Genomic DNA, 90,415 nt, shown 5'->3' with positions numbered 1-90,415 from the left:
GGGGGGGTCGCAAGCGCTTTTTCAAAAGAAATACGAAGTTTTTGGGGAATAGCACCCATCCAATTGAAAATTTTGGATTTTTCTTACATCAAGAAATTCAGGAAAACGTTTTCTATAGCGGGTTACCTAGGGGCATAGGGGCGACTCGGCTCCCGAATCCAGACTTACCCACAGAGTCTTCCACAGAATCCGGATTGCGAACCTCGGAATCGGACCGGAATCACGACTTCAGGGCCCGCCGTCTTGCCGGAATCGCTGTCGGGACGAGTCGCAGCACCAAAAGCACCAAGACAATCCCGAGGTAGTAGAAGGGTTCCATCTGCCATCCCTTCACGACCATGACGAAGTGGACGGCCCCCAGCGGCACGAGGATATAGGTCAACCTGTGCAGCCGCCGCCAACGCACCGGGCCAAGCTTGCGCAGCGACCAGTTGTTGGACGTCAGGGCCAGCGGCACCATCAAGGCAAACGCCACCATGCCGATGGTTATATACGGGCGCTTGACGATATCGGCCCAGATCTGCGCCGGGATCTGCACGTCGAGCACCAACCAGACCAGCAGATGTGTCAGTATATATAAGAAGGCGAGCAACCCGATGGCTCGCCGGAACTTGATGAGCCGCAGCCCGGCAAACCGCCCAAGCGGCGTGACGGCCAAGCCCGCGATCAGCAGCCAGAGCCCCCAGAGGCCAAGGCGGTGCTCAATGGCCTTGGCCGGATCGACACCCAGCCCACCCTGGACGCCCTGCCAGAACAACCAGAGTACCGGCAGGGCGCCAAGCGGGTAAAGCGGCCAGGCCGGAACCCTGAGCAGCGCCTTGTTCATCGCCTCGATCACGCGCAACACCCCCGACCTTGCTGGACCGGAGGACACGGCGTGTCTCCATAGGAACAGAAGACACAACAATCGCCCGGCAGCGGCCGAAGCACGGCCTTGCAGGCCGGGCACTCATAGAACCACTGGCAGGCATCCGTCGGCATCTGCTCCGAAGAGGTTTCGCCGCATTTCGGGCAGGTGATCCGCGAATCTTGCTTCATGGCTCAAAAATACTTGGAAAGGTCCATGCCATCATACAAATCGGCAACCTGCGCACCGTAGCCATTGAACATCAGCGTCGGCAGTCGCGGAGCCCGCAAGCCCCCACCAATACGGCGTTCAGTGGCCTGGCTCCACCGCGGATGGTCCACGTTCGGATTTACGTTGGAATAGAAGCCGTATTCGTTTGGCAGCGTCTTGTTCCAGCTTGTCGGCGGCTCGTCCTCAGTCAGCGTGATGCGGACAATCGACTTGATCGACTTGAAGCCATATTTCCAGGGAACCACGAGGCGGATCGGTGCGCCGTTCTGGTTCGGGATCGTCTCGTCATAGAGCCCAGTGGCCAAAATCGTCAGCGGATTCATCGCCTCGTCCAGCCGGAGCCCTTCGACATAGGGCCAATCGATCACGCGCGAGCCAACGCCGGTCATTTCGTCCGGACGAAGTGCGGTTTCGAAAGCGACATATTTCGCGCCCGGTTGCACGCCCACGCGGTTCAGCAGGTCCGACAATTCGAAACCGACCCAGGGGATGATCATCGACCAGCCCTCGACGCATCGCAGTCGATAGATACGCTCTTCAAGAGTGGTGCCTTTCAGGATGTCGTCCATCGTCCAGGTCCCAGGCTTGTCCACCAGTCCAGCTATCTCCACTTGCCAGCCATCTGTCGTCAGGCGATGCGCATTGCGCGCCGGGTCATCCTTGCCAGTGCCGAACTCGTAGTAATTATTGTAGGAGGTTATGTGCTCGAGTGGATTGGGCTCCTCCATGGTGGAATAATCCGACTTCACCGCCCCAAGCCCGGCCAAGGCCTGTCCGGCAATCCCTCCGGCGGCCAGAGCGCTGGCCCCCATCATGAGTTGCCGCCGGTTCATCCAGGCGGCTTTCGGGGTCACATCGGACCAGTTCAGATCGTTCTTCCAGCGTCCAGCCATGCGTTCTCTCCTGTGCCTTTGCATCAAGATAGAACATCCTGATCGCTTGTGGGCGGTCTGACACCAAATCTCACGCGATCGTTGAATAACGTCAAAAGCATCGCGACGCCGGAAACCACATGCTTCCTCTTTCCCCAAAGCATCCCGGGGGCAGCACTCGAATGAGCGCGACGAGGCAGCGCGCCCTCCAACGTCGGAACATGACGAGATCCCGCGCGCAAAAAAAGGGCGCGACCTGCGCCGCGCCCTTTTCCGGTTTGCCGATCAATGCACCACGGCATCCTCCGGCGGCTGCCGCCGGGTGCTTCCGATATGATCGCCGACGATCAGTCCATCGCCGCCGGCGCTCACCTCGACGGTCGCACCATCCGTGACATCGCCGGAAAGAATCATCTCGGCCAATTCGTCCTGTAGCGCCTTCTGGATCACCCGCTTGAGCGGGCGCGCACCGAAGACCGGATCGTAGCCCTCATCGGCCAGCCACTTCTTCGCGGCCTCGTCCAACGTCAGCGCAATGCCGCGCCGCTCAAGGCGCCGCTCCAGCTGACCAAGCTGAATATCGACGATGCCATCCATATCCGCGCGGCTGAGCCGGTCGAAGATGATGATCTCGTCGAGCCGGTTGAGGAATTCCGGCCGGAAATGCGCCTTGACGGCATCCATCACATCCCGCCGCGCGTCCGAGGCATCGGCCCCTTCCGGCAGCTGGCTGAGCGAATGCGCACCAAGGTTGGAGGTCAGGATGATCAGCGTCTGCTTGAAATCCACCGTCCGCCCCTGGCCGTCGGTCAACTGACCGTCATCCAGAACCTGCAACAGCACGTTGAACACGTCCGGATGCGCTTTCTCGACCTCGTCGAACAGCACCACCTGGTAAGGCCGGCGCCGCACCGCTTCGGTCAAAACGCCCCCCTCGTCATAACCGACATAGCCCGGAGGCGCACCGATCAGGCGGGCCACCGAATGCTTCTCCATGAACTCCGACATGTCGATGCGCACCATCGCGCTGTCATCGTCGAACAGGAACTCGGCCAGCGCCTTGGTCAGCTCCGTCTTGCCGACACCGGTCGGCCCGAGGAACAGGAAGGACCCGAGCGGACGCGTTTCCTCGTTGAGGCCGGCCCGCGCACGCCGCACCGCGTTGGAAACGGCCTTCATGGCCTGCCCCTGACCAATGACACGACGGCCAAGCGACTCTTCCATCCGCAGCAGCTTCTCGCGCTCGCCCTCGAGCATCTTGGAGGTCGGAATACCGGTCCACCGCTCAACCACTTCTGCGATCTGCTCGGGGCGAACGGCTTCCTCGACCATCAGGCGACCTTCGCTCTCCTCGGCCTCGACAAGCTTCTTCTCCAGTTGCGGAATGATGCCATAGGAAAGCTCACCGGCCTTGGCCAGGTTGCCTTCCCGCTTGGCGATATCCAGCTCGGCCCGCGCGGAATCGAGCTGCTCCTTGAGACCACGCGCCGATTCCAGCTTGTCGCGTTCGGATTGCCACTGCGCGGTCATTTCGGCCGAGCGTTGCTGCAGGTTCGAAAGCTCTTCTTCCAGCTTGTCCAGCCGGCTCTTGGAGGCCGCATCGTCCTCCTTCTTGAGCGCTTCCGCCTCGATCTGCTTTTGCAGGATCTCGCGGTCGAGCGCATCGAGCTCCTCGGGCTTGGAATCCACCTGCATCCGCAAGCGGCTGGCCGCCTCGTCCATCAGGTCGATCGCCTTGTCCGGCAGGAACCGGTCGGTGATGTAGCGATGGCTGAGCGTCGCCGCGGCAACCAACGCCGAATCCGAGATCCGCACGCCGTGGTGCAGCTCGTATTTCTCCTTGATGCCGCGCAGAATGGACACGGTGTCCTCCACCGTCGGCTCGGAGATGAGCACCGGCTGGAACCGCCGCGCAAGCGCCGCGTCCTTTTCCACGTGCTTGCGATACTCGTCGAGCGTCGTGGCACCAACGCAGTGCAATTCACCCCGCGCTAGCGCCGGCTTTAGCAGGTTGGAGGCATCCATCGCGCCATCGGACTTGCCCGCGCCAACCAGCGTGTGCATCTCGTCGATGAAAAGGATGATCTCGCCGGCCGCAGAAGTCACTTCCGAGAGCACGGCCTTCAGCCGCTCTTCGAACTCGCCACGATATTTCGCGCCGGCAATCAGCGAGCCCATATCGAGCGCCATCAGCTTCTTGTTCTTCAGGCTCTCGGGCACGTCGCCATTGACGATCCTGAGTGCAAGCCCCTCGGCGATGGCCGTCTTGCCAACGCCCGGCTCACCGATCAGTACCGGGTTGTTCTTGGTACGCCGGCTCAGAACCTGCATCGAGCGGCGGATTTCCTCGTCGCGGCCGATGATCGGATCGATCTTGCCTTCACGGGCGGCCTCGGTCAGGTCGCGCGCATATTTCTTCAGCGCGTCATAGCCCTCTTCCGCGCTTGCACTATCGGCGGTCCGCCCCTTGCGCACATCGTTGATGGCCGAATTCAGCCCCTGCGCGGTCACCGCGCCGGCTTCCAACGCCTCCTTGGCACCCGAGCGCACCACGGCCAGCGCCGTGAGGATCCGCTCGACGGGAATGAAGCTGTCACCGGCCTTGGTGGCGATCTTCTCCGCCTCGATCAGCACGCGTTGCAGCGACTGATCCATATAGGTCTGCGCCCCGTCGCCCGTCACCTTGGGCACGGAGCCGAGCTTGGCGTCGACAACCTCACGCACGCGCTCAGGCGAACCGCCCGCGCGCTTTATCAGGTTGGAGGCAAGCCCCTCCCCATCATCCAGGAAAGCCTTCAGCAAGTGCACCGGCACCAGTCGCTGGTGCTGCTCGCGCATAGCGATTGTCTGCGCGGCCTGAAGGAACCCGCGCGAACGCTCCGTGAACTTCTCCATGTTCATCGGCAATCTCCTTTTCTCAAGCGCCTGCTGGAACTGCTCCACCCGTCAGCGGCGTGGAGATTGCACAGGCCTCGAATGCGATATGGGGCCGGAACAGCGCCGGCTCAAGCACCACTGTCACATTTTTCCCACAGCATTCTCGTGGCGGCTGCAAGATAGCCCCGAACATGCGCGGCTCCACGGGCCGCTTGAAGCGAAGGACGGGACGGACTAGGCAGGCACGGACCGATTAAAGGAGCCCCCAAGATGTCCGACGACCGCCTGATAGTCGCCCTCGACGTGCCCAATGCGCTCGCGGGGCTGGAGCTCGCTGGAAAGCTCGGCGATGCCGTATCCTTCTACAAGATCGGCCTGGGCATGCTGACGGGGGGTGGGTTGGCGCTGGCCAACGAACTCAAGAGCGAGCATGGCAAACGCATCTTCCTCGATATGAAGCTGTTCGATATCGGTGCCACGGTGGAGGCCGCGGTACGCGGGCTGGCACAGTACGATCTCGACTTCCTTACCGTGCATGGCGACCCGCATGTGGTCCGCGCGGCGCAGGAGGGCAAGGGGGACAAGGATCTCAAGATCCTCGCTGTGACCATCCTCACCTCGCTCGACCGGGCCGATCTCGACGCCAGCCTGATCAAGCCGGGCGATATGCAGGATATCGTTCTGGAACGAGCGGCCAACGCACTCAATGCCGGCGCGGACGGGCTCATCGCCTCACCGCAGGAAGCCCCGCTCATCCGCGCGCTACCGGAGGCGGAAGGCAAGCTGATCGTGACGCCGGGCGTGCGGCCGGCTGGCGCCGATCTGGGCGATCAGAAGCGCGTCGCCACGCCGGCCCGCGCCATCGCCGACGGGGCCGACCACATCGTTGTCGGCCGCCCGATCTGGCAGGCCGACAATCCGAGAGCCGCGGCCGAGGCAGTGCTTGCCGAACTCGCCACTGTCTGACAGCCAGGCGCGATCCGCCGACGTTTTCCTGGCGGGAACACTCTCGCCGAAGGCAAGGCGCGGCCAATCAGCCGCGCCTTTTGCACTCAGTTCTCGTTGATGTCGTGATCGAAGGTCTTCACCGAGCCGCCGCGCAGGCCAAAGACCTTTCTCAGCACCACCCACGAAACCAGCGACAGTAGCGCGAAGACCAACAGGGTAAGCGGCAAGGAGCCTTCAACGAGCGCCGTGAAGGGGCCGCCGATCCAGAGCAGCCCGCCCGTCACCGCGCAGCCGATGGCAAAGCCGAGGAAGATCCAGCCTGGCGCCAAAACCTCCAGGATCGCAAGCGCAAGCCCCGCGACCATCCATACCCACCAGGCCGTCCACCACATCAGGTGCGCCCTCTCAGAAGCTTGAACGCGTCACCAAAGGCAGAGACCGCCTCGGCCGGCAGAACGAGCGTTTGCTTGCCCTCGCCCGCGCCGAGCGCCTGCAAGGCTTCGACCTGCTTCAACGCAACCTGGTATTGCGCGGCTTCCAGGCCGTTTTCCTGGATCGCCTTGGCCACGACACCGGTCGCATAAGCCTCGGCATCCGCCTGTATGCGCCGGGCCTTGGCGATCTGCTCGGCGGAATACAGTTGGGCATCGGCCTGAAGCTCGACGGCCCGCTTCATGCCCTCGGCCTCCGTCACCTGGGCACGGCGCGAACGTTCGGCGTTGAGCTGCTGAAGCATGGCTTCCCGGGTCGCTTGGTCGAGATTCACGTCAAGAAGCTCGGCCCGGGTAACCTCGATCCCCCAATCGTCAACAGCATCCTCGACGGATTCCTTGATCCGGGCGATAAGCTGGGAGCGGTTGGACTGAACCTCGTCCAGTTCCATCTTGCCGATTTCGGCGCGCACGATACCGGCCACAGTCGTGGCAATGGCGCTGTCGACGTCACGGATCCGGTACACTGTCCGGGCCGGATCGTTGATCCGGTAGAACACCGAGGTGTCGATCTGGACCAGAACGTTATCCTTGGTGATGGCATCCTGTGTCGCGTTCGGCAGCTGGCGTTCCAGGATGGAAACCCGATGGGCGACACGATCGAGGAAGGGCACAATGAGGTTCAGGCCCGGCCCGAGAACGGAGTGCAGTCGCCCGAAACGCTCGATGACGTATTTCTCGGACTGTCCGACGATCCGAACGCCAAGCAGGACACAAAGAATGATGAAAAAGGCAAGCACGATCGTGACGATGCTGCCGCCGGTAAGAGGTAACTGGTCCATAACGACTCCTTTGGAGTTTTCTTCGCCTGTATACAGATAGAGGAGCTGTATATCGAGGTCGCAAAAAGAACCCTAACACGCCCACTCTTGCGAGCCTTTCCCGCTCGGAAGGAAAGGAAACGCGGGCGCGGCGAAACGAGGCCTTCGCGCCGTTCCAACGACGGGCCTGCGCCGAGGGCTGCCCGAAGAAGGACACCAAGCCCGGTCAAACCACTCTGTTGTAGAAACGTTTCGTTACAGCGTGTTAACAATGAAGCGTCGTATTGAAAGCACCCGCGGACCTCGTGAGCGCAACAGCGCGCGCATCACTGCGAAATGAACACGAGACACCGGAACGGTCGGCGCCCCGCCTGCCCCCGCGCTTCACCCATCAAGGCCAGCCCAGTAGAGCGCCACGCTGGCCTGCAGCTCGCGGACACCCAAAGGGTGGGAGAGGAAGCGCGCAACGGGCATCATCTCCCAGCATTGCCCCTCGTCGCCAAAGACAATCGCCTCGACCAGGTCCTGCGAAATATGCCCCGCGAGGAAGACCCCTTCGATCCGTTGCGGCTCGTATTTCAGGAAACGCGACGCGTGATCGAAACCCTGCGGCGACAGGGCAATGCCGAATTCCTCCTGCACTTCCCTGAGCGCGCAATCGAGGATCGTCTCGCCCGGCTCCCGCAGCCCGCCGGGCAGGTCCCACCGCCCGGGATCGGGAATATGGGCGAAGTCATCGCGTTGGTAACACAGAAGGGTTTCCTCCCGGAACAGCGCCAACTTCGCTCCGATCAGGGAGCGATCTTCCAGCAAGGCCGTGTAGCCGTTCCGGGACATGGCGATCTCCTTGAGGCGGCCATGGCGACCGACGCGCAATCGATACTCCGCCAAGGCTTTCCAACCAAGCCATTTTGCCCGCTCGGGCAGCAAACCACCGCCTCCGGCTTGCCGCATCTTTCCCAGCCAGCTATTGCTCCGCGAAACGGAGGAGAAAAACATGGCGCGAAACGGGCCTGAGTCAGAACACCAGCGCGCAAGTTCGAAGAAGGTCGGCTCTCTCAGGGCGCTCTTTCCGTTCTTTGCCCCCTATCAGCGCTACGTCCTCCTGGCCGGCATCGCGCTGGTCATCACCGCGAGCGTCTCGCTGCTGTTGCCGATTGCCGCGCGCCGCGTGGTGGACGGGTTCGAAGACGGCGCGCTGGCACTGCTGGACGGCTATTTCCTCGCCGCCATCGGCATCGCGGCGATCTTCGCGCTTGGCACGGGAATGCGATATTACGTCGTCACCCGGCTGGGCGAACGGGTCGTGGCCGATATCCGCAAGGCGGTCTTCGCCCGCATGATCGCCATGAGCCCCGCCTATTACGAGAACCTGCTGACCGGCGAGGTGATCAGCCGGATTACCACCGATACGACCCTTATCCTGCAGGTGATCGGTTCCTCCGTCTCGTGGTTCCTGCGAAACTCGCTGCTCTTCGTGGGCGGGTTGGCGATGATGTTCATCACCTCCGGCAAGCTGACGCTGATGGTGCTGGCCATCATCCCGGTCGTGATCCTGCCGATCCTGGCGCTCGGGCGGAAACTGCGGAAGCTCTCGCGCGTGAACCAGGACTGGATCGCGCAAAGCTCTGGCAACGCTTCCGAAGCCCTGCAGGCCGCGCAGACGGTACAGGCCTATTCGCATGAAGCGGCCAGCCGCGCCCGGTTCGGCGAAGTAACCGAGGCCAGCTACGCCACGGCCAAGACCCGCATCGGGGTGCGGGCGCTGCTGACAATGATCATCATCTTTGTGGTTTTCTCCGGTATTCTCGGCGTTCTCTGGATCGGAGCGCGCGACGTGCGGGCCGACGTGATGACCGCGGGCGAACTGGTGCAGTTCCTGATCTATGCCGGCATCATGGCCGGATCCGTCGCCGCGCTCTCCGAGATCTGGGGCGAATTGCAACGCGCCGCCGGCGCCACCGAGCGGCTGGTCGAGTTGCTGGGTGCCGAGGACAGCGTGTCCGACCCGGCCCACCCCACAGCCTTGCCCGCCCCGGTAAAGGGCGAAATCGCCTTCGAGAACGTCGTCTTCCACTATCCCAGCCGCCCGGAGGAAGCCGCGCTCAACGGCGTTTCCTTCAGCGCGCGTCCGGGCGAACAGATCGCGCTGGTTGGCCCCTCAGGCGCCGGCAAATCGACGATTCTGCAATTGTTGCTCCGCTTCTACGACCCGCAACAGGGCATGGTCCGCCTTGACGGCATTCCGCTGACCGACATGGAACGCGCCGCCTTTCGCAAGCACCTTGCCCTGGTCCCGCAGGATCCCGTGATCTTTGCCGCCACCGCACGGGACAACATCCGTTTCGGTCGCCCCGATGCCACCGACGCCGAGGTGGAAGCCGCCGCGCGAGCCGCGCAGGCGCATGATTTCATCTCGGCCCTCCCGCAAGGCTATGACAACTATGTCGGCGAACGCGGCGTGATGCTCTCGGGCGGACAGAAACAGCGCATCGCCATCGCCCGCGCCATCCTGCGCGACGCACCGGTACTGCTCCTGGACGAGGCAACCTCGGCGCTCGACGCCGAGAGCGAACGCGCGGTGCAAGATGCTTTCGCCACCCTGACCGAAGGCCGCACGACCCTGATCGTCGCCCACCGGCTGGCCACCGTTAAGCAAGCCGATCGTATCATCGTTTTCGAACAGGGCCGGATCGTCGCCGAAGGCAACCATGACGAACTGGTGTCACAGGGCGGCCTTTATGCCCGGCTGGCGCGCCTGCAATTTACCGAAGGGCTCGCGGCCGAGTAGCCGCCGCTTTGCCATTTCCGGCTTTGCAAACGGACCGGGGCGCAACTTTTCGTGGGAAAACCGCGAGAAGCAGACTTGTTAGTTGCGCAGCGTCAGACTTGCGAAACATACTTGTTTCACCCCAGTTTCCGGGCAACGCCGTGACAGGTGCCATGAGGGAGGACAACGGGATGGGCTTTGCGACCGTCGCCGACAGGGATGCGATTCACAATGAAATGGAGTGGGAGCAGCGCGATGTTCCCACCACGATGTACCAGTTTCTGGACCGGGCGAGGCAGAAATACGGAAACCGTCCGGCCGTTTCCTACCAGCTTCTCTCCGGCCCGAAAGATCCGGCGGAGACGCTGACCTGGTTCGAGCTTTACGGCAAGGTCATTCAGACGGCGAACCTTCTGCGCTCGCTGGGCGTCGGCGAGAACGATACCGTGGCTTACGTGCTGCCAAACTCGAACGAAACCGTCTTTGCCCTTCTGGGCGGCGCCATTGCCGGCATCGTGAGCCCGATCAACCCGCTTCTGGAGGCCGACCAGATCTCGGCCATCCTGCGGGAGACCCAGGCCAAGGTCGTCGTCACCCTGAAATCCTTCCCCCGCACGGACGTGGCACAGAAGGTTGCCGAAGCGGTTGATTTTGCCCCGAACGTGAAGCACGTGCTCGAAGTCGACCTGCTGCGCTACGTGACCGGGGTCAAGAAACTCGTCATCCCGCTGATCCGGCCCAAGAACGTGGTGCACCACACCGCCGCCATGCGCGACTTCAACAAGGAAATCGCCAAGCATCCGTCGGACCGGCTGACGTTCGAGGACAGCAAGGCCGACCGCGTGGCTGCCTATTTCCACACCGGCGGAACGACCGGCATGCCCAAGGTTGCCCAGCATCTCTATTCCGGAATGGTCTATAACGGTTGGCTCGGCGACCGGCTGCTCTTTGGCGAAGAGGACGTGGTGCTCTGCCCGCTTCCGCTTTTCCATGTCTTCGCCGTAGAGCCGGTGCTGATGTCGATGATCTATTCCGGCGCGCATGTCGTCTTTCCCACGCCGCAGGGCTATCGCGGCGACGGCGTATTCGACAATTTCTGGAAGCTGATCGAGCGCTGGCAGGTCACCTTCATGATCGGCGTTCCAACCGCCTTTGCCGCGCTGATGCAGCGCCCGGTCAATGCCGATGTCTCTTCGCTGAACAAGGCCTTCTCCGGCTCCGCCCCCCTGCCAATCGAGCTATACAATCGTTTCGAGAAGGCGACCGGCGTGGAGATCATCGAAGGCTACGGGCTGACTGAGGCGACCTGCCTTGTCTCCTGCAACCCGATCGAAGGCGCCAAGAAGGTGGGCTCGGTCGGCATCCCCTTCCCGCATACGGACGTGAAGATCCTGCTGCACACGCCGGACGGCCCGCGCGAATGCGCCACCGACGAGGTGGGCGAGATCTGTATCGACAACCCGGGCGTCTATGCCGGCTCGACCTATACCGAGGCCGACAAGAACCACGAGCTGTTCCACCACGATGTCTACCTGCGCACGGGTGATCTCGGGCGGATCGACGAGGATGGCTATCTGTGGATCACCGGCCGGGCCAAGGACCTGATCATCCGCGGTGGCCACAATATCGACCCGGCGATCATCGAGGAGGCGCTCGCGGGCCACGAGGCCGTGGCCTTTGCCGGCGCCATCGGCCAGCCGGACAGCTTTGCCGGTGAACTTCCCTGCGCCTATGTCGAGCTGGTGGATGGGGCCGAGGTGACGAGCAAGGAGCTGCTGGACTATATCCGGCCGCGGATCACCGAGCGCGCGGCCATTCCGAAGTATCTCGAGATCGTCGATGAACTCCCCAAGACGGCGGTCGGAAAGATCTTCAAGCCGGAGCTGCGCAAGATGGCCATAACGCGCGTCCTCAACCAGGCGCTGGAAGAGGCGAAGATCGCGGCAGAGGTTGCCGAGGTTGCCGAGGACAAGAAGCGCGGCCTCGTCGCAAAACTGAACAGGACTGGCGAGGTCGATGAAGAGGCTCTGGGCCACCTTCTCGGCAATTTCACGACGCCCTGGGAATGGGCTGCGTAGGGTCCAGCCATTTCGTTCTGGTTCCTTTGCGATCCGACCGCCGCTCGCAAGATTTGACGACGACCCAAAGGGGGGGCCTTGCCCCCCGATCACTTGTGAGCGCTCCACCCAGGGTAGTTCCGGAAAGTTGATGCTGAGCGTATCTTCGGCATCATCTGTTTGATTAATATCCCCGCCGGAGGCACGATCCACAGGATCGTTCACACGCGCGAAGCGCGCGCCCCCATGTTGCGTCACGGATGAGCAAGTCCCTTAGCCGCCTTGGGGCCAGTGCCGGTGGTAGTCGTCAATGATGTAGGTATGACTGTGCCGGTGCCCGCCAGCCAGATGGGGGTGGTCGGGAGGCAGGTCGTCATGTCTATGCTCGACGATGCGTTGATGCGCCGTGCTCCAGAACCGCTGTGCCAGAAGCAGTCCCGCAACACTGAGTGCGCCGAGCCCTGCCAGCGCCACCACGGTTCCGAAAGTGGTCTGCAACCAGCCTGAGAGCGGATAACAGATCAGCCAGCAGGCATGGGAGAGCGCGAATTGGGCGGCGAAGGTGGCCGGGCGATCTTCGGGATGGGCCGAGCGGCGCAGCAAGCGCCCCGAAGGGGTAAGAACAGCCGAATATCCGATCCCGATCAGGAACCAGCCGACCAGCAAGCCGCGCCAGGAAACGCCGGTTGCAGCCACCATGATGCAGAGCCCGATCAGGATTGTGCACAGCAAGGTCGCGCCTGCCAGCATGACTTGCCGGTCGGGCCGGCGTTGCAGCAGCTTCGGCAGGAGCAACGCCGAAACCATGGAGCCGCCACCGAAGGCTGCCAATGCAAGCGCGACATCGCCTTCGGCCAGCCCAAGCGTGCCACGCACAAGCACGACCGTATTGACGATCACCATGGAGCCGGCTGCGGCAACCGACAGGTTGAGCGCCAGCAACCCCTGCAGCCGCGGCGTGTTCAGGTAGATCCGCAGGCCTCGGGTCGTCCGCTCGTAGATGCCACGCGGCGCAGAGGGGACGGAGGTGGGCAGGACGACCGACACCACGAGCAGCGCGGAAGCGGCGAAGCCCATAGCCGTTCCAAGAAACAGCGAATCGAAGCTCACGAAAACCAGCAGTAAGGCCGCCAGCATCGGCGAGAGAAGCGATTCCATGTCATAGGCCAGGCGGGACAACGACAGGGCCTTTGTGTAGTCCTCCTCATCCGGTAGCAGGTCCGGAATGGTCGCCTGGAATGTTGGTGTAAATGCCGCCGAGGCCGATTGCAGCACGAAGATCAACAGGTAGACCTGCCAAATCTCGGTTACGAAGGGCAGCAGCAGCGCGACCGCGGCCCGGACGAGATCGAGAGAGACCAGCATCGCCCGGCGCGGCCAGCGCGTCGCGAAGGCACCGGCAATGGGTGCAATTCCGACATAAGCCACCATCTTGATGGTGAAGACTGTGCCGAGAACCATCGCAGCGTTGGCACCCGCGAGATCATAAGCAAGAAGGCCGAGCGCGACGGTTGCCAGCCCCGTGCCGAGGAGTGCGACAATCTGAGCTGAGAAGAGATGGCGATAGGAACGACTGGCGAGGATGGCGAGCATTGGTGGCAGCTCCGGCTAACCGGGACAGAATATCCCCCTCAGGGGGATACATCAAGCACGCGGGCGATAGCCGAAACCCAACAGAGTACAACCGCAACTCTCTGGAAATTACCAAAGACCAGAAAGATCACTCTCACGATCTCGGTTCAAGAAATAGCTATCTGCGCCTTTCTCTGACGCTGAGCGGCCTTTGCGTCGTTTCCGATTGTCGGGAAATGCCGTCGGTCAAACCAGAAAACCTGGACGCAAGATCGCAGAAGACGACCCGTTCGGTTCACGTGCCTGGTTCAACTATCCAAATCAATCAGTTATCCTTGAAGGAGACCTTCTCTTTGAAACTCGGCCCTCCTTCGATCCTGATGTTGACCATATAGCTCCGTCCCCTTCCCTTGATAGATCCGGTACCCGTCTGACCGTTCTCACAGTACAGCGGCACCCGGACACCAATCCGTTTTCCTTTCAGGAAAACCCTGGCGCCAGCTTCGAATGGGGGCGACCAGCAAAAATTCCGCCTGTCCGGGTCCACCACCATCAAGGTGGTGGTTGGATCGTCATTGACCACGGAAAACGAAAGGGTCGATGCTGCCCTCCCGAGAGACGACAGAACCGACTTGGCGATCGCTGCGTCATCTGGATAATACGGGCCGAATTTGCTATCGGCCGATACTGGACCGGCTGAGAAAAGTGAAATGATCGCTACAAGAATAAGTGTGGCCGGTACAAAGACGGCCGTACGTAGGGTTTGCGTAAGCATCCAAGCCTCCCTTATTGCACGGCCCCGATTTTACGCCTTCTTGGTCCTGTAGGTTATGACATGCATCATGATTGGCTTTGCAGTTTGCTCGGTTCTCCGACTTGACGAACGGGATGAGCGCGCGGTCAACCAAGTCTAGGCGCGGCTGCATTGAGGAGCAGTCCTGTTCCGCACCGCAGCCACTGGCGGCAAATGCGGCCTTAGAGAGCCGGGCCGGTCAATTCTGTATGATATTCCCGATGGGGACAGACCGCATATTCGAGCAAAGCGGCCAGGTTACATCGACAGTCGTCGACGTAGCCGGCACCGCTACAAGCACCCGACAGCCGGGTCGCTCGCATCACGCGTCACAACCGTTTCCCCATCTACCGGCCTTGCGACCCGCGCAAGGCGCGGCTAAACCCGTGCCGATCATCCGCCCGACCCCGGAGGCCCCATGTCGATCGACACAGATACCGCGCGCCGCGTCGCCAAGCTCGCCCGCATCAAGGTCGAGGACGACGCGCTGCCCGCCCTCGCCGGCGAGTTCAACGCCATCCTCGGCTTCATCGAGCAACTCAATGAAGTGGACGTTGAGGGCATCGAGCCCATGACCTCCGTCACACCGATGCGCCTCAAGCGCCGCGAAGACGTCGTCACCGATGGCGGCTACCAGGAGAAGGTGCTCGCCAACGCCCCCGATGCCCGCGAGGGCTTCTTTGCCGTGCCGAAGGTGGTGGAATAATGTCCGAACTGACCAAGCTGACCATTGCCGAAGCCCGCGACAAGCTGCGTTCCGGCGACGTGACCTCGACCGAGTTGACGCAAGCCTGTCTCGACGAGATCGAGAAGGCCGACGCGCTCGGCGCCTTCGTCCACAAGACGCCCGAGATCGCGCTAAAACAGGCCGCCGCGGCCGACGCCCGCATCCAGGGCGGGGCCGAGAACCCGATGTGCGGTATCCCGCTTGGTATCAAGGACCTGTTCTGCACGCAGGGCGTCCCGAGTCAGGCCGCGTCGAACATCCTCGACGGCTTCAAGCCGGAATACGAATCCACCGTCACGACCCAGCTCTGGCAGGCGGGTTCCGTCATGCTCGGCAAGCTGAACATGGACGAGTTCGCCATGGGCTCGTCGAACGAAACCTCGACCTATGGCAATGCGGTCAACCCGTGGAAGGTGGACGACCGGGCCCTGACGCCGGGCGGCTCCTCGGGTGGTTCTGCCTCGGCGGTTGCCGCCGATCTCTGCCTTGCCGCCACTGGCACCGATACCGGCGGCTCGATCCGCCAGCCGGCCGCCTTCACCGGCATCACCGGCCTGAAACCCACCTATGGCCGCGTGTCCCGCTGGGGCATCATCGCCTTCGCCTCCTCGCTCGACCAGGCCGGCCCGATGACCAAATCGGTGCGCGACGCCGCGATCATGCTTGGCGCGATGGCCGGTCACGACCCGAAGGATTCCACATCCGCCGACCTTCCCGTGCCGGATTTCGAGGCCGCCATCACCGGCGATATTCGCGGCAAGAAAATCGGCATTCCAAAGGAATACCGCATCGACGGCACCCCGGCGGAGATCGAGAAGCTCTGGGCCGAGGGCGCAGAGATGCTACGCGATGCGGGGGCCGAGATTGTCGATATCTCGCTGCCGCACACGAAATACGCACTGCCGACCTACTACGTGATCGCGCCTGCCGAGGCGTCTTCGAACCTCGCCCGCTATGACGGTGTCCGCTTCGGCCGCCGCGCGAAGCTGGCGCAGGGCGACGGCATTACCGAGATGTACGAGAAGACCCGCGCCGAGGGCTTCGGGGCCGAGGTACAGCGCCGTGTCATGATCGGCACATACGTGCTCTCCGCGGGCTTCTACGACGCCTATTACAACCGCGCCCGCAAGGTCCGCGCGCTGATCAAGCGCGATTTCGATCAGGCTTTCGAAGCCGGTGTGGATGCGATTCTGACGCCCGCCACGCCGTCGGCTGCCTTTGGCCTCGGCGAGATGACGGATGCCGATCCGGTGCAGATGTATCTCAACGACGTCTTCACCGTGACGGTCAACCTGGCCGGCCTGCCGGGGATCTCGGTGCCCACCGGGCTGGATGCCAAGGGCCTGCCGCTCGGCCTGCAACTGATCGGGCGTCCGTGGGAAGAGGGAGACCTGCTCAACATCGCCGGATCGCTCGAAACCGCAGCCGGTTTTGTGGCAAAGCCCGGGCGCTGGTGGTAATCTCCGCCCAATAAGGCAAAACGAGCAGGTGCTCCGATGAATCGAACTGGACTGGTGGCAGCCCTCGTGCTGGCGCTTTCGGCCTGTGATCCTGAAGTTCCGGACAGTGCCGCAGGGGCGGGCATCGGAGCCTTCGATTCCTATGCCACCCAGCAGGAACGAGCGGCACGCAACGCCCAGCTGGCAAGCTCTTCGCTGACCGGGACACCGGAAGCCACCGGCGCGCCACCGGCATCGGCAAGTTCCTCCGCTCAGGCGGTCAGCACGGCCGATCTGGCCGCAGCAGGCATCGGATCCGCAACGACCATTCAGCCAGCCAACAATGCCTCGCAATCGGTCGGGGCACCCTTGGCGGCCACAGCGGCAGGTGCGGCCTATGTCTCCGGCAGCAGCGCCGGCATCTCGGACGAGCAGGATTTCAGCGCGGTGAGCGCGCGCGAATCGATCCAGAGCGATGCCGAAAGACTTGCCCAGCAACGTTCGCAATACACCGATGTGGCACCGACCGCCGTTCCCGAACGGCCAAGGGATACCGGGCCGGACATCGTCGCCTATGCGCTTGCCACGACCCATCCGATAGGCCAGCCGGTCTACCGCCGCACCCTGCCGAACCAGGCCAAGGCAGAGCGGAAATGCGCGGGCTACGGCTCCGACGACCTGGCCCAGCTCGACTTCCTGAAATCCGGCGGACCGGAACGGGACCGTCACGGCATCGACCCGGACGGTGACGGCTACGCCTGTCGCTGGGATCCGGGGCTTTACCGGCGCGCGGTCAGTGGCTGAAGCCGACGAAACCTGCGTCTGGCACCCCTCGCCGAATTTCGGCGACCGTCGCGGCGGGGTCCAGCCGGATATGGTCGTGCTCCACTATACAGCGATGGTCGATGCGCAGGCCGCGCTGGAGCGTCTCTGCGACCCGGCGGTGGAAGTGTCGGCGCATTACCTGATTGGGCGCGATGGCAAATGCTGGCAGCTCGTGGACGAGCGCAAGCGTGCCTGGCACGCCGGTGCGGGCTGCTGGGGCGGTCGCGCTGACGTCAACAGCCACTCGATCGGCATCGAGCTGGACAATGACGGCGCAAGCCCCTTCAGCGAGCCACTCATGGCCCAACTGGAGCGATTGGTGCCGCAGATCCTTCAACGCTGGCAGATCCCCAGCGAACGCGTGATCGGCCATTCCGACATGGCGCCCGGGCGCAAGATCGATCCAGGCCGCCGCTTCGACTGGCAACGGCTCGCACGCCAGGGCCTGGCCTGCTGGCCAACGGCCAGCGCGGCCGACGAGGGGGCCCCAGCCCCAGAGAAGGCCGCTCCCCTTGGAGCAAGCGACGATTCGACCTTCAGAGAGAGCGTCCGTCGGCTGGGCTACCCCGAAGACGCTCCGCTGGACGCCCTGCTGGACGCCTTCCGCTCCCGCTTCGCGCAACAGGCACATGGCCCCCTGTCTCCAGAAGACATCGCCCTGGCCCGACACCTGGCCCAACGCTTCCCGGTTGACCCCGCCCTCCGCGACACCTAAGTGCAGCGGGCGCGGATGGCCGGATGACCGCGGGGCTCGGCGGTGCTTGCACCGCCTGCCGCGAGGAAAGTCCGGACTCCCTGAAGCAACGGTGCCGGGTAACGCCCGGGCGGGGAAACCCGACGGAAAGCGCCACAGAGAACAGACCGCTGCGTTCGCGCAGCAAGGGTGAAACGGTGGAGTAAGAGCCCACCGCGGGGCTGGTAACAGTCCCGGCACGGCAAGCCCCACCGGGAGCAATGCCAGATAGGACCTCCGCGGGGCCAGACCCCAGGGCCGCTTCAGCCCCAGGCAGGTCGGGTAGGCAGCTTGAGCGTGTCGGCAACGGCACGTCTAGAGGAATGGTCATCGAAGGGGCGCCAGCCCTGGAACAGAATCCGGCTTACAGGCCATCCGCGCGTATTTTTCTTGATTTGGCCACGGGCCCGGGCAGGCGAACACACACCAGGCGAGCTCCGTGGTGTTTTCTGTTGACTCCGCCGCCAGAGTGCTTAAACGACGGGTTTCCAGATTCACCCCGGCCAGCGCGCGGGGCCTTTGGCGAACCGCTTCGGCGCCAGGGGCAAACGAAAGCCGGCCCCGCAGGAGATCCTAAGCGATGGCAAAACCGACGACGATCAAGATCCGGCTGAACTCCACCGCCGGCACCGGCCACTTCTACGTGACCAAGAAGAACGCCCGTACCATGACCGAGAAGATGGTCGTGAAGAAATACGACCCGGTCGCACGCAAGCACGTCGACTACAAGGAAGGCAAGATCAAGTAAGATCTGCCTGACCTTTACCTCCGATGAGGCCGCCGGGAAACCGCGCGGCCTTTTTGGTATAGAGCTGGAACGTTGACCTCGCTGGTCCGCGTTGGTGACACAGCCATCGCTCGCGCGCAAACTGGCAAACGATCCTGCGGATCGCCCCCCACCCCCGGCGGGCGGCATGCTTCGGGGAAAACGCTCGGAAGAACACGGGTGGGGGGGCAGCGCCCCAACTTACACCAGAAATTCGGCATCCCTGTCGAAGAACAGAGCATACCGACGCAAAGAAAAAGGCCGGGTCTCCCCGGCCTTTCGCATTCAGAACTTGATCGGTTCGCTTATTCGCGGTTACCGAAGAGCGACAGCAGCATGACGAACATGTTGATGAAGTCCAGGTAGAGGCTCAGCGCACCCATGATCGCGGCCTTGCCCAGCCATTCCTTATCGCCAGTCATCGCCATCTGGATGTAGGTGTTCTTGATGTTCTGCGTGTCATAAGCGGTGAGGCCCGCGAAGACGAGAACGCCGATCACCGAGATTGCGAAAGCCATGGCCGAGGAGGCCAGGAAGATGTTCACGATCGACGCCACGATCAGGCCGATCAGGCCCATCATCAGGAAGGTGCCCATCCCCGAGAGGTCTTTCTTGGTCGTGTAACCATAGAGCGAAAGACCGGCAAAGGAGATCGCGGTGATCAGGAAGACCTGCGCGATGGAAGTCGAGGTATAGACGAGGAAAATCGAGCTGAGCGAAAGGCCCATCACCGTCGCGAAGGCATAGAACACCAATTGCGCGGTCGCCGCGGACATGCGGTTCATCGCGGCGGACATTCCGAAAACGAAGGCCAGCGGCGCGAACATGATCACCCATTTCAGCGGCGAAGCGTAGATCGCCATGCCGAAATTGGTCATGTACAGGTCAGGACGCAGTTGCGCAGCGGCAAGCGCCGGGTCGGTCGTGGTGGCTAGTCCCGAGATGGCCCACGCCGCGAGCGCCGTGATGAGCATGCCCACGGACATCGTGCCGTAGACCTTGTTCATATGGGCACGAAGGCCCTCGTCGATCTGGGCAGCGCGTGCGCCAGAGACGCCAGCCGTCCGGATCGTGTCGAATTCAGCCATGTTTACCTCCGTTCGTGTTTCACAAACGCCCGCTGGCATGCAGCGGGCGGCTTTGCGATAAATATCGTCTGGCGGAGGTCCTATTTCAAGTCTTTCCCGACCGCTTTCGTTACCAACGGCCAGAAAGATCAGATCAGTCCATCCAGTGATGCGGCACATCCCAGGCCGGGCGGGACGATTCGATTTCCGCCTCGTAGCGGCTGATGCCGATATCCTTGAGGGCGCTGTCATCCAGCCTGGCCAGGTCCCGGCGTTGCTTGTGAACTGCGATCATCTCCATGATACGGGAGAAGAAGCCCATGTGGTGCAGGGCACCGACGAACGGTGTATTGGTGCTGTGTGCGCTCATTGCGGTTTCCTTAACTTTTCGTGAACAAGGCTTCGCCTGCCATCAATTCTCTTGATCTATATGGGGGATCATGCATCATTTTAAAAACGAATGTTTCTGAACAGATTCATCACAGGAGATGATACATGCCCCGCAATCTCGATTTGACCGCGCTACGCTCCTTCGTGGCGGTCGCCGATAGCGGCGGGGTGACCCGTGCGGCCGGCTACCTGAACCTCACGCAGTCCGCAGTTTCCATGCAGATCAAGAGGTTGGAGGAGTCGCTCGATGTCGAGTTGCTGGAACGTTCCGGGCGGGGCGTGGCATTGACGTCGAATGGAGAACAGCTTGTTTCCTACGCCCGCCGCATGTTGAACCTGAATGACGAGGCCATCGACCGTCTCACGGCGCATGATTTCGGCGGCGAGATCACGCTCGGCGTGCCACATGACATCGTGTATCCACATGTTCCCGAGATCCTGCGCCGCTTCAACGCTGCCTTCCCGCGCGTGCGGGTGAACCTCGTCTCCTCCTATTCTAGGGCGCTTCTGGACCAGTTCGCGCGCGGGCAGTTCACCATGATCCTGACCACGGAACAGAGTCACCCCGAAGCGGCGGAAGTACTGAGCGAAAAGCCCCTTGTCTGGATTGGCGCAAAGGGCGGCTCATGCTGGCGCCAGCGGCCTTTGCGCTTCGGTTCGGGCCGTCAATGCATGTTCCGCGCCGCCGGCATTCGAGCGATGGAGAAATGCGGGATCACCTGGGAGCTCGCCGTCGAATCGGAATCTGACCGCACAATCGAAGCCACCGTCCGGGCCGACCTTGCCATTGCACTGATGCTGGAAGGAACCGAGCCGCCCTTCCTGGAGAGGATCGATCATAACGGAAACTTGCCCGATTTGCCGAGCTATTCCATCAACCTCTACGTCTCCGAACTCGCGCGGGGGCGTGCCGAGGATGCCTTGCTGGAACTGGTGCGGGCGGCCTATCGCAGCGACGAGCTTACCGCATCGTCACCACGACCTTCCCAGTCGAACGCCGCTGCCTGAGCAGCTCCAACGCCTCCGCTGCCCGATCGAGCGGCAATTCGTGGCTGACATGCGGCTGCAGGCGCCCCTGCGCGTACCAGTCGAACAACTGCGCCAGCGAGTCCGTCAGAACGGAGGGGTGAAAGGCGAGATAGCCGCCCCAGTACAGCCCGATCACAGAGAGGTTCTTGACCAGAAGGTGGTTCGCCTTGATCTGCGGAACCTCCCCACCGGCGAATCCGATGGCAAGGATCCGGCCATCCGGGTTGGTCGCCCGGAAGCATTGGTTGAAAAGCTCCCCGCCAACCGCCTCGTACACCACGTCGGCACCGCCAAGCGCCCTGATCTGGCCACGAATATCCTCGCTCTCGGCATCGATGAGATGTGTCGCCCCGGCCTTGCGGGCAACTTCCAGCTTCTCCGCGCCACGGGCAATGGCGACAACCTCCGCTCCCATAAGCGCACCGATCTCCACCGCGGTCAGACCGACGCCTCCGGCCGCACCGGTCACGACTAACCGCTCTCCCGGCTGCAATTGTGCCTTGTGCGCGAGCGCCACGTGCGAGGTCCCGTAGGCCACCTGGAAGGCAGCGGCATGGCTCGCAGGCATTCCCTCGGGCAGCTTCACACAGCGATCAGCCGGCACATTCGCCTCCTCGGCGAGCCCGCCCTGGCCGTTGAACGCGGCAACCCGGTCGCCGGGTGCGAGCCCCACAACACCTTCTCCCAGCCGGAGAACCGTTCCGGCCATTTCCATGCCAAGTGTCACCGGAGGCTCCGGCCGCTCCTGGTACTTGCCCTTGGACATGAGCAGGTCGGCGAAATTCAACCCGCAGGCTTCGATCGCGAGGGTCACCTCGCCGGCGGCGGGCGGAAGGGACGGCACGTCCACCAGTCGCGGAGGGGTGTCGAAATCCGGGATCTGAAAGGCGCGCATCGTCTGCTCCGTGAAAAATGGCTTCGGCCATCCTATGGAGAATCCACGCCAACGGAAACTCCGTTTCAAGGCGGGTTTCGAGACGTCGCGCATGGGCACCGCGCGATGCATTCCCGGAAAAACGCAGTACTGATTTGCAAATTGCAATGCAATTCGCCTATCGCGCGAATGCGGCCAGACAGCCCACCCCCTAAAGGCGACAAGAATTTGCTTGGCTTTTTACCGATTTTTCAGCGATATCCGTGGCGTAGGTTGTTTAATGTCCCGCCGTCTCGATTGATATCGCCAAACCTTTTTCCGGCGCTCTCCAGATGGCACGCTCTGGTTGAGAGGAAAATTCATGACTCATCCCGTTGACACGCATGTCGGGAAACGAATTCGCCACAGGCGCTGGATGCTGGGAATGACCCAGCAACAGCTCGCCGAAAAGGTCGGGATCAAGTTTCAACAGATACAGAAATACGAAACCGGCGCCAATCGCGTCAGCGCCTCCCGGCTTTGGGACATTTCCGACGCGTTGAATGTCAACATCACCTTTTTCTTTGGCGGCCTGGACAGTGCCGCCGATTCCAAGACGCCCGCCGGAGACTTGCTGGCGGATCGCGAGGCGCTCGAACTGGTCCGCTCCTACTACGCGATCCCCGAGAACCAGCGCCGGCAACTGTTCGAGCTGGCAAAGGTGCTGTCCAGCGCGGCCTGAGCGGGTTGACCGGGGCGCATCACACCGCTACCGCGCAAGGGGGCCCTGCGCCCCCTGCCCTGCCGGACCGGAGCCCCAGATGACAGACAGCCCGCACACCCCAGAATTCCTTCGCGATATCAGCGAAACCGCGAATGCGCTTGCCGACGCGGCCCGGGGGAAGACCCTGCCGTTGTTCCGGTCTTCCGGCCTAGATATCGCCAACAAGCTCTCCTCCGGGTTCGATCCCGTCACCGAGGCGGACCGCGCCGCAGAGCAGGCAATGCGGGCCGTTCTCGCCGAACGCCGCCCGCAGGACGCCATCCAGGGCGAGGAATTCGGCTTCACCCCCGGCACCAGCGGATTCCGCTGGGTGCTGGACCCGATCGACGGCACGCGCGCCTACATGGCCGGCACGCCCACCTGGGGCACGCTGATCGCAATCTGCTCCGAGGACGGCCCGGTCCACGGCATTATCGACCAGCCCTTTACCGGTGAACGCTGGGAAGGCGGTGCCCATATCGCACGCCATTCCGGCCCGCATGGGGACCGGGATCTGTCCACCCGCGCGCCGCGGGCACTGCCGGACGCGATCCTGTTTTCCACCTTTCCCGAGATCGGCACCGCCGAGGAGCGAACGGCCTTCGAGCGAGTTTCGGGCAAGGCCCGCCTGACGCGTTTCGGGACCGACTGCTATGCCTACGGCCTGCTGGCTATCGGCCAGATCGACCTGGTGATCGAGGCCGGGCTGAACGATTACGACATCTGCGCCCCCATCGCGGTAATCGAGGCCGCGGGCGGTTGCGTGACGGACTGGCAGGGCGGCCCCGCCCATGGCGGCGGCCAGGTCGTCGCCGCCGCGAACCGGCAGATCCTCGAAGAGGCGCTGGCGCTTCTGGCATGACCCACAAGCTTGTTCGAAATGCCGACCATCTCGTCACGATGGATGAGACCCGCCGGGAACTGACCGGCGCGGATATCCGCATAATGGACGGCGTCATTGCCGAGATCGGCCACGCGTTGCCGCTCGATGGCGCGGAGCCTCTGGAGGCCTCGGGCTGCCTTGTCACGCCGGGGCTGGTGAACACACATCACCACCTCTTCCAGACCCTCACCCGCGCCGTACCGGCCGCGCAAGACGCGCTGCTTTTCGGCTGGCTCAAGGCGCTCTATCCGATCTGGGCCCGCATGGGACCGGAGGAGATCCGTGTTTCGACCCAGCTCGGCCTGGCCGAACTGGCGCTGTCGGGCTGCACCATGTCGTCGGATCACCTCTACCTCTATCCCAACGACGCACGGCTGGACGATTCGATCGAGGCGGCAAGGACGGTCGGGCTGCGCTTCCACCCAACGCGCGGTTCGATGTCCATCGGCGAGAGCAAGGGCGGCCTTCCGCCCGACGCGCTGGTGGAAGACGAGGCCGCGATCCTGCGCGACAGCGAGCGCCTGATCGACGCCTATAACGACCCCGCCGAGGGCGCGATGCTGCGCGTCGGCCTTGCGCCCTGCTCGCCCTTTTCAGTGAGCCGCGAGCTGATGCGAGATTCGGCGATTCTGGCCCGCGAGAAAGGCGTTCGCCTGCACACGCATCTGGCCGAGAACGACGAGGATATCGCCTATTCGCTGGAGAATTTCGGTTGCCGGCCCGGCGACTATGCCGAACAGCTTGGCTGGACCGGTGAAGATGTCTGGCACGCTCATTGCGTGAAGCTTGACGGGCGCGAGATCGACCTCTTTGCCCGCAGCGGAACCGGCGTCGCCCATTGCCCCTGCTCGAACTGCCGACTCGGCTCCGGCATCGCCCCGGTGCGTGCGATGCGCGATGCCGGCGTGCCCGTAGGGCTGGGTGTCGATGGCTCGGCCAGCAATGATGCCGGGGATCTGGCCAGCGAGGCACGGCAGGCGATGCTGCTGCAACGCGTGAGCTTCGGCGCCGATGCGATGTCCGCGCGGGAAGCGCTGGAAATCGCCACGCTGGGCGGAGCCACGGTTCTCGGACGGCCCGAATGCGGCGTCATCGCGCCGGGCAAACGCGCCGATATCGCCATCTGGGACATGTCCGGGCTCGACGCCGCCGGCACCTGGGATCCCGTTGCCTTCCTGCTGGCCGGGCCGCGCCGCGTGCGAGACCTGCTGGTCGAGGGGCGCCTTGTTGTCTCGGGCGGCATCCTGCGCGGGCTGGATGCCGGGATGCTGGCCGAGTGCGCTAACAGGCTCGTCCGGCGATTGGTCAATGACTGAGAAACCTCTGCTGGGTAAACTCCTCCGAAACGACAGGAGGCCACCATGTTCCAGACACTCGTTGCCCTGATGGCATCGCTACACCTTTGGGCCACGCCCGCGCCGCAGGAAACGACGGATCTCTGGCTGACCGCCGAGGCGACATCGGGCATGACGACGCTTGTCAACAAGCAGCGGCAACGCATCGGGCGGGCGGCCTTGAACCGCTCGGCGGCACTTGATCGAATCGCGGCCGATCACGCCACGGACATGGCGAAGCGGGGATATTTCTCCCATCAGTCCCCCGATGGGCGCCAGTTGGGCGACCGCGCCGCGCGCCGGGGTTACCGGGCGTGCCTGATGGCAGAGAATATTGCCAAGGGTTACTCCACCGCCCCCCAGGTCGTGGACGGCTGGATGAAGTCCAAGGGACATCGCAAGAACATGCTGCATCGCAAGGTCTCGGAGTTCGGCGTGGCCGAGGCCGGTGACCGGATCTGGGTGATGGTGCTGGCACGCCCCGGCTGCTGAGGCCTCAGAGCCCCAGGCTGTCGGAAATCAACGGGTGGAGCTCGCGGCTATGCCCGCCCCCCTCGCCGCCCGGAACCAATGCCTCGTGCCGTGCGCCCGCGACATAGACCGCCGCGATGGCCCGGTCATCGCCCATCATGATGGTCGGGAAGACCGCTTCCCAGATCGTCTCCGCCCGCGCCACGCGCTGCGCAATGGCCGGTGTCGAGGCGAGATCGAGCACCACGAGATCGGCATCCGTTCCCGGCCGCAGCGTGCCGATCCGGCCCTCGGCGCGCATCGCGCGCGCGGAACCTTCGGTCGCCAGCCAGAGCAACTGCGCAGGATGCAGGGCGCTGCCCGCAAGCTGTCCGATCTCGTAGGCCGCCGCCATCGTGTGCAGCATGGAGAAATTCGAACCGCCGCCGGTATCGGTGGCCAACCCGACGATCTGCCCCTCACCCATGGCCCGCGCGGTATCGAAGATCCCCGAGCCGATGAAGGTGTTCGAGGTCGGGCAATGGATCAGCGCCGCCCCGCTTGCGCGCAGCCGGGCACGCTCGTCATCCGTGAGCCAGATCGCATGGCCGAACATGGCGCCGGGGCCCAGCAGCCCATGCGCCTCGTAGGTGTCCAGATAATCGCGCTTGCAGGGGTACAGCTCGCGCACCCATGCCACCTCGTCGGTCTGCTCGCTCAGATGGGTCTGCATCGGGCAGTCGGGATGCTCGTTCCACAGGCTGCCAAGCGCCTCGAGCTGCTCCGGCGTGGAGGTCGGCGAGAAGCGCGGCGTGATCGCATAGATCCCCCGCCCGCGCCCATGCCATGCCTCCAGCAGCGCCTTGCTCTCGTCATAAGCGCTCTTGGCATCGTCGCGCAGCCCGTCGGGGGCGTTTCGATCCATGCAGGTGCGCCCGGCCGCGACGGCCATGTTCCGCGCCTCTGCCGCCTCGAAAAAGGCGGTCACGGAGGACGGGTGGATGGTGCAGAAACTGGCGACCGAGGTGGTGCCATGCGCCAGCAGAAGGTCGAGATAGCGGTTGGCGATCTCGGCGGCATAAACCGGGTCGCCGAAGCGCATTTCCTCGGGGAAGGTATAGCTGTTCAACCAGTCGATCAGCCGCTTGCCCCAGGAGGCGATGATCGCCGTTTGCGGGTAATGGGCGTGCGAATCGACGAAACCGGGCAGGATCAGCGCATCGCCGTGGTCGATCACCTGTGCGCGGGGATGGGCCTTTTGCAGCTTCTCCGCCGGGCCTGTCTCGGCAATCGTACCCCCTCGCAACAAGACCGCACCGCGGCGCTCATGGCGCGCGGCCTCTTCGGGCGGAAGCTCGAACGGGTTGGCATGGATATCCAGCACCTGCCCCAGCAGCAATGTCTCTGTCTTGCTCATGAAAGTGAGCCTAGGGACAGGACATGCGCTCGGCAACGGGCAAGGCAGGTTGCACCCCGCTTCCGCGCGCTTATTCTATGTCGAAAGTGAAATCGGAGGGTGCAGCCATGGCCGAAGATACTGCCGACAAGGCAGGTCGTGACGACGATGCCTTCGTTCTGCCCAAGGATCGGGCGCGGGAAATCCTGCTGGCGATCAATCGCGGCGATTCGGCCGGGCTCGGGCGGATGCTCGACCAGCTTCACCCCGCCGACGTGGCCGACCTCATGGAACAGGTGGGCGACAAGACGCGCCACCTGCTGCTGCGATTCTGGGGCCGGGATATCGATGGCGAGATCCTGTCGGAACTCGACGAAAGCGTGCGCGCCGAAGTCATCGAGATGCTGCCCGACGAGGTGCTCAGCGAAGCCGTTCTGGACCTCGAATCGGACGATATCGTCGACCTGATCGAGGATCTCGGCGACGAACAGAAGGATATCCTGCTCGATGCGCTGTCCGCCAGCGAACGGGTCGCGGTGGAACAGGCGCTCAGCTATCCCGAAGGCTCCGCTGGCCGCCTCATGCAGCGCGAGGTGGTCCGCACGCCGGAGCACTGGACGGTCGGCCAGGCCATCGATTTCGTGCGCGAAGACGCCGAGGACCTGCCGGAGCAGTTCTACCACGTCATCCTCGTCGATCCGAAGATGCACCCGACCGGCTATGTTACCCTCGGCAAGCTGATGTCGATGCCGCGCAACAAGCCGCTGCGCGAGGTGAGCGAGCATTCCTTCCGCTCGGTTCCGGTCGATCTCGACGAGGCCGAGGTGGCCTATATCTTCAACCAGTACCACCTGATCTCGCTGCCCGTCGTGGATGGCGAAGACCGGCTGGTGGGGGTGATCACCATCGACGACGCCATGGCGGTGCTCGATGACGAGCACGAGGAAGATATCCTGCTTCTGGCCGGTGTGAACGAGGAGTCCTCGCTCTCGGACAACGCGATCGAGACGACGAAGCTGCGCCTGCCCTGGCTCGCGGTGAACCTGCTGACGGCGATTCTCGCCTCCATGGTGATCGCGCTGTTTGAAGACGTGATCGGGCGGGTCGTGGCGCTGGCGGTGTTGATGCCGATCGTTGCCTCCATGGGCGGAAATGCGGGCACCCAATCGCTGACCGTGGCGGTGCGAGCCATCGCCACCAAGGACCTGACGGGCTCGAACGTCTGGCGCGTGGTCAGCCGCGAATTGGTCGTGGGGCTTCTGAACGGGGCGGTTTTCGCCGTTGTCATGGGGCTGGTGGCGTTGTTCTGGTTCGGCTCCTCGCAGATCGGGCTGGTCATCGCGGTAGCGATGATCGTCAACCTCGCGGTGGCGGCGCTGGCGGGCATTCTCGTGCCGGTGACGATGGAGAAACTCGGGGTCGATCCGGCGCTGGCATCGGGCACGTTCGTGACCACGGTGACCGATGTGGTTGGCTTTTTCGCCTTCCTCGGGCTGGCCTCGATGGTGCTTCTTTGAACCTGGGCGCGATGAAGAAAGAGGCGCGACAGCACGCCTTCGCCCTGCGCAAACCCGCCCATGCCGCGTATCGAGCGGCCGCGTCGCAAGCGCTTTGCGATCACCTTGCCGGGACGGCGGGGCGGGTCATCGCGGGCTATCTTCCGATCCGCACGGAGGCCGATCCGCTGCCGGCGATGGAAGCGCTGTGCACCGCGAACCGGATTGCCGTGCCGATTGTCATCGGGCCGGGGATGCCGCTCGTCTTTCGGGAGTGGAAGCCGGGATGCCGGCTGGAGGAAGGTGCCTTTGGCGTGATGGTCCCGACAGGCGGTGAAGAGCTGATACCGGATCTCGTCATCGCCCCGCTTGTGGCCTTTGACCGGGAGCTGTTTCGCCTCGGCTATGGCGGCGGGTTTTATGATCGTACCCTGGAGAGGCTGCGCAGGCGGGGAAAGGTCGAAGCGCTCGGCTTTGCCTATTCGGCGCAATACCTCGAAAAGCTGCCTCTAGAAGCGACCGATCAACGCCTCGATGGCGTGCTGACCGAGAAGGGGGTATTTCCCCGCGCCCCTTGACGCTGACGCGTCGCGGAGCATTGAGGCCGGGCGCGCCTGCGGCGCGTGGGACAACTGTACGTTCCGCTTTCACACGAGAGGGGGTTGCTCCCCTTCCCATGCGGGGCTAGGGCGTTGGCCATGAAAATTCTCTTTCTGGGCGATGTAATGGGCCGTGCCGGGCGCACGGCGGTGGCGGAACGCCTGCCGGCGCTGCGGCGCGACTGGGGGCTGGATTTCGTCGTGGTCAATGGCGAGAACGCCACCTCGGGCATGGGGCTGTCGGGTGCCCATGCCAAGGCGCTGCTGGAGGCCGGGGCCGATTGCATCACGCTGGGCGATCACGCCTTCGATCAGCGCGACATGCTGCAATTCATCGAGCGCGAGAAACGTATCCTGCGGCCGCTCAACTTCGCCAAGGACGCGCCGGGGCGCGGGGCGGCGGTCTTCACGGCAACCGGTGGCCGCAAGATCCTGGTGGCGCAAGTTCTGGGCCAGATCTTCATGAAACGCCCCTTTGCCGATCCGTTCTCCGATATCGACGCATTATTGCGCGCACACCCGCGCGGCGGGATGGTGGCGGCCAGCCTGGTCGACATGCATTGCGAGGCCACCTCGGAGAAGATGGCCATGGGCCATTTCTGCGACGGGCGCGCCAGCGTGGTCGTGGGCACGCATACCCATGTGCCAACGGCCGATGCGCAGATCCTCCCCAAGGGGACTGGCTTCCAGTCGGATGCCGGCATGTGCGGCGACTACAATTCCGTCATCGGCATGGAAAAGGCCGAGCCGATGCGCCGTTTCGTCACCGGCATGCCAAAGGGCCGGTTCACGCCAGCGCTGGAAGAGGCGACGGTCAGCGGTCTCTACGTTGAAACCGACGACAGGACCGGCGAGACGACGCGGATCGAGATGGTCCGCCAGGGCGGGCGGCTGGCACAGGCGGGCCCCTGAACACGCCTGTGGCGGCTGGCCCCTTTTTCATCCGAGCATAGCCGCTGGGCTGACCGGCAGTTCTTCGGGCAGGCCCTGCCCGCCATGCGCGGGCGGGACATAGAACGCTTGCGCCAGTGCGCAGGCACGCTAAGGATGGCCGGTGGAGCAGCCATGGGACGCGTATGGAATTTCTGAACCTCGGACCGACCGGAGAACCGATCCTCGCGCTTTGTGTCGTGCTGACAATGTTCGTGCTGTTCTCGCGGGAGATTTTCCCGGCCGAAGTCGTCGCCATGCTCGGCGCGGCGGTCATGCTGGCCACGGGCATCCTGCCCTATGAGGCCGCGCGCGATGCCCTGTCCAACCCCGCGCCCTGGACCATCGCGATGATGTTCCTCGTGATGGGCGCGCTGGTACGGACCGGCGCGCTGGACTGGTTCACCCATATCGCCCAGGCACAGGCCGAAAGGGACCCGCGCCTGGCCATCGGCACCCTGATCGGGTTCGTCGTCATCGCATCGGCGGTGGTTTCCAACACGCCGGTCGTTGTCGTGATGATCCCGGTGATGGTCCAGATCTCGCGCACGCTCAAGCGGCCTGCCTCCAAGATGCTGATCCCGCTCTCCTATGCGGCGATCATGGGCGGCACGCTGACTCTGATCGGCACATCGACCAACCTGCTCGTCGACGGCGTTGCGCGCGCCAACGGAATGGAGCCGTTCGGCATCTTCGAAGTCACGCCGCTGGCCATCGTCATCGTTGCCTGGGGCATGATCTACCTGCGGTTTATCGCCTACAGGCTGCTGCCGGAGCGGGAGTCCATGGCCTCGCTGCTCTCCGACAAGCGCAAGATGAAATTCTTTACCGAAGTTGCCCTGCCGGAGGATAGCGATCTGATCGGGCGCAAGGCGGTCGAGGTTGGACAGTTCAAGCGCGACGGGGTTCGGTTGATCGACATTCTGCGCGGCGATGCCTCGCTGCGTCGGAACATGAACGAGGTCGTGCTGGAAGCGGGCGACCGGGTCGTGCTGCGCACGCGCATGGCGGAGCTTCTGAGCCTGCAGGAGAACAAGGCGCTGCGCCAGGTCGACAAGCTGAGCTCGGTGCGCACCGAGACGGTCGAAGTGCTGATCTCGCCCGGCGCACGCATGGTCGGCCGCACGCTGGGTCAGCTTCGCCTGCGCCGGCGTTACGGCGTCTACCCGCTTGCCGTGCACCGACGGAACCAGAATATCGGACGACAGCTCGACGATCTGGTGGTGCGCGTCGGCGACACGCTGCTGCTCGAAGGCGCGCCCGAGGATATCCAGCGGCTGGCCTCCGACATGGGCCTGGTTGATATCGCGCGCCCCTCGGCCCGTGCCTTCCGCCGCGAGAAAGCCCCCATCGCCATCGGCGCGCTGCTGAGCATCGTCGTGCTTTCGGCCATCGGGGTCGCGCCCATCCTGCTCCTGTCCTTCCTCGCGGTCGCACTGGTGCTGGTGACACGCTGCATCGACGCCGACGAGGCGTTTTCCTTCGTCGAGGGCCGACTGCTGGCGCTGATCTTTTCCATGTTGGCCATCGGTGCGGCGCTGGAAGCCTCCGGTGCGGTCGAGTTGATCGTCAAGGCGGTCTCGCCCTGGTTGATGCAGCTGCCGCCGTTCCTGATCATCTGGGCGATCTACCTGCTGACCTCCGTGCTGACCGAACTGGTCACCAACAATGCCGTCGCGGTCGTCGTCACGCCCATCGCGATCGGCCTGGCGACGGCGCTCGGGTTCGACCCGCGCCCACTGGTCATCGCCGTGATGGTCGCAGCATCGGCCAGCTTCGCAACGCCCATCGGCTACCAGACCAACATGATGGTCTATGGCCCCGGCGGCTACCGGTTCTCGGATTTCCTGAAGGTCGGGATACCGCTCAACCTGTCCATCGGTCTGCTCTCTTCCGCGCTGATCCCTGTGCTCTGGCCGCTCTGATACCAAAGAGCTGTCCGCCTCGGAACGCTGCGGGATTGCCCCCGGCCTGTTCTTTGGGCTATGGACGCGCAAATCATACGAAGTCCCGACCCGAACGGAGAAGACCCATGGCCGGCCATTCAAAATGGGCGAATATCCAGCACCGCAAGGGGCGCCAGGATGCAGCCCGCTCGAAACTGTTTTCCAAGCTCTCGAAAGAGATCACCGTCGCCGCGAAGATGGGCGATCCGGACCCTGAGAAAAACCCGCGCCTGCGCCTCGCGGTGAAGGAAGCCAAGTCTAACTCCGTCCCCAAGGACGTGATCGACCGGGCGATCAAGAAATCGCAGGCCGGAGATGGCGACGATTACGAAGAGATCCGCTACGAGGGTTACGGCCCGGGCGGCGTTGCCGTGATCGTCGAGGCGATGACCGACAACCGCAACCGCACGGCCTCCACCGTGCGCTCGACCTTCTCCAAGCATGGCGGCAATCTCGGTGAGACCGGATCTGTCGGTTTCATGTTCGAGCGCAAGGGCGAGATCACCTACCCGGCCTCCGTGGGCGACGAGGATTCGGTGATGATGGCGGCGATCGAAGCAGGTGCGGAAGACGTTGAATCAGATGAAGATTCTCACGTCATCTATTGCGCGGACACCGATCTGAACGAGGTTTCCACGGCGCTTGAGAGCGCGTTGGGAGAGTCGGAGCACACCAAGTTGGTGTGGAAACCGACCACCACGACCGAGCTTGACCTTGAAGGCGTGCAGAAACTGATGCGGCTTATCGAGGTGTTGGAGGATGACGACGACGTGCAGCGTGTCACCGCCAACCTGGAACTGACAGACGAGGTTGCGGCGCAACTCGACGCCTGATTTCCGGTTGATTTGCAAGAAACCCCGGTCAATCTCGACCCAAAATCCGTCCGAAACGACCGGTATTCCGGTCGTTTCGACCGTTTCAGGACCTCCTGAATCCGCCAAGCCTCCGTTTTTGACCCTTTTTCGGTCAAATGCGCCCCCGGTTTCGACCGAAAGCGCGACCGGTTTGGATGCCCGGCCTTACGCCGGGGTGTTTGGGGGCGCTCCCCGCGCTTCGCTGACATCGGGGCCGATGTCTGAAGAACCGCTTTCTCAAGCCCACAACACACCGCGGTTTGATGGCGTTTGCTTGATCCAACTCAGAGACAGGAGCAGCCGCCAATGCGAGAATTCCCTTACGTAAACCAAAGCGGAGGGAACTGAAGATGAATGTGTTGTTTTCACTTGCCGTGGGTCTTTGCGTGTCGCTTGCTCCGACGGCGTTATTGTCACAAGAGCGAGCAGAAGAACTTGGCAAGCAAGAATACACCGTCGCTTGTGCCGGTTGTCACGGCGAAAGCGCGATGGGAGACGGCCCCCTAGCCGGTCTCCTGAACATTTCGACCCCAAGTCTTTTGGAGCTTTCACAGGCAAATGGCGGAACCTTTCCTTACGAAGCGGTTCTGACAACGATCGATGGTCGCGACGGGGTAAGAGCGCATGGCAGTTCCATGCCGATCTGGGGTGAGCGCTTTCAATCCTCGGCGACCAGCCAGCGGGGAGAGACGGCGGAAATGGTGGCGAGGGGACGCATCTTGTCGCTCATCTACCACCTTCAGTCGATCCAGAAGTAACTGACTGGCCCAACCGAAGGAGACATCTGACACAAGGCATCAATTGTCTCCTACGTCGCCAAAGCCGCCCGGCTGTCGTCACTCGAACCCTCCACTGCGAGTAGCTGCGGTGGTGCGGTGTATCGCGTGGAGCCGGTGGGCTTGTGGCGTTGCAGCCGGGGCTTCGTGCGTCTAGACGGTCCGGGCGCAGAGCGGACGGGCGGCATGACGGAAGCATTCACTCAGGGGTTGCTGTTGAGTTTCAGCCTGATCCTCGCGATCGGGGCGCAAAATGCGTTTGTTCTGCGGCAAGGGCTGAAGCGGGAGCATGTGCTGGCGGTCGTGCTGGCCTGTGCGATCTCGGATGCGATCCTGATCTCGGTCGGTGTGTTTGCCTTCACGTCCCTTTCCAAGCTGCTGCCGGGGCTTGTCCCTGTCATGCGTTGGGGCGGTGCGACGTTCCTGCTGGCCTATGGCGCAATCAGTTTCCGCAATGCCTGGCGGGGTGGGGAGGCGCTGGAGGCCGGCAGAAACGGCGTTCGGAGCCTGCGGCAGGTGCTGGCGACGGTGCTGGCGCTGACCTGGCTGAACCCGCATGTCTATCTCGACACGGTCGGGCTGATCGGGTCGATCTCCTCGGGGTTTCCCGGCCGCGAAGCCGCCTTTGCCGCCGGGGCCGTTTCCGCTTCCTTCCTGTTCTTCTTCGCACTCGGTTACGGTGCGCGGCTGTTGCAGCCGCTCTTTGCCCGCCCCTTCTCGTGGCGCGTGCTCGATGTGGTGATCGGTATCGTCATGTGGTCCATCGCCGCCGGGCTGATTCTGGGCTGACCGCTTGGGCTTGTGGCCGCATTCGGAATGATGTCTGGTCGCCGCCATGAGCACCCCGCCCGAACAGCGCCCGTTGAAAGCCGTCCTGTGGATGGTCATGACCGGTTTCTGTTTCATTGGTGTGCAGGCGACGGTGAAGCATCTGGGGCCGGGCATCCCGCCCGCCGAATCGGCCTTCCTGCGTTACCTGCTGGGGCTGGTCTTCCTGATCCCGATGTGGCCCGAACTCAAGCGCGCGCGCCTGTCCCGCCGGGCGCTTGCGCTGTTCACCCTGCGCGGCGCGGCACAGGCAGGTGCGGTGATCATGTGGTTCTATGCCATGACCCGGATCACCATCGCCGAGGTGACGGCGATGAACTATATGAGCCCGATCTATGTCACGCTGGGGGCCGCGATTTTCCTTGGCGAGCCACTTGCCGCAAGGCGCATGGCGGCGATTGGCGTGGCGTTCCTCGGGGCCCTGGTCATCCTGCGGCCCGGGATGCGCGAGCTGGATCTTGGCCATATCGCCATGATCTTTGCCGCGCTCGGTTTTGCCTGCGCCTACCTTGTTGCCAAGCGCATGACCGGGGAGGTTTCCCCCACGGTCGTCGTGGCGATGATGTCGATCATGGTGACGATCTTCCTCGCCCCCTTTGCCTTTGCCCACTGGGTGCAGCCGACATTTCAGCAGTTGGGCTGGCTGTTCCTCGTCGCCTGTTTCGCAACGGCGGGGCATTTCACGATGACCCTCGCCTTTCAGGCAGCCCCGATGGCGGTCACACAACCCGTCACTTTCCTTCAGCTCGTCTGGGCGAGCCTGCTCGGCTGGGTGGTCTTTCACGAGCCGGTGGATGGATGGGTCGTGCTCGGCGGCTGCCTCATCATGGCCTCGGTCTCCTTCATCGCCTGGCGCGAAATGCGGCTGAAGGCAGCGCCCGCCGTGCCGCCGCCCCTGCCCCCGCAGGGCTGAGCGCTATTCGGCCGCCAGCGATTTCGGCGAGGCGCGCCCGATCTCCGTGATCTCCTGGATGATCCCGCGCAGGATGCCGCGAAAGGCCGGGAAATCCTTGCTCGGCACGATCCTGCCTTCATCCATGTAGAGCGACCTGTCGATCTCGACCTGAATCGCGTTCTGGCCATGCGCGGGCCGGCCGTAATGCTGGGTTATGAAAGCGCCGGCAAAGGGCGTGTTCCGGGACACGCGCAGGCCCGCCCGCTCGAACGCCGCCTGCACGCTGTCCATGATATCGCCAGTGCAGGCCGCCCCGAAACGATCCCCGAGAACCACGTGCGGACGGCTGTAGGACTTGCCCGACGCCGACCGAACCGCTTCATGCGGCATGGAGTGACAGTCGATCAGGATGGCCTGTCCGAAGGCGGCCCGGCTTTCCGCCAGAACCTGCCGAAGGGCGGCGTGATAGGGGTGCCAGACCTGCTCCAGCCGCCGCTGCGCCTCTTCCAGATCGATCTTGCCGCGGTAAATCACCCGCCCGCCCGCCACGACGCGCGGAATAACTCCCAGACCAGAGGCTATCCGCGGGTTATGCGCCTGAGAGCGAACGCCGCGCACCACTGCCGGATCGAGCTCGTCGGCACTGCGGTTGAGATCCACGAAGGCGCGCGGCGCGGTGGCGGCGAGCAAGGGCGCGCCGAGCCCCGGCGCGGTGTCGAACAGGCGGTCCACGAAAGCATCTTCGGAGGAGCGGATGCCGAGTTCGTCAAGCACTGTTCGGCGCAGGAAATCCAGGCCATAGTCACGCCCGCTATGCGGCGAGGCAAACACCACCGATGTGGTCCGGCTCCGGGGCAGTTCGAGGCGAAATGGCGGGTTTTGCATAGGGTCTCCTTGAGCCCCCATATAGCGGTATAAATTCTCTTGCCAAAAGCCCTTGAACCCGACGCGCGTTCCTTTTATACGCGCTCCACCGACGCGGAATCGACCGCGTTCTTTTCTTTCGGGATAAGGGCGGCAGGATGGTTCGGTACGGTACGGGCGGTTAGCTCAGCGGTAGAGCACTACGTTGACATCGTAGGGGTCACTGGTTCGATCCCAGTACCGCCCACCATTGAATTCGGGCCGGAGACGGCTCGCTGGCGAAACAATCGGCGCCGTTCTCGCGCCGGCGACTGAGGAAAGGGAAGACTATGAAAGTCCGCAACTCGCTCCGCTCGCTGAAGAATCGGCACCGGGATTGCCGTGTCGTGCGCCGTAAAGGCCGCGTATACGTCATCAACAAGACCCAGCGCCGCTTCAAGGCCCGTCAGGGCTGATTCAGCGACACAGCATTCGAACGAGGCCGCGTTTTTCGCGGCCTTTTTCGTTTCTGGGCGTTCTGATTGCAGGACTGTCGGCCCTTCGATAGCGCGCGTTTCGCCTGCGCGAACGACTGGTCGGATCGCACCTCCGTCGGAGGAACATCCGGTCACCAGATACCAGAACGGCATGCACGGTGTTGGCGCTCCGCCCCGGAAGCAGGGAGATTCGCCGCCCCACGCCTCAGGGCAATCCAGCCCGTCTTTGCTTGCGGCTGGAACGCTGGCGCACGATCTCCATGATCTCGGACGCCATCCGTCCGCGCCTGTTCAGATCCGTCATCACCCGCAGCCACGGCCCCGCGTGGTGGAAGAAGCTCATGTAGGACGCGCAGAAATAGTTCAGGCCCGGTTCGCCGTCCGAGGTCGCCAGAAGGCGGTGTTTCGGGCAGCCGCCATTGCAGGCAAAGCGGAATTTGCACTCCTGGCACTGTTTTGGGAGTGTCGTGCGCTTCTCCTCGCCGAATCGCTGTTGTTCCGGCTTGGCCACCAGCGCCTCGATCTTCTCTTCCATGATATTGCCGAGCCGGTACTCGGGATAAACATAATGATCACAGGAGAAAAGATCGCCGTTATGCTCCATCGCCAGTGCCTGCCCGCATTCCTCTGCAAACACGCATAGCCCCGCCGGACGGCCGAGCCAGAGACCGATCTGGACCTCGAAGAACTGGATGAATACCTCGCCCACATCGTGGCGGACCCATTCGTCGAAGACGGTATTGAGGAATTTCCCGAAATCCTTCGGCAAGACCGACCAGCGCGAAACCTGCGCCTCGATTTCGTCATCGCTCTGCGGCGGACCGGCGAGCGTGCCGTCCTCGGTGACGCGTTCGACAATCGGAATGAACTGGATGTGGCGGAAACCCACCTTCTTGAGGAACCGATAGACCTCCTTCGGCTTGCGCGCGCTTTCGCGCTGAACCACCACGAGGGCGTTGATTTCGACCTCATGCGCCTGAAGGAGGCGGATCCCTTCCATGACCTTGTCGAAGGACCCGCTTCCGTTGCGGTAATAGCGATAGCGGTCGTGGATCTTTTTCGGACCGTCGATCGAGACGCCGATCAGGAAGTCATGCTGTTTGAAGAAAACCGCCCATTCCTCGTCGATCAGGGTCGCGTTGGTCTGAAGCGCGTTGCGGATGACCGTGCCGGGCGGACAGTATTGCTGCTCCAGCTCCACGATCTTCCGGAAATATTCCACGCCCAGCATCGTCGGTTCGCCACCCTGCCAGGAGAACCAGATCTCCTGCGCGCCCGCCGCGTGCTGCGCGGCGATATAGTCCCGGATATAGGTCTCCAGGACCTCCTCGGGCATGCGAAACTTCTTCTCCTCGGGGTAGAACCGTTCCTTTTCAAGGTAATAGCAGTATTTGCAATCGAGATTGCATTTCGGCCCAATGGGCTTGGTCATCACCTGGAAATTGCGTGATGCGGCGCTGGATCTGTCGATTTCCACGGTGTCGGTCCTCCCACCGGTAAGAAGAGCATATTGGGTCTCACGGGGGAAATCACAAGCCGAAGGGGTGGCTCACCCCGGCACCGGGTAGCCGCGCCAGGATTTGATCGAGCGCAACGCGAAACTCGTCTGCATGCCCGAGACGCCCGGCAGACGCGCGAGGCAGCGGCGGTGAATCATGTCGTAATGGGCCACGTCCCGCGCCACGATGCGCAGGATATAATCCGCCGTGCCGGTGGTCAGAACGCATTCCAGGATCTCGTCGTAAAGCTGTACCGCCTTCTCGAAGGCATCCATCGCTTCCTGGCTCTGCGAGGTCAGCGTGATGTCCACGAAAACCTCCAGGTCCAGCCCCAGTGCCTTCGGGTTCACCCGCGCGGAATAGCCGTCGATCATGCCACTGGATTCCAGCAGCTTGACCCGCCTGTGGCAGGCCGATGTGGACAGCCCGATCCGCTCGGCCAGATCGGCCACGGCGATATGCGAATCCCTCTGCAATTCGCGAAGAATATGGGCGTCAAAACGATCCAAGATGTGATCCTTATATTTCCATCAATCTTCGGAAATTTTCCCGCAGGGCGCCAGTGGAAAGACAGAAATAGGAATCGCACTCGGCGCGTTTTGCGTAAGACTTCTTCCAATCGCGCTCAGGGCAGTAGGGAGTTTACCATGCTCATCGGTGTACCGAAGGAAATCAAGAACCACGAATACCGGGTCGGCCTGACACCGGAATCGGTGTCCGAACTGGTGGCGCATGGCCACTCGGTTCAGGTCGAGACAGGCGCTGGAACCGGGATCGGCGCCGATGACGAGGCTTATCGGACAGCGGGCGCCACGATCGGCGCCACGGCTGCGGAAATCTTTGAAGCGGCCGAGATGATCGTGAAGGTCAAGGAACCCCAGCCGGCCGAATGCGCCATGCTGCGGTCCGGCCAGATCCTCTATACCTATCTGCACCTCGCGCCCGATCCGGAACAGACCAAGGCGCTGATTGCCTCCGGCGTGACGGCCATCGCCTATGAAACCGTGACCAGCCCGACGGGCACGCTGCCGCTGCTGAAGCCGATGAGCCAGGTTGCCGGCAGGATGTCGATCCAGGCCGGCGCCACGGCGCTCGAAAAGGCGCATGGCGGGCGCGGCGTGCTGCTCGGCGGTGTTCCGGGCGTGCAACCGGGCAAGGTCGTGGTGCTTGGTGGCGGCGTGGTCGGCTTCAACGCGGCCCAGATGGCGGTGGGGCTCGGCGCGGACGTGACCATCCTCGACCGCAGCCCTGACGTGCTCGAACGGCTGGCCACCCATTTCGAGAGCCGTGCCAAGACAGCCTATTCCACCCAGACCCGTATTTCCGAGATGATCGCCGAGGCGGACCTGGTGATCGGTGCGGTCCTGATCCCGGGAGCCGCAGCCCCGAAGCTCGTCACGCGCGCCGATCTCGCCCTGATGAAGCCCGGCGCCGTGCTCGTCGATGTCGCCATCGACCAGGGCGGCTGTTTCGAAACCTCGCACGCGACCACCCATGCCGAACCGACCTACGAGGTGGACGGGATCGTGCATTACTGCGTGGCCAACATGCCGGGCGCGGTTGCGCGCACCTCGACCTATGCGCTCAACAACGTCACCCTGCCCCACGCCCTGCGGATCGCCGATCTGGGCTGGCAGGCCGCGCTGCGCAGGGACGTGCATCTGGCCAATGGCCTCAACGTCTGGAACGGCAAGATCACCTGCGATGCCGTCGCCGAGGCGCTCGGCTACGAGACCACCCCGCTTTCGGAAGCGCTCGCGGGTTAAGGCACTACAAACCACCACTCCACTCACGACCACTCACGGCAACACGACCGCCTCCCGTCATTGGGAGGCGGTCACATTTTTCTAGCGCGGCGAGATCAGGAAATTGCCGAAATCCGCGAGCATCTGGGACACGACCTGCTGGCTCATGTAGCCGGTCTCTTCCAGCCCACGCTCCCTCTGGAAGCGCCGAAGCGCCGCGCGCGTATCCGCGTCGAAGGTGCCGTCGACATTGCCCGGCGCAAGGTTCAACTGCTCCAGCCGCTGCTCGATCATCGTCCGCGTGACGGCATTCAGGCCGAGCGCCCCTTCGACGGCGCGCGCCTGTTGCATGGCCGCGCTATCGCCCCCTTCCAGCACCGCAACGCGTTCCCTGGCCTGCGCGGCATGCGCCCCCTCGGGATGCGCCGCGAGATAGGCGTTCAGCGCGGCGACGGTTCCGGCCTCGGACGCCGCCTGCCAATCTGCCAGCTCCTGCGCCTCCGCGCGTGCCCGTGCCGCCGCTTCGATGGCCGCCAGCCGTTCGCGCGCGATCGGTGCGTAGAGCCCCTCGGGATAGCGTTCGAGATAGGTCCGCAGCCCGGCCTCGTCCTCGGCCCCGGTCACCGCGGCCCAGGCCTCCCCGTCCAGCTTGTCCCGTTCCAGCTCCTGCCGGCGCTGCTCGGCGGCCAGTTCCGCCGCGCGCCGCTCCGCCTGCAGGCTCAGCCGTTCCACCTGCGTGGCGTCGAGGTAGCCCGTGGCGGGAAAGCCGTTCCTGGTCTGGAAACGCATGATCGCCGCCCGTGAGCCTTGCCCAAAGACGCCGTCCACCCCGCGCGGCTGGTAGTCCAGCAGGGTCAGCTCGCGCTGGATCTTCCGGCGCTCGTCCCGGCTCAGCCCAAGCTCCTCTTCCGCCAACCGTGCCAGCCGGTTCGGCTCCGTGCGGATCCGTTCAATGGCCTCGCGGGCCTCGGCGACAAAGAACCCTTCCGGGAAGCGCTCCAGGTAGCTTTCATAGCCTCCGACACTGTCCTGTGCCTTGGTCGCTTGCCAGATCGCCCGTTCGACCTCGGCCGCGTTCGGCGGCGCAACCGGACGTTCCTCGCCCACCGGCAGGAAGATAACGCGTTCCGGCAGGAAGCCGCGCCCGCGCAGGCCACGCGTCCCGGAGATGACCTCCGTCAGGCTGCGCCCCTCTTCCAGCAGCGGTCCGGCAACGAAGCTCGCGACCGCCTCGGAGCCGCCCTCGACAATCGTCACACCTTGCGGAACCGCGCCACGAAACAGGCCGGACTCCAGACCGTCGCCGGCCTCGACCTTGCCGCTCGCCGCGCCCAGCGCCACCACCGCGGCGCCCGGCACCCGCCCGGCAACGGCCAGGACGGTATCCACCGACAGCCCGATATCATCGACATTGGCCAGATCCGGACGCGCGGCCTTGTCGGCCTCGACCAACCAGCTCCGCTCCGCCCCGTGCAGGAAACTTCCCGAGAGATGGACGACAACGCGTTCCTCCCCCTCGATCCCGGCCAGGAAACCGGACAGCGCCGCGCGCATCGCGGTGACCGAGCCGGCATCCGCCGTGATCACCTCGAAACCGGCATCGCGCAACGCCTGTGCCGTGTCGACACCGTCGCCCGAGCCCCACAGCCCGCGCCGCTCCGCTTCCGGGGCGCCGATTACCAGCGCCCGATCCGCCCGCGCGGCACCCGCCGTAGCGGCGACACCGATGACTGCGGCCAGCGCCACGAGGTTCGGAATCAATCTGCTCATACCCGCCTCCAAGTATTTCTTTTGGGGCGAGTCTACGCCTGTGGCGCCGGTTATCAAATAGCAGCTCAGTCGTAGACGCGGCGATCCTCGATCACGATCCCGTCTTTGGGTAGTTCGCCCGGCGCTAGAACCTCGATCGACGCCTTCAGCTTCAGCAGGTCCTTCACGTCCTCGCCATATTCGGTCCAGTCGCCACCATCGGCCTCGATCTGGACATGCATGGAATCCATCTCGTTCTCGCGGCTGATGATCACCCGCGCCTTGTGCACATGGCTGTGCCGCGCCACCAGCTGCGCCACCTGTTCGGGTCGCACGAACATGCCCTTGACCTTGGTCGTCTGGTCGGCCCGTCCCATCCAGCCCTTGATCCGCGCATTGGTTCGCCCGCACGGGCTCTCTCCAGGAAGCCAGGCCGACATGTCGCCGGTGGCGAAACGGATCAGCGGGTAATCGGGGTTGAGCGTGGTCACCAGCACCTCGCCGACCTCGCCCGCTGCCACCGGATCCCCCGTGCCCGGGGTGACGATCTCGACGATGACGCCCTCGTCGACGATCATCCCCTCCATCGCCTCGCTCTCATAGGCGATATTGCCAAGATCCGCCGTGGCGTAGCACTGCAGCGTGGCAATGCCGCGATCCGTGTATTCCTGCCGCAGCGACGGGAAGAGCGCGCCGCCCGAGACCACGGCCCGCGCGAACCGGAGCGTCTCGCCCAACTCCTCGGCCCGATCCAGGATCACCTTGAGGAAATCCGGCGTGCCCGCATAAGCGGTCGCACCCACATCCACCGCCGCACGCACCTGCAGGTCGGTCTGACCGGTCCCCGCCGGCAGCACCGCCGCGCCGACCGCACGGGCGCCGTTCTCGAACATCATCCCCGCCGGCGTCAGGTGATAGCCAAAGCAGTTCTGAACGATATCGCCCTTGCCGATTCCGGCTGCATGCAGGAAGCGACCCAACCGCCACCAGTCCTGCGATGTCATTCCCGGTTCGTAAAGCGGCCCCGGCGACTGGAAGACATGGTCAAAACCCTGCGCCGGCCGGGTGGTGAAACCCCCAAACGGCTCATCGACCGACTGCTTGGACCCAAGCTCCGATTTGCGCAGAACCGGCAGGCCGGCCAGCGCCTCCGCATCCGTGATCTTTGCCGGATCCACCTTGGCCAGACTGTTGGCATACCCCACCAGCGCTTTCGCCGCCGCGATCTGCCGGGGCAGGTTTTCCGCCAAAGCCGCCGCCCGCTCATCCGCACTGCGCCGTTCCAACCCGTCAAATGGCTTGCTCATGTTCCAGATCCCTCCCTTGCCGCCAACCGCGCACCCGGACAGGCACCAATCGCGGCCACGTTCTGCAATTTGAACTCCCCCGCAGTTCACGCCACCCGCCAAGTGAAATCAACAGTCCGGATCGAAAACAGCAGACGCAAATTTCCCTACGGGTTGCCGCAGCTCCCCGTGCCATCATCTGTTCCCAAATATCCCGGGGGAGCGCTCGAAAGAGCGCGTGGGGGGCAGCGCCCCCCGGCGGAACGTCATGTCATCGCGGCTACCGCGAAATCAGGCCGCGAGGCCCTTGTTTCCCAGATCCAGGTATTTCCGGCGCCGATCCGCGATCAGGGCTGCCCGATCCAGCCCATCCAGCTCGCCCAACATCGCGGCAATTGCCGTGCCCACGCTGGCAATGGCCTGTTGCCGGTCGCGATGCGCCCCGCCAACCGGCTCGGCCACCACGCGGTCCGTCACGCCAAGCTCCAGAAGGTCCTGCGCCGTCAGGCGCAGCGCCTCGGCGGCCTCGCGCATCTTCTCCGCATCCTTCCACAGGATCGACGCGCAGCCCTCCGGCGAAATCACCGAATAGATCGAATGCTCCAGCATCGCCAAACGGTTGCCGGTCGCAAAGGCCACCGCCCCGCCCGAGCCACCCTCGCCGATGATCACCGAGACAAGCGGCACACCGATGGTCAGGCAGGCCTGGGTCGAGCGCGCAATCGCTTCCGACTGGCCGCGCTCCTCGGCGCCCTTGCCCGGATAGGCGCCGGGCGTGTCCACCAGCGTCACCACCGGCAGGTTGAACTTGTCGGCCAACTCCATCAGCCGGATCGCCTTGCGATAGCCCTCGGGGCGCGCCATGCCGAAATTCCGCTCGATCCGGCTCTGCGTGTCGTGGCCCTTCTCGTGGCCGATCACCACCACGGGCCGGTCATTGAAGCGGGCCATGCCGCCCATGACGGCGTGGTCATCGGCGAAATTCCGGTCGCCTGCCAGCGGCGTGTATTCGGTGAACAACGTCTCGATATATTCTTGGCAATGCGGGCGCTCCGCGTGGCGGGCCACCTGGCATTTCTGCCAGCGCGTCAACTTGCCATAGAGATCCTTGAGCATGGCCGCCGCCTTGGCGTCCAGCGCCGCGGCCTCGGCCTTCACGTCCATCCCCTCGTTCGAACGGGCCATCGCCCGAAGCTCCTCGGCCTTTCCTTCGATCTCGGCCAGAGGCTTTTCGAACTCCAGATAGTTCATCACGCGGCTCCCTTACTGCTCGCACCCATATGCGTCCGAACGGGGGGATTTGCAACAGAACCCGGACCGCCCGACCACGAACACGGAACATACTTGCGCGCATCGACGCGGCACCCAACCGGGCCGCCCGGAAAAAGGTGCGCCCGCCGTGGGTCTCCCCTCCCCCGGCAGGCGCAGCAGGACCTAGTCGAACGGATCAGCCGGCGATAAGCTCAGCCTGCTTCACGATCACTTCGGCCTGCTTGATCGAGGCGATATCCACGAGACGGCCCTTGTAGACCGTGGCGCCGGCCCCCTCCGCCTTTGCCTTCTCCATCGCCGCGAGAATCTCCTTGGCCTCGGCCACCGCCGCCTCGGACGGCGTGAACACCTCGTTGGCCAGCGCAATCTGCTTGGGGTGGATCGCCCATTTGCCGACCATGCCGAGCGTCGCGGAACGCCGGGCCTGGGCGACATAGCCGTCATCATCCGAGAAATCGCCGAACGGCCCGTCCACCGGCAGAACGCCATGGGTCCGGCAGGCGGCAACGATCGCGGCCTGCGCCCAGTGCCACGGGTCGGACCAATGCTTCACGCCCTCGCGGATCATGTAGTAGTTTTCCTGCGTGCCGCCGATGCCGGTGGTCTGCATGCCCATGGAGGCCGCGAAGTCGGCGGCACCAAGGCTCATCGCCTCCATCCGGGGCGAGGCGGCGGCGATCTCCTCGACATGGGCAATACCGGCCGCGCTCTCGATGATCACTTCGAAGCTGATCGGCTTGGTGCGCCCCTTGGCCCGTTCAATCGCGGTCACCAGCGCGTCCACGGCGTAGATGTCGCCCGCGCAGCCCACTTTCGGGATCATGATCTGGTCGAGCCGGTCCGAGGCCTGCTCCAGCAGGTCCACCACGTCACGATACCAATAAGGCGTGTCGAGCCCGTTGATGCGTACCGAGAGCGTCTTGTTGCCCCAATCGACGTCACCGATGGCCTCGATGATGTTCTTGCGCGCCGCCGCCTTGTCGTCGGGGGCCACCGAATCCTCGAGGTCGAGATTGATGACATCGGCCGCGCTCGCCGCCATCTTTTCGAAGATCGCCGGACGGGAGCCCGGGCCAAAGAGCTGGCAACGGTTCGGGCGGGCGGGGGCGGCAGGCTGAATGCGGAAGCTCATGACTCTCTCTGGCAAGTATATTTCGAATCTGGTTCGCTACGGGGTAGATTATTGCGCGCACGCTGACAAGACTCTTTTCGCAGTGGCAGCATAACGGCACGCCACGCGAACCCGCAAACGGGCAATCATATCGTTTTCAGAAAGGGTTACCGGCAGCGGGGGAAGGTTGCCGTTGCGGCATGGCCGGGCAGGGTTACTCGTCGCTTCCCTGAAGCCTGGCCACGGAGGCCCGCAGCGCCTCGTCCAGCCGGAGGCGCGCCGCGTCGACCGACGCCACATATTGCTCCAATGCCGGCGCCGCCTGCGGCAGCTTGTCCGCAACTGTCTTGTGCTGGCCGTAGAGCAGAGCAAGCCCGCCGAAGGTCAGGAACGCGATCCCCATGCCGATCCGGCGGCCACGGCTGCGTTGTTCCCGGGGCACACGGCTTTCCGCGTTCCGGGCGGAAGCGGCCTCCTCGGGCCGAAGGGTCGAGTTGATTTCCTCGACATCGGGAAGACGCTCGCGGCGCGGCGCCGCCTTGTCGCGGCGCTCTTTTTCCTCGACCGGAATGGTGTCCGACGGCACGACCCGCGCCGGTTCGCGCGGTGCGAGATCCGGCTCCGGCCGACGTGCGGCGCCCTGCGGGGCCGCCATGTCCAGCTCGCCCTGGCTCTCAAGCGAACCGCGCTCTGCCTTGCGGGCAGCCTGCTCGCGCGCGGCCTCCTCGCGCAGCACCGCCATGGCGGCTTCATCGACCGGACGACGGGGCGGGATCGGTTCAGGCTCGGGCGCCTCTTCGGGCGCGTCTTCCTCAACCTCCGGCACCGCTTCGTCGGGCAGGTCGGCCTCGAAGGACAGGTCTTCGTGTTCTTCGGGCGCTTCAAAGGTACTGGCAACCGAAGCCAGCGCCGGATCCGGCACCTCTTCGGCCGCTTCAGGCTCGGCGACAGCGGCGGAAGCCGGCCGCTCTACCGGCGGTTCGGGTTCCGTCTCCGGTTGGGGCGGCGCAGAAATCTCCGGTTCTTCGACAGGCGTTTCCGGAGCGGATTGGTGATCTGGATGATGCTGGAACCACGTCTTGCCGCAATTCGAGCACTGCACGTCCCGACCGGTATCCGGAATCACACGGGCATCGACCGCATACTGGGCTCCGCAATTTGGACAGGTAAGGCGCATGTCCCCTCTCGACGGGGCTTGCAAACTGCCCCACTGCTCTGACTTTTCTACGTTTATGCCTCGGGATCGGGGGGATGACAAAGAAAATGCACATCCCTTCGGATGCGAACCCCGTTGAAACGCGTCCGTTGCTCAGGCACAACGGGCCGCGCAGGCAGGGGAAGGAGATTTCGTGATCGAGCTGAACGAGGTTGCCTATTCCTACGGCAACGGCACCCTTCTGGGAGACGTCACGCTGCAACTCGCACCGGGGTCGTTTCATTTTCTCACCGGGCCTTCGGGCGCCGGCAAATCGACATTGCTCAAGCTGTGCTACATGGAATTGCTGCCGACATCCGGGCAGCTGTCCATTTTCAGCCGGGATGTGCATTCGCTGAGCCGGGACGATGTCGCCCGTACGCGCCGCCGGATCGGCGTTGTGCATCAGGATTGCCAGTTCCTCGACCACCTGCCGCTGACCGAGAACCTCGCCATGCCGCTCGCCGTCACCGGGCGCGATGCGGCCTCGGAGGACCAGAACCTGAAAGAGCTGATGGCGTGGGTCGGGCTGTCTTCGCGCGCCGACGCGCTGCCGCCGCAGCTTTCGGGCGGGGAACGCCAGCGCGCCGCCCTCGCCCGCGCCGTGATCATGGACCCCGAGATCGTGCTCGCCGACGAGCCGACCGGCAATGTCGACTGGGAGATGTCGCTGCGCCTGCTGCAATTGCTGGTGGAGCTGAACCGGATGGGCAAGACGATCCTCGTGGCCACGCATGATCTCAACCTGATCCGGGCCGCCAAGAGCCAGGTCCCGGCCCGCGTGCTGCGCATTGCCGGCGGAACGCTGTCGCTGGCGGGGGCGGAGCTATGAGCGTCTTTGGCAAGGCCGGCACCTTTCTGGCGGGAACGAGCGGCGCGGACCGCGTGGTGCCGCCCACCGGCTTCACCGCCCGGCTGACCGTGTTCACCGCCGCCGCCATGGCCTTTCTCGCCGTCTTTGCGCTGGCGCTGTCGCTGGCGACCGACCGGCTCGCGACCCGCTGGTCCGAAGCGCTGGCGCGGACGGCCACCATTCGCATTTCCGCCCCGCCGGAGCAGGCCGCCCAACAGCTGACCAACACCCTGACCGTGCTGGAGACCACCCCCGGCGTGGCCGAGGCGCGCCCGCTCGGCAATGCCGAACGCATGGCGCTGCTGGAGCCGTGGTTCGGGCCGGACCTGCCGCTCGATGCGCTGCGCATTCCGGAGCTGATCGAGGTGGTCGAGACCGAGGAAGGCGTGGACGTGGCCGGGCTCAGGGCACGGCTCGCGGGCGAGGCGCCCGGCGCCGTCTATGACGATCACACCCGCTGGCGCGAGCCGCTGGTCCATGCGGCCGAGCGGCTTCGGATGCTGGGCTTGCTGTCGCTGGGGCTGATCTCGGCGGCGACCGCCGCCATGATCACGCTGGCCGCGCAGGCCGCGCTCGCCGCCAATGAACGGGTGATCGCCGCGCTGCGCCTGATCGGGGCGCTCGACACCTATATCGCCCGCGCCTTCGTGCGCCGTTTCACGCTGCGTGCGCTGGTGGGCGCGGCGACCGGCACGGCGCTCGGCATGGCCGCCATCGCGCTGCTGCCAAGCGCCGATGCCGAGGGCGGCTTCCTGACCGGGCTAAGCCTCACCGGCACGAGCTGGCTGCTGCCGCTGGCCATTCCGCCCATCGCCGCCATCGTCGCCTTCGCGGCAACACGCTATGCCGCCTTCCGGCAATTGCGAAAGACAACGTGACATGCTGCAATATCTGCGCTCGCTGATCTTCAACACCCAGATGTACCTGATGATGGTGCTGATGGCGCTGTTCTTTACCCCCATCACGCTGGTCCACCGTCCGATGGCCTTCACCGCCTGCCGCACCTATTGCCGCTGGGTACGCTGGACGGCGTCGTGGATGGTCGGGTTGCGCTCGGAGTTGCGCGGAACGGTTCCCACCGGCGAATGCATCATCGCCTCCAAGCATCAGAGCTTCTTCGACATCATCATGATCGTCTCGCAGGTGCCGCGGCCGAAATTCATCATGAAGGCACAGCTGCGTTTCGTGCCCATCGTCGGCTGGTACGCCAATTGGATCGGCTGCATTCCCGTCGATCGCGGCAAGCGCGGCCAGGCGGTTCTGGAAATGAAAAAGCGGGTCGCGGCCGGGCTCAGCTCGCCGGGGCAGCTCATCATCTATCCGCAAGGGACCCGCGTCGCGCCGGATGCAAGGCTGCCCTACAAGATCGGCACCGGCGTGCTCTATGGCCAACTGGAGCAGGATTGCGTGCCCGCGGCCACCAATGTCGGCGTGTTCTGGCCGCGCTTCGGCGTGTTGCGCAAGCCGGGCCTTGCCGTGGTCGAGTTCCTGCCGGTCATCCAGCCGGGCATAAAGCAACGTGTTTTCATGACGGAACTCGAAGAGGCCGTCGAAACGGCGTCCATCCGGCTGATGGCCGAGGCTGGCTACCACGTGCCCGAATAGCGGTTTGCAAGGGGCGAGAAGCCGCGCAGCCGCGATGCTTCGAGGATCGGCCCCCAGACCTGTGGAAGCTCCGGCTGCTCGCGATGCACATGCGGACCGATCAGCTCCGCCTTTTTCCGCAACGCCTCCGCCTCCGCGTCCTTCAGACCGGAAACATAGAGAAAACCGCCCAGATGGGCGCAGCCGAGCTCCTTGAACTTGTACCGGAAGCCTTCATAGGGGGCGATCAGGAGCGTGCCCGCGCGACAGGTCTCGACCACCTGGCTTTCGAGCTGCGCCAGCGCCTTTGGGTAGCGCATGGGACGGTAGAAATAGATCACGTCCTGTTGCGGGCAGCCTTCGTATATGCGCGCGTCGGTCTCGACGATATCCGCATTTCCGATGCGCGCGCGGTGGGTGATGTCGCGGGCCAGCGCGGCATAACCCGGATCGATCTCCACCCCGGTGACGCGCTCGAAACAGGGCGCCGCGGCGAGAAGCTTCTCGCCGCTGCCGCAGCCGATATCGACGAAGCGCCGGTCTTCATAGCGCCCGAGCGCCAGCAGGACGCGGCAAGCGGCGTGGATATTCTCCAGGAAAACGGACAGTGGAAGCGAGATGTCGCTGAAAGCGCCCTCCACTTCGGTATCCGCGTCCTGTGTCAGTGTGTTGAGCAGCCGGTGCTGCCCATGGGCAAATTGATTGGCAAGCTCGGCTTGGAGCCGGCGCGGATGCAAGGGATCCTCGAACTCGGGAAAGAGCGGGCGGGCAACCGCGGGGCACTGCGCCTGCAAGAGCGCCTCGATGCGTGGCCAACTTGAGATCCACCCCCGGATCACCTGCGCCTTGACGGCATCGGCATTCCCCAGCGACATGGCGTTGGAGCGCGCCAGGTCGCCTATGGCCCGGCCAAGCTTCAGGATTTCGGGTGGTATCGCCGCGCCGGAATGTGGGAGCTTTTCCAACTCGGTGGCGAGGGACGCCACAAGCCGCCTGATCGCCGCCGTCTCCGGCCAGGTATCCTGTTTCTTCTCGCCAAATGATCGTTGCACAAGGACAGCCTCCAGAAGCCTTTCGGCAAGTCTAGAACCGGAACCCGTGAAACGGAATATCCCGCCCCGTCAGGCCTGCGCCACCCGCGGCGTCTTCATCGGTTCGGAGGCGAGCATGGCCTGCACCATCCGGTGCAGCAGGTCGCGCTTGAGCGGTTCGCGCTGCGGGTCTCCCCACAGATTGCGGATCTCGCCCGGATCCTCCTGAAGATCGAAAATCTCGCCGTCGTCGCCCTCGCGATAGACCGAGATCTTGTAGCGCGCATCGATATAGCTGGTCACATGCGGGCGCACCGTGTTGTGCCGGTTCTCGCAAAGCGCGAAATCGCGGACGCTCTCCGCCGCGCCGGTCCAGACGGGCAGTTGCGAGATACCTTGCAGATTGTCTGGCGCGCCCAGCCCGGCGGCATCCATGAAGCTCGGCATCAGGTCCACCAGCGATTGCAGCGCCTCGCTCACATGCCCCGCAGGAACCTGCCCCGGCCAGCGCACGATGAAGGGCAGCCGCAGCATGTCCTCGTAATGGAACGGCCCCTTGGCCACCAACCCATGCTGGCCGAGGAAATGCCCGTGATCGGTGGTGAAGACGATCAGCGTGTCCTCCGCCAGCCCGAGCTGTTCCAGATGGTCGAGGATGCGGCCGATCTCGTGATCGAGGAAGGACATCATGCCGTAATAGACGGCCATGTCCTTTTTCAGCGCGTCTTCGGGGTAAAGGTGGCTGGCACAACCATGGGCCTCATACGGCTCGTGCCAGCCGGCGAAGTCAGGCGCTGCCTGCTGGGTCTTCGCGAAATGCGGTGGGTTGCGGTCGTGCTCGCCAGGCGTCAACCGCCCCGGCTCCATGTCGGCGGGGTCGTACATCGTCGCCCAGGGTTCGGGCACCGTGTAGGGCGGGTGCGGATCGGGGAAGGACGTCCACAGCAGGAAAGGCGCGTCCGCTTCGGCGGCACGGTCGAGGAAGGCCATGGAGCGCTCGCCGATCCAGGTCGTGTAATGCATCTCCTCCGGCAGCGCCCAGACGCGGCCCTCGCGTGCCCAATAGGGCGCATCACTCGCCATTTCCGGCGCCTTCGACGCGGTTTCGCCCGGTAGCGGCTGGAAATACTCTTTCCAGTCCGCCAGCCCGTTCTCCTCCATCCATGCGGCGTAATGCTGGCCGACATGGGCCTCGTCGGCGTGGTTTCGGCACAGTTCGATATGATCGAAGCCGTAGAACGGGCCGTGGAAGCCGCGCCAGAAGTCCAGATTCCGCAGGATCGGCTGTTTCTCCAGCGAACCGTCCCCCGCCAGCGGCTGGAAATGCGCTTTGCCGATCAGGCCGGTGGCGTAGCCCGCCTGCGAGAGCGCCGCGCCCAGCGTCGGCACCTCCTCGGGCAGCTTGCAGCCGATAGTCCAGGCGCCGTGCTGCGACGGCATCAGCCCGGTGATGATCGAGGCGCGCGAGGGCGTGCAAGTCGGCGCGGGGCAATAGGCGCGGTCGAACCGCGTGCCCTCGGCGCAGAGCCGGTCGAGATTGGGCGTCCGGATCGCCGGGTTCACCGCGCCGAGCGCGCTGAAATGCTGCTGGTCGGTGGTGATGAGCAGGATGTTTGGGCGTTTGGTCACCGGTTTATCCTTTGCTAAAGCCGTCTGGCGCGCCTCGTGGCACGTCGTTCATCTGTTCCGCCCGGCGGCAACGCCGGGCAGCGCCCGACCTCCCCCCGGAGGGCGCTTTTGCAACGTCGCAAACCAAATCCACGTGGCGGGCATTGCGCGGCCCCGCGTGGCAGCGTCGTTGCGAACGCCCTCCAGGTCGGGCGCTGCCCTCTTCGCCTTTTACGTATGTCGGAAGCATCGTCATCCCTTCACCGCCCCGGCGAGGCCGTTGATGAAATAGCGCTGCAACAGGATGAACAGCACCACGATCGGCACGATGGAAATCGTCGCCGCCGCGGCCATGCCGGTCCAGTCGATGAACTGCTCGCCCTTGAAGGCGTAGATGCCGACCGAGAGCGTGCGGATCGCCGGGTTGGCCAGCGTCACCACCAGCGGCAGCAGGAAGTCGTTCCACGCATGCAGCACCTGCATGATCACCACCGTCACCACCATGGGCCGAGCCAGCGGCAGCATCACGTACCAGAAGATCTTCAGGAAGCTCACGCCATCCACGCGCGCCGCCTCCTCCAACTCCCGCGGGAGCTGCGCGAAATAGCCGGCGAAGAGCACGACGAAGATCACCATCGCGTGGCCGGAGGTCGCAATGGTCAACCCGAACAGGTTCGACGAAAGCCCCAGCCGCGACAGCAACTCGAAAACCGGGATGATGGTGAAGCCCTGCGGGATGAACACCGTCGCCACGAAGGAGAAGAAGAGGATGTTGCGCCCCGGAAAGCGGTAGCGGCCCAGCACGTAGCCCAGCATCGAGGTGCAGGTGGTCACGATCACCACCGAGCCCACGGTCACGATCAGCGTATTGAAGAAATAGCTGCCCATATGCGCCTCGGTCCAGGCGCGGGCGTAGTTCTCCGTCGCCCAGCTCTGCGGGATCAGGCCGGGGTTGGAGAACATCTCGGCATTGGATTTGAGCGAGGTCGAGATCATCCAGACGAAGGGATAGATCCAGATCAGGCAGATCACGGTCAGGAAAGCCGAGACGAGCCCGATCCGCCAGTTGGCCCGGTGGTCGCCATAAACGATGCGGAGCGGAGAGAGGCGCGATCTCATGAGCGGATCTCCTTGGCCCCGGCGCGGGCGCGCCGCGTGGCGATGGCCTGTCCGATGGTGAGCGAGAGCACGACGAAGCCGAAGAACACGCCCGCCGCCGCCGCGTAGCCCAGCCGCGGGATCGAGCCGTCGCCGGTGGCGAAAGCGGTGCGATAGATGAAGATCTCCATCACCTCGGAGGCGAAGAACGGCCCGCCATTGGTCATGGACATGATCAACGGGAAGACGTTGAGCGCGCCCACGGCCGAGATCAGCGTGATCGCCACGGCAAAGGGCAGCACGATGGGCAGCACGATGTACCAGACGAGCTTCGCGCCCCGACACCGGTCGAGCTTGGCACTGTCATAGACATCGTCCGGCACGGTCTGCAGCGCGGCCAGCCAGTAGATCATGGTGATGCCGAGCCATTTCCAGACATAGACGCCGATGACCGAGGGCATGACCGTGTCGGTCGAGCCGAGGAAATCCACCGGCCGCGAGATCAGCCCGAGATCGAGCAGCAAGCCGTTCACCGGCCCGTTGAAGGGCGAGAGCAGGAAGGTCCAGATGATGCCGATCACCGCGACCGGGGTCACCACGGGCAGGAAGATCATCGTCCGGAAATAGGTGCTCATTTTCAGGAGCTGGTTGTTGAGCAGCACGGCAAGCACGAGCGAGATGGTCATCTGCAGCGGCACCGTCCCCAGCAGAAAGATCAGCGAGCGCTGGAAGGCATCCCAGAAGATCGGGTCCGTGAACAGTTTCACGAAATTCCCCATGCCCACGAAGACCTTGTCGGAGTTGAAACCCGACCAGTCATGCATCGCGTAATAGCAGGCCGCGAAGATGGGATAGAATACGAACATGCCACCCAGGATCAGCCCCGGAAGCAGCATGAGGTAGTGATACCTGTATCGGTGCAATGTCTCGAACACGGTTCGCGCCTTGCCTCAAATGGGGGGTGGGGCCGCCCTCTAGGGGAGGCGGGCAGCCCCGGTCAGCCGATCATAGCGTTTCGCCATCAACCTGAGTTATCTCGTATCGTCTTTCGCGTTCGAGGCTGTGCCGAGAGACAGCGAAAGACGATTCAGGTCACGGCGAAATGCTTCAATAGTCGGCAGCTCCGAAATCCTCGTTCGGATTCCAGTTCGAGAAGACCAGGTCAGACCGATCCACCGTGGCGCCATCGGCCTTGGCCTTGGCGAAGGCGGCATCAAGCGCGGCGTTGTAGCGGTCCTTGAGGCCCTTCATCTCCTGTGCAACGCCTTTCAACTCGCCGGCGACAAGCCCCTGCACGGTGCGGGCAAAGTTCACTTCCGGCGCCTGGAAGGCCCCGATCACCTTGCCCAGCTCGGCATTGCCGACCACCGGGTTTGGCCCGACGCGGATCGCCTCGTTGAAATGCTGCAGGATCGCCTTGGAACGGTACGACATCTCCGCGCCTTCCAGCGCCTCGGGGAAGATCGGCGGATCGCCCGCACCGACGATATTGGCCCAGGCCGTCTGCCCCTCGACCGTGCCGAGATAGTGGAAAATGTCGCCCGCGATGGGGCCAAGCTCGGAGCCCTTGAAGAGCCACATCGTGTTCGGCGCCAGCGCGCCCTGACCGATGGTCAGCTTGCCAACCGGGCCTTCATCCGGCACCGGGCCGGAGGAGACGCCGAAGTCGAATTCCGGGTTCTGGCCTTCCCAGCCGCCGATATTCCACGGCCCTTGCAGGATCATGCCCGCCGCGCCCTGCGGCATGTAGGCTCGCGCCTGCGGGGCGTTCATCGACATGATGCCGGGGAAGACGGAGCCATCCGCCTGCATCGCGATCAGCAGCTCGATGGCGGCGATATAGGCATCGCTGTCGAAGACGTAATCGCCGGTGCGGAAATCGATATCCGCCTCGATCACGCTGTCGCCACCCGCGCTGGCACCCGCCATCCGGCCCATGTTGCGCACCGTCTGGCTCCAGCGGCCAAGCTGGTTGCCGCCGATGATGAAGCCGAAATAGCGGCCCTTGCCGGCCTCGGTGATCTTCTTGGCGGCGTCACGGAACTCGGTCCAGCTGAGCGGCTTGGCCTCCGGATCGTAGCCCGCCTCGGTCATGTAGGCCTTGTTGTAGAGCAGATGCGTGCCGTAGCGCTTGTTCGAGGTGAAAGGCAGGCCATAGGTCTTGCCGTCGAACTCGTTGATGCCGGGCAGGAAGGCACCGGCCGGGAAAGTCGCCTTCCAGGCGGCAATATCGGGGATGAAATCGTCATAGGGCTGCACCCAGCCCTGCGCCACGGCATCGGCCGGGTTCACGTTCTGCGGCAGCGCGAAAACGTCATGGGCGGAGTTGTTGCGCACGCCTAGAGGCACAACCTGCGCGATCTCGTTCCAGGGCAGCGCGTCATAGACCACCTCGATGCCCCGATCCTTGGCGTAATCGGCAAAGAACTTCTTGTAGAACACCGCCTTCTGGTCGCCCGAGTCGATCCAGCGGAAGGTGACGCCCTTGGGCAGATCGCCAATCGGCGCGGGTACACTTGCGGCCGCACGATGCGCCCCAAACGCGGCAGCCCCAATGACGGCGGTGGTTCCCTGGATAAAGGCACGGCGCGAAAGCCCGGTCTTGGCGAATGTCATGAGTTCCTCCCTGGCATGACGGATTCGGTTCTCCTCGCCACTGAGCCTGCGTCAAAGCTTCGATCAGTAAAAGTTGACATTTTTTAAATATCGATAACGATTATGCATCACAGTAACCGCCAAGTGGAGAGACATCATGTCCGGAGAAACCAACCTCGACGCGCTTCTCCGCAGCCTTTCCGCCAGACTGGACCCGGATCTTTACGTCTTCGCCACCGTGCGAGGCCTGCGCCCCGCCGACCTGTCCCCCCGCATGGTTTTCGAAGAGGCCGAGGGGACGACGCTGATCCTGCGAAAGGCCGAGGCCGTGGCCCGTGGCCTGGATCACGCGTTTCCCTGCCGAATGATCACGCTCGACGTGCATTCCTCGCTCGAAGCCGTCGGCTTCATCGCCTGCATCGCCACGGAGCTTGCCCGGCATGGCATGGGGGTGAACCCGGTCTCGGGCTTCTACCACGATCACCTCTTCGTGCCGGACGGGCGAGAGGACGAGGCGATGACGATCCTCGCCCGCATCGCCGAAACCGCGTGAGTCATGCTTGAGAATCTCGAAAGCCTGAAACGTTTCGTCGCCGTGGCCGAGTCCGGTTCCGTGCGCCGCGCCGCCGACCAGATCGGCCTGACACAGCCCGCGCTCACCCGCTCGATCCGCCTGTTGGAGGAGCAGGTCGGCGCGCCGCTGTTCGAACGCCGCTCGCGTGGTGTCCACCTGACATCGCTTGGCGGCCGCGTGCTGATCCACGCCCGCCACCTGCTGCGCGAAAGCCACCTCGCCGAGATCGAGATTCGCGCCCTGCGCGAAGGCGAGCGCGGCACGATCCGGGTCGCCGCGGCGCCGGTCTGGATGCACACGATCCTGCCCTATTGCATTGCCCGCATGCATGCCCGCCACCCGGCCCTTTCCGTCACGCTGGAGCCGATGGACTACACCACCGCCTCCCCGCGACTTCAGAACGGAGAGCTGGACGCGTTTTTCGGAGGGTTCCAGCGTATCGAGGGCCTGCCGAGCTTCCTCATCCGCCGGGCGCTGATGGCGGCCGAACTCACGGTTATCGGGCGCGACACGCACCCGCTGCTGTCAAAAGGCGTTGCATCGGCGCGGGACCTGCTGTCATGGCCCTGGCTCTCCTACCAGAGCGACCTGGCCTATCTCGATACCGTTCGGGACGCGATCCAGGAGGAAACCGGCACCCGCATCCACGCGGCCATCCAGTGCGAATCCATGATCACCGTGCTCGAATTGCTGCGCGAAGGCGATTTCCTCGCCCTTCTGCCGTCCTCGTCGCTGACCTCCAGCCACGGCACGGGCCTCACGATCATCCCGACGAACCTGAAGCCCATCGCCTTTCAGTCTGGCCCGATCCATCGGCGCTCGCTACAGTCCAACCAGGCGTTTCGCACCCTGCTGAGCCTCGCCGAGGAACGGATAGACGCGCTCGGGCTGCGGGCGCGGTGATCGGTCAGAGTTCGACATCTCCGCCGGAAAATGTCCACTTCTTCAGCTCGCCGAAGTTGAACACCTTCTCATAACCCAGCTTGCGAAACGCCTTGCCCGCCATGGTCGCACGCGACCCGGACAGACAGTAGAGGATCACGGGCTTTCCCTGCTTGAGCGCCGGATGGCACTCCGCCGAGGCTGGATCCGCCATGCGCGCGACCTGTCCCACCGGGATATTGACCGCCCCCTTGGCATGGCCGCCGCCAAATTCATGCGCCTCGCGCACATCCACCAGGACGGCCTGGTTTTTCTTCATCATCGCGATGGCTTTCAGCGGTTCAATCGGAACCGCACCCGCCGCAAAAGGGTTCATCATGGTCAGAAACATTCGTCGCGCCTCACATTCGATTGATCGAATATATCTGTCTGCCGACAGATTCTTCAATGGGTTCGAGCGATTCCTTTGCAGTTTTGTCAAGCGTGGAGCGTCGCCCCGTGTGGAAAGGACGCGCCCGAACGGCCGCCAGCTTTCCGGCGCGGGTCGCTCATCGGGCACGCAACCTCCTATCAACGCGGCCGCAATCCACCTCCGGCCGCGCGCACGCTCTCCTGCAGCCACGGTTGCAAGGCGTTTTCTACCGCCCGACAAAAAAACGGGCCGCGTTCCGAAGAACGCGGACCCGCCACGGAAGCCGGGCCTCCCCGCCCAGCCGCCGAAACCTCAGCTCAACCAGCGCTTGCGGCGCCGGTAGGAGCGGACATCGCGGAAAGACTTCCGCCCGTCATCGCCCATGCCGAGGTAGAACTCCTTCACATCCGGATTTTCCCGCAACTCCGCGGCCGGCCCGTCCATCACCACGCGGCCCGATTCCAGGATGTAGCCGTAATGGGCAAAGCGCAGCGCCACGTTCGTGTTCTGCTCCGCCAGCAGGAAACTGACGCCCTCGCCCTCGTTGACCGCTTTCACGATCTCGAAAATCTGCTCCACGAGCTGCGGCGCCAACCCCATCGAGGGCTCGTCGAGCAGGATCGTCTCCGGCCGGCTCATCAACGCCCGCCCGATCGCACACATCTGCTGCTCGCCGCCCGAGGTATAACCCGCCTGGCTCCGCCGCCGCTCCTTCAGCCGCGGAAAATAGTTATAGACCATCTCCAGGTCGGCCTCGATCGCGGCCTTGCCATCGCCGCGCGTATAGGCGCCGGTCAACAGGTTCTCTTCGACCGTCAGATGCCCGAAGCAATGCCGGCCCTCCATCACCTGGATCACGCCCTTCTTGACCAGCTTGGCCGGGTCGAGATCCTGCACGACTTCGCCCTTGTATTTCACCGAGCCCTTCGTCACCTCGCCCCGCTCCGAATGCAGCAGGTTCGAAATGGCCTTGAGCGTGGTCGTCTTGCCCGCCCCATTGCCACCGAGCAACGCCGTGATCCCACCCTTGGGCACCGAGAGCGACACGCCCTTCAGCACGAGGATCACGTGATTGTAGATCACCTCGATATTGTTGACCTCGAGCAGCGTCTCGGCCGTCACGTCAGGAGTGGAATCCAGCATCGCGTTCTTCTTCCTGGGAAAAATACTCAAATCCCGCCGGCAGCCAAAAACGCTGCCGGCGGGCCGTGAGTGGTGGCCTTAGTTACAGGCCTCGTTCATCGGCCATGGAGCGTTGGCCTCGGCATATTCCATTGCCTTGGCCTCCTCCAGCGGCGTGATGAATTCTGCGTCCGCCATCAGCAGGTCCGATGCCTTGACGAACTTCTCGCCATCCCATTCCAGCATCCAGGCGCCCGAATGGCCGGTATGGTTGGAACAGGAGGTCGAGAAAGGCGGCACCATGCCGGTCATACCCAGCTCCGCCAGACGTTCCTCGGTGACGTTGAGATTCTCAAGCCCCCAGCGCAGCTGCTCGGCATTGATCTCGGCCACGCCGAACTCGCCCTGCGCGGCGGCGATCGCCTCGGTCAGGAACATCGACATGACGAGACCCCGCTGATAGAAGACCGAGTTCGGATCCTCGACCGTGCTGAGGCCCTTGTCGAGCACATGGGTCTTCAGGTCGGCCATCATCGGCGCATCGGGCATCGGGAACGACCAGGAGATCGACTTGTAGCCCTTGCCGGCCTCGCCGACCTGCTTGAGGTCCGCATCATGCCCGGCCCACCACACGCCGATGAAATTCTCCATCGGGAACTTGGTCTTCACGGCCTCGGCAATGGCCGACGCGTTCATCGCGCCCCAGCCCCACATGACGACGTAATCGGGGCGTTCGCGGCGGATCTGCAGCCACTGGGCGGACTGGTTCTGCATCTCCTTCAGGCCAACCGGCACCAGCTTCAGCTCGAAGCCGTATTCCTCGGCCATCGCCTCCAGAACCGGGATCGGCTCCTTGCCGAACGGATGGTCGAGATGGAGCAGAACCACCTTCTTGCCGTTCAGGCTGCTCATGTCGCCGCCGCCGAGATACTGCATGATCATCGAAGCGCCGTCCCAATAGGACGCCGGCGGGTTGAACGCCCACTGGAACACCTTGCCATTGGCCATCGGCGAGAAGCCGTAGCCCGGCGCAAGGATCGGGATCATGTCGGTATTGGTCTTGGGCAGCACCTGCAGCGTGATGCCGGTGGACCATGGCTGGGTCACGATGGCATTGGCCTTGGTGCGCTCATAGCATTCCACGCCCTTCTCGGTGGAATAGCCGGTCTCGCATTCCTCGAAATCGATCATGACCCCGCCAACGCCGCCATCGCGTTCGTTGAGCATGGTCATGTAATCCTTCTGGCCATCCATCAGCGGGATGCCGGTCGAGGCGAAGGGGCCGGTGCGATAGGCCAGGTTGGGCGCGAAAAGGCCCTCGGCGAAAGCCGGGGCGGCGAGGCCGAGGCTCAAGGCAGAGGCCAGGGCCAGCTTGGTAAAGGTCTTCATGTTTCTCCTCCCTGATGGAACATGGTCGACGTTGCGGTTGGTGGGGTTTTCCCCGGTTTGTTATTCGGTTTGACCAATGCCCTAATGCGGGAACGGCCAGATGGTCAGTTTCTCCCGGATCAGCCGCCAGAGCTGGTTCAGCCCATGCGGTTCGATAATCAGGAAGAAGATGATGAGCGAGCCCACGATCATGATGTTGAGATGCTCCAGCAGCGCCGATTCGACATGGATCCCGAGCACCGAGGGCACGGTGTTCAGCACCACCGGCAGCCCGACGATCAGGATCGCACCGAGGTAATTGCCCATGATCGAGCCAAGCCCGCCGATGATGGCGATGAACAGCACGCGGAAACTGAGCGGGATGTCGAACAGGTTCGGTTCGGCCGCGCCGCGCCACATGAAGACGAAGAGCGCTCCGGCGACGCCGACGACATAGGACGACACCGCAAAGGCCGTGAGCTTGGATTTCATCAGGTTGATGCCGATCAGTTCCGCCGCGATATCCATGTCCCGCGTCGCCTTCCACGTCCGGCCGAGATTGCCGCGCGTGAGGTTGATGCAGAGATAGGTCAGCAGCGTCACGATGAAGAGCACGACATAATACTGCGTCATCGAGCTAGCCTGAGGGCCGGAAACATAGACCCCGAACATGTCGAGGTTCGGCACCTGGATCGCGCCGGAGGCGTTGTAATTGTAGAGCCAGGCCCATTTCTCGAACAGCCAGACCAGGAAGAACTGCGCCGCCAGCGTGGCAATGGCGAGGTAGAAACCCTTGATCCGAAGCGAGGGGATGCCGAACATCACGCCGACACCGGCGGAGAACACGCCCGAAAGCAGGATCGCGATGATCGGGTTCATCCACGGCATCAGCGTGATCATCTTGTAGCAGGCATAGGCCCCCACGCCCATGAAGGCGCCGGTGCCGAGCGAAAGCTGGCCCGCGAAGCCCGTCAGGATGTTCAACCCGAGGGCGGCCAGCGAATAGATCAGGATCGGGGTCAGGATCGTCTGGAAGGTGAATTCGGATGCGGTCAGCGGAAAGACCACCCAGGCGCAGATCAGGATCACGCCCAGCAGGAACGCATCCTGCTTGATCGGAAACAGCGCCTGATCCGCCCTGTAGGAGGTCTTGAACTGGCCAGCCGTGCGGTAGAGCATCAGGCGTTTTCCTCATCTTCGTAGAGTTCGGGGTTGCGGTGCTGTTCCGGCACGGCGCGCCGCGGCGGCTTGGCATAGCCGGTGGCCTCGGAATGGCGCACCAGCCAGAGATAGGCCCAGATCCCGGCCCCCGCGCCGAGCACGGCGAGGATCAGCGCGGTCATCAACTGCCCGGTCGAGTCCCCGTTCGCCGTCAGGGCGAGGTAGCCGAAGGCCCAGAAACCCGCCCAGGCGACCACGTTCAGAATTGCAATCAGCTTTGCCAAATCCTCGTCCTTCCCATCTCCCCGCCGGGCCGGTTCGCGCGCCGGCCCGGCGGGTTCAAATGCCTCACACTCGTTCGATGATCTTCTCGCCAAACAGCCCCTGCGGCCGGAACAGCAGCACCACCAGCGCCAGCACATAGGCAAACCAGCTCTCGGTATTGCCGCCCAGCAGCGGCGCGCCCCAGTAGATCTCGAACATCTTTTCCAGCATGCCGATCATCAGCCCGCCGATAATCGCGCCGGTGATCGATTCCAGCCCGCCCAGCATCAGCACCGGCAGCGCCTTGTAGGCGATCACTTCCAGCGCGAAGGACACGCCCGCGCGGCTGCCCCAGGCAATGCCCGTCACCAGCGCGATGATCCCCGCAATGAACCACACCAGAACCCAGATCGTCTGCAGCGAGATTCCGACCGACAGCGCCGCCTGGTGGTCGTCGCCCAGCGCCCGGATCGCCCGGCCCATCCGCGTCTTGTTGAGAAACACCAGCAGCGAGACCACCAGCGCGGCGGCCACCAGAACCGCCGTTATGTCGATATGCTGCAGGATCAGCAGCCCGCCGAACGGCTCCAGCACGAAATCGCCCGTGGGAATGCCCAGCTCGGAGGTGATCATCAGCTTGTTCTCGCCGCCGAAGATGATCTCGCCAAAGCCGATCAGGAACAGCGTGATACCGATCGTGGCCATGAACAGGATGATATCGGGCTGCCCGACCAGCGGCCGCAGCACGATCCGCTCGATGCTGACCGCCAGCCCGAACATCACCGCCAGCGTCAGCGCCACCGAGATCCAGGCCGGCACGCCCATCTCGTGCAGCCCCACCAGCGTCAGCGCCGCGAAGACCACCATGATGCCCTGCGCGAAGTTGAAGATCCGGCTGGAGCGGAAGATAAGCACGAAGCCCAACGCGATCAGCGCATAGAGAACGCCCGAAACCAGCCCCTCCCAGAGCACCTGCATCAGGAAATCGGGGGCGGCGATCATGTCCGCGAAGGGCGCGATGAAGATCGCGTTCAGGATTTCCATGGGCTCGCCTCCTCGACACGGTTGATATTGGCGCTCGTCCGGGGGACCGGCACATTCACGTAGCCGAGCCAGATGCAGGCAGAGCCACACCCGAGCCCGAGCCAGCCGGCCTTGCGCTTGTCCTCACTCATGCGGCACCCCCAGGTAAGCGTCGATCACGTTCTGATCGTTGCGCACCTCGTCGGGCGTGCCGTCGCCGATCTTCTTGCCGTAATCCATCACGACGACCCGGTCCGAGAGGTCCATCACCACGCCCATATCGTGTTCGATCAGGGCAATCGTGGTGCCGAATTCATCGTTCACATCGAGGATGAAGCGGGACATGTCCTCCTTCTCCTCGACATTCATCCCCGCCATTGGCTCGTCCAGCAGCAGCAGCGACGGCTCGGCGGCCAGCGCGCGCGCCAACTCGACCCGCTTCTTCAACCCGTAGGGAAGCCGGCCCACCGGCGTCTTGCGAATGGCCTGGATTTCGAGGAAGTCGATGATCTTCTCCACCTGGTCGCGGTTGAAGACCTCCTCTCGCTCGGCCTTGCCCCACCAGAGCGCCTGCTCCCAGAGCGACGCCTTCATATGCGTCAGCCGCCCGGTCATGACGTTGTCGAGCACCGTCATCCCCTCGAACAGCGCGATATTCTGGAAGGTGCGGCCCACGCCCATCCGCGCCACCTCGTAGGGCTTCATCGCCGGACGCACCGCGCCCTTGTACCAGACCTCGCCCTCCTGCGGGTGGTAGAAACCACTGATAACATTGAGCATCGAGGATTTCCCGGCGCCGTTCGGCCCGATGATCGCGCGGATCTCGCCCTCGCGGATGTCAAAGGAAATATCCTTGATCGCCACCACGCCTCCGAATTTCAGCGTGATGTTCTTCATCTCCATCAGGCAGCCGCCAATGGTACGGCCGTCCGGGGTCTCATAGGGTTCGTACATGTCCTTCATTCGGCGGCAACCTCGTGATGGCGGGGCGTCACGGTCCTGGCGTCGACCAGCTTCAGCGTGGCGGAGATGCTGCCCTTGCGGCCATCCTCGTAGGTCACTTCCGTCTTGGTGAAGATCGTGTCCGAGCCGTCATAGAGCGCCTCCAGCAGATCGGCGTATTTCTCCTCGATCTTGCCACGGCGCACCTTGCGCGTGCGGGTCATCTCGCCGTCATCGGCGTCGAGTTCCTTGTGCAGCACCAGGAAGCGATGGATCTGGCAGGCCGAGAGCATGTCGTCCTGCGCGACCGAGGCGTTGACCTCCTCGACATGGGATTTGATCGTCTCCAGCACCTGCGGATGGCCCGCCAGCTCCTGGTAGGAGGCATAGGCGATATTGTTCCGCTCGGCCCAGTTGCCGACCGCCGTCAGGTCGATATTGATGAAGGCCGTGCAGCGGTCGCGGCCATTGCCGAACACCACGGCTTCCAGGATGTCGGGGAAGAACTTCAACTTGTTCTCGACATATTTGGGCGCGAACATATGGCCATCGGCCATCTTGCCCACGTCCTTGGCCCGGTCGATGATCCGCAGGTGCCCGGTCCCCTCCTCGAAGAACCCGGCATCGCCCGTGGCGACCCACCCTTCCGCATCCTTGGTCGAGGCCGTGCTCTCGGGATTGTTGTAATACTCCACGAAGGTGCCCGGCGAGCGATAGAAGATCTCGCCCTTGTCGTCGATCTTGATCTCCACGCCCGGCGAGACGACTCCCACCGTATCGGCGCGCACCTCGTTATCGGGCTGCTGGGCAATGAAAACGCTGGCCTCGGTCTGACCGTAAAGCTGCTTCAGGTTGATCCCCAGCGAGCGATAGAAGTCGAAGATCTCCGGCCCGATCGCCTCGCCCGCGGTGTAGCCGACGCGCACGCGGGAAAAGCCCAGCGTGTTCTTCAACGGCCCGTAAATGGCAAACTCGCCCAGCGCATAGCGCATCCGGTCCAGCATCCCCACGGGCTTGCCATCGAGGATCTGCGGCCCGACCCGCTTGGCCAGGTCCATGTAATGCCGGAACAGCCAGCGCTTGAGCTTGCTGGCATCCTCCATGCGGATCATCACCTGCGTCAGCTGGGTCTCGAAAACCCGCGGCGGGGCGAAGTAATAGGTGGGCGCGATCTCCTTGAGATCGGTCATCATCGTCTCGGCGCTTTCCGGACAGTTCACGCAGAACCCGTTCCAGAGCGCCTGCCCCATGGAAAAGATGAAATCCCCGACCCAGGCCATCGGCAGATAGGCGAGGATCTCGTCATCCACCCGCAGATGATCGAATTCGGAGGTATTCTTCGAGGTCTCGATGATGTTGCGGTTCGACAGAACCACGCCCTTGGGCTTGCCCGTCGTGCCGGAGGTGTAAAGCATCACGCAGGTGCTGTCGTATGTCAGTTCCGCCTCGCGCCGGCGCAACTCCTCCTCGTGCCGGTAATGCGACGCGCGGCCTTCCTCCTGGATGTCATGCAGCCAGTTCAGGTGCTCGTGGTCGTATTTCCGCATGCCCCGCTTGTCGTGATAGAGCACATGGTCGATCTGGTGCAGTTGGTCCTGCACGTCGATCACCTTGTCCACCTGCTCCTGGTCGCCGCAAACGACGAAACGCGCGCCACAATGGCCCAGCACATAGGCCGCTTCCTCGGCCACCGCGTCTGCATAGAGCGGCACCGGCACCGCACCGCACATCTGCGCGGCGATCATCGCCCAGTAATGGTCCGGCCGGTTGCGCCCGATGATGGCAACATGGTCGCCCCGCTCCATCCCCAGCGACAGAAAACCGAGCGCCAACCACTCGATCTCCTGCGCCGCTTCGGCCCAGGTCCAGCTCTGCCAGATTCCATATTCCTTTTCCCGATAGGCGGGTCTGTCGCCAAACTTCTGCGCATTGCGGCGCAGAAGCGCGGGAACGGAACACAGCTCGCCCGAGGGCGTTGCGGTCGCGTTCAAGTGATGTCCTCCCCTGGTGCCGTTTCGACACCTCAGCCTTTGCGGCTTTGGGCTACTATAGGACGGGACGAAGGCGACTCGTCAAATAATTTCTGAACGTACGTTCAAATAAAAATCGCTGCAACGCAGCGTGTTAGAACGCTGCACACGCAGCAAATCTCGGACCCACCTTGCCGAACCGATCACCGCTCCGGTCCGCGATCTCAGCTCTTTGGATAGTGAATGGTCACGCGCGTGCCGATCGCAACGCGTTCATACAGATCGACAACGGCCTCGTTGGTCAGACGGATGCAGCCCGAGGAAACAGAACGTCCGATGGTCCAGGGCTGCGGCGTGCCGTGGATGCGGTAACGCGTGTCGCGCCCGCCGCGATACAGGTACATCGCCCGCGCGCCGAGCGGATTCTCTGGCCCGCCCGGCAGCCCGCCGGCCCATTTGGCATAAACCTGCGGTTCGCGCCGGATCATGTTGGCCGTCGGCGTCCAGCTGGGCCATTCCGCCTTGCGCCCGACCACGGCCGAGCCACGCAGGTTGCGCCCCTCCTCGCCGATGGCCACGCCGTAGCGAATGGCCTGTTCCGGTGCCGCGATGTAATAGAGATAGTAGCGTCCAAGCTCGATATGGATGGTTCCGGGCGCAAATTCCGGCCGGACCTTGACCAGCTTTGGCTCGAACTGCTTGTCCAGCTTGAATTCTTTTTTCTGCTTCGCCAGCGCCAGCCCGGGCGCGGCAAGCCCGGCGGTGGCGGTGGCAAGAAAGACCCTGCGAGAAATCATGGCGGCACCTCATCTATACGCGCCCAGCCTGCCACGCCTCGCGCGGAACGATCAACCGCAGCGCCGGGATTGGGTATCACAACGTTGGCACCGTTGAGCCAAAACAACAAGAGCCCCGCCGGGTGGCGAGGCTCCTGCAATAATTTCAATGGCTTCAGACCGGCGACTTGGTCTTGCGCAGATAGGGAAGAACGGCGTCGAATTCGCCGAATTTCTCCTTGGCCGCTGCGTCATCCAGCGCCAGCGAGATAATCACGTCCTGGCCCATGGTCCAGTTGGCAGGCGTCGCGATCGGCGCCCCGGACGTGGCTTGCAGCGCGTCCAGCGCGCGCAGCACCTCGGCGAAGTTGCGGCCGACCGACATCGGGTAGGTCATGGAGAGCTGCAGCTTCTTGTCGGGGGAGATGATGAAGACCGAACGCACCGAGGCACTGTCGGCAGCCGTGCGGCCATCGGGCATGTAGGCTTCAGCCGGCAGCATGTCGAACGCCTTGGAAACCTCGAGGCTCTCGTCGGCAATGATCGGGAAAGGCACCGGGGCTTCGGCGTATTTCTCGATATCGGCGATCCACTGCTTGTGCTCTTCCACGCCGTCCACCGAGAGGCCGATCACCTTGGTGTTCCGCTTTTCCCATTCCTCGGCGAGTTGCGCGACCGCGCCGAACTCGGTGGTGCAGACGGGCGTGAAATCTTTCGGGTGCGAGAAAAGAATCGCCCAGCTGTCGCCAATCCAGTCGTGAAACTGGATCTCACCCTGGCTGGTTTCAAATTTCAGATCCGGGACGATGTCATTAATGCGAAGGCCCATTATATGGCTCCCTGTAAGTGTACGGTTCGCGTGTCCCGAGTTGAGATAGGTTCTAAATCGAAGATGTGAAGGCCGATCTTGCGGCCTCCCCTCAGCGGTGACAGTGTGTCGCGAATTGAAGTCTACGGCGAAGGAAACGTCATGATCGAAAAACGCCAGTTCTATATCGACGGCGCCTGGGTGGACCCGGTCGTTGCCAAGGATTTCCCGGTGATCGACCCCTCGACCGAGGAGGAGGTCGCGGTGATCTCTCTGGGCGATCAGGCCGACACCGATGCCGCCGTGGCCGCAGCCAATGCCGCCTTCCCGGCCTGGGCCGCGACCGATCCGGCCGAGCGCGTGGCGCTGGTCGAGAAGATCCTCGAGGTCTACAACGCCCACGCCGAGGAAATGGCGCAGGCGATGACGCTCGAAATGGGCGCGCCGATCTCCATGTCGCGCAGCTCGCAGGTCACCTCCGGCTCCTGGCATATCGAGGGCTTCCTCGAGACGATGAAGGATTTCGAGTTCGTCCGGAAGCTGAACGACCACTCCCCGAACGACCGGATCATCATGGAGCCGATCGGCACCGTGGCGATGATCACGCCGTGGAACTGGCCGATGAACCAGGTGGCGCTCAAGGTGATCCCGGCGCTTCTGGCGGGCTGCACGATGGTGCTGAAGCCCTCCGAAATCGCGCCGCTTTCCTCGCTTCTCTGGACCGAGATCCTCGACGAGGCGGGCGTCCCGGCCGGCGTCTACAACATGGTCAACGGCGATGGGCCGGGCGTGGGCAGCCAGCTGTCCGCCCATCCGGGCATCGACATGGTGAGCTTCACCGGCTCCACCCGCGCCGGCATCCTGATCTCCAAGGCCGCCGCCGACACGCTCAAGCGCGTCAGCCTGGAGTTGGGCGGCAAGGGGGCCAACCTGGTCTTTGCCGATGCGGACGCCAAGGCGGTGGAGCGCGGCGTGCGCCACATGATGCAGAATACCGGCCAGTCCTGTAACGCGCCCTCGCGGATGCTGGTGCAGCGCGAGATCTATGACCAGACGGTCGAGGCCGCGCGCCAAGCCGCCGAGAACACGTCCGTCGCCTCCGCGCATGAAGAGGGCCGCCACATGGGTCCGCTGGTCAGCCAGATGCAGTGGGACAAGGTGCAGGGCCTGATCGAGAAGGGCATCGCCGAGGGCGCCCGCCTCGTCGCCGGTGGCCCGGGCCGCCCCGAGGGGCTCAACCGTGGCTACTTCGTTCGCCCGACCGTCTTTGCCGATGTCACCAACGACATGACCATCGCGCGCGAGGAGATCTTTGGCCCGGTCCTCTCGATCATCCCCTTCGACACCGAAGAGGAAGCGGTGCGGATCGCCAATGACACTGTCTATGGCCTGACCAACTACGCCCAGACACAGGACCCGGAGCGCCAGCGCCGCATGGCCCATGCGCTCAAGGCCGGCATGGTCGAGATCAACGGCAAGAGCCGCGCCAAGACCGCGCCCTTTGGCGGCATCAAGCAGTCCGGCAATGGCCGCGAGGGCGGCGAGTTCGGGCTGGAGGATTTCCTCGAAGTGAAGGCCGTCGGCGGCTATCCGGCTGAATAGGTAACATGCGGCGCCCGTTCCGCGGGCGCCGCCCCCTACGGCAAGCCGTGCCAGCGCCTGCCCGTGGGATGGCGCTGCAACGGTTATGCAGAACGCTTCATCGTGACGATCCGAAGAAGGTCTTGGCTTCCCGCCAGCTTCACCAAAGCGCCAGCCCGCCGGGACGGGCAGGCGCTGGCACGGCGCCTTCGGCTTGATTCCGTGCCCTAAGCAAGGCCCGTAAGGCCTACCCCTCCCGCGCCCCGCGATACCAGCGCACCAGCGCCGCGCGGTCCGCCGCTTCCATGTAATTCGCAACACCCGGCGGCATGGCATGGGTCACGCCCGCCTGCAGGTAGATCTCCCGCGCATGGCGCGCCACGTCGCTCTGGGTGACGAGCTTCACGCCCTTTGGCGGCACCCCGATCCCCTCCCAGGCTGGCTCCGGCGCATGACACATGGAACAATTGTTCACCACCACTTCAAAGGCATCCTCGAACCCCTCCGCCTCGGCATAGCGCAACTGGGCCGGGCTGAGCGCCTCCTCCTCCCAGCCCTCGTCCTCGCCATAAAGCGGCGCCATCGACAGCGCCACGATGGCCGCGAACAGCAGCGCCGTTGCGCCCCATGTCCAGAGCGGCCCCTTCTTGGGGTGATCGCTCGCGTGCTTGGTGTTGAAGTAATGCCGGATCGTCACCCCCATCAGGAAGACGAGGCTGGCGATCAGCCAGTTCCACTCGCTGGCAAAGGCCAGCGGGTAATGGTTCGACAGCATCAGGAAGATGACCGGCAGCGTCAGGTAATTGTTATGCGTCGAACGCTGCTTGGCGATCTTGCCGTATTTCGCGTCCGGCACCCGCCCCGCCTTCAGATCCGCCACCACGATCCGCTGGTTGGGAATGATGATGAAGAACACGTTGGCCGACATGATCGTCGCCGTGAACGCCCCCAGATGCAGCAGCGCCGCGCGGCCCGAGAAGATCTGGCAATAGCCCCAGGCCATCGCCACAAGAATCACGTAGAGCAGAAGCATCAGCTTGGTGTTGTCGTCACCGAATTTCGACTTGCAGATCCGGTCATAGGCGAGCCAGCCGATGGTGAGCGAGGCCGCCGAGATCACGATTGCCAGCCAGGTCGGAATATCCAGCACTGCCGGATCGACAAGATAGAGATCCGCCCCGAGATAATAGACCAGCACCAGCATCAGCGCGCCCGAGAGCCAGGTCGTGTAGCTCTCCCACATGTGCCAGGTCAGATGATCGGGCAGCCGCTCCGGCGCCACGAGGTATTTCTGGATGTGATAGAAGCCGCCGCCATGCACCTGCCATTCCTCGCCATGGGCGAGCGGCGGCATGCCCGGCGCCTTTCGCAGGCCAAGGTCCAACGCAATGAAGAAGAAGGACGAGCCGATCCAGGCAATCGCGGCGATGACATGCAGCCAGCGCACCGCGAATTCCGCCCAGGCCCAGAGAATTGTCATGTCCATCGCGCGCACTCCTGATCGATTGCCCCGAGCGTCCCGCAATCGCGGCCCAAGATCAAATCGAAAGCAACAGGCAACGGCAGGCTTGCCGCCCGCTACGTGCATCGACTAGGAAATGGGCAACATCTCGGAACTGCCCGCGAAAACGGCGGCAGATCACCGGGACAAGGTCCTCCGGCACATTTCGCCGGTACATCCCAGGAAAAATGTCGAAAGTAGCCGCATGCCTACAATTGAATCGATGAACCCCGATATTCCGCTCTTTGCCCGCACGGGCATCAATCTCGCCTCCGCCGGTCTCGGCGCGAAGCCGGTCTCTGCCTCGGACGAGTTTTTCGCGCCGGTGGAGCGGATGCTGGCCGATTCCGAACCGATCTTCATTCCCGACAAGTTTGACGATCATGGCAAGTGGATGGATGGCTGGGAAACCCGCCGGCGGCGCGGCGGTGGCCATGACCATGCGATCATCAAGCTCGCCGCCCCGGGCCGCCTGCTCGGCTTCGACGTGGACACGCGCCATTTCACCGGCAATTACGCACCCGCCTGCCGGATCGAGGCCGCCTCCACCAAGGAGATCACCGAGGACACGCTCTGGGCCGAGATCCTGCCCCACCAGCCGCTCGGGCCCAGCGCCCAGCATTATTTCCGCTGCCAGAGCTTCGAAAGCTGGACCCACCTCCGGCTGCACATCTACCCCGATGGCGGCGTCGCCCGCCTGCGCGCCTATGGCGTTCCCGAGCTGGACGCGACCGGCGACGGGCAGGAGATCGATCTGGCCGCGGCGCTCAATGGCGGCCGCATCCTCGCCATGTCAGACGCCCATTTCGGCGACTACAGGCGGCTTCTGGCCCCAGGGCGCGGCATCAACATGGGCGAAGGCTGGGAAACCCGGCGCCGGCGCGAGCCGGGCTATGACTGGATGGTCATCGCGCTCGGCGCGCGCGGGTTCATCGACGGGCTGCGCGTGGACACGGCGCATTTCAAGGGCAATTTCCCCGACCGCTGCTCGCTTCAGGCCGCGGACCTGCAAAGCTTCGGCGACGGGCTGACCCAGGCGCTGGTCACCGATTCGATGTTCTGGAAGACGGTCCTGCCCGAGGTCAAACTCGGCCCGGACGCGATCCATGATTTCCGCGAAGAACTGCAGGATCTCGGCCCCGTGACCCATATCCGCTTCAACATCTTCCCCGATGGCGGCGTCAGCCGGCTGCGGGTGCTCGGCCGCCCGGCCGGACCCGCGCTCTAGCGCGAGACGAGCAGGTAACCGCGCGAACGGTTGTTATTGTCCGAATCGGGCGTGTTCATCGCGCCGAACAGCGTTGCCGCCTCGACCCAAACAGGCGGATACTTGTAGCGCGACACATCGAGGATCAGGAACCGGTCCGTGTCGGCGTCATAGGCGCCGAGCGGCGAGATATGCCCGCCGCGCTCCTGCCCGATCCCGGCGCGCAGGTAGTTCACCAGAACGAAGCTCTCATCATCCTCGATGCTGGCGGTGGCGGCGCTGCGGAAGGCGTCCAGCGAGCTGTCCTCGGCGTGGTGGACCTTGGCCGAGACCTCATGCGCGCCGAACATGCCCGCCAACTCGTCCAGCGTGAGCCCGGAGCGCTCGAGCACGGCGCGCGGCTTCACGGCCTCGGTCTCCGGCGTGAAGACATTCTCCTGATCGAACAGGCCGAGCCCCAGCGTCATGTCCGATTTCGGCCGCTCCACCTCTAGCGCATTCAGAACCATGGCGATCGTGGCCGGCCCGCAAAAGGCCGGGTGCACCTGGTTGGTGAAATGGATGCCGAGATCGAAATAATCCGCATTGGCCTCCGACGACATCAGCAGCTTGCCGCCCTCGTCGCTGTTGAGGGCAATCAGGCTTTCCGGCAGGGGCAACGTTTCGGCAGAGACCGCGATTGCAGTGCCAAGAACGAACAGACTGGAAAGGAAAAGTCGCATCGGGAACCTCGCGCAAGAATGGGATGTCTCAACGTCTTGAAAGCAATTCCCCTAGGGTAACCTCAGTCAAAGATTCGAACAACGCTTCCGCCGGAACGAAAACGGGCGCCCGCAGGCGCCCGTTCGTTCAATCTTTCGAAACCGTCTGTCAGCGGCGCGAGGGCGCCTTGCGCTGGCGCTTCTTGCCGCGCAGGTTCGATTTCTCGATCAGGCCCTCGTACTGGTGGGCCAGCATGTGCGATTGGACCTGCTGGATCGTGTCCATCGTCACCGAGACGACAATCAGGACCGAGGTGCCGCCGAAATAGAACGGGATCGACAGCTGGCTGCGCAGGATCTCCGGCAGCAGCGCCACCATCGCCAGGTAGGACGAGCCGAGCACCAGCACGCGCATCACGACATACTCGAGATATTCCGCCGTCTTCTTGCCCGGCCGGATCCCCGGAACGAAGCCGTTCTGGTTCTTCAGGTTGTCGGCGACGTCATCCACCTTGAACGACACGTTGAGCGTGTAGAAATAGGTGAAGAAGACGATCATCGACGCAAAGAACAGCAGGTAGAGCGGCTGTCCAGGACCGAAATAGGCCAGGATCGTGGACATGACCGGGCCGGAATTGCCGCCCGAGAAGGTCGCGATCGTCGTCGGCAGCAGCAGCAGCGAGGAGGCGAAGATCGCCGGGATGACGCCGGCGGGGTTTACCTTGACGGGCAGGTGCGAGGAGCCGCCGTCATAAACCTTCATGCCGACCTGCCGGCGCGGATATTGGATGTGGATCTTGCGCAGCGCGCGCTCCATGAAGACCACGAAGGCGACAAGCGCGACCATCATCAGGATGATGCCGATGATCACCACAGGCGAGATCGCACCGGAGCGGCCGGAGGCCAGGAAACGCGCCAAAGCCGCGGGGATCTCGGCGACGATGCCGACGAAGATGATCAGCGAGATGCCGTTGCCGATGCCGCGGGCGGTGATCTGTTCGCCCAGCCACATCAGGAACATCGTGCCGCCGACCAGCGTGATCAGCACGGCCGCGCGGAAGAACCAGCCCGGATCATGGGCAAGCCCGCCTGCCTCGAGGCTGACCGCAAGGCCATAGGCCTGGAAGGTGGCCAGGAACACGGTGCCGTAGCGCGTGTACTGGTTGATCTTCTTGCGGCCCTGTTCGCCCTCTTTCTTGAGCTGCTCCAGCGCCGGCACCATCGAGGCCAGAAGCTGGATGATGATCGAGGCCGAGATATAGGGCATGATGCCGAGGGCAAAGATGCCCATCCGGCCAAGTGCGCCGCCGGTGAACATGGTCAGGATGCCACCGATACCGGCGGAGGCCTGATCCATGAAGTCGCGGAGCGCCTGTCCGTCGATGCCGGGCACGGGGATATAGGTGCCGAGGCGATAGACGATCAGAAGCCCGATGGTGAAGAAGATGCGCTGACGGAGCTCGGTCGCTTTGCCAAGCGCACCCCAGCTCATGTTCGCCGCCATTTGCTCTGCTGCAGATGCCATTCGCGGTCTCTCTTGTGCATGCGCCGCCGAACCGTTTCCCGGTCGGCGGCGCTGGAAAACTTAGGGGCTTAAGTAAGGGGCATCGTCGCCCCCCACAACCTCTTATTCGGCCGCTGCCGCCTTCGTGACAGTCAGCGAGCCGCCAGCCTTCTCGACGGCCTCGACGGCCGACTTGGACGCGCCGGAGACCTGAAGCTCGACCTTGGCCGAGAATTCGCCCTTGGCGAGAACGCGGACACCGTCCAGCTGACGGCGCACCATGCCGGAAGCAACGAGCGCCTCTTCGGTGATCGGCGCGGAGGTGTCGATCTTGCCGGCGTCGATGAATTTCTGAAGGATGCCGAGGTTCACGACGGCCCAGGACTTGCGGTTCGGCTTGTTGAAGCCACGCTTGGGCAGACGCATGTAGAGCGGCATCTGGCCGCCTTCGTAGCCGTTCAGAGCCACACCCGAGCGGGATTTCTGACCCTTGATACCACGGCCGGCGGTCTTGCCCTTGCCGGAACCGGCACCACGGGCGATGCGCTTCTTGGACGGGGTCGAGCCCGCGGCGGGGCTGAGTTCGTGCAGTTTCATGTCGCTTCTCCTTGCCGGATGCGGCCCCCAGCGACGGGAGCGGCCGAACACGGCATTTCTTGTTGATTGAGTCGGATCCCGGAGGACCACCGGGCGCATCTACACGCCCCGCGCCCCTGTTTCAAGGGGTTTGCCCGTTACTCCGCCGGCTTTTGCCAGCATTGCGGGTAACCATATCCCCAACGCCACGGCAAGCCGGTGCAGGGCCCGCCGCCAAGGCGCACCGCCTGGAACATTGCCACCGCAATGGCGCCATAGGCCGTGCGGACCTGCGGATCGCTCAAGGCGTATTCCTCCCGAAGAATCGAATCCTGCGCGCTCTCGGTCTCCCGCACGCATTCGCGTAGCACCCGGTCGGCCTCCAGCCGCGCCTCGTAGCTGGCCTCTGCCTCCGGATCCGGCCCGCCCGTGTGATAGGCCCGGTCATGGGTCACACAGCATTCCTCCCACGGCGGATGCCCGCCCAAGGCGTCGGCAAAGGACGGGTAGCGTTCGGCGAAAAAGGCCCACATGCTCGACATGCCGCCACTACAGCCATCCGTCGTGAAATCGTCGAGCGAAACCTCGGGCGAGGCCCGCAGCGTTTCCAGCCATTGATGCGAGGGCAGCTCCAGCGTCCGCGAGAGCTGCTCACTCCAATCCTGCGCGGCCACGTTGCCCGCCGCGAAGACCAACGTCAGGGCCAGCAGATTACGGCGAACCATCGCGATATTCCTTGTCCGATGACACCAGCCCCAGCCGGCTGGCCAGCGCCAGGACGATCCGCTCCAGCGTTCCCAGTTCCGCGCGCTGCGCGATCACCTGCCGCGCCAGCGCCGGCTCATCCGTGATCAGGCCATCCACACCGAGGCTCAGCATTTCCGACATCGCCAGCGGATCGTTCACCGTCCAGACATGGACGCGCTTGCCCGCGGCTTGCGTCGAGCGGACGAGGCTATGCGATACCAGTCCCATGTTCATGGCCAGGAAATCCGCTTCCAGCTCCCATGGCCGCCCGACCGTCGCCGAGGCCAGCAGGCCGACCGTCCATTCCGGTCGCAGCGCCTTCATCTTCTGCACCGCCTCGTATTTCAGGCTCATCAGCTCGACTTGCGCTTCCATCCCCGCCGCCTCGACGACATCGGCAACACGTTGCTCCAGCATCTCGTCATGGCCGTAATATTTCAGCTCGATCAGCACCCCCGAATCGGTGCCGCGGGCAAGCTCCAGCACATCGGCGAGCGTTGGCGTCCGCTCGCCGGCATAATCGGGCGAAAACCAGCTACCGATATCGATCTCGGCCAGTTCCGCCGCCGTGGCATCCCATGCCTTCAGCGGGTTCCCGGCGAGCTTCATGAAATCGCTATCATGAACCACGATCACCTCGCCCTCGGCACTCTCCTGCACGTCCAGCTCGACCCAATCCGCCTTGTCCTCGATCGCAAGCGCAAAGGAGGCCATGGTGTTCTCCGGACGGGTGCCCGCAGCGCCGCGATGCGCGATCACCTCGACCCTGTCCTCTGTCTTGAAACCCTGGAGATTTGCCGCGCCAAGTGCCGCCAGGCCCGCCACAATCGCTGCGCCGCCAATCAGAGCGTTTCGCAACAGATGACGGTTCTCCCGTCCGCTCGGGCGCACGCCCTCGGTGCCGGGCCATCCGGCGCGCTCCATCAACAGGCAGGCCAGTGCCCCCGTGGTGGTCGCCGTGACCAGCAGGTTGACCAGCGACCACACCCCGAGAATGACCAGCAACCCGGCCGCCATCGTCTTCAGGTCCGGCGCAACGGCATCGACAACCAAAGTGGCTGCAACGCTGGCGATGCCAAAGACGATGGAAACCGCAATCGCCGAGATCGCACCCCATCCAAGAATGGCGATCAGAAGATCCACCCGCCGGCCCTTTATCGCGGCACTGCTCAGCGCGAAGCTCTCGGCGGGCCGCACACCTTCGAACAGCACGAGCGGAAGGGCGAAGGCCCAGCCAAGCAGCGCCCGGAACAGAAGCACCAGCATCACGGCGAGCACGACAGCGATGACCCCCACCGCCTGCAGGAATTCCGGCGGGTGCTCGGCGAGGTAATAGTTGATGTCGTATTCCGACAGGTATTTCCCGGCGATCAGCGCCGCAATCGCCACGAATGGCAGCACGATCCCGACGATTCTCAGGATGAACCGAATGGCGAACCCCAAAATGGCCCGGAAACGCGGCAGGATATTCGCCACGCCCTCCTCGAAACGCCGCTCCCCGCTACGCCGGGCGTGCAGCGCGATCGCCATCATGAAGGCGATGTTGAGCACGTAGCTGGTCAGGATCAGCGCGCCGACAACCAGCATCGCTGCGAACCCGACCGGAGAGAACAGGAACATCGCGATGTCGAAATCCGACAGCGCCGGCTTTCCGGACAGCGCGATCGCCCCGCGCAGGGCCACAGAGGTCACCGGCGCGAGCAGCGCCAGCACCAGCAGGCCAAACACCAGCCGCGACAGCAGGAACGGCCAGCGCAGACGCCAGGCGTCATGAAAAGCATCGGAAACCGCGCGAATGGGCATGTTGATCATGACGTCCCTCCCCTCAAACCACAGGCAGAGGCTAGCCCCGCGCGTGCCAGAGGTCGATCCTCTGCGCGCACGGAACTTGCGGAAAATGCCTTGATCTCAAGTTGGGTTGAGCAATTAGCGTCGCCCGACATTCCGAATCCGCGAAAGGAAACCCCATGTTGAAACGGCTATTCCGCCGACCGGCCGACGCGCTCCGCCAGGACATCGAAGCCGAAATCGCCTCGATCTGCCGGGCCGACCAGATCGAACACCTGTCACTCTCCCCGCATTTGCGGCGCGATCTGGGCCTCGACTGCGGCTGCAGGTCCACGAACCCGTACCGCTAAACGAAAACGCCCCGGAGCCAGGCTCCGGGGCGCTTCAAAATCTGTCTCGAAGAGGCTTACTCGCGCTCTTCGATGATCTCGACCAAATGCGGGATCTTGTTGACCATGCCGCGCACGGAAGGGGTGTCTTCCAGCTCGCGGGTCTTGTGCATCTTGTTGAGGCCCAGCCCGATCAGCGTCTGGCGCTGGACGGCGGGGCGACGGATCGGAGAACCGATCTGCTTGACGACGATGGTTGCCATGTCTCGCTACTCCTTACGCTTCGACCGGGGCTTCGGCGGTTTCGGCCGGAGCTGCGGGCGCCTCGTCCTTCTTCAGGATATCGGCTACCTTCTTGCCGCGACGCTGCGCGACCATGCGGGGGCTGGATTCCTTCTTGAGGCCGTCGATGGTGGCGCGGATCATGTTGTAGGGGTTCTGCGAGCCGATCGACTTGGCGACGACGTCATGAATACCCAGCATCTCGAACACGGCACGCATCGGACCACCGGCGATGATACCGGTACCTTGCGGGGCGGTGCGCATCACGACGCGACCGGCGCCATGGCGACCTTCGATGTCATGGTGCAGCGTGCGGCCTTCGCGCAGCGGCACGCGGATCATCTGGCGCTTGGCTTGCTCGGTGGCCTTGCGGATGGCCTCGGGGACCTCCTTGGCCTTGCCCTTGCCGAAGCCGACGCGGCCCTTCTGGTCGCCAACGACCACGAGCGCAGCGAAGCCGAAACGCTTACCACCCTTGACGGTCTTGGAGACGCGGTTGATCGCAACCAGGCGATCCGCAAATTCCGGTGTTTCGTCGCGGTCGCGACGGTTGCCCCGGCGTTGATTGGGTTCTCTTGCCATTCGGCATTCCTTTTCTCATGGGCCGCTTGCGGCCATGCTTGTCTCAATCCTGGTGAAACCGGCCCGAAGGCCGGCCTCCCGGATCATCGGGAGGGCCCGAGAGCCCTCCGCAGGGATCAGAACTTCAGACCACCTTCACGCGCGGCTTCGGCCAGAGCCTTCACCTTGCCGTGGAAGAGGAAGCCACCTCGATCGAAGTAGCACTCTTCGATACCGGCTGCCTTGGCACGCTCTGCAATCGCGGCGCCCACCTTGCCGGCGGCCTCCACGTTGTTCTTGCCGACGACACCGAGATCCTTCTCCAGCGAGGAGGCCGCGGCCAGGGTCTTGCCCTGAACGTCGTCGATCAGCTGAGCGCTGATGTTCTTGCCGGAGCGGTGCACCGAAAGGCGCAGCTTGCCGACATTGCTCTTGCGAAGTTTGTTCCGGACGCGCAGGCGGCGCTTCAGGAACAGGGTCCGTTTGCTGTTTGCCATCTCTCTCGTCCTTACTTCTTCTTGCCTTCTTTGCGGAAGATGAACTCGCCAGCGTAACGAATGCCTTTGCCCTTGTAGGGCTCCGGCTTGCGCCACTCGCGAATGTTCGCGGCAACCTGACCCACGAGCTGCGGGTCGATGCCTTCCACAACGATCTGGGTCTGCTTCGGGCAGGTCACGGTCACACCGGCCGGCACCTCGAACTCGACGTCATGCGACAGGCCGAGGTTCAGCTTGAGCACGTTTCCGGCCATCTGGGCACGATAACCAACACCCTGGATCTCCAGCTCCTTCTTGAAGCCTTCGGTCACGCCGGTCACCAGGTTGCCGACCAGAGTGCGGGACATACCCCACTGCTGGCGGGCACGCTTGGAGGAGCCGCGGGGCTCGACCGAAACGGTGCTGCCATCGATGGAGATGGTCACATCGTCGGTTGCGGTAAAGCTCAGGGTGCCTTTCGGCCCCTTCACTTCGATGGTCTGGCCGGAGAGGGACGCGGAAACGCCCGACGGCAGCTCGACCGGTTTCTTACCAATACGAGACATGGTCAGACCTCCCTAGAAGACGGTGCAGAGAACTTCGCCACCAACATTGTTGGAGCGAGCCGCTGCATCCGACATCACGCCCTTGGACGTGGAGACGATGGAGACGCCCAGGCCCTGACGGACCGAGGGGATGTCATTCACGCTCATGTAAACGCGGCGACCGGGCTTGGAGACGCGCTTGAGTTCGCGAATGACCGGGGTACCTTCGTAGTACTTGAGCGAAATTTCGATTTCGGGGTGCTGGGTATCCTCAACACTCTCGTAACCGCGGATATAGCCCTCGTCGGCCAGCACATCCAGAACCCAGGCGCGAAGCTTGGAAGCGGGGGTGCGAACCGTGGACTTGCCGCGCATTTGAGCGTTGCGGATACGGGTCAGCATATCACCAAGAGGATCGTTCATTTATATCTCCTCCCTACCAGCTGGACTTGACCATGCCGGGGATCTTGCCTTCGGAGGCAAGGTCCCGCAGCGCGATCCGGCTCATCTTCAGCTTACGGTAGTAAGCCTTCGGACGCCCCGAGACCTGGCAGCGGTTGTGCAGGCGGGTGGCCGAGGAATTGCGCGGCAGCTTGGCCAGCTTCAGCCGGGCCTTGAACCGCTCTTCCATCGGAAGGGCTTCGTCATTCGCGATTTCTTTCAGAGCGGCACGCTTGGCAGCATATTGCTTCACCAGCGCCTCGCGCTTCTTCTCGCGCTCGATCATGCTTTTCTTAGCCATAGGTCAGTTCCCTCAGCTGTTGAACGGCATGTTGAAATGCTTCAACAGCGCCTTGGCTTCCGCATCCGTCGAAGCGGAGGTGCAGATAACGATGTCCAGACCCCAGTTCTCATCGACCTTGTCGAAGTCGATCTCGGGGAAGACGATGTGCTCCTTGAGGCCCATGGCGTAGTTGCCACGACCATCGAACGATTTGCCGGAGACGCCGCGGAAGTCGCGGACGCGCGGCAGCGCGATGGTGATCAGGCGATCAAAGAATTCGTACATCCGGTCACCGCGGAGGGTCACCTTGGCGCCGAGCGGCATCCCTTCGCGTACGCGGAAGGTCGCGATCGACTTCTTGGCCATGGTCACGACGGCCTGCTGACCGGCAATCGCGGTCAGATCATCGGCAGCGGTCTTGGCTTTCTTGGAGTCCTTCACGGATTCCGTGCCAGCGCCGATGTTCAGAACGATCTTCTCCAGCTTCGGGATCATCATCTCGTTCTTGTACGAGAATTCTTCCATCAGCGCGGCGCGGATCGTGTCCTTGTAAAAGGCCTTGAGGCGCGGGGTGTAATCGGTAGCGTCAAGCATCAGATCGCGTCTCCCGTGGTCTTGGCGAAGCGGACCTTCTTGCCCTCTTCCTCGCGGAAGCCGACGCGGGTCGCCTTGCCGTTGGCATCGACGATGGCCAGGTTCGACAGATCGACCGGCATCGCGGTTGCAATGCGGCCACCTTGCGAATTCTGGGTCTGCTTGGTGTGGCGAACGGAGATGTTGATGCCGCCGACGATGGCCTTGCCGGCCTTCGGGTCGACTTTCTCAATCTCGCCGGTCTTGCCCTTGTCCTTGCCGGACAGGACGATCACGGTGTCACCCTTGCGGAGTTTAGCAGCCATTACAGCACCTCCGGGGCAAGCGAGATGATCTTCATGAAGTTCTTCGCACGCAGCTCGCGCACGACCGGGCCGAAGATACGGGTGCCGATCGGCTCGCCGTTATTCCCGAGAATAACAGCAGCATTGCGGTCGAAACGAATGGCGGTGCCATCCTCACGACGAACTTCCTTGGCGGTCCGGACGACAACTGCTTTACGCACGTCACCCTTCTTCACACGGCCGCGCGGGATGGCTTCCTTGACCGACACCACGATGATGTCGCCCACAGAGGCGTATTTCCGCTTCGAGCCGCCGAGGACCTTGATGCACTGAACCCGGCGAGCACCGGAGTTGTCAGCGACATCCAGATTGGTCTGCATCTGGATCATTAGGTTTCTCCCGACCTTTGGGGGATGTTCTTGCTCTTCCCCCCAGGGTTTCGATCAAACTGAGCTGTGAACCGGCCTCAGGCCGAGATCACCTCCCAGCGCTTCGTCTTCGAAATCGGCGCACATTCCTGGATACGGACCTGGTCGCCAATCTTGAATTCGTTCTTCGCGTCATGGGCGCGATACTTCTTCGAAGACCGGATGGTCTTGTGCAGAAGCGGGTGCTTGTAGCGACGCTCGACGATGACCGTGACGGTCTGCTCGTTCTTGTCGCTGGTGACGGTGCCGGTCAGAATACGCTTGGGCATGGATTAAGCCTCCGCTGCGGCCGACGCCGCCTTTTCGTTCAGAACAGTCATCACACGCGCGATGTCACGGCGAACCTGACGGGTGCGTGCGGTGTTTTCCATTGCGCCTGTGGCCTGCTGGAAACGCAGGTTGAAGGCTTCTTTCTTCAGATCGGTCAGTTTCTCGCGGAGCTGTTCCGGAGTCTGATCGCGAAGTTCAGTGGCGTTCATCGCCATTTCCTTTCTCAAAACGCCAGTGAGCCCCTGGATTGCTCAGGGTCACTCGAGACCTGACGGATGATTAGACGTCAACACACACGAATCCCGTCGCCGGGAATCCGTGAGATGCCGCTCTATAAGGGTGAGTCTACGCGGGGGCAAGGAAAAAAGGCCCAAACCACATGTGCCCTGCTTCCGTCGCCGCAAACGCAAGCAGAAGCCGGGCCAGCGCCTGCCCGTGGGCTGGCGCTCCGACGGTCGTGCAGATCACTTTATCCCGCCAAATCCGAAAAAGCTCAACCCGAAGCGCCGACCTCACCAAAGCGCCAGCCCGCCCGAACGGGCAGGCGCTGGCCCGGCGCCTTCGGCTTGATTCCGGGCCCGGACTCTCTCCGCACCAGCGCCTCCGCACACACCGCCCCCTCACCGACAACTCTCGCAAGCCTCATACCCACGTTCGGCAATCGCCTCGGCCTCCTCCCGCCCCGACAACTTGACCAACCGCCCCCCGGGTAGCTTCGCAACGTACTCCCCGCTCTGCTTGTGCCGGACAACCTCGATATGCGCCCCCGTCACCTCGTTCAGGAACCGATCAACCCGCGCCCTGAAACCCTCTGAAGACACGGCATAGACAAGAAAGAGCAGCAGCCCGACGCACCCCACGATCGTCACCACGACAGTCGGCCTTTGCCGCCTATTGTCGTCCCAAAGCATCGCTCTTTGCCCTTCCAGTCAGATTTCCCGATGCGATTGTACCAAATCTGTCGAGCCCCGCCCAACCTCAGCGAAGGCAGAGAGATAGGGCGACCAGCCCGGCACGCGCCCGACCTCGGGAGGGCGGCAGTTCGACCGGACTACTGCGCTTCATTTCCACCCTTGGTCCGGGCGACCAGCCCGGACCGCGCCCGACCCTCCCCCCGGGAGGGCGCTTTGGCGATGTCCTTTGCCGCACACACGTCCTTCGGGGCTTTTGGATAAACCGCAATCAACAAGCGCCGCGAAGCGCCCACCCAGGGTCGGGCGCGCCCCTACGCGTATCGTTCCCAGTGCGCGCCGGCATGGAAGCTGTCTTCGACAGGCCAATTTGCTTGCGCTGACGGCGACGTAACGAAAGTACGTGACTTCAATCCTACTGCCCACCCCGTTTAAAGAGGCAATAATCCCCGTATCCGCGTAGATCCTCGATTTGTTTGCAAACCGACACAATGAGGGTTCCGGCAGGGGTAGGTCCGATGACGAAAGGCATTGCTGATGGAAGTCCTTTTAGGCGGCTTGTTCACCTTCGCTGTCATTTACCTCGCCTTCAGGTCGAGCCGATCCAAGGACAAAACCAGCGGACCCGCAGCTAAGACACCTTCAGAACCACCGCCGAACCCAAAGCACTCCACCCAATCCAGAACGGATCAATCAACGCCATTTGATGAAAAAAGTGCGGAGCAGATGCATGCGACGCGCGTTTTGTCAGGCCCAGCCTGGATAGTCGATGGCGATACAATAAAAGTCCAGAATACGCAGATCCGCTTGTTCGGGATCGATGCGCCCGAACTGAATCATCCCTATGGAAAGAACGCCAAATGGGCTTTGCATAGGCTGTGCAAAGGACACACCGTCCGAGCAGAGATTTCTGAAATGGATGACTATGGTCGAACGGTAGCGCGATGCTACCTTTCGGACGGGCGAGATCTATCAGCAGAGATGGTCAAACAAGGCTTGGCCATTGATTGGCCAAAATTCTCGGGCGGTCTTTACCGGAACTTAGAGCCGTCGGATGTTCGCAAGAAGCTCTTTCTTGCCGATGCTCGCCAAAAGGGAAAAATGCACGTTTGGGAAAAATTCGAGGAAAGGCAATCTATATAAAAACGTCCTGTCTTTTCGCGTCGCCGGACCTCGTCAGCTGCACTGGCAACGTTGGCTTTCTGCTCGGTGCTTTCGCTAGCGTGAGCTCGACACAAGAGGACGAGTATATTTCTGTTGCGGGTTCGAGCCGGTCGTCCAACAAAAGCTATCGGATGACCGGAAGGAGACATTCCAGCGCTTGCCCCCCTCAATCCTTAAACCCACCATGATACCCGCTCTCCCCGGAACCGGGATAGCGCGCGTCTCGTGTGCCCTGCCGCCCTGCCTCCTGCGCGGCTTCGAACCGGCGGGCCGTCTCCTCGAAATCCTGACGCAACCGCTCCACCGACCGGCTGTCGAACCGTTCGATCATGTCCAGGTCGCGCATCGAGACCACGGCAGCAAACGGGCGGCCATGTTTGGTCAGCAGGATGCGTTCGGGGATATGCGAGACCCGCGCCGTCCACATCGCGATCTGCGTGCGGAACTCGCTGAGCGGGATCATCTGGGTTTTGATATGCGGGGCGGGGGACATCTCGGGCATGCCCGCATCTGATCCCAGCCCGGTTTCGGGAGCGTTAACCCGGCGCGCGCTGGCACAGGTCACGCCTTTCGGTCGAACCATCGGTCAAAACCTGGCCCCGGATTGACCGAAAAAGCGTCCCAAACCCGGTTTGGGCCTCTCCAAAGCGCCTTCCGAGCGGAGTTTCGGTCGCAAAACAGGTCCTATCGGTCCGATTTTCGGTCAAACCCGTCCGCGGTTTCGTGCAAAACGACCGGAATTCCGCTCAATCCCAGCGGTAATTGAAGCTCACGCTGATCCGCTCGTCCTCGGCCATGTTCATCGGCACCTCGTGGCGCAGCCAGCTCTCCCAGAGCAGCACCTCGCCCACCTTCGGCTTCATGTGGATAAACGTCTGCAACTCCCGCCGCGCCCCTTTTTTCCTTGGCGGCGCCGCCATCATCCGCGCCGACCGCGGGTCCTCCAGCTTCAACGCAGACGCTCCCTCCGGCATCGACACATAGGTCGTCCCCGAAATCACCGAATGCGGATGCAGGTGCGATGAATGCGTCCCGCCCTCCGGCAGAATGTTGATCCACAGATCCTCCAGAACGAGCTCCCGCCCATCCAGATCGAACTCCAAATCTTTTGCAAATTCAACAACATGCCGATCCAACGCCTCCTTCAGATCGGCAAAGACCGGAAACCGCCAGGGAAGATCCGTCAGCGACGCGTATGACGTGTAACCCGGATACCCATTCTCCTCGCACCACGTCTGGCCTGCCTCGTCCTCCTCCGCGATGACAATGCATGAATTCTCAAGCTCTTGGGAATCAATGGGTTTCCCATGCTCCTTGAGCTCGGCACGATACAGGCGGGTGACGAAAAGGGACTCGATCTGGGCCATGGGGTCCTCGGATTTGCGGATCCAATTCTGGATAACCGATTGACGGAAAAAGGAAAGCCCCCGCTGATGTCAGCGGGGGCTTTCTAACTCTACCGGCTTGCGGTCCGCAGAAATCGTCGATTTCCGTAAAACCGCTCGCGTTCGGAAAGACTTACCAGTCTTCCCGAGCAACGATCCGGGTCTTGATCGGCAGCTTCATCGCGGCCAGACGCAGAGCCTCGCGGGCGACCTCGTCGGTCACACCGTCGATCTCGAACATCACCCGGCCGGGCTTGACCTTGGCGGCCCAGTAATCGACCGAACCCTTACCTTTACCCATCCGAACTTCCGTCGGCTTGGAGGTGACAGGCGTATCCGGGAAGATCCGGATCCAGACGCGACCCTGACGCTTCATGTGACGCGTCATGGCCCGACGGGCGGCTTCGATCTGGCGCGCGGTGATGCGCTCGGGCTGGATCGCCTTCAGGCCGTAATGGCCAAAGTTCAGGTCAGACCCGCCCTTGGCTTCGCCCTTGATGCGGCCCTTGTGGAGCTTGCGGAATTTCGTGCGCTTCGGTTGCAGCATTTTTTCTACTCCTTACCGGTCACGGTCACGGCGGCCACCGCCACCGGAACCACGCGGCCCGGGAGCATCCTGAAGCTCTTGAGCCTTGCGATCGCGAGCCGACGGATCGTGCTCCATGATCTCACCCTTGAAGATCCAGACCTTGATGCCGATGATTCCATAGGCCGTAAGGCTGTCTTTCTGGGCATAATCGATATCGGCGCGCAGGGTGTGCAGGGGCACACGACCTTCACGGTACCATTCGGTCCGGGCGATCTCCGCGCCACCAAGGCGGCCGGCGACGTTGACCCGGATGCCGAGGGCACCCATGCGCATCGAGTTCTGAACCGCGCGCTTCATGGCACGACGGAAGGACACGCGGCGCTCCAGCTGCTGGGCGATGGATTCGGCGACCAGCGCCGCGTCCAGCTCAGGCTTGCGAACCTCGACGATGTTGAGGTGCACTTCGCTGTCGGTCATCTTCGCAAGCTTCTTGCGAAGCCCTTCGATGTCCGCGCCCTTCTTGCCGATGATGACGCCGGGGCGGGCGGTGTGGATCGTAACGCGGCACTTCTTGTGCGGGCGCTCGATGATCACTTTGGAGATGCCGGCCTGCTTGCACTCTTTCTCGATGAAGTCGCGAATGGCGACATCCTCAAGCAGCAGGTTCCCGAAATCCTTGGTGTCGGCATACCAGCGGCTGTCCCAGGTGCGGTTCACCTGCAGGCGCATGCCAATCGGATTTACTTTATGACCCATTAGGCTTGCTCCTCGATCTGGCGGACCTTGATGGTCAGCTCAGAGAACGGCTTCATGATCTTGCCATAACGACCACGGGCCCGGGGGCGTCCGCGCTTCATGACCAGGTTCTTGCCGACCCAGGCTTCCGCGACGATCAGCTCGTCAACGTCCAGGTTGTGGTTGTTCTCGGCGTTGGCGATCGCGGACTGAAGGCACTTCTTCACGTCCTCGGCGATCCGGCGCTTCGAGAAGGTCAGGTCCGTCAGGGCCTTTTCAACCTTCTTGCCGCGGATCATCGCCGCTACGAGGTTCAGCTTCTGCGGCGAAGTACGGAGCATGCGCACTTTGGCCATCGCCTCGTTCTCCGCCACGCGGCGGGGATTCTTTTCCTTGCCCATGGTGGATTACTTCCTCTTGGCTTTCTTGTCCGCCGCGTGACCATAATAGGTACGGGTCGGAGCGTATTCGCCGAACTTCTGGCCGATCATGTCCTCGGACACGTTGACCGGAATGTGCTTCTGGCCGTTGTACACACCGAAGGTGAGACCAACGAACTGCGGCAGGATGGTGGAGCGGCGCGACCAGATCTTGATGACCTCGTTGCGGCCCGACTCACGGGACTTCTCGGCCTTCTTCAACACGTAGCTGTCGACGAAGGGACCTTTCCAAACGGAACGCGACATCTATCAGCGACCCTTCTTCTTGGCGTGGCGCGAACGCACGATGAGTTTCTGCGACGCCTTGTTGGTGTTGCGGGTGCGCGCACCCTTGGTCGGCTTGCCCCACGGGGTGACCGGGTGACGACCACCAGAGGTCCGGCCTTCACCACCACCATGCGGGTGATCGATCGGGTTCATGACCACACCACGTACCGACGGACGCTTGCCCATGTGGCGCACGCGACCGGCCTTGCCGAGGTTCTGGTTGGAGTTGTCCGGGTTCGACACGGCACCGATGGTGGCCATGCATTCCTGACGCACGAGGCGAAGTTCGCCCGAGCTCAGGCGGATCTGGGCGTAGCCACCGTCACGGCCGACGAACTGGGCATAGGTGCCCGCGGCGCGCGCGATCTGACCACCCTTGCCGGGCTTCAGCTCGATATTGTGAACGATGGTACCGATGGGCATGCCCGAGAACGGCATCGCGTTGCCCGGCTTCACGTCCACCTTGGTGCCAGCGAGCACCTTGTCACCGACAGCGAGACGCTGCGGGGCAAGGATATAGGACTGCTCGCCATCTTCATACTTGATCAGCGCGATGAAGGCGGTCCGGTTCGGATCATATTCGATCCGCTCGACGGTGGCCGCCACATCAACCTTGGTGCGCTTGAAATCGACGATGCGATAGAGGCGTTTCGCCCCGCCACCGCGGCGTCGTGCAGTAATACGTCCGGTGTTGTTCCGGCCACCCTTCTTCGTCAGACCCTCGGTAAGGGATTTGACGGGGCGTCCTTTCCACAGCTCCGAACGGTCGATCAGCACCAGCCCGCGCTGGCCCGGCGTCGTCGGCTTATACGACTTGAGTGCCATGCTTTCTGTCTTCCGTTAGCTTTGCAGGGCTTTGCGCCCCGCTATGTATGGGCCTTGCGGCCTGGGTATAGGGCCCTCGCGAGAGGTCCCCGGGCTATCGTTCTTGCGAACAAAACCAAAGCCCCGGAAGACTCCGGGGCCACGGCGATGTGTCCTCATATGGAAGAGCCCCGTGCGGGTCAAGCGATTCCCGGCACAATCCGCCCGGAAACCGGCTCCAACAGTAGCCGTGCCAGCACCTGCCCGAGGGGGTGAGCCGGGACCGTGGCCCAGTGGGGCCGCGTAGCCCCCCGGTGAACGCACCAATACACTTGCCCCAACGCTAGCCGGACCGGTGCCTGCCCGTGGGATGGCGCTCCGACACCTCCGCCTCTCCCTTTATCGTGACGATCCGAAGAAGCCCGACACGAAGCGCTAGCTTCAACAAAGCGCCAGCCCGCCGGGACGGGCAGGCGCTGGCACGGCGGCTTCGCCTTGATTCCGTGCTGGGTGCTCTACCCAAAACAACCTTAGAATCTCTGATTTATGATGTTCATTTGAGCGGACGTCCAAACAGGTCAAACTTGCTACCCCTTTTCAACGGAAAGGGATCCTTCTCAACACGAAGTTCATCTAATAACTCAGAGGGCGAGAAGATTTTTGTTCCGCTCCTGCCAGCGTTCTTGTTTTGAAAGAGAGCATTTCGAAATTTTCGATCATTTGAAAGAAAAACCGGGACATCGGCCGCAACGCATGTCCAAAAGTGGAAGGCATCCGCATAGTGTTTTTCGGATAAGCTAGAACAGATCTCACAAAGCCGATCGACTTCTCGTAGGTTCTTTTTTTGATAGTCGGTTTGTTTCCTGATCAAGCAGTTATCGCGTTCCAACATTTCAGTATCGAATTCGGCAACTAAGTACCTCACGAGCGCTCGTAGATTTTTGTCAAGGGCGAAGGCATCTCCGGAAACAAATGGTTCGACATTCACAGGACTTTCTATGCCCTCAATAGCGATGCCTTCAAAGAGGCTTGTGCCGGGGCCATATGGGAAGGAATTTGGAGCAGCCCATGCCTCAATCGTTAAATACACAGACGAACAAAGGCTGATCTTTTTTTCTCTTGCCAACCTCGCGATTGTGGCCAAGCATTCTATTTCGCCCATTTTCTTGTTGTCGTGGTTGGGGTCATCGACTTCCAAAACCACCATAGGATTCGAAAAACCAGGAAGAGACACGCTGGCATGACTCGCAACGCTTGTCATGCTTAATATATTGTTATCTATGAGTAATTTCATTCCGCCGCTCCAACAGAACACCTAGAAAAGGAAAACCGCTCGGTGTCGAGATCACACAGCCTTTGGCAAACGGGCACTTCTTAGCAGCGTTCCTGCGAAGCCAAGCTAAACACCGGACTGACGTCAACAAAAAAGCCCCCCGCCTTCCGGCAGGGGGCCTCATTCTTCCGATCTGTCCTTAGCCTTACAGGCCGGTGGACACGTCGATCGTGTTACCCTCTTCGAGGGTGACATAGGCTTTCTTGACCGACTTGCGCTTGCCGAGCTGACCCCGGAAACGCTTGACCTTGCCCTTGGTGACGGTCGTGTTGACCGCTTTCACCTTCACACCAAAGAGACCTTCGACGGCTTCCTTGATCTGCGGCTTGTTGGCGTCGATAGCGACCTCGAAGACCACGGCATTCGCCTCGGAGGCCATGGTGGCCTTCTCGGTGATGACGGGCTTGCGGATCACGTCGTAAAAGTCTGCTTTCACGCTCATTTCAGACGGGCCTCCAGAGCTTCGACACCCGCCTTCGTGATCACGAGCGTGTCACGCTTGAGGATGTCCATGACGTTGGCACCGATCGAGGGCAGCACATCCAGACCTTCGATATTGGCAGCGGCGCGAACGAAGTTCTCGTTCACGTCGGCGCCATCGATGATCAGCGCGCGCTTCCAGCCGAGCTCCTTGACCTGTTTGGCCAGGATCTTGGTTTTGGCTTCGTCCAGCGCCGCGGTCTCGATGATCACGAGGTTGCCGGAGGCCACCTTGGACGACAGCGCGTGCTTCAGACCGAGCTTGCGGACCTTCTTGGGAAGGTCGTGGGCATGGCTGCGCGGGGTCGGGCCCTTGTAGATACCACCCTTGCGGAAGATCGGCGCGTTGCGGTCGCCGTGGCGAGCGCCACCGGTGCCCTTCTGGCGGTAGATCTTCTTGGTCGAGTAGCTGGTCTCGGAACGGGTCTTGACCTTGTGGGTACCGGCCTGCGCCTTGTTGCGCTGCCAGCGGACCACTTGGTGCAGGATGTCGGCACGGGGTTCCAGGCCGAAGATCTCTTCGGACAGTTCCACGTCGCCGGCGGCCCCGCCGTCGAGCTTGATCACATCAAGTTTCATTCTTCCGCACCCCCTTCAGCAGGCGCTTCGGCCGGAGCCTCGGCGACGGCGGCAGCTTCAGCGGCCTTGATCGCGGCCGGGAACGGCACGCCTTCGGGCAGCTTCTTCTTGACGGCGTCTTTGATGGTGACCCAGCCACCCTTGGAGCCCGGAACGGCGCCCTTGACCATGATCAGGCCACGGTCGGCGTCGATACGAACGACTTCCAGGTTCTGGGTGGTAACACGGGCAGCACCCATGTGACCGGCCATCTTCTTGCCCTTGAACACGCGGCCCGGGTCCTGACACTGACCGGTGGAACCGTGCGAACGGTGCGAGATCGACACGCCGTGCGAGGCGCGAAGACCGCCAAAGTTATGGCGCTTCATCGCACCGGCAAAACCCTTACCGATCGAGGTGCCGGACACGTCGACCTTCTGACCGGCAACATAGTGCTCGGCAGAGATCTCGGCGCCAACTTCGATCAGGTTAGCCGGGTCCACGCGGAACTCCGCCACCTTGCGCTTGGGCGCAACATTGGCAGCAGAGAAGTGACCGCGCATGGCTTGCGAAGTCCGCTTGGCCTTGGCCGAACCAGCGCCCAGCTGCACGGCGGTGTACCCGTCGCGGTCCATGGTGCGTTGGTCGACGACCTGCAGGTTGTCGAGTTGAAGAACGGTCACAGGGATCTGCTTTCCGTCCTCGAGGAAAAGGCGGGTCATGCCCACCTTCTTGGCGATAACTCCAGAGCGCATAATCTGATGCCCTCCTTAGTTCAGCTTGATTTCGACATCGACACCAGCCGCGAGGTCGAGCTTCATCAGCGCGTCCACGGTCTGCGGGGTCGGGTCCACGATGTCGAGCAAACGCTTGTGGGTACGAATCTCCCACTGGTCGCGCGATTTCTTGTCGATGTGAGGTCCACGGAGAACCGTGAATTTCTCAACCTTGTTCGGCAACGGGATCGGGCCACGCACCTGTGCGCCCGTCCGCTTGGCGGTATTGACGATTTCCTGCGTGCTGGCGTCCAGCACGCGGTAGTCGAACGCCTTCAGCCGGATGCGGATGTTCTGGCTTTGCATTGTCAGTCAGCCTTGTTCTCGGCATTGGGGTTGAGAGGTCGAATGCGGCTCATTCCACACACGGCTTCGAACCCGGATCAAAAGGGTGGGGCAGGCCCGCGGGCCCACCCCGAATTCTTCGATCGTTCGAGTGATTACTCGAGGATCTTGGAGACGACGCCGG

The 90,415-nt window shown here is 63.1% G+C and carries 99 protein-coding genes, 1 tRNA gene and 1 other RNA gene; 34 read left to right on the top strand and 67 right to left on the bottom strand.

The annotated features are described in order from the left end of the window. Positions 1-220: 220 nt before the first annotated feature. The 4 genes from msrQ to clpB form a co-directional block, all read right to left on the bottom strand. Positions 221-826, bottom strand: coding sequence for a protein-methionine-sulfoxide reductase heme-binding subunit MsrQ (gene msrQ / locus AX756_RS19395; RefSeq protein ID WP_068315748.1), 606 nt, complete (start codon positions 824-826; stop codon positions 221-223). Between the two features lie 8 nt (positions 827-834). Beyond that, entirely contained in the window at positions 835-981 is a 147-nt protein-coding gene (locus AX756_RS26425; protein ID WP_499698278.1) for a GDCCVxC domain-containing (seleno)protein, read from the bottom strand. A 60-nt stretch (positions 982-1,041) separates the two neighbouring features. Continuing rightward, positions 1,042-1,971, bottom strand: coding sequence for a protein-methionine-sulfoxide reductase catalytic subunit MsrP (msrP, locus tag AX756_RS19390; protein ID WP_068315728.1), 930 nt, complete (start codon positions 1,969-1,971; stop codon positions 1,042-1,044). A gap of 264 nt (positions 1,972-2,235) precedes the next feature. After that, positions 2,236-4,851: an ATP-dependent chaperone ClpB gene (gene clpB / locus AX756_RS19385; RefSeq protein WP_068315726.1), complete on the bottom strand. Its 2,616-nt coding sequence runs from the start codon at positions 4,849-4,851 to the stop codon at positions 2,236-2,238. Positions 4,852-5,097: 246 nt separating this feature from the next. Here clpB and pyrF point away from each other — a divergent pair, with 246 nt between their 5' ends. Then, positions 5,098-5,793, top strand: coding sequence for an orotidine-5'-phosphate decarboxylase (gene pyrF, locus AX756_RS19380; protein WP_068315723.1), 696 nt, complete (start codon positions 5,098-5,100; stop codon positions 5,791-5,793). 86 nt (positions 5,794-5,879) lie between these two features. Here pyrF and AX756_RS19375 read toward each other — a convergent pair whose 3' ends face one another. The 3 genes from AX756_RS19375 to AX756_RS19365 form a co-directional block, all read right to left on the bottom strand. After that, entirely contained in the window at positions 5,880-6,167 is a 288-nt protein-coding gene (locus tag AX756_RS19375) for an NfeD family protein (protein ID WP_068315721.1), read from the bottom strand. Next, positions 6,167-7,048: an SPFH domain-containing protein gene (locus AX756_RS19370; RefSeq protein WP_068315718.1), complete on the bottom strand. Its 882-nt coding sequence runs from the start codon at positions 7,046-7,048 to the stop codon at positions 6,167-6,169. The genes AX756_RS19375 and AX756_RS19370 overlap by 1 nt, the downstream gene beginning before the upstream one ends. 363 nt (positions 7,049-7,411) lie before the next feature. Continuing rightward, complete coding sequence (locus AX756_RS19365; RefSeq protein ID WP_197431095.1) at positions 7,412-7,864, bottom strand: NUDIX domain-containing protein; 453 nt, start codon at positions 7,862-7,864, stop codon at positions 7,412-7,414. 160 nt (positions 7,865-8,024) lie between these two features. Here AX756_RS19365 and AX756_RS19360 point away from each other — a divergent pair, with 160 nt between their 5' ends. Together AX756_RS19360 and AX756_RS19355 are read left to right on the top strand one after the other, a co-directional pair. After that, on the top strand, positions 8,025-9,818 hold the full coding sequence (locus AX756_RS19360; protein WP_068315712.1) for an ABC transporter transmembrane domain-containing protein: 1,794 nt from the start codon (positions 8,025-8,027) through the stop codon (positions 9,816-9,818). 170 nt (positions 9,819-9,988) lie between these two features. Next, complete coding sequence (locus AX756_RS19355; protein WP_068315709.1) at positions 9,989-11,875, top strand: acyl-CoA synthetase; 1,887 nt, start codon at positions 9,989-9,991, stop codon at positions 11,873-11,875. A 252-nt stretch (positions 11,876-12,127) separates the two neighbouring features. On the opposite strand, the gene AX756_RS19350 is transcribed toward AX756_RS19355, so the two are convergent. Then, the gene (locus AX756_RS19350; RefSeq protein ID WP_068315706.1) at positions 12,128-13,447 is read right to left on the bottom strand and encodes an MFS transporter; all 1,320 of its coding nucleotides are present in this window, start codon (positions 13,445-13,447) and stop codon (positions 12,128-12,130) included. 304 nt (positions 13,448-13,751) lie between these two features. Next, positions 13,752-14,201: a hypothetical protein gene (locus tag AX756_RS19345; RefSeq protein WP_068315702.1), complete on the bottom strand. Its 450-nt coding sequence runs from the start codon at positions 14,199-14,201 to the stop codon at positions 13,752-13,754. 436 nt (positions 14,202-14,637) lie between these two features. On the opposite strand from AX756_RS19345, the gene gatC reads away from it, so the two are divergent. From gatC to rpmG, 6 genes are all read left to right on the top strand, one after another. Continuing rightward, positions 14,638-14,925: an Asp-tRNA(Asn)/Glu-tRNA(Gln) amidotransferase subunit GatC gene (gene gatC / locus AX756_RS19340; RefSeq protein ID WP_068315698.1), complete on the top strand. Its 288-nt coding sequence runs from the start codon at positions 14,638-14,640 to the stop codon at positions 14,923-14,925. Continuing rightward, positions 14,925-16,406, top strand: a complete 1,482-nt coding sequence (gene gatA, locus AX756_RS19335; RefSeq protein WP_068315695.1) for an Asp-tRNA(Asn)/Glu-tRNA(Gln) amidotransferase subunit GatA — start codon at positions 14,925-14,927, stop codon at positions 16,404-16,406. Before gatC ends, gatA begins: the two co-directional genes overlap by 1 nt. A gap of 36 nt (positions 16,407-16,442) precedes the next feature. Continuing rightward, entirely contained in the window at positions 16,443-17,189 is a 747-nt protein-coding gene (locus tag AX756_RS19330; RefSeq protein ID WP_068315692.1) for a hypothetical protein, read from the top strand. Continuing rightward, a complete protein-coding gene (locus AX756_RS19325) occupies positions 17,182-17,925 on the top strand; it encodes an N-acetylmuramoyl-L-alanine amidase (RefSeq protein ID WP_231701105.1) in 744 nt (247 codons plus the stop codon). The genes AX756_RS19330 and AX756_RS19325 overlap by 8 nt, the downstream gene beginning before the upstream one ends. 11 nt (positions 17,926-17,936) lie before the next feature. After that, positions 17,937-18,326: RNase P RNA component class A (gene rnpB, locus AX756_RS19320), an RNA gene on the top strand. Positions 18,327-18,523: 197 nt separating this feature from the next. Then, positions 18,524-18,691, top strand: a complete 168-nt coding sequence (gene rpmG / locus AX756_RS19315; protein ID WP_068315689.1) for a 50S ribosomal protein L33 — start codon at positions 18,524-18,526, stop codon at positions 18,689-18,691. 323 nt (positions 18,692-19,014) lie between these two features. Here rpmG and AX756_RS19310 read toward each other — a convergent pair whose 3' ends face one another. Both AX756_RS19310 and AX756_RS19305 read right to left on the bottom strand, forming a co-directional pair. Next, the gene (locus tag AX756_RS19310) at positions 19,015-19,797 is read right to left on the bottom strand and encodes a Bax inhibitor-1/YccA family protein (protein ID WP_068315686.1); all 783 of its coding nucleotides are present in this window, start codon (positions 19,795-19,797) and stop codon (positions 19,015-19,017) included. A gap of 133 nt (positions 19,798-19,930) precedes the next feature. Further along, on the bottom strand, positions 19,931-20,146 hold the full coding sequence (locus AX756_RS19305; RefSeq protein WP_068315683.1) for a DUF1127 domain-containing protein: 216 nt from the start codon (positions 20,144-20,146) through the stop codon (positions 19,931-19,933). A gap of 125 nt (positions 20,147-20,271) precedes the next feature. On the opposite strand from AX756_RS19305, the gene AX756_RS19300 reads away from it, so the two are divergent. Next, positions 20,272-21,174: a LysR family transcriptional regulator gene (locus AX756_RS19300; RefSeq protein ID WP_068315680.1), complete on the top strand. Its 903-nt coding sequence runs from the start codon at positions 20,272-20,274 to the stop codon at positions 21,172-21,174. Here the strand turns inward: AX756_RS19300 and AX756_RS19295 are convergent. Then, complete coding sequence (locus tag AX756_RS19295; RefSeq protein WP_068315677.1) at positions 21,128-22,090, bottom strand: NADPH:quinone oxidoreductase family protein; 963 nt, start codon at positions 22,088-22,090, stop codon at positions 21,128-21,130. The two genes, AX756_RS19300 and AX756_RS19295, sit on opposite strands and share 47 nt — an antisense overlap. A 340-nt stretch (positions 22,091-22,430) precedes the next feature. On the opposite strand from AX756_RS19295, the gene AX756_RS19290 reads away from it, so the two are divergent. The 4 genes from AX756_RS19290 to AX756_RS19275 all read left to right on the top strand — a co-directional run bounded on the left by AX756_RS19290 (position 22,431) and on the right by AX756_RS19275 (position 25,520). After that, positions 22,431-22,790, top strand: coding sequence for a helix-turn-helix domain-containing protein (locus tag AX756_RS19290; RefSeq protein ID WP_068315674.1), 360 nt, complete (start codon positions 22,431-22,433; stop codon positions 22,788-22,790). Positions 22,791-22,869: 79 nt separating this feature from the next. Next, positions 22,870-23,673 (top strand): inositol monophosphatase family protein, encoded by an 804-nt coding sequence (locus AX756_RS19285; RefSeq protein WP_068315671.1) that lies wholly within the window; start codon positions 22,870-22,872, stop codon positions 23,671-23,673. After that, positions 23,670-25,010, top strand: a complete 1,341-nt coding sequence (locus AX756_RS19280; RefSeq protein ID WP_068315668.1) for an 8-oxoguanine deaminase — start codon at positions 23,670-23,672, stop codon at positions 25,008-25,010. Before AX756_RS19285 ends, AX756_RS19280 begins: the two co-directional genes overlap by 4 nt. Positions 25,011-25,055: 45 nt before the next feature. After that, positions 25,056-25,520 (top strand): CAP domain-containing protein, encoded by a 465-nt coding sequence (locus tag AX756_RS19275; RefSeq protein ID WP_068315666.1) that lies wholly within the window; start codon positions 25,056-25,058, stop codon positions 25,518-25,520. A 4-nt stretch (positions 25,521-25,524) separates the two neighbouring features. On the opposite strand, the gene guaD is transcribed toward AX756_RS19275, so the two are convergent. Next, positions 25,525-26,895: a guanine deaminase gene (gene guaD, locus AX756_RS19270; RefSeq protein ID WP_082739193.1), complete on the bottom strand. Its 1,371-nt coding sequence runs from the start codon at positions 26,893-26,895 to the stop codon at positions 25,525-25,527. 107 nt (positions 26,896-27,002) lie between these two features. On the opposite strand from guaD, the gene mgtE reads away from it, so the two are divergent. The 8 genes from mgtE (at position 27,003) to AX756_RS19230 (ending at position 35,216) form a co-directional block, all read left to right on the top strand. After that, positions 27,003-28,391 (top strand): magnesium transporter, encoded by a 1,389-nt coding sequence (mgtE, locus tag AX756_RS19265; protein ID WP_068315662.1) that lies wholly within the window; start codon positions 27,003-27,005, stop codon positions 28,389-28,391. 11 nt (positions 28,392-28,402) lie between these two features. Beyond that, positions 28,403-28,948: a 5-formyltetrahydrofolate cyclo-ligase gene (locus tag AX756_RS19260; RefSeq protein ID WP_231701104.1), complete on the top strand. Its 546-nt coding sequence runs from the start codon at positions 28,403-28,405 to the stop codon at positions 28,946-28,948. A gap of 120 nt (positions 28,949-29,068) precedes the next feature. After that, the gene (locus AX756_RS19255) at positions 29,069-29,881 is read left to right on the top strand and encodes a TIGR00282 family metallophosphoesterase (protein WP_068315742.1); all 813 of its coding nucleotides are present in this window, start codon (positions 29,069-29,071) and stop codon (positions 29,879-29,881) included. A gap of 164 nt (positions 29,882-30,045) precedes the next feature. Continuing rightward, on the top strand, positions 30,046-31,824 hold the full coding sequence (locus tag AX756_RS19250; RefSeq protein ID WP_068315655.1) for an SLC13 family permease: 1,779 nt from the start codon (positions 30,046-30,048) through the stop codon (positions 31,822-31,824). 107 nt (positions 31,825-31,931) lie between these two features. Then, positions 31,932-32,678 carry a YebC/PmpR family DNA-binding transcriptional regulator gene (locus AX756_RS19245; protein ID WP_068315652.1) on the top strand — a complete coding sequence of 249 codons (747 nt, stop codon included), beginning with the start codon at positions 31,932-31,934 and terminating at the stop codon, positions 32,676-32,678. A gap of 371 nt (positions 32,679-33,049) precedes the next feature. Next, entirely contained in the window at positions 33,050-33,457 is a 408-nt protein-coding gene (locus tag AX756_RS19240) for a c-type cytochrome (protein ID WP_068315649.1), read from the top strand. Between the two features lie 204 nt (positions 33,458-33,661). Beyond that, positions 33,662-34,264 carry a LysE/ArgO family amino acid transporter gene (locus AX756_RS19235; RefSeq protein WP_068315646.1) on the top strand — a complete coding sequence of 201 codons (603 nt, stop codon included), beginning with the start codon at positions 33,662-33,664 and terminating at the stop codon, positions 34,262-34,264. Between the two features lie 46 nt (positions 34,265-34,310). Next, positions 34,311-35,216 (top strand): DMT family transporter, encoded by a 906-nt coding sequence (locus AX756_RS19230; RefSeq protein ID WP_068315643.1) that lies wholly within the window; start codon positions 34,311-34,313, stop codon positions 35,214-35,216. Between the two features lie 3 nt (positions 35,217-35,219). Here the strand turns inward: AX756_RS19230 and AX756_RS19225 are convergent, their stop codons facing one another. Beyond that, complete coding sequence (locus tag AX756_RS19225; protein WP_068315640.1) at positions 35,220-36,083, bottom strand: N-formylglutamate amidohydrolase; 864 nt, start codon at positions 36,081-36,083, stop codon at positions 35,220-35,222. Between the two features lie 154 nt (positions 36,084-36,237). On the opposite strand from AX756_RS19225, the gene AX756_RS19220 reads away from it, so the two are divergent. Both AX756_RS19220 and ykgO read left to right on the top strand, forming a co-directional pair. After that, a tRNA-Val gene (locus tag AX756_RS19220) sits at positions 36,238-36,312 on the top strand. A gap of 79 nt (positions 36,313-36,391) precedes the next feature. Next, the gene (gene ykgO, locus AX756_RS19215; protein ID WP_005850168.1) at positions 36,392-36,517 is read left to right on the top strand and encodes a type B 50S ribosomal protein L36; all 126 of its coding nucleotides are present in this window, start codon (positions 36,392-36,394) and stop codon (positions 36,515-36,517) included. 226 nt (positions 36,518-36,743) lie between these two features. On the opposite strand, the gene AX756_RS19210 is transcribed toward ykgO, so the two are convergent. Then, the gene (locus AX756_RS19210; RefSeq protein WP_231701103.1) at positions 36,744-38,015 is read right to left on the bottom strand and encodes an anaerobic sulfatase maturase; all 1,272 of its coding nucleotides are present in this window, start codon (positions 38,013-38,015) and stop codon (positions 36,744-36,746) included. 72 nt (positions 38,016-38,087) lie between these two features. Then, entirely contained in the window at positions 38,088-38,546 is a 459-nt protein-coding gene (locus AX756_RS19205; protein ID WP_068315637.1) for an Lrp/AsnC family transcriptional regulator, read from the bottom strand. 138 nt (positions 38,547-38,684) lie between these two features. Between AX756_RS19205 and ald the strand changes: the two genes are divergently transcribed. Further along, complete coding sequence (gene ald / locus AX756_RS19200) at positions 38,685-39,803, top strand: alanine dehydrogenase (protein WP_068315634.1); 1,119 nt, start codon at positions 38,685-38,687, stop codon at positions 39,801-39,803. A gap of 81 nt (positions 39,804-39,884) precedes the next feature. Here ald and AX756_RS19195 read toward each other — a convergent pair whose 3' ends face one another. The 5 genes from AX756_RS19195 to AX756_RS19175 all read right to left on the bottom strand — a co-directional run bounded on the left by AX756_RS19195 (position 39,885) and on the right by AX756_RS19175 (position 46,377). Next, complete coding sequence (locus AX756_RS19195; RefSeq protein ID WP_068315631.1) at positions 39,885-41,552, bottom strand: peptidoglycan-binding domain-containing protein; 1,668 nt, start codon at positions 41,550-41,552, stop codon at positions 39,885-39,887. A 65-nt stretch (positions 41,553-41,617) separates the two neighbouring features. Further along, positions 41,618-42,838: a phenylacetate--CoA ligase family protein gene (locus AX756_RS19190; protein WP_068315628.1), complete on the bottom strand. Its 1,221-nt coding sequence runs from the start codon at positions 42,836-42,838 to the stop codon at positions 41,618-41,620. A gap of 270 nt (positions 42,839-43,108) precedes the next feature. After that, positions 43,109-44,071: an acetyl-CoA carboxylase carboxyltransferase subunit alpha gene (locus AX756_RS19185; protein ID WP_068315625.1), complete on the bottom strand. Its 963-nt coding sequence runs from the start codon at positions 44,069-44,071 to the stop codon at positions 43,109-43,111. A 193-nt stretch (positions 44,072-44,264) separates the two neighbouring features. Beyond that, on the bottom strand, positions 44,265-45,221 hold the full coding sequence (locus AX756_RS19180) for an L-malyl-CoA/beta-methylmalyl-CoA lyase (protein WP_068315622.1): 957 nt from the start codon (positions 45,219-45,221) through the stop codon (positions 44,265-44,267). Positions 45,222-45,414: 193 nt separating this feature from the next. Beyond that, on the bottom strand, positions 45,415-46,377 hold the full coding sequence (locus AX756_RS19175) for a zinc-ribbon domain-containing protein (protein WP_068315619.1): 963 nt from the start codon (positions 46,375-46,377) through the stop codon (positions 45,415-45,417). 172 nt (positions 46,378-46,549) lie between these two features. Here AX756_RS19175 and AX756_RS19170 point away from each other — a divergent pair, with 172 nt between their 5' ends. The 3 genes from AX756_RS19170 to AX756_RS19160 are packed head-to-tail and all read left to right on the top strand — an operon-like array spanning position 46,550 to position 48,853. Then, entirely contained in the window at positions 46,550-47,227 is a 678-nt protein-coding gene (locus tag AX756_RS19170) for a cell division ATP-binding protein FtsE (RefSeq protein WP_068315615.1), read from the top strand. Then, a complete protein-coding gene (locus tag AX756_RS19165) occupies positions 47,224-48,126 on the top strand; it encodes a cell division protein FtsX (protein ID WP_068315612.1) in 903 nt (300 codons plus the stop codon). The genes AX756_RS19170 and AX756_RS19165 overlap by 4 nt, the downstream gene beginning before the upstream one ends. Before the next feature lies 1 nt (position 48,127). Next, on the top strand, positions 48,128-48,853 hold the full coding sequence (locus AX756_RS19160; protein ID WP_068315609.1) for a lysophospholipid acyltransferase family protein: 726 nt from the start codon (positions 48,128-48,130) through the stop codon (positions 48,851-48,853). Here the strand turns inward: AX756_RS19160 and AX756_RS19155 are convergent. From AX756_RS19155 to AX756_RS19135, 5 genes are all read right to left on the bottom strand, one after another. Next, the gene (locus tag AX756_RS19155; RefSeq protein WP_068315606.1) at positions 48,835-49,884 is read right to left on the bottom strand and encodes a class I SAM-dependent methyltransferase; all 1,050 of its coding nucleotides are present in this window, start codon (positions 49,882-49,884) and stop codon (positions 48,835-48,837) included. The genes AX756_RS19160 and AX756_RS19155 overlap by 19 nt on opposite strands. A gap of 69 nt (positions 49,885-49,953) precedes the next feature. Beyond that, on the bottom strand, positions 49,954-51,492 hold the full coding sequence (locus AX756_RS19150; RefSeq protein WP_068315602.1) for a sulfatase family protein: 1,539 nt from the start codon (positions 51,490-51,492) through the stop codon (positions 49,954-49,956). 231 nt (positions 51,493-51,723) lie between these two features. Next, on the bottom strand, positions 51,724-52,590 hold the full coding sequence (locus tag AX756_RS19145; protein WP_068315600.1) for a carbohydrate ABC transporter permease: 867 nt from the start codon (positions 52,588-52,590) through the stop codon (positions 51,724-51,726). Next, a complete protein-coding gene (locus AX756_RS19140) occupies positions 52,587-53,504 on the bottom strand; it encodes a carbohydrate ABC transporter permease (RefSeq protein ID WP_231701102.1) in 918 nt (305 codons plus the stop codon). The genes AX756_RS19145 and AX756_RS19140 overlap by 4 nt, the downstream gene beginning before the upstream one ends. Positions 53,505-53,676: 172 nt before the next feature. Beyond that, positions 53,677-55,185, bottom strand: a complete 1,509-nt coding sequence (locus tag AX756_RS19135; protein ID WP_068315594.1) for an ABC transporter substrate-binding protein — start codon at positions 55,183-55,185, stop codon at positions 53,677-53,679. Between the two features lie 136 nt (positions 55,186-55,321). Between AX756_RS19135 and AX756_RS19130 the strand changes: the two genes are divergently transcribed. Both AX756_RS19130 and AX756_RS19125 read left to right on the top strand, forming a co-directional pair. Then, positions 55,322-55,717 carry an ACT domain-containing protein gene (locus AX756_RS19130; RefSeq protein ID WP_068315591.1) on the top strand — a complete coding sequence of 132 codons (396 nt, stop codon included), beginning with the start codon at positions 55,322-55,324 and terminating at the stop codon, positions 55,715-55,717. Positions 55,718-55,720: 3 nt separating this feature from the next. Then, positions 55,721-56,641 (top strand): LysR family transcriptional regulator, encoded by a 921-nt coding sequence (locus tag AX756_RS19125; protein ID WP_068315588.1) that lies wholly within the window; start codon positions 55,721-55,723, stop codon positions 56,639-56,641. Positions 56,642-56,645: 4 nt separating this feature from the next. Here AX756_RS19125 and AX756_RS19120 read toward each other — a convergent pair whose 3' ends face one another. The 11 genes from AX756_RS19120 to AX756_RS19075 all read right to left on the bottom strand — a co-directional run bounded on the left by AX756_RS19120 (position 56,646) and on the right by AX756_RS19075 (position 66,487). Further along, a complete protein-coding gene (locus tag AX756_RS19120) occupies positions 56,646-57,179 on the bottom strand; it encodes a rhodanese-like domain-containing protein (protein WP_156461570.1) in 534 nt (177 codons plus the stop codon). Positions 57,180-57,344: 165 nt separating this feature from the next. Next, entirely contained in the window at positions 57,345-58,175 is an 831-nt protein-coding gene (locus AX756_RS19115) for an ABC transporter ATP-binding protein (RefSeq protein ID WP_068315582.1), read from the bottom strand. A 78-nt stretch (positions 58,176-58,253) separates the two neighbouring features. Beyond that, a complete protein-coding gene (locus AX756_RS19110) occupies positions 58,254-59,543 on the bottom strand; it encodes an ABC transporter substrate-binding protein (protein ID WP_068315567.1) in 1,290 nt (429 codons plus the stop codon). An 81-nt stretch (positions 59,544-59,624) separates the two neighbouring features. Continuing rightward, positions 59,625-60,701: a branched-chain amino acid ABC transporter permease gene (locus tag AX756_RS19105; RefSeq protein ID WP_068315564.1), complete on the bottom strand. Its 1,077-nt coding sequence runs from the start codon at positions 60,699-60,701 to the stop codon at positions 59,625-59,627. Further along, positions 60,701-60,967 carry a hypothetical protein gene (locus AX756_RS19100; protein WP_068315562.1) on the bottom strand — a complete coding sequence of 89 codons (267 nt, stop codon included), beginning with the start codon at positions 60,965-60,967 and terminating at the stop codon, positions 60,701-60,703. The genes AX756_RS19105 and AX756_RS19100 overlap by 1 nt, the downstream gene beginning before the upstream one ends. A 64-nt stretch (positions 60,968-61,031) precedes the next feature. Further along, on the bottom strand, positions 61,032-61,985 hold the full coding sequence (locus AX756_RS19095; protein ID WP_068315738.1) for a branched-chain amino acid ABC transporter permease: 954 nt from the start codon (positions 61,983-61,985) through the stop codon (positions 61,032-61,034). Further along, positions 61,979-62,122, bottom strand: a complete 144-nt coding sequence (locus AX756_RS25745; RefSeq protein WP_156461569.1) for a hypothetical protein — start codon at positions 62,120-62,122, stop codon at positions 61,979-61,981. The genes AX756_RS19095 and AX756_RS25745 overlap by 7 nt, the downstream gene beginning before the upstream one ends. Next, complete coding sequence (locus AX756_RS19090) at positions 62,115-62,933, bottom strand: ABC transporter ATP-binding protein (RefSeq protein WP_068315560.1); 819 nt, start codon at positions 62,931-62,933, stop codon at positions 62,115-62,117. Before AX756_RS19090 ends, AX756_RS25745 begins: the two co-directional genes overlap by 8 nt. Beyond that, the gene (locus AX756_RS19085; protein ID WP_068315557.1) at positions 62,930-64,903 is read right to left on the bottom strand and encodes an AMP-binding protein; all 1,974 of its coding nucleotides are present in this window, start codon (positions 64,901-64,903) and stop codon (positions 62,930-62,932) included. Before AX756_RS19085 ends, AX756_RS19090 begins: the two co-directional genes overlap by 4 nt. A gap of 203 nt (positions 64,904-65,106) precedes the next feature. Continuing rightward, on the bottom strand, positions 65,107-65,679 hold the full coding sequence (locus AX756_RS19080; protein ID WP_068315554.1) for a L,D-transpeptidase: 573 nt from the start codon (positions 65,677-65,679) through the stop codon (positions 65,107-65,109). A gap of 154 nt (positions 65,680-65,833) precedes the next feature. Beyond that, a complete protein-coding gene (locus tag AX756_RS19075; RefSeq protein WP_068315551.1) occupies positions 65,834-66,487 on the bottom strand; it encodes a peroxiredoxin in 654 nt (217 codons plus the stop codon). Between the two features lie 141 nt (positions 66,488-66,628). Between AX756_RS19075 and AX756_RS19070 the strand changes: the two genes are divergently transcribed. Further along, positions 66,629-68,068: an aldehyde dehydrogenase family protein gene (locus tag AX756_RS19070; protein ID WP_068315547.1), complete on the top strand. Its 1,440-nt coding sequence runs from the start codon at positions 66,629-66,631 to the stop codon at positions 68,066-68,068. Positions 68,069-68,294: 226 nt separating this feature from the next. On the opposite strand, the gene AX756_RS19065 is transcribed toward AX756_RS19070, so the two are convergent. Beyond that, positions 68,295-69,533: a urate hydroxylase PuuD gene (locus AX756_RS19065; protein ID WP_068315544.1), complete on the bottom strand. Its 1,239-nt coding sequence runs from the start codon at positions 69,531-69,533 to the stop codon at positions 68,295-68,297. A 220-nt stretch (positions 69,534-69,753) separates the two neighbouring features. On the opposite strand from AX756_RS19065, the gene alc reads away from it, so the two are divergent. Beyond that, entirely contained in the window at positions 69,754-70,776 is a 1,023-nt protein-coding gene (gene alc / locus AX756_RS19060; RefSeq protein ID WP_068315540.1) for an allantoicase, read from the top strand. Here alc and AX756_RS19055 read toward each other — a convergent pair. The 5 genes from AX756_RS19055 to AX756_RS19035 all read right to left on the bottom strand — a co-directional run bounded on the left by AX756_RS19055 (position 70,773) and on the right by AX756_RS19035 (position 76,095). After that, entirely contained in the window at positions 70,773-71,477 is a 705-nt protein-coding gene (locus AX756_RS19055) for a phytochelatin synthase family protein (RefSeq protein WP_068315537.1), read from the bottom strand. The two genes, alc and AX756_RS19055, sit on opposite strands and share 4 nt — an antisense overlap. Positions 71,478-71,625: 148 nt before the next feature. Continuing rightward, a complete protein-coding gene (gene secY, locus AX756_RS19050; RefSeq protein ID WP_068315534.1) occupies positions 71,626-72,981 on the bottom strand; it encodes a preprotein translocase subunit SecY in 1,356 nt (451 codons plus the stop codon). 102 nt (positions 72,982-73,083) lie between these two features. Then, a complete protein-coding gene (gene rplO / locus AX756_RS19045; RefSeq protein WP_068315531.1) occupies positions 73,084-73,557 on the bottom strand; it encodes a 50S ribosomal protein L15 in 474 nt (157 codons plus the stop codon). Between the two features lie 137 nt (positions 73,558-73,694). After that, the gene (locus tag AX756_RS19040) at positions 73,695-74,261 is read right to left on the bottom strand and encodes a hypothetical protein (protein WP_068315528.1); all 567 of its coding nucleotides are present in this window, start codon (positions 74,259-74,261) and stop codon (positions 73,695-73,697) included. Further along, entirely contained in the window at positions 74,248-76,095 is a 1,848-nt protein-coding gene (locus tag AX756_RS19035) for a glycerophosphodiester phosphodiesterase family protein (protein ID WP_068315525.1), read from the bottom strand. The genes AX756_RS19040 and AX756_RS19035 overlap by 14 nt, the downstream gene beginning before the upstream one ends. A 155-nt stretch (positions 76,096-76,250) precedes the next feature. Between AX756_RS19035 and AX756_RS25740 the strand changes: the two genes are divergently transcribed. Continuing rightward, positions 76,251-76,421 carry a hypothetical protein gene (locus AX756_RS25740; protein ID WP_156461568.1) on the top strand — a complete coding sequence of 57 codons (171 nt, stop codon included), beginning with the start codon at positions 76,251-76,253 and terminating at the stop codon, positions 76,419-76,421. A 56-nt stretch (positions 76,422-76,477) separates the two neighbouring features. Here the strand turns inward: AX756_RS25740 and rpmD are convergent, their stop codons facing one another. The 12 genes from rpmD to AX756_RS18975 form a co-directional block, all read right to left on the bottom strand. Continuing rightward, complete coding sequence (rpmD, locus tag AX756_RS19030; protein ID WP_068315515.1) at positions 76,478-76,663, bottom strand: 50S ribosomal protein L30; 186 nt, start codon at positions 76,661-76,663, stop codon at positions 76,478-76,480. 13 nt (positions 76,664-76,676) lie between these two features. Beyond that, positions 76,677-77,264 carry a 30S ribosomal protein S5 gene (gene rpsE / locus AX756_RS19025; RefSeq protein WP_068315512.1) on the bottom strand — a complete coding sequence of 196 codons (588 nt, stop codon included), beginning with the start codon at positions 77,262-77,264 and terminating at the stop codon, positions 76,677-76,679. A 116-nt stretch (positions 77,265-77,380) separates the two neighbouring features. Continuing rightward, positions 77,381-77,740: a 50S ribosomal protein L18 gene (gene rplR, locus AX756_RS19020; RefSeq protein ID WP_068315509.1), complete on the bottom strand. Its 360-nt coding sequence runs from the start codon at positions 77,738-77,740 to the stop codon at positions 77,381-77,383. Positions 77,741-77,751: 11 nt separating this feature from the next. Next, on the bottom strand, positions 77,752-78,285 hold the full coding sequence (gene rplF / locus AX756_RS19015; RefSeq protein WP_068315506.1) for a 50S ribosomal protein L6: 534 nt from the start codon (positions 78,283-78,285) through the stop codon (positions 77,752-77,754). A 12-nt stretch (positions 78,286-78,297) separates the two neighbouring features. Then, on the bottom strand, positions 78,298-78,687 hold the full coding sequence (gene rpsH / locus AX756_RS19010) for a 30S ribosomal protein S8 (RefSeq protein WP_068315503.1): 390 nt from the start codon (positions 78,685-78,687) through the stop codon (positions 78,298-78,300). Between the two features lie 13 nt (positions 78,688-78,700). Then, positions 78,701-79,006 (bottom strand): 30S ribosomal protein S14, encoded by a 306-nt coding sequence (rpsN, locus tag AX756_RS19005; protein WP_068315500.1) that lies wholly within the window; start codon positions 79,004-79,006, stop codon positions 78,701-78,703. A 12-nt stretch (positions 79,007-79,018) separates the two neighbouring features. Then, the gene (gene rplE, locus AX756_RS19000) at positions 79,019-79,582 is read right to left on the bottom strand and encodes a 50S ribosomal protein L5 (protein WP_068315497.1); all 564 of its coding nucleotides are present in this window, start codon (positions 79,580-79,582) and stop codon (positions 79,019-79,021) included. Then, positions 79,582-79,887 carry a 50S ribosomal protein L24 gene (rplX, locus tag AX756_RS18995; RefSeq protein ID WP_068315494.1) on the bottom strand — a complete coding sequence of 102 codons (306 nt, stop codon included), beginning with the start codon at positions 79,885-79,887 and terminating at the stop codon, positions 79,582-79,584. The genes rplE and rplX overlap by 1 nt, the downstream gene beginning before the upstream one ends. Continuing rightward, a complete protein-coding gene (rplN, locus tag AX756_RS18990; protein WP_068315491.1) occupies positions 79,887-80,255 on the bottom strand; it encodes a 50S ribosomal protein L14 in 369 nt (122 codons plus the stop codon). Before rplN ends, rplX begins: the two co-directional genes overlap by 1 nt. A gap of 77 nt (positions 80,256-80,332) precedes the next feature. After that, positions 80,333-80,563 carry a 30S ribosomal protein S17 gene (gene rpsQ / locus AX756_RS18985; RefSeq protein WP_068315488.1) on the bottom strand — a complete coding sequence of 77 codons (231 nt, stop codon included), beginning with the start codon at positions 80,561-80,563 and terminating at the stop codon, positions 80,333-80,335. A gap of 3 nt (positions 80,564-80,566) precedes the next feature. Beyond that, positions 80,567-80,773, bottom strand: coding sequence for a 50S ribosomal protein L29 (rpmC, locus tag AX756_RS18980; protein WP_068315734.1), 207 nt, complete (start codon positions 80,771-80,773; stop codon positions 80,567-80,569). A gap of 411 nt (positions 80,774-81,184) precedes the next feature. Beyond that, entirely contained in the window at positions 81,185-81,475 is a 291-nt protein-coding gene (locus AX756_RS18975) for a hypothetical protein (RefSeq protein WP_068315485.1), read from the bottom strand. Positions 81,476-82,012: 537 nt separating this feature from the next. Here AX756_RS18975 and AX756_RS18970 point away from each other — a divergent pair. Beyond that, a complete protein-coding gene (locus AX756_RS18970) occupies positions 82,013-82,618 on the top strand; it encodes a thermonuclease family protein (protein WP_231701106.1) in 606 nt (201 codons plus the stop codon). A 187-nt stretch (positions 82,619-82,805) separates the two neighbouring features. On the opposite strand, the gene AX756_RS18965 is transcribed toward AX756_RS18970, so the two are convergent. The 12 genes from AX756_RS18965 to rpsJ all read right to left on the bottom strand — a co-directional run bounded on the left by AX756_RS18965 (position 82,806) and on the right by rpsJ (position 90,252). Next, the gene (locus AX756_RS18965; RefSeq protein ID WP_082739191.1) at positions 82,806-83,222 is read right to left on the bottom strand and encodes a type II toxin-antitoxin system Phd/YefM family antitoxin; all 417 of its coding nucleotides are present in this window, start codon (positions 83,220-83,222) and stop codon (positions 82,806-82,808) included. Positions 83,223-83,385: 163 nt separating this feature from the next. Then, positions 83,386-84,006, bottom strand: a complete 621-nt coding sequence (locus AX756_RS18960) for a 2OG-Fe(II) oxygenase family protein (RefSeq protein ID WP_068315479.1) — start codon at positions 84,004-84,006, stop codon at positions 83,386-83,388. A gap of 151 nt (positions 84,007-84,157) precedes the next feature. Beyond that, positions 84,158-84,571: a 50S ribosomal protein L16 gene (rplP, locus tag AX756_RS18955; protein WP_068315476.1), complete on the bottom strand. Its 414-nt coding sequence runs from the start codon at positions 84,569-84,571 to the stop codon at positions 84,158-84,160. 12 nt (positions 84,572-84,583) lie between these two features. Next, complete coding sequence (gene rpsC, locus AX756_RS18950) at positions 84,584-85,309, bottom strand: 30S ribosomal protein S3 (RefSeq protein WP_068315474.1); 726 nt, start codon at positions 85,307-85,309, stop codon at positions 84,584-84,586. Continuing rightward, on the bottom strand, positions 85,309-85,689 hold the full coding sequence (rplV, locus tag AX756_RS18945) for a 50S ribosomal protein L22 (protein ID WP_068315471.1): 381 nt from the start codon (positions 85,687-85,689) through the stop codon (positions 85,309-85,311). Before rplV ends, rpsC begins: the two co-directional genes overlap by 1 nt. Positions 85,690-85,695: 6 nt before the next feature. After that, on the bottom strand, positions 85,696-85,974 hold the full coding sequence (rpsS, locus tag AX756_RS18940; RefSeq protein ID WP_068315468.1) for a 30S ribosomal protein S19: 279 nt from the start codon (positions 85,972-85,974) through the stop codon (positions 85,696-85,698). A gap of 3 nt (positions 85,975-85,977) precedes the next feature. After that, positions 85,978-86,820, bottom strand: coding sequence for a 50S ribosomal protein L2 (rplB, locus tag AX756_RS18935; protein WP_068315466.1), 843 nt, complete (start codon positions 86,818-86,820; stop codon positions 85,978-85,980). 532 nt (positions 86,821-87,352) lie between these two features. Continuing rightward, on the bottom strand, positions 87,353-88,093 hold the full coding sequence (locus AX756_RS18930; protein WP_068315463.1) for a hypothetical protein: 741 nt from the start codon (positions 88,091-88,093) through the stop codon (positions 87,353-87,355). 184 nt (positions 88,094-88,277) lie between these two features. After that, positions 88,278-88,574 carry a 50S ribosomal protein L23 gene (locus AX756_RS18925; RefSeq protein WP_068315462.1) on the bottom strand — a complete coding sequence of 99 codons (297 nt, stop codon included), beginning with the start codon at positions 88,572-88,574 and terminating at the stop codon, positions 88,278-88,280. Further along, positions 88,571-89,191 (bottom strand): 50S ribosomal protein L4, encoded by a 621-nt coding sequence (rplD, locus tag AX756_RS18920; RefSeq protein ID WP_068315459.1) that lies wholly within the window; start codon positions 89,189-89,191, stop codon positions 88,571-88,573. The genes AX756_RS18925 and rplD overlap by 4 nt, the downstream gene beginning before the upstream one ends. Then, positions 89,188-89,925 carry a 50S ribosomal protein L3 gene (gene rplC, locus AX756_RS18915; protein ID WP_068315456.1) on the bottom strand — a complete coding sequence of 246 codons (738 nt, stop codon included), beginning with the start codon at positions 89,923-89,925 and terminating at the stop codon, positions 89,188-89,190. Before rplC ends, rplD begins: the two co-directional genes overlap by 4 nt. Positions 89,926-89,940: 15 nt before the next feature. Continuing rightward, a complete protein-coding gene (rpsJ, locus tag AX756_RS18910; protein ID WP_068315453.1) occupies positions 89,941-90,252 on the bottom strand; it encodes a 30S ribosomal protein S10 in 312 nt (103 codons plus the stop codon). Positions 90,253-90,415: the final 163 nt, after the last annotated feature.

Origin of the sequence: Aliiruegeria sabulilitoris (assembly GCF_001558155.1) — a bacterium.
Lineage (GTDB): Bacteria > Pseudomonadota > Alphaproteobacteria > Rhodobacterales > Rhodobacteraceae > Tropicimonas > Tropicimonas sabulilitoris.
This window is presented reverse-complemented; position numbering and strand designations above follow the sequence as displayed.

Coding starts and splice junctions, on each gene's coding strand:
- msrQ (WP_068315748.1), bottom strand. CDS start 826: ATGAACAAGGCGCTGCTCAGGGTTCCGGCCTGGCCGCTTTACCCGCTT.
- AX756_RS26425 (WP_499698278.1), bottom strand. CDS start 981: ATGCCGACGGATGCCTGCCAGTGGTTCTATGAGTGCCCGGCCTGCAAG.
- msrP (WP_068315728.1), bottom strand. CDS start 1,971: ATGGCTGGACGCTGGAAGAACGATCTGAACTGGTCCGATGTGACCCCG.
- clpB (WP_068315726.1), bottom strand. CDS start 4,851: ATGAACATGGAGAAGTTCACGGAGCGTTCGCGCGGGTTCCTTCAGGCC.
- pyrF (WP_068315723.1), top strand. CDS start 5,098: ATGTCCGACGACCGCCTGATAGTCGCCCTCGACGTGCCCAATGCGCTC.
- AX756_RS19375 (WP_068315721.1), bottom strand. CDS start 6,167: ATGTGGTGGACGGCCTGGTGGGTATGGATGGTCGCGGGGCTTGCGCTT.
- AX756_RS19370 (WP_068315718.1), bottom strand. CDS start 7,048: ATGGACCAGTTACCTCTTACCGGCGGCAGCATCGTCACGATCGTGCTT.
- AX756_RS19365 (WP_197431095.1), bottom strand. CDS start 7,864: ATGTCCCGGAACGGCTACACGGCCTTGCTGGAAGATCGCTCCCTGATC.
- AX756_RS19360 (WP_068315712.1), top strand. CDS start 8,025: ATGGCGCGAAACGGGCCTGAGTCAGAACACCAGCGCGCAAGTTCGAAG.
- AX756_RS19355 (WP_068315709.1), top strand. CDS start 9,989: ATGGGCTTTGCGACCGTCGCCGACAGGGATGCGATTCACAATGAAATG.
- AX756_RS19350 (WP_068315706.1), bottom strand. CDS start 13,447: ATGCTCGCCATCCTCGCCAGTCGTTCCTATCGCCATCTCTTCTCAGCT.
- AX756_RS19345 (WP_068315702.1), bottom strand. CDS start 14,201: ATGCTTACGCAAACCCTACGTACGGCCGTCTTTGTACCGGCCACACTT.
- gatC (WP_068315698.1), top strand. CDS start 14,638: ATGTCGATCGACACAGATACCGCGCGCCGCGTCGCCAAGCTCGCCCGC.
- gatA (WP_068315695.1), top strand. CDS start 14,925: ATGTCCGAACTGACCAAGCTGACCATTGCCGAAGCCCGCGACAAGCTG.
- AX756_RS19330 (WP_068315692.1), top strand. CDS start 16,443: ATGAATCGAACTGGACTGGTGGCAGCCCTCGTGCTGGCGCTTTCGGCC.
- rpmG (WP_068315689.1), top strand. CDS start 18,524: ATGGCAAAACCGACGACGATCAAGATCCGGCTGAACTCCACCGCCGGC.
- AX756_RS19310 (WP_068315686.1), bottom strand. CDS start 19,797: ATGGCTGAATTCGACACGATCCGGACGGCTGGCGTCTCTGGCGCACGC.
- AX756_RS19305 (WP_068315683.1), bottom strand. CDS start 20,146: ATGAGCGCACACAGCACCAATACACCGTTCGTCGGTGCCCTGCACCAC.
- AX756_RS19300 (WP_068315680.1), top strand. CDS start 20,272: ATGCCCCGCAATCTCGATTTGACCGCGCTACGCTCCTTCGTGGCGGTC.
- AX756_RS19295 (WP_068315677.1), bottom strand. CDS start 22,090: ATGCGCGCCTTTCAGATCCCGGATTTCGACACCCCTCCGCGACTGGTG.
- AX756_RS19290 (WP_068315674.1), top strand. CDS start 22,431: ATGACTCATCCCGTTGACACGCATGTCGGGAAACGAATTCGCCACAGG.
- AX756_RS19285 (WP_068315671.1), top strand. CDS start 22,870: ATGACAGACAGCCCGCACACCCCAGAATTCCTTCGCGATATCAGCGAA.
- AX756_RS19280 (WP_068315668.1), top strand. CDS start 23,670: ATGACCCACAAGCTTGTTCGAAATGCCGACCATCTCGTCACGATGGAT.
- AX756_RS19275 (WP_068315666.1), top strand. CDS start 25,056: ATGTTCCAGACACTCGTTGCCCTGATGGCATCGCTACACCTTTGGGCC.
- guaD (WP_082739193.1), bottom strand. CDS start 26,895: ATGAGCAAGACAGAGACATTGCTGCTGGGGCAGGTGCTGGATATCCAT.
- mgtE (WP_068315662.1), top strand. CDS start 27,003: ATGGCCGAAGATACTGCCGACAAGGCAGGTCGTGACGACGATGCCTTC.
- AX756_RS19260 (WP_231701104.1), top strand. CDS start 28,403: ATGAAGAAAGAGGCGCGACAGCACGCCTTCGCCCTGCGCAAACCCGCC.
- AX756_RS19255 (WP_068315742.1), top strand. CDS start 29,069: ATGAAAATTCTCTTTCTGGGCGATGTAATGGGCCGTGCCGGGCGCACG.
- AX756_RS19250 (WP_068315655.1), top strand. CDS start 30,046: ATGGAATTTCTGAACCTCGGACCGACCGGAGAACCGATCCTCGCGCTT.
- AX756_RS19245 (WP_068315652.1), top strand. CDS start 31,932: ATGGCCGGCCATTCAAAATGGGCGAATATCCAGCACCGCAAGGGGCGC.
- AX756_RS19240 (WP_068315649.1), top strand. CDS start 33,050: ATGAATGTGTTGTTTTCACTTGCCGTGGGTCTTTGCGTGTCGCTTGCT.
- AX756_RS19235 (WP_068315646.1), top strand. CDS start 33,662: ATGACGGAAGCATTCACTCAGGGGTTGCTGTTGAGTTTCAGCCTGATC.
- AX756_RS19230 (WP_068315643.1), top strand. CDS start 34,311: ATGAGCACCCCGCCCGAACAGCGCCCGTTGAAAGCCGTCCTGTGGATG.
- AX756_RS19225 (WP_068315640.1), bottom strand. CDS start 36,083: ATGCAAAACCCGCCATTTCGCCTCGAACTGCCCCGGAGCCGGACCACA.
- ykgO (WP_005850168.1), top strand. CDS start 36,392: ATGAAAGTCCGCAACTCGCTCCGCTCGCTGAAGAATCGGCACCGGGAT.
- ald (WP_068315634.1), top strand. CDS start 38,685: ATGCTCATCGGTGTACCGAAGGAAATCAAGAACCACGAATACCGGGTC.
- AX756_RS19195 (WP_068315631.1), bottom strand. CDS start 41,552: ATGAGCAGATTGATTCCGAACCTCGTGGCGCTGGCCGCAGTCATCGGT.
- AX756_RS19190 (WP_068315628.1), bottom strand. CDS start 42,838: ATGAGCAAGCCATTTGACGGGTTGGAACGGCGCAGTGCGGATGAGCGG.
- AX756_RS19180 (WP_068315622.1), bottom strand. CDS start 45,221: ATGAGCTTCCGCATTCAGCCTGCCGCCCCCGCCCGCCCGAACCGTTGC.
- AX756_RS19175 (WP_068315619.1), bottom strand. CDS start 46,377: ATGCGCCTTACCTGTCCAAATTGCGGAGCCCAGTATGCGGTCGATGCC.
- AX756_RS19165 (WP_068315612.1), top strand. CDS start 47,224: ATGAGCGTCTTTGGCAAGGCCGGCACCTTTCTGGCGGGAACGAGCGGC.
- AX756_RS19160 (WP_068315609.1), top strand. CDS start 48,128: ATGCTGCAATATCTGCGCTCGCTGATCTTCAACACCCAGATGTACCTG.
- AX756_RS19145 (WP_068315600.1), bottom strand. CDS start 52,590: ATGAGATCGCGCCTCTCTCCGCTCCGCATCGTTTATGGCGACCACCGG.
- AX756_RS19135 (WP_068315594.1), bottom strand. CDS start 55,185: ATGACATTCGCCAAGACCGGGCTTTCGCGCCGTGCCTTTATCCAGGGA.
- AX756_RS19130 (WP_068315591.1), top strand. CDS start 55,322: ATGTCCGGAGAAACCAACCTCGACGCGCTTCTCCGCAGCCTTTCCGCC.
- AX756_RS19125 (WP_068315588.1), top strand. CDS start 55,721: ATGCTTGAGAATCTCGAAAGCCTGAAACGTTTCGTCGCCGTGGCCGAG.
- AX756_RS19115 (WP_068315582.1), bottom strand. CDS start 58,175: ATGCTGGATTCCACTCCTGACGTGACGGCCGAGACGCTGCTCGAGGTC.
- AX756_RS19110 (WP_068315567.1), bottom strand. CDS start 59,543: ATGAAGACCTTTACCAAGCTGGCCCTGGCCTCTGCCTTGAGCCTCGGC.
- AX756_RS19105 (WP_068315564.1), bottom strand. CDS start 60,701: ATGCTCTACCGCACGGCTGGCCAGTTCAAGACCTCCTACAGGGCGGAT.
- AX756_RS25745 (WP_156461569.1), bottom strand. CDS start 62,122: ATGAGTGAGGACAAGCGCAAGGCCGGCTGGCTCGGGCTCGGGTGTGGC.
- AX756_RS19090 (WP_068315560.1), bottom strand. CDS start 62,933: ATGAAGGACATGTACGAACCCTATGAGACCCCGGACGGCCGTACCATT.
- AX756_RS19080 (WP_068315554.1), bottom strand. CDS start 65,679: ATGATTTCTCGCAGGGTCTTTCTTGCCACCGCCACCGCCGGGCTTGCC.
- AX756_RS19075 (WP_068315551.1), bottom strand. CDS start 66,487: ATGGGCCTTCGCATTAATGACATCGTCCCGGATCTGAAATTTGAAACC.
- AX756_RS19070 (WP_068315547.1), top strand. CDS start 66,629: ATGATCGAAAAACGCCAGTTCTATATCGACGGCGCCTGGGTGGACCCG.
- AX756_RS19065 (WP_068315544.1), bottom strand. CDS start 69,533: ATGGACATGACAATTCTCTGGGCCTGGGCGGAATTCGCGGTGCGCTGG.
- alc (WP_068315540.1), top strand. CDS start 69,754: ATGCCTACAATTGAATCGATGAACCCCGATATTCCGCTCTTTGCCCGC.
- AX756_RS19055 (WP_068315537.1), bottom strand. CDS start 71,477: ATGCGACTTTTCCTTTCCAGTCTGTTCGTTCTTGGCACTGCAATCGCG.
- secY (WP_068315534.1), bottom strand. CDS start 72,981: ATGGCATCTGCAGCAGAGCAAATGGCGGCGAACATGAGCTGGGGTGCG.
- rplO (WP_068315531.1), bottom strand. CDS start 73,557: ATGAAACTGCACGAACTCAGCCCCGCCGCGGGCTCGACCCCGTCCAAG.
- AX756_RS19040 (WP_068315528.1), bottom strand. CDS start 74,261: ATGGTTCGCCGTAATCTGCTGGCCCTGACGTTGGTCTTCGCGGCGGGC.
- AX756_RS19035 (WP_068315525.1), bottom strand. CDS start 76,095: ATGATCAACATGCCCATTCGCGCGGTTTCCGATGCTTTTCATGACGCC.
- AX756_RS25740 (WP_156461568.1), top strand. CDS start 76,251: ATGTTGAAACGGCTATTCCGCCGACCGGCCGACGCGCTCCGCCAGGAC.
- rpmD (WP_068315515.1), bottom strand. CDS start 76,663: ATGGCAACCATCGTCGTCAAGCAGATCGGTTCTCCGATCCGTCGCCCC.
- rpsE (WP_068315512.1), bottom strand. CDS start 77,264: ATGGCAAGAGAACCCAATCAACGCCGGGGCAACCGTCGCGACCGCGAC.
- rplR (WP_068315509.1), bottom strand. CDS start 77,740: ATGGCAAACAGCAAACGGACCCTGTTCCTGAAGCGCCGCCTGCGCGTC.
- rplF (WP_068315506.1), bottom strand. CDS start 78,285: ATGTCTCGTATTGGTAAGAAACCGGTCGAGCTGCCGTCGGGCGTTTCC.
- rpsH (WP_068315503.1), bottom strand. CDS start 78,687: ATGAACGATCCTCTTGGTGATATGCTGACCCGTATCCGCAACGCTCAA.
- rpsN (WP_068315500.1), bottom strand. CDS start 79,006: ATGGCTAAGAAAAGCATGATCGAGCGCGAGAAGAAGCGCGAGGCGCTG.
- rplE (WP_068315497.1), bottom strand. CDS start 79,582: ATGCTTGACGCTACCGATTACACCCCGCGCCTCAAGGCCTTTTACAAG.
- rplX (WP_068315494.1), bottom strand. CDS start 79,887: ATGGCTGCTAAACTCCGCAAGGGTGACACCGTGATCGTCCTGTCCGGC.
- rplN (WP_068315491.1), bottom strand. CDS start 80,255: ATGATCCAGATGCAGACCAATCTGGATGTCGCTGACAACTCCGGTGCT.
- rpsQ (WP_068315488.1), bottom strand. CDS start 80,563: ATGCCCAAGCGTATTCTGACCGGCACCGTCACCAGCGACAAGAACGAG.
- rpmC (WP_068315734.1), bottom strand. CDS start 80,773: ATGAACGCCACTGAACTTCGCGATCAGACTCCGGAACAGCTCCGCGAG.
- AX756_RS18975 (WP_068315485.1), bottom strand. CDS start 81,475: ATGCTTTGGGACGACAATAGGCGGCAAAGGCCGACTGTCGTGGTGACG.
- AX756_RS18970 (WP_231701106.1), top strand. CDS start 82,013: ATGGAAGTCCTTTTAGGCGGCTTGTTCACCTTCGCTGTCATTTACCTC.
- AX756_RS18965 (WP_082739191.1), bottom strand. CDS start 83,222: ATGGTTCGACCGAAAGGCGTGACCTGTGCCAGCGCGCGCCGGGTTAAC.
- AX756_RS18960 (WP_068315479.1), bottom strand. CDS start 84,006: ATGGCCCAGATCGAGTCCCTTTTCGTCACCCGCCTGTATCGTGCCGAG.
- rplP (WP_068315476.1), bottom strand. CDS start 84,571: ATGCTGCAACCGAAGCGCACGAAATTCCGCAAGCTCCACAAGGGCCGC.
- rpsC (WP_068315474.1), bottom strand. CDS start 85,309: ATGGGTCATAAAGTAAATCCGATTGGCATGCGCCTGCAGGTGAACCGC.
- rplV (WP_068315471.1), bottom strand. CDS start 85,689: ATGGGCAAGGAAAAGAATCCCCGCCGCGTGGCGGAGAACGAGGCGATG.
- rpsS (WP_068315468.1), bottom strand. CDS start 85,974: ATGTCGCGTTCCGTTTGGAAAGGTCCCTTCGTCGACAGCTACGTGTTG.
- rplB (WP_068315466.1), bottom strand. CDS start 86,820: ATGGCACTCAAGTCGTATAAGCCGACGACGCCGGGCCAGCGCGGGCTG.
- AX756_RS18930 (WP_068315463.1), bottom strand. CDS start 88,093: ATGAAATTACTCATAGATAACAATATATTAAGCATGACAAGCGTTGCG.
- AX756_RS18925 (WP_068315462.1), bottom strand. CDS start 88,574: ATGAGCGTGAAAGCAGACTTTTACGACGTGATCCGCAAGCCCGTCATC.
- rplD (WP_068315459.1), bottom strand. CDS start 89,191: ATGAAACTTGATGTGATCAAGCTCGACGGCGGGGCCGCCGGCGACGTG.
- rplC (WP_068315456.1), bottom strand. CDS start 89,925: ATGCGCTCTGGAGTTATCGCCAAGAAGGTGGGCATGACCCGCCTTTTC.
- rpsJ (WP_068315453.1), bottom strand. CDS start 90,252: ATGCAAAGCCAGAACATCCGCATCCGGCTGAAGGCGTTCGACTACCGC.